Raw genomic sequence first — 115,343 nt, 5'->3', positions numbered from 1 at the left:
TACCTCTTGCCAATTATCACCACCCATTTGACGTAAAGATCCCTCTACCATAGGAGTCATTATAGCACCTGGTGCGATTGCTTTAATAGAAACTCCAAATTGACCATATTCAATTGCAGAGTTTCGTGTTAATCCGACAACACCATGCTTGGATGCTGCGTAGCCAGATTGATTTCCAACACCACGAATACCACCGACAGATGCTGTATTTACAATTGACCCTGCCCCTTGTTCTTTCATTACTTTTAATACGTATTTCATACCGTAGAATACTCCATTTAAGTTGATAGAAACAACTTTTTGGAACTCTTCAATACCAAAGTCTTCTGTTAAATTTTGTTTTCCTTCGATACCTGCATTGTTAAAGAATCCATCAATTTTTCCAAACTTTTCTACAGTTGTATCTACAAAAGCTTTTACAGCATTTTCATCTGCTACGTTTGCTTCAATTAAGAGCATTTCAGCCTGTGGTGAAATTGCCAGTACTTTTTCTTTTGTTTCAATTAACCCCGCTTCATTCAAATCTACTAATACAAGTTTGGCACCCTCTTCTGCTAATTGAAGTGTTGCTGCTTGTCCAAGTCCAGATCCTGCACCTGTTACAATTACTACTTTTTCTTCAAAACGTTTCATGTACGTTCCCTCCATTGTTAAATATTATATAATGAACCATCTACTGTGTAAGATGAAGAGCTTACATAAGAAGCTTCGTCTGATAGTAAAAATGCAATGACAGTAGCAACTTCATGTGGTTCCCCATAACGCTTCATCGGAACAGCATCTTTATATGCAGTTTGTGCAGCTTCTGCAGCACCCGGTGCAACTTTCTCCTCAATCTGGCGCATCATTTGAGTATTAATAACACCAGGATTTACTGTATTCACACGCACATTAAAAGGAGCAGCTTCTAACGCGGCTACCTTGCTTATGCCCATTAGTGCATGTTTCGACGAATTATACAGCACCATATTTGGCGAACCAATTAATCCAGCAACGGAAGCTGTATTAACAATCGAACCTGCGTTTTGCTGTTTCATTATTGGCATTACATATTTTAAACCGTAGAAAGCACCTTTTACGTTAATGTTATATACGAAATCAAAATCTTGTTCCGTAATTTCTTCTAAAATTTTTGCTGGGCCTTCAACCCCTGCATTATTTGCAAATCCGTCAATACGACCGAATTTTTTTACTGTTTGATCCACATAATTTTTAACTTCTGCTTCTTTTGAAACATCTGCCTTTAATAGTAAGACACGATCTTCATGTAAATTAAGTTCCTCTGCAACCGCTTTCACAGCAGATTCATTTAGATCCACTAGTGTTAACTTTGCTCCTTCACCTGCAAGCTTACGTGCAATCTCTTTACCGATACCTCCTGCAGCACCTGTAATAATTATTACTTTGTTTTCAAATCTCATTTTGTCTACCTCCCCTAAAGATTCTAGTTACATTTATAGCTTACTCGGTTTCACTTTCTGTAAGCCATCCTTAATATTTGCTATAATGTAGAAGAAACCAACACTTTTAATCAATCTGTCTAAAAGTAGGAGAGAATTTGATGAAATCCAATTCCAATCAAGCTTTACGTACAAAGCATTTCTTGAAAAAGGCATTTATTGAAATGGTACATAAAAAGGGATTTAGTGCTGTGACAGTGAAGGACATTGTAGATTATGCCCAATATAATCGAACAACCTTCTATGTGTACTATCAAAACATATATGATCTTGTTGAAGAGTTAATGGATGAGAAATTTGAAGCTATTCAGTATTACAGCATGTCTAAATATAAAAGTAATAGTCGAGTGAAAGTACAGGAGTTAACTACAAACTCCTTCGAATTATTGTATTACATATACGATCACCGCGATTACTTCACATTACTACTTTTAGAAGATACGTTACCTCGTATTCACCAACAATTACCTGAGGCAATTTTTAATTTACTGAAAAATAATTTCGATATTCAATACGGAGTGGCTCTTGTTGATGATTACTCCCAAAAGCGCTATATGGCCTATGGGACGGCGGGGTTGATTTTGGACTGGATTGCACAAGATTTTAATGTGACCCCTGGTGAAATGACAGAACGTCTCATACGTATTTTAAACACCTTTGCAAAAGGTTTTATAATAAAAGAAATAGATGCTTAACAAACTTTAGATAGATTTATCATCTGCCCATCACGTCATTACATATGTCTGCTTCAATTCAATCGCTAGTGGTTCTTAAACCCGGGAACATGTATTTCTGGGTTTTTTGTTTTTCTACTTTACTTATTCCACCTGCATTTTCTTTTTGAACATCGCAATTGCTATTATTGATATGATGATGCCATATCCGAGTACCCACCATAAATGAGGGAAGATGTTACCGTATTCCCCATTAAGTGCTGCTTTCCCCATATCGACCGCATGGACAAATGGTAAAATATATGCAATGTCTTTAAATAAACCTCCAATAAGATTCAAGTCAAACCATACGCCCGAAAGCCACGCAGATAAATTTGTCAAAAGTGTGCCACATAATAACCCAAGCCCAATAAAAATAAGTGAAGTCGGGATGAGTAAAACGATTGCCCATATCATAGAAATAGAGATTGATAGTCCCATAAACATCGCTACAATATAACAGACAATTCCTTGCACGATTGACATCATAAGTAAAGGTACAGAATAGCCCATAATAAAGTCTGCGGATGTCATTGGTGTTGTAAAAAGCCTTGTTAAAAATGAGCTTGCTCGATCTTTTGATAAAATTTGTGCTGTAAAAAGTGCCATAAAGGATAGGCCAAATACTGCAATACCAGGAGTTAGGGATGCGATATTAAAAAGATCGACCGGAATGCTCCGGTTTATTGCAGATAAAAGCAGTAATAATACTATTGGGAAGCCAAGTCCAAAGAACAGTGATAATGGATCCCTTACAATTTCCATTGTTGTTCTATTTGCAAAAACAAGCATTTTCATCGTGTATCACCTTCCGTTACAAAATAAACGAATGCATCCTCAAAACTCTCCGTATTAGCTTTCTCGATAAGCTCCTGAGCCGAACCAATTGCTTTAATCTGCCCGTCCTTCATTATACAAATCCGATTAGACAATGCTTCTGCTTCCTCTAAGTAATGCGTCGTTAAAATAATCGTAGTTTTTTCCTTTAGCTTTTCAATTAAAGCCCAAAGTTCACGGCGTCCTATAATATCTAACCCAAGTGTTGGTTCATCTAAAAATAAAATGCGGGGCTCACTAATTAAAGCCATCGCAATGCTCAATTTACGCTGCCAACCACCGGATAACGTTTTACTACGTTGCTTTTCATAAGGGTGTAGTGAAAACTGAGCAATCATTTCATCGGTTTTTATTTTTGTTTTCTCTTTATTAAAGCCATGCACTCCAGCCATTAGCTCTAAATTTTCACGTACCGTTAAATCAGGAGCAATCGCTGTCTCTTGCGGGGATACAGCAATCGCAGTACGCACTTGTTCAGGTTCTTTTGTGATACTTTTCCCTAACAATGTTGCATCACCACTTGTAGGCTTTGTTAAGCATGATAGCATTTTAATTAATGTCGTTTTTCCTGCTCCATTTACACCTAGCAGGCCAAATAGTTCTCTTTCTTGGATTGACAAAGAGACGTTATTGACAGCATTTTTTGTGCCATATATTTTCGTTAACGCGTTAATTGTAATGGCGTCGTTCATTTATCTTCCTCCTGCTTAAAATTTAGGTTGACCATATTAAAAAAGCTACTCATCATTTGTTCTGGTACAATGGCAATTCCGCGCTCTTCATCCCCAACGATGATGAGCCTATCACCTGATTTTAAGTGAAAAAGATCCCGTGCCTTTTTGGGAATGACAATTTGTCCCCGCTCACCTAGCGTAGCAATTCCAAAAAAATGCTTTCCTTTCGGTGGTACTCCTAAGCCATTTCCTTGCTCATTAAAATTCACAAGATTATCTAATGTAACATTGTAAAGCTTTGCGAGTTCCATACAATATTGAATATCGGGAGTAGATTCCCCTTTTTCCCATTTAACTATCACTTGCCTAGATACATTTAAACGTTCTGCTACTTGCTCCTGTGTAAGCTGATGCTGTATACGTAAATTTTTTATATTCATATTAATCATTTTTTTCATACCTCCTTATTTGATTATCGTCTAATAAAAGAGAAATCGTCTACCTACATTCATCGACTTCCATGTTACGATTCGTAGCAAATATAAGTAGTAATTAATCATTGTTCCTTTACTATTCTTACCTGTAATCCAATATAAAAAAGAACGAATTCCTAGAATAAAGAGGATTCGTTCTTGAATATTTTATTTACTAATTCCGTCCAAATCAAAAGCTTAACCATTTTTTGTTAAACGGTTTTACTCATCAAGTCCTCCTTCTATTTTAAATAGATGATACTGCTGTTATAGATTCTCTCATCCAGTTCTGTAAAGGAAATTTTTTCACTTGAAGGGCTCCATGTAATTTTTGCGAATCCGACATTTTGAGCAATTTGAATGGATTTTCCAGTTGAGACATCGTATAAGTATAGTCCTTTACTGTTTACACCATTGCTAACTGAATCTAATTGATATGCAATCATTTGCTGATTGGGAGACCAGGACGCACCTGTCACATCAGAACCTTCCGTAATTGTTCTTTGTCTAGTTCCATCGGCATCAGCAATTACTAGCCTTTTCGTAGAATCTGTTACTTGAGTAACCAGAATTTGTTTTCCATCAGGCGAAAGTGTAATTCCATCCGTATTTTCTAATTGTAGATTTCTTTTTTCTTTAGTCATCAGGTCCAGCATATATACTTGGGGGAACGGACTGTCTGTAGTTATATAATAAATTTTATCCTGTATTTTTTGAACTGCGAATAAGTGCTCATCCTGAAGCTCCGTAATTTGAGTTACAATACCTCTCGTGTCAGCCATATATGCCCCACCACTATAGGAAGCACCGATTACATTTTGTTCGTCAGTCCACTCAGCAGTATAGGCGCTACTAATATTTTCCTCCGTCACAGAAGATTGCTCTCCATTATCTAAACTGTGTAAATAATAAGCTACATCCCCAATCGAATATTCATAATACAATAGGTGTTTTTTATCTGGAGACAAAACCGCCCCACCGAGAAACATATTTTTTGCTGTCTTTATCGTTTTAAATTCTTTTGTATCCAAATTGAACAAATATATACTTCTAGGGTAAAACTCGGCATTCTCTAAAAGATTCATTTTTCCAAGTTCTTTATTTTCTTTTGCGAGGACAACAGTCTGTTCATCGAACCAGTCGGTAATTTCCATCCCTTCATATTTTTCAATTTTTTTTATGGATACAAAGTCTAGATTGGTTTCAGTGGTTTCGGTTTCACCCTCTTTAATGCCCTCAACTGGCTCTTCAATTCCATTTCCGTTTTCCTCCTTGGTCATACTGCAAGCAGAAAGAGTTAAAAAGACAATTAAAAGCATCATAATTTTTAAAAATTCCACCTTTTTCATTTGAATCATCTCCTTGTGTATTACCTTATGTAAAAAACATCTACTATCCTATACTAATAATTAATTAATTTATTTTACTTAGGTTAAAATGACTTGCTCCAAGTGGTCTAAATACATCAATTTGACGGCTGCACAATGCGAGATGGGGGAATCGAATTGAATAATCGTTTCTACACTAGACAAATGTAAGTTATTGTTATACACTATATTTAATAAGATGATTTACAAAATAACAATAAATTCACCTATTACAAAGAGTATTCGTGTTTTATTTGGTACTTTTTGTAATACGTGAATTTTTTCTTTTTGAGGAAATTTAATCTTATTAAATACAATTTAACGGAGGTCATTTAAATGACACAAGGTACAGTAAAATGGTTTAACGCAGAAAAAGGTTTTGGTTTTATCGAAGTTGAAGGTGGAAACGACGTATTCGCTCACTTCTCAGCAATCCAAGGCGACGGTTTCAAATCTTTAGACGAAGGTCAAAAGGTTGAATTCGAAGTTGAAGACGGTCAACGTGGCCCACAAGCTACAAACATCGTAAAACTTTAATTTTAATGATGTAACCATATAAGAGGCATCCTTTCATTAGGGTGCCTCTTTTTCTTATAGACTTTATCGAACTTTATAAAAAAACTTACCAAATAGTTGAAGTGAAGTTTGTTACTATTATGTATTGATCAAGAAATTTAATTCTTTTCTACCCGGTAATAACCTCTGAAAAAGAGTGAGTTCTTCGGTTTAATGAAAATTAAAAATGAATTGATAATATCAGAGGCACTAATCAATAAATTTAGCCCGCTTACAAATAGCAAAATGGATTGCAAATTTCCTGATACAAAGAAAGAAGCAATGGCAGGCATTACAGATAATACAATGAGTGGCAAGGTCATAAAAATCCAAAACCTAGCTTTAGATAAAACCGCATCTGTATGTATCCAAAAAAACATTCCGCGAAATGTTAAGCTAATGTTCCCTTCTTTCTTTACAACAACGATGTGAAGAAATTCATGGAATATGAATACTAAAATACCTATAAAAATAAGAATATATATATCAACAGAATTAAACCATGTATATAGAAAATTTGACATAAGAAGAAAAATAATAATCTGAAGTACATAAACAAACTTCATATAGTGTTGACGAAACCAATCATTTTTTATAAACGGAGTCCACTTTACCAAATCAATACTAATTTTTGGCAAATGTTGAAACCATAGTAACTTAAACATTTATTCATCCCCTCCAAATTTTCAGTTAGTAAAGTAATCCAATCAAATACCTTTATTAACACCCCTTTATAATTGTATAAATTATCCATATTAAAATAAACAGTAAAATTTATATTAACACAGTGAAAATTTTCATTAAACCCAACCAAGCAACCGCTAATCTCTTATGTACCGGATGCATAGATAATTGTAATTAAATCCAATAATAGAAACATCTTTTCTTCGTGGTTTTTAAGAAGTTGTGCTATATTCATAGTGTCAGGAGTGAGTTGATGAAAAAGTTTTTAACAATTACCGCAATAATTCTTGTTTTACTTGGAGCAGCTGGCTATGCTGTGTGGCATTTTGGGACAAATATCGCTTCCGAGAAAATAATTAAAAAAGTGGAATCTACATTAGATGATAAAAACCTAGAAGAAGTAAAATCTTATATCGAAAACGATTCGATGGTTCAAGAAATTGTGAACGAGGCAGCAACTACAAATCCGGATACGCTTCCCTTCCAAACTAAGGAAGAAGCGACACGTGTGTTAATTAAAAAAGTGGGCGTAAATCGTTTATTAGATATTCAGGAACAAGCACAAAACGGTTCAATTAGTAAGGATGAAGTATTATCTGAAATTGAAGGTAAACTGTCTGAAGATGAAATTTCTGCTTTAAAATATGTTTTATATAAGGAATTAAGTAAATAAAACTTGCCATTAGATTCAAATATATAAAGTACCTGTGGTGTTTAACTGCAGGTATTTTTTATTCCATCTACCCATATGTACAGTCCCAATGCGGATACAAGATGTTTATAAAGCAATGTTAAATCGCTCGTTCCCCTTCTTCTGATAACGTTTCTTAAGTATGCATCCTCCACTTCCAATTAATCACAAAAATCATGCTATTCCTTCATTAGCTATTAATTTTCATTTACGCTCTATTATTTATTTAGCAACTACTGGAACCCAAAGTTCGTTACGAGGTTTATGCTTTGGTGGATAATAGCATTCGATACACGGTATATTAGCAAGTTCATATCCGGAATTCGGAAGCCATTCTGTATATAGTCGATTCCAAGTTTTACTGATACTTGGAAAAACAGCCCATGTACTATGTGTAATAGTGAAAGTTTCCATATCACTTGGGATCTCGCCATTATATCGGACACCCATAAAGTAAGTAAATTCATCATCCATTATAGCTGCATCGTTTCCACAAACGCCTAGCAGACTTTCAAGTGTGCATTTTGGTTCTTCCCATGACATATCAATTAACTTTTGCATAAATCCGTCTTTTTTGGCACTACTCCAAAGCGAAGGAATTGCTTTAAAGGCTTTGCTTGTTTTGACAACTTTACCTTTTCCCATCACTTTTAAATCAAAATCTATCTTTTCAATCCGATACTCCATTTCGGGTCACCCTTTCACTCTATATATTTTTTTGAAAAGCAAATGAGTCTCAATCTTTGAATCACTTTTAATTTCTATAGTGCTTTTGAATACTCCTTCTTTTACTATCCTTCTGCATTATTCGCCGACAAACAAAAATAACTCAATACAAATTTAGACTCTAATATAATAATAAAAATAAATTAGAGGGGGTGCTTACATATGAAAAATCATAATAGATTTTTCAATACTTCTACTACTCATGCAAAGCCTTTTATTAGAGCGACGATCTTTGCATGGGGTAAAATGTAAAATTTATCGTCAACAAAGATATTCTAATATTTTGGCTTTGCACCTTATTTTTACACAATTAAATAAGGAGCGAGCAAAATTGAAATATACAAATGCCCAAAAAGTGTTACCTAAAAAATTGATTGAATAAATTCAAAAATATATTCAAGGTGAAACGATTTATATACCGAGGCAAGAAAGTGAAATTAATAAAATAAATAAAAGTACCTGTTTCCTCCTTACTCCTCCGAATATTAATGCAATATATCAGTTTATCAGTCACGTTATACAAATACGTATTTTACTCCCTCTCTATAATCTAATCAGTGTGTTGAATAATGAAAATGCCCCCAAAGCGGTGTTTAGGGACGTTATTAGGGCTTCCAAGAAATTATTTAGTTAATTTTCTCTTTTTAAATTGTTTTATGGAGTTAATACCCATTATTATTGACACTACTACTCCTATCACCCATAAACTAATATAGCCAATCCCTTTACCCTCTGAAACCCCTCGAAATATCATACTTCCCGAAGAAATTGCTAAAAAAAAGCTTATATAAATATAGATATGATAAAACTGAGCTTCGTCTTCTTTTTTAAGGTAGTTTTTCAATTGTATCCCCACTCCTAACACCATTTCTTCTTTTAAAATAAGATGCGAGACACACTCAACATGCCGTAAGGGCTAAGGGTGGACATGTCAAATAAAGAGATGTGGTAGAATCACTCAGCTTAATCGTTACAGGTTATTTTTAATCTGAATCTGATAATTTAATAATAATTTTCTGATCAATTTCACTAATAAAAGAATTTAAAACATCAATTTGCTCTTCTAATTTTTTCTTGTGCTGAATTAATATTGCTTGCGTATTAATCTCTTCTTGTTCTAATCTCAACATTGAAATATTTTCTCTTATATCCTCAATTGACATGCCTAGACTTCGAAAACATTTAATTAGTTTTAAAAGTTCAATATCTTGTTCGTCAAATATTCGATGCTCTTGTTCATTTCTTTTTATTGGTGGAATTAAATCTATCTTTTCATAGTATCGAATTGAACTTGCAGGAATTTCAATTAAGAGGCTCGCTTGTTGAATTGTATACACAATGTGTCCTCCTTGACTTAAAGTATGGTTTAACCTTTAAGCTTGATATTATCAAACAAAAAGGAGCTTGTATAATGAAAAAGATTTTATTAGTCGTAACGAATATTTCTATGTATCCTAATTTACAACGTGCAACAGGATTATGGTTAGGGGAAGCTGTTCACTTTGCAGATGAAATTGAAAAAGAAGGTTACCAAATTGATTATGTGAGCCCTAAAGGTGGTCATACGCCACTTGACCCACACAGTTTACAAGCTGATCAAATGACCGAACTAGATTGGAAATATTACGCAAATGCTGATTTCTTAAATAAACTAAGCACTACTTTATCGGCTGACTCTATTAACCCGAATGATTATGATGCTATCTATTATGCAGGTGGTCATGGAGTTATGTGGGATTTCGTAGAAGATGAAAGCCTACAAAACATTGCAAGTACTATATACGCTAACGGTGGCGTTGTTTCTGCTGTTTGTCATGGAGTTGTTGGATTGTTAAATATTAAAAATGGTGACGGGGAATATTTAATTAAAAATACTAAAGTAACTGGTTTTACTAACACAGAAGAAATTGCTGTTGGACTAGATAAAGTCGTTCCATTTTTAACTGAAGATGAACTAATCCGTAAAGGGGCTATTTATGTAAAAGGTGCAGATTGGTCAGTATTCACTGTAACTGATAATCGTATCGTCACAGGTCAAAATCCCGCATCAGGTGGTGCAGTTGCAAAAGATGTAATTAAATTATTAAAATCACTTTAATCTTCACCTATGTAAAATTACGTTTAAATAACTTCTTACAGAAATAATAGAGGATGGTAAATATGCTACAACAAAAAACAGCTTTAGAAAAATTAATGGATGAACGTAAATCAGTGCGTAAATATCAGCCTGGTGTTACAATTCCTCGTGAAACAATTCAACATATCCTAGAGCAAGCAACATCAGCTCCATCATCAAGTAACTTACAACCTTGGCGCTTTCTTGTTATCGATGATCAAGAACAAAAGAAAGAATTGCGTATTGCTGGTTTTAATCATGAACAAATTGAAACATCATCAGCGATTATTGCTGTTTTAGGCGACAATGAAATGTATAAAAACGCAAAACAAATTAATGATTTAAATGTTGAACTAGGCTATATGCCACGTGATATTGCTGATATGATGATTTCAAATTCCGAATCTGTATATAGTAGTTTTTCTGAAATTGAACGCACAAACATTGCTCATTTAGATGTCGGTTTAATTTCTATGCAAATCGTACTTTTAGCGAAAGACAAGGGCTATGAAACCGTAATAATGGGTGGCTTTGATAAAGTAGCTTTCGCCAAAAAATACGAGCTTCCTGCAAACGAATTACCGATGGTTTTAATTGCTATCGGAAAAGCTGCCGCACCTGCACGTAATTCATCTCGCTTACCATTCGAACAAATTATTCGTTTTTCTAACTAAAATTAGTTTTTTTAATAAAAAAGATACTTCAACAATTCTTAGCAACCGACAAGTCTGCGATTATGCGCTAGTTAAAATTGCTCAAAGAATAACAATATGTCGAACATAAGCGTAATGTCATACAAAATAAATCATTTAATGCATCATCATTTTAACCTCAAAAAAGCTGTGCTAAAATCTCCTACAACGTGGATTTTTGACACAGCTTTATTTATTGTACTTTCTATACTAACACCAACCAAGCGACCGCTTCACAATGTATGTATTTGAATAAATTTAGTTACATTAAATATAGAAGTAAAGGCAAGTCTCTCTTGAAACATAAATATAAAACAGGCTAGATTCTTGTAAAAGAACCTAGCCTGTTTCACTAATCCATTCACTTTCTGCTAACATTTCTCCTAAATGCTTACTCACCTACCATACCGTCATTATCATTATCACGCATATATGGGTATAACCAGTGATCTCTCGTTATTGGCATACTATAACCTGCTGCTTTTGCTTCTTTGATTGTCACTTGTCCATTCCCGTCAATATCAACACTAGTAATATCACCGTTTGTATTTGAATTAGCTGAAGCGGAAGGTTTACTACTTATTAACCCGAGTGATGCATTTACTTCATCAGGGTTCACATTGTTAAATTTATCAACAATCACGTTGCCCATTAAAGTATACGTATACTGATAACTTGAAGGAATCTGCGTTTCTGTATTGGGATATGTGATAATAGCTTCGAAATTACTAGCTCCACCTGCTTTACGGATTGCATCTTCCATATAAGCTTGATCACCATGTCGGTTGAGCGTACTCTCTTGTGGGGTAATATTATAAGCATTAGATACTCCGCCGAGAGAATCAGCGATAACATGCCCTTCATCTAAATATTTATTTTCAACACCTGGAACCTTTGCTTCATCGCGGTAGTATCTGCCAGTTGATAATACCGGTTCGGTACGGTCATCTTGTAGAATGATTTCGTTAGCAATGACACGTACTAATTGCCCGTACTCATTCGTAAACGCCCAATATTCACGGTCCCCATAACCAATATCAACAACGACTTTAGATTCACGATAACCAGATAAGTTACCACCATCAACTTCAATAAGTTTGTATCCTGAGAACAGTTCATTATTTAGTTGAATTGGTGTTTCTTCTATTACTGGTTCATCATTAACCGTAGTGATAGTTTTTTCTTTTTCACTATTTTTAATTGTATTATCTGTGGTCACTTCTTGTGAATCTGTTTCTCTATCTGTAATGGATGCATCTTCTAAGTTGGTGCAACCAACCATAAAAATGGTCGTTAGCAAGATTAAATAGTTCATTTTCTTTTTCATTTTGGGACACCTCTATAATAGTTTCATCTTGTTCATTATTAAAATCTCAGAATGTTAACATAGCTTAACATTGTAAACCTATAAAATAGTACACTTCAAGATTAATTTTATTTCGGTAGATACTTTGATTGAAATGCCAAAAAGCCCGGATTCGTATTATAACAAACCCGGGAATTATTGAATCAGCTTCGAAATTCGGAAATGTTAATCTAAATTCAGCCCTAAAATCGGAACTGTTAATTTTTGTTTCAGTAGTCTTTGTTTTGGAGTTACAAGGCTAACTCCAACCAAGCGACCGCTTCACAATGAGTCGTATGAGGGAACATATCAACTGGCTGTACTTCCTGCGTCTTATATCCACCATCTTCTAAGATGCGAAGATCGCGGGCAAGTGTAGCTGGATTACAGGATACATACACGACACGTTTAGGCTTTTGTTCGATAATTGTGTTAAGTAATGCTTCATCGCAGCCCTTTCGTGGGGGATCCACTACTAATACGTCCGCTTCTTTTCCTTCTTTGTACCAGCGGGGAATTACTTCTTCAGCTGGACCTGCTTCGAAATATGTGTTTGTAAAGCCGTTTAACTCAGCATTACGCTTTGCATCTTCAATTGCTTGAGGCACAATCTCAACACCCATCACATGGCCTGCTTTTTGTGCTAAAAATAGCGAAATCGAACCGATTCCACAGTAGGCGTCAATAACGCGTTCATTTCCTTCAAGCTGGGCATAATCTAATGCTTGTTTATACAATACTTCCGTTTGAATTGGGTTCACCTGGTAGAATGAGCGTGCTGAAATTTCAAAGCGTACGTCTCCGATTGTATCCTCAATCGTATCCTTGCCCCAAAGGGTGATCGTTTCATCACCAAAAATCACATTTGTTTTTTCGCTATTTACGTTTTGGACGATCGATGTTACGTTTGGTACAAGTTCACGAATTTTCGTAACAGCTGCTTCTTTTTGTTGGAATTTCTTCGTTTTCGTTACTAGAACGATCATTACTTCGCCTGTTGCACGGCCTTTACGCACAACTACATGACGTAGCATCCCTTGATGGGACTTTTCATCGTACGGTCGAATGCCTAGAGCAGCTAATTCTCCCTTTAATTGCGCCATCATCACATCGGCTTCCCCAGTTTGAATTAAGCAACGCTCCATATCAACAATATTGTGGGATTTTGTTTTGTAAAAACCTGCTACAGCTTGTCCCGCCTCATTTTGGGCGAATGGAATTTGTGATTTATTACGGTAATGCCATGGCTCCTTCATGCCTTTCACTGGAAGAACCGGTACATCAATTTTGCCTAAACGCTTCATGACATTTCCGACCATCTTTTGCTTCCATTTAAGCTGTCCTTCATACGAGAAATGCTGTAATTGACAGCCACCACATTGTGCGAAATAAACACAAGGTGCATCAACACGGTCAGGCGATTTTTCGATTATTTCTACCACTTTCGCAAAGCCGTAATTTTTTAATGTTTTTAATACATGCACTTCGACTGTTTCGCCTGGAAGTGCTCCTTGTATAAATAAAGGATAGCCATTTATTTTCGCTACTCCATTACCGTCATGGGTTAAATCTTCTATATAAACGTTTGTACGATCATTTTTTTTAATCGGTGCAGTCATTTCAATTTCTTCCTCTCAATTCAATCTCTATATTGTACCATGTCCTAATTAAAATGCACTCGCAAATCATTTTCGAACAGTTCTGTATATTACTATTTATATAGTTTTTTACAATTAATACCTATATAATGAACATACAACTTACAACAAAACTACCTAAATTTATTACATTATATTCTTACAAGGAGCTAAACAATAATGTCAGTACGAAAAAGACTAAATATCGGATTTATTTTATTGGAAGTTATTTTGTTATTATCTATTGGCTTTGCCACTATACAATTTTTTAGAGTAGGAACGGAAGTATCACAAGCGGTCGATGTACATATGGCACAAATCGAACGTATTAATGACATCCAACAAGATTTACTATCTCAAGGGGTTTATGCACGTGCTTATGCGTTGGATCCTTCGCAAAAGAATTTAGACTTCCTTACTACTCATTCAACAAACCTAGCTCAACTAGTTGAAGAAGTACAAGCAAACAACAAAACGAAAGCTGCTTCATCTTTAATTTTGAATTTAAAGGACCAGTCAATTATTATTCAAGACCAAATCGATGAAATGATTACTCATGTTAAAAATCGAGAAGTACCCGCTACTCTTTCTCTTATTAACGGTAATTATACTACGACAAGTTCCTTTACGAAGGACATAACGGAGAAAATCGAACAAATCGAAAACGAGCAGCTCGATCAAGTTGTTGAAAATACGCAAAGGATGATTTCTCTTTCTACTATTATTTCGATTATCTTTATTATTATTACTATTAGTGTTATCACATGGTTTTTGTTTTATATAAAGCGTGGCATTACAAAACCTCTTCAAGTTATTGCTAAAGATTTAGAGGAGATGGCAAACGGGAATCTAGCACAAAAGCACGAGCCTGTAAATTCAAAGGATGAAATCGGGCAACTTTCTCGTTCATTTATTTTACTGCAACATAATTTTGAGGAATTGTTGTTGAACATTCAGCATAATTCCAATGAATTAAATAGCTCTGCTAATCAGCTCTTGGAAAATAGCCAAGTAATCTCAAAGGAAACAGAAGAAATTAAACAATTAGTGCACAATACAGCACAAACGTCTAGGTCGATGTCTATTGGTGCCTCTGAAAGTGTTGCGGCCGTAGATGAGACATCAAGTGGAATACAACAAATTGCACAATCAACTCAGGAGCTTCATAATGGCGCTTTATTATTAACGAAATCTGCTAATACAGGCGTTGAAGTCGTTGAAGAAGCAAAAAATCAAATGGAATCCATCTATCAAGCAACAGAAACAATTGCTGTCTTAACGGATACATTAATTAAGCAATCCGAGCAAATTAGCTTCATCACGCAAGCTATTACAGATATTGCTGATCAAACAAATTTACTTGCTTTAAATGCAGCAATTGAAGCAGCACGTGCTGGAGAGCAAGGAAAAGGATTTGCTGTTGTAGCAGACGAGGTTCGAAAGCTAGCCGAACAATCGAAGCAATCTGCCAATCAAATAGTTAATTTAACAGAGACGATTCAAGCAGATTCTAAAAATGTCGGTCAGGCAGTTGTTGATAGTCTTGAATCCGCTAAGCAAGGTGTAGTAGTAATTGACCGTGCCGGTATGTCCTTCCATTCCATGTCTGAAAACGTTTATTCAATGACAGAACGTGTAGAACAAATCGCTGCAACAGCACAACAAATTGCAGCAAGCTCTGAAGAAGTGGCCGCTGTTATTACTGAAATTTCGTATGGCGCTGGAAAAACAACTGAAAATGTCAATGAAATTGCAGCTGCAACGGATCAGCAAGTAGGCGTTGTAAAGCAAATAGAAGCATTATCAAGCCGCTTAGATAAACAGGCGAAAGAGTTACAACAAAGCATGCAACGATTTTCTTTATAAATAAGAAGGACTGTATGAGCTCTTTATCTCATACAGTCCTTTTTTAATCATTCGAAAGATTTTATGCACAAACCCTTTATTGTTTCGAGCTATTTTTATCTTTTGGTGCCACATAAAAGGCAGCAAATAACGAAATCGCGACAACTAGAAACGGGGCTACAAAAATTAAAAAGTCATTCACCGATTATCCCTCCTATGCATGATCATCATGTGCTCCGCTTACATAATCTTTATTAAATAAAAACAATTTAAATAGCAAATAAAGTGACGGAATAAGTAATGCGGCACCAAACATGAACGCAATAATTAGCGAAATTGCCATTTCCTGATTTGTGAAGCTATCATGAATTGTTAAATAAGGATAGAGCAAATACGGATAATGTGAAATGCCATACGCAAAAAATGCAAACGCAAATTGTGTGAACAATAACACCACTGCAACTCCGTATTTTTGCTTCGCCCAAAGAAGCCAAGTTGTTATCAAAAATAACACAGCAGAGATGGCAAATAACCACCAAACATCGACCATTTTTTCAAAGCGTGATGGATTGTGTCCACGAAATTCTACAATGATACCTGTTGCCGCAATCGCAAGTGGAGCAGACCAAATGAGTGCATATTTGCGCATTAAGTCTGATGCTCGTCCATCCTTCGCCTTATAGGCATACCATGTTAAGAATACTGCTGAAATGTAGAGTACAGCAACAATACTTAAAACTACAATGCTCCATGTCAAAGGGCTACTAAATAGTGTTCCATAATCTAATTGAGGTGAATTGTTAACCATCTCTACAAAGCCACCTTCTGAAATCGTTAAAACAACGGAAAGAGAAGCCGGGATGAGTAGCCCCGCTAGACCATACGCTGATGCATACCCCTTATGCCCTACTGTTCCATAGGATTCAAACGCATAATATGCGCCCCGAACTGATAATAAAAAAAGTGAAATACTGACTGGCACAAGTAACGTCGTTCCATAATAGAAAGCTGTCTGTGGGAAAAAGCCTACAATACCCACAAAGAAAAATACTAAAAATACATTCGTTACTTCCCAAACGGGGGATAAATAGCGCTTTATTACATTACTTAAAATATCCGAGCGATTTGTCAATACACTGTATGCATTGTAGAAACCTGCACCAAAATCAATAGAAGCAATAATGACATAGCCAAACAAAAAAGCCCATAGCACGCAAATACCAATTAACTCGAACGTCATCCTATGCCCTCTCCCTTCCTTGCTCTTGCTGCAATTTCTTTTTCTATCGGGTTGTTTTTAAACATACGACGTAATGTAACAACACTTCCTACTGCTAAAATGAGATACAATACAGAAAATAGTACAAGCATCAAATCTACGTAGTTACTCGTTGTGGCGCCTTGTTCCGTGCGCATAATACCGCGCAATACCCATGGCTGTCTACCAACCTCCGCAAGCCACCAGCCCGCTTCAATTGCAATGATGGATAATGGACCTCCAGCTACAACAATCCATCGGAACCACTTTGTTCTTATAAACAACCAGCCTTTTCGTATTGCAAGTAAATAAATGAACGCCACTACTAACATGAACGTCCCGATCATCACCATGACAGCAAATAAATAATGAATATAGTATGGTGGGTGTTCATCTACGGGAAATTGATCAAGTCCAATAACTTCTGCCTTTGGGTTAGAAAACGCTAATATACTTAATGCATAAGGAATTTCAATTGCATACTTCACTTCACCATCATCTAATATCCCAAACAAAACGAGCGATGCACTTGGGCCAGTTTCAAAATGCCATTCTGCTGCTGCAAGCTTTTCTGGTTGATATTCGGCTAGATACTTTCCTGAAAAATCACCAACAATAACCGTCGCTACTGAAAAAATAAATCCTAGTTTCATCAATAAATAGAGCGCCTTTTTATGATAAATATGATTTGATCCACGGAGTAGTCGGAACGCTGCAATTGATGCAAGAATAAACGCACATGTCATATAGGCCGTTACTAATACATGCGCAACCTTTGTCGGCATTGCGGGATTAAACATTGCAACAAGGGGACGGATATTAATAAGCTTCCCATCGACAATATCGAATCCTTGAGGTGCGTTCATAAAGGCATTTAAAATCGTAATAAATAAGGCCGACATTGATGCGCCAATCGCTACAGGAATTAATAATAATAAATGCTTCTTTTGATTTTCAAATCGGTCCCATGTGTATAAATATATTCCTAAAAATATTGCTTCAAAGAAAAATGCAAAGGTCTCCATAAACAGAGGTAGTGCAATTAACTGTCCCGCCGTTTGCATAAAGTTTGGCCAAAGTAGAGAGAGTTGCAAACCGATTACCGTCCCCGTTACAACACCTACTGCTACTGTAATTACATAGCCTCTTGCCCAGCGTCTCGCCATTAAAATATAATGCTCATCATTATTACGTATACCAATCCACTGTGCAATCATGATAAAAATAGGGATACCGACACCAATTGTGGCATAAATGATATGGAAGGATAACGTTACCTCCGTTAAAATGCGGCTCCAATATACTGCAGACTCATTAATCACCTTCATTGCCTCCTTAACCTAGTTAGCCTGTTGCCGTTATGCCTAATATACCCATCTCAATTCGATTTGAACGCATAAAAAAGCTTGCAAAGACAAAATAAGTCCTTACAAGCTTGTTTTATTTCTTATTCTTTTTGTAAGATGATATCTCCTCAAACTACCGGTTTATGAAGTAAGGGCTCCTTTTTTAGCGGAAGGGCATCTTACTACCTGTTAAGGAGGAATCAATTTCTCGAATTTCATTAATTGGGACAAATACTTCAATATGTCGCTTTAAATTTTGGAAGATTGCTGGTGCATCGCCACCATATTCGCCATCTAAATTTAAATGCACATCCGCATCTGACGTCACAACGACACGACTCGCCTTGCGATAGATGACACGCTCATCGTTTAAATGCTCCCCACGCAATGCAAGAGATGCGATTCGAATAAAGTCTGCAATATTACATTCCTTTAAAATCATCACTGTAAATAGTCCATCATTAATCGATGCATCGGGCGCAATTTTTTCGAAGCCCCCTACTGAATTCGTGAGACCACATAAAAACATCATTGCATTGCCATCAAATTCTTCTTCATCCATTTGAATTTTCAAATGAGTTGCTTTAATTGAAGGAATCATTTCAATTGCTTTTAAATAATACGCAAGCTGACCTAGCACCGTTTTTAACTTGCTTGGCACCTCGTATGTAAGCTCAGTAATACGTCCACCTGCTGCAATATTTATGAAATAACGTTCTTCATTTAATAGCCCTACATCGACTGGAATTGTATCCCCTGCAATAATAATCTCTAGTGCTTCTTCGATTTTGCGCGGTATGCGTACTGCTCGTGCAAAGTCATTTGTCGTTCCCATTGGAATTAATCCTAACTTCGGGCGATTTTCACATTGACTTATTCCCGTAACCACTTCATTTAGTGTTCCATCTCCACCAACTGCGATTACTATATCAAATTCACGACGCACAGCCTCGATTGCTGCCTTCGTTGCATCCCCTTCACCTGTTGTTGCATGGCATGACGCCTCATAGCCTGCTATTTCAAGTTTTTCTAGTACTTCTGGAAGATGCTTTTTAAAAATTTCTCGACCCGATGTTGGATTGTATATTATTCTCGCTCTTTTCATAATTATCTCATCCTGATTTCAAATTTTTAACACTATACAAAGTATACTTTTGTTTGTTTTAGGAATGCAATAATACTTCACTCCCGATGTTCTATCATTTATTACGTACTAACATTAAAAAAGTTCCTACTATATTATATAGTAAGAACTTTTTATCTTATTCATAGATATTTGAGCGTACGTAAAATTTCTAACTTATATACTTTCTAAGAGCGCCTTTTTGAAATCCTCATACACATTTGTCCACATTTGTGGATTTTCTGTGTACTGCTGGCGCATGCGATCATACATCGCTTTTTGTGCCTCTTCAAAACTTGGATTTTCCTTTTCCGGTAAAGCCGAGCGCATTTCTGTTACAAATTGTTGAAGCTCTGGTGCACGAGGCCCCCACTTCGCAATTACTTCCCCCGCTTCATTTAACACTAGGTAAATTGGAATCGCTCGACCACCATTCGTCAAGTAGCGGTCGATTAAATCTGTATCTTCATCACGCAGTACTGCGCGTACTTCAACATTTGCAGCTTCAGCTACTTTACGAATAACCGGGTTGTTTAACATCGCATCGCCACACCAGTCTTCCGTAATCGCTAAAATATGAACATTGGCCTCCTTTAGCTGCTCAATAAATGCTCCGTCTTCTGGAAGAACAAATTGATTATAAATGGAAAAGCTTAATTCTTTTAACTGGGACATATTATCCATATATTCTTTAATTTGTTTACCTTCTTCAAAATATTGTTGCTCTGATTTCATTATTTTTCCTCCTTTTTGTATCTTCTTCTCTATTTTGCACGTTTTTAAAAATAAATGAAAGATAAATATGTCTAAAATGTTAACGTAAAAACAATTTTGAATTTTCAAAATGAAGCGTGTTATCGAGAAATAATATATGAAAAAAAAGAAAATTTTTGTATAGTTAATATTTCTTATATGTAATTTTTTCCATATCAAATATTTTAGAATTTTCATAATTATTTTATTTGTTAGGATTTAAAAATTTTTTTGTTTATAGTCTATATTTCTTAAAAATAATTTGATATATTGTAGTAACGCATCAAAATATTATCAGAAAATTTAATTTACATGATTTTCTAGGGGGTTAATTTAATGAAACGCAATAAAATCGTATTATCTGCAACAGCTCTATCTTTATCTGCATTTTTAGCAGCATGTGGCGCAGAAGAAGAAACAAAATCAACTTCATCTGGTGATGGTGAAAAGGAATTAAACTTATTAATTACTTCTGAACCACCTTCATTACACCCACAATTAGCATCAGATACAACTTCTGGCGCAATCTTAGAAAACACATTCGAAGGATTAACAACAATGGTAAATGGCGAGCCTGTATTAGCAGCAGCTGAAGACTATGTTGTTTCAGAAGATTTATTAACGTACACGTTTACAATCCGTGATGCTCAATGGTCAAATGGTGAAAAAGTAACTGCTGAAGATTTCGCTTACGCTTGGTTATGGGCATTAAATCCAGAAAATGCTTCTGAATATTCAACAATTCTTTACCCAATCAAAGGTGCTGAAGCCTACAACAATGGTACAGGTACTGCTGAAGACGTAGCAGTTAAAGCAATTGACGAAAAAACATTAGAAGTAACATTAGATGCTCCAACTCCATATTTCTTAGAGTTAACAGCATTTAAAACGTTCTTCCCAATTCACAAAGCAACTGCTGAAGCGAACCCAAAATGGTACACAGAAGCAGATTCTTATGTAGGTAACGGTGCATACACACTATCTACTTGGAACCACTCTGGTGACATCGTATTAGAAAAAAGTGAAAACTACTGGGATGCAGAAAAAGTAGAAATCGATACTGTTAACATTGCAATGGTAGAGTCTGAAACTACTCAAATGACAATGTTCGATAATAATGAAATCGATTTCTTAGGTGCTCCATATGGTACAATCGCTCTTGATTCAATTGAACGCTTAAAATCTGAAGATAAATTAAACGTATCTTCTTTATCAGGTATTTACTGGTACAAGTTCAATACAAAAGATGATGTGATGGCTAACGAAAACATCCGTAAAGCATTAGCATTATCAATCGATCGTGAAAGCTTAATCAAAAACATCGTAAAAGGTGAACAAGAGCCTGCATTAGGTATCGTTCCAAACTCAGTAGCTGGATTTGGTGATGACGAAGGCTACTTCAAAGATGCAAACCTTGAAGAAGCGAAAAAATATTTAGAAGCTGGTCTTAAAGAATTAGGTCTTGCTAGTCCTGCTGATTTAGAAGTAAAAGTTTCTTACAATACTTCAGAAGCTCACTCTGCAATTGCTCAATTCATTCAACAAGGCTGGACTTCAAACTTAGGTATTAAAGTAAAATTAGACAATGCTGAATGGCAAGTATATTTAGATAAAATTTCTAACGGTGACTTCCAAATTGGTCGTCTAGGTTGGTCTGCTGACTATAACGATGCATACTCATTCTTAGAAATGTATAACTCTGCTGAAAACGGAAACAACCAAACTGGTTGGAGCAATCAAGAGTATACAGACCTATTAAAAGCTTCTACAACTGAAACTGATCCTGCAAAACGTACAGAATTACTATTAAAAGCAGAAGCAATCTTTATGGAAGAAATGCCAGTAGCACCAATTTACTTCCAAACAAACTTAAACGTCGTATCTGACAATGTTGAAAACATGGCTCCAGACGCTTTAGGTAACATCAACTTAAAATACGTTGATGTAAAATAATTAAGTTATTTTATGTAAATTTGCTTGCTGTAAATTGACATATTATATAGGAAGGAGGTGTCCCAATGCGCATATTGAGACACCTCCTTTCATGATTATGTACAAATATTCAAAATAGTATAAAAAGGAGGTATGGACATTGCTAAAATTCATTATTAAACGATTACTATATATCGTTCTTGCAATGTACTTAATTATTACAGCGACATTCTTCTTAATGCAGCTAGCACCAGGTAGTCCGTTTACAAGTGAACGCGAATTACCTCCTGCAATTGAAGAACAATTAAACGCAAAATATGGCCTAGATAATCCTTGGTATATTCAGTACAAAGATTATTTAGTCGATACACTTACTTTTGACTTTGGTGAATCAATGAAGTATAAAGGGCGCTCGACAAATGACATTATCGCTGAGAGTTTCCCTGTTTCACTTGCGTTAGGTTTAGAGGCAATGATATTAGCCATCGGTCTTGGGGTATTACTAGGGGTTGTTTCTGCTCTATATCACAACAAATTCCCCGACTATGCAGCTACTATAATTGCCGTTTTAGGGATTTCGGTTCCTTCATTTATTTTAGCTGGTTTATTTCAGTATTATTTATCGTTCAAGGTGGGCTGGTTCCCTGTAAGTGGTTGGAAAGGCTTCAGCTACACAATTCTCCCTGCACTAGCAATCGCTGTAACACATGCTGGTTTCATTGCGAAGCTTACGCGTTCTAGTATGCTAGAGCAAAATAATAGTGAATATGTAAAGCTAGCTCGTGCAAAAGGTCTTGGTAAATGGACAATCGTGTTCAAGCACTCATTACGTAATGCATTATTACCAGTAGTTACGTATTTAGGTCCTCTTTTTGCAGGGGTTATTACAGGTAGTTTCGTAATCGAACAAATCTTTGCTGTTCCTGGACTTGGTCGTCACTTCGTAACAAGTATTACGAACCGTGACTATACAGTTATTATGGGTACAACAGTATTCTATTCATTAATTTTATTAGTAGCTGTATTAATTGTAGATATTTTATACAGCGTGATTGATCCACGTATTAAATTGAAAGGAGCGAAAAAATAATGGCTCAAAACGAACAACAAGTTCCAAAAGTATCACCGGAAATGTTTGAAGTTGTCGGTCGCTCGAACAATACAGACCAACTTTCAAAAAAACAAGTGTCTTATTGGAAAGAAGTGTTTTATCGCTTCTCTCATAATAAATTAGCTGTTATTGGCTCGATTTTATTAGTCATTATTACGTTAATGGCGATTTTCGTTCCAGTGTTTTCTTCTTATACGTATGATCAAAACGTTGGCTTATATAACTCTGCTCCATCTGGTACTTTTTGGTTTGGTACAGATGACCTTGCGCGTGACCTATTTGTACGTGCATGGGAAGGTGCTCGAATTTCATTATTCATCGGTATTACGGCTGCAGTTATCGATTTAATTATCGGTGTACTTTGGGGTAGTATCGCAGGTCTTTCAGGCGGACGTGTTGATAACATCATGATGCGTATCGCTGACGTATTAACTGCTATTCCTTACTTATTAGTAGTTATTATTTTATTAGTTATCATGGAGCCAGGTTTAGTTCCAATGATTATTGCCCTTTCGATTACAGGTTGGGTAAACATGGCACGTATCGTACGAAGTGAAGTACTAAAAATTAAAAACCAAGAGTATGTTTTAGCCGCTCGTACGCTAGGTGCCAACCAATGGCATATTATCAAGCGTCACCTTATTCCAAATGCAATGGGTGCGATTTTAGTAACGATGACAATGACAATTCCAAGTGCAATCTTCACAGAGAGTTTCTTAAGTTACTTAGGTTTAGGGGTTCAAGCTCCTATCGCCAGCTGGGGAACGATGGCCTCTGAAGGTTTCAAAGCACTTCAATCTGCTCCATGGCGACTGCTGTTCCCGGCAGCTTTAATATCGATTACGATCTTCGCCTTTAACGCAGTTGGAGACGGCTTACGTGACGCACTTGATCCGAAATTACGAAAATAAGGAGAGTGTACGCTATGAAGAAAAAAGTATTAGAAGTAAACGACTTACGTATCAATTTCAAAACGTACGCTGGTGTGGTACAAGCCGTACGAGGTGTAAGCTTTGAATTATTCGAGGGTGAAACATTAGCTATCGTTGGCGAATCTGGTTCTGGTAAATCAGTAACAAGTAATGCCCTAATGAAATTAATCCCACAGCCACCAGGTATTTATGCTGGCGGAGAAATTAATTTCAATGGACGTAACATTATTCCATTAACAGAAAAAGAAATGATGAACATCCGCGGGAATGATATTGCAATGATTTTCCAAGATCCGATGACTGCTTTAAACCCGACGATGCGTATTGGTAAGCAAATTACGGAAGTTATATTAAAGCATAAAAAAGTAACATCACGTGAAGAAGCAAAAGCTCGTGCAATAGAGCTACTGGATCAAGTAGGGATTCCCTTCCCTGAAAAACGTTACAAAGCATATCCTCATGAATTATCAGGTGGTATGCGTCAGCGTGTCGTAATCGCTATCGCCCTTGCAGCTGAACCAAAGCTGTTAATCGCAGATGAGCCAACGACTGCACTAGATGTAACGATTCAAGCACAAATTTTAGAATTAATGAAAGAAATTCAAAAGAAATCAAATACGTCTATCATTTTTATTACCCACGACTTAGGTGTCGTTGCAAACGTAGCTGACCGTGTAGCAGTAATGTATGCAGGGCAAATTGTTGAGTACGGTACAGTAGAGGATATTTTCTACAATCCAAAACACCCATACACTTGGGGCTTACTAGGTTCAATGCCGGACTTAAACAACTCTACGGATGAATTATTAATGGCAATTCCTGGTTCACCACCAAACTTAATCGACCCACCAAAGGGCGATGCGTTTGCACCACGTAATGAATTTGCGATGAAAATTGACTTTGAGATGGAACCACCAATGTTCCAAGTTTCCGAAACACATTTCGCAAAAACGTGGTTACTGCATCCTGATGCACCAAAAATGCCACTTCCTGATGCGGTAGCTCGCCGTATTGATGGCTATCAACAGGAGGGCAAATAGCATGAACATGTCTAAGAAAATTTTAGAAGTTAAAGGCTTAAAGCAACACTTCGGTTCTGCAAAACAGCCGATTAAAGCAATTGATGGTATTTCCTTCGATGTTTATGAAGGTGAAACATTAGGTTTAGTTGGAGAATCTGGTTGTGGTAAATCGACAACTGGTCGTTCAATTATCCGTCTTTACGATATTACTGAAGGACAAATTATGTTCAAAGGTAAAAACATCTCAGAAATGAAATCACGTAAAGAATTAATGCAATTCAATAAAGAAATGCAGATGATTTTCCAGGATCCATACGCATCGTTGAATCCACGTATGACAGCTGGTGAATTAATTGCAGAAGGCTTTGAAATTCATGGTCTATACAAAAATAAAAAAGAACGCCAAGCACGCGTTGGCGAATTATTAGAAGCAGTTGGTTTAACACGTGAACATGCAAATCGTTATGCCCACGAGTTTTCTGGTGGTCAACGTCAACGTATCGGTATTGCACGTGCACTTAGCTTAGATCCAAGCTTCATCATTGCCGATGAGCCGATTTCAGCTCTTGACGTATCGATACAAGCACAGGTTGTTAACTTATTAAAACAACTTCAAAAAGAACGTGGCTTAACTTATTTATTCATTGCCCATGACTTATCGATGGTAAAATACATTTCTGACCGTATCGCAGTAATGTATCGAGGTAAGATTTTAGAACTTGGTTCTGCAGATGAGATTTATAACAATCCAATCCACCCATATACGAAATCATTACTATCAGCTGTTCCTCAGCCAAACCCTGAGTATGAGAAAAGTCGTGTACGTATCCCATACAAGCACGTGGATCATGACCCAGCTGCGGAAGTAATTGAAGCTCGTCCTAACCACTTCGTCTTTGGTACAAAAGCGCAAGTAGCGGAATGGGTTAAATAAATAGCAAAATGCCCTTTGACATTTTTGTCAGAGGGCATTTTTTATACTATTAGAACGCTTCTGAAGTTGTTTTTGCTTGCATGTGTAATGTTAAATAGTCTGGACCGCCTGCTTTTGAATCTGTACCTGACATGTTGAAGCCGCCGAATGGTTGATAGCCAACAATCGCCCCTGTACAGCCTCGGTTAAAGTATAAATTCCCAACATGGAATTCTTCACGCGCATACTCTTGGTTCATACGATTTGATGTAATGACTGCACCTGTTAAACCATACTCCGTGTTATTTGCAATCGCGATTGCTTCTTCAAAATTTTCAGCCTTCGTAATACCAACTACAGGTCCGAAAATCTCTTCTTGCATAATACGAGAAGTTGGTGAAACATCAGCAAATACAGTTGGGTTTACAAAGAATCCGACTGAATCATCTGCCGTACCACCTGCTACTAGGCGACCTTCTGTTTTCCCAATTTCAATATACTCCGTAATTTTCTTAAACGCTGCTGCATCGATAACTGTTGCCATGAAGTTAGCATTATCTGACGGATCACCTATTGTTAGTGCTTTTGTTAACTCTTCCACACGGTTCACAACTTGATCATAAACGTCTTTCACAATCACTACTCGTGAACACGCTGAACATTTTTGACCCGAGAAACCGAATGCTGATTTTACAATAGATTGTGCCGCTAGTTCTAAATCTGCTTCTTTATCAACAACGATTGTATCCTTACCGCCCATTTCTGCAATGACACGTTTAATCCAAATTTGACCTTCGCTTAATTTCGCTGCACGCTCATTAATACGTAAGCCGACATCACGAGAACCTGTGAAGCTGATGAAGCGTGTTTTCGGGTGGTCTACTAAATAGTCCCCTACCTCTGCTCCACTACCAGGTACAAAGTTTACAACACCTGCTGGTAAACCAGCTTCTTCAAGTACCTCAATAAATTTATAAGCAACAACTGGTGTAGTAGATGCTGGTTTTAAAAGAACTGTGTTTCCTGTAACTACGGCTGCTACCGTAGTACCCGCCATAATAGCAAATGGGAAGTTCCATGGTGAAATTACGATACCGATACCAAGTGGAATATAATCATAACGGTTATATTCATTTGGACGGCTTTCTACTTTACGACCATTCTTCATTTCTAACATTTGACGACCATAATATTCTAAAAAGTCGATTGCTTCTGCAGTATCAGCATCTGCCTCATTCCAAGGCTTACCTGCCTCTTTCGTTAGCCAAGCTGAAAATTCATGCTTGCGTCTACGAATAATTGTAGCTGCCTTGAATAATACATCTGCGCGAACTTCAGGCTTTACCTTTTTCCATGATTGGAATGCTTTATCCGCTTCTTGCATTGCCTTTTCAGCAAGTTCCTTGGAAGCCTTTGATACAGAACCAATTACTTCTGTCTTCTTTGCTGGATTGTACGATACGATTTTATCTTCTGTTCTGATGCGCTCTCCACCAATAATTAATGGGTATTCCGCACCTAATTGTGACTCAACTTTTGCTAGTGCTTCTAAATATGCCTGTTTATTTGCTTCTACCGAAAAATCTGTAAATGGTTCATGTTTGTAGTTAATCATTTATCAATACCTCCGATAATTAGTGCAATATAATTTTGCACATAAGTGTTGTCCTTGAATCCAATTGTGCAATATTATAATGCTTAAATCAATATTTTTTTCTTAAAATTCGAAAATTATCTTTCTCACGTTATGTCCATGCTAAAATAGGTATAAGGGGGTTGCACCGTATGAAACAGCTAGATGTCTCTAGTGTTTTTGAGTTTATGATTGAACAAATAGAAACCGGGCTATGTGCCATTGATGAAAACGGACATGTTATCGTCTACAACAAAAAGATGCGTCAGCTAACAGGTGAATCACTAGAGCAAATTACTCAGCGCTTTATATCACAGTCATTAGACTTTAACTTAGAACAAAATATGCTCCAAAAAGTATTAGCTTCAGGACTAAGTTTTAAACATATTAAGCAAACTTTCTGGAATGAGAATGGTGAAGAAGTCACAATGATTAGCGACTATTACCCCTATACCCTTAATGACGGAACTAAAATCGCTATTCAGTTTTCAAGAGATGTGACTCAGCAGGAATTTTTAATGGATCGACCACTTAGTCGATATGGAGCCCCGTTAACCTTTGATATAATTACTGCTGTTTCGAAATCGATGAAGCAAGTTATTCAACAGGCAAAAATTGCTGCTCTTGGGCGTATTCCAGTCATGCTTGTTGGAGAGTCAGGTACTGGTAAAGATATGATTGCAGAAGGTATTCATCATGAATTGCTTGAAAAGAACGAGCGATTCATTACCCTCATTTGTCGCCGCAATGAAGATACTCTGCTTGCTCAAATTGAAAAATATATAGCCGAAGAAAAAAACTATACGTTTTTTGCCGAGCGAATTGAATATTTATCAAGCCCAGCACAGGAAAAAATTATCACATTGTTAGAACAGCATAATGATCGTAACCACGTATTTATCGCAAGTATTGGGGAGGATCCAATTGACTTAATACAACAAGGCCGCCTTTCCAAAAATTTATATTATTTATTTTCAAATTTGACTATCCAAGTTCCTGCCCTTCGTGATCGTCGGGAAGATATTAAGCCATTCGTTGATGATTACTTTGCTCGTCGACGAAATGACTATGGTATTTCCGTAAAAGGACTTTCACCTGACGTAGAGGAAATTTTCCTAACTTATGAATGGCCAGGAAATTTAAAGGAGCTAGAAGTATTACTCGATGATATAAGTGCCTTGCTGACGAATGAAGAATATGTGGAGCTCCCAATGATTCCTGCCTATTTCAAGTGGAAATTGAAGCAAGCCGAACCTATATCCCAAGAAGCATCGGATCTTTTTGATTTTTCACAACAGGAATTACAGCCACTTGATGAATATATGCGCAAAGTAGAAGAGCTTTATATCCAGCATGCATTACGACAAAATGGCGGAAATATTTCACAAACAGCAAAAGCGCTTGGCATACACCGCCAAGGGCTACAATACCGGTTAAAACGCAAATAACAAATATTTAATTGGAAATTACAATCATATTCCCAACACAATAAAAGTCCTTTAGAGGGCTTTTATTTTTTTATATTTTGACGCAAAAAAATATTGCACATTACAATATTCAGTACAATACTAACGGATTTTAAGTGTAATTTAGACTTATTCGCATTTTTTTTTATTGTCAAAACCGTTGATAATACTCATTTTTTAAAATTTGAAAGGTGTTTGACATTCGATTTCTATTTCCATTTTTGATTTTTTTGATTTATACTCACTTCATCGTTATCTTATTCTTTGATTTACTCAGGAGGAGACCTAAAAATGTCATTAAAAGATTTTTTTATCGCACTTTCAGAAAACCAAGCATTAAATTCTGTAGCCCAAAAATATGGTTTTAAACTAGGGGCGCAAAGTGTCGTTGCAGGTACAAATATCGATGAAGTTGTAGAAAGTATTAAGGAATTAAATCGTCAAGGCATCTCATGCACAGTTGATAATTTAGGTGAGTTTGTCTTTGAAAAATCGGCGGCACTTGATGCAAAGGAACAAATTTTAGCCGTTATTGAGCGTATCCACGGGGAAAAATTAGATGCTCATATTTCATTAAAACCATCTCAATTAGGATTAGATATTGACTATGATTTCTGTTTTGAAAACTTAAAAGAGATTGTAGCGCTTGCTCATCAATATCAAATTTTTGTTAATTTCGATATGGAAAACTATGCACGTCTTGAGCCATCCTTTGACCTTTTGGAGAGTTTACATACTGAATACGATAATGTCGGAACAGTTATTCAAGCATACTTCTTTGAATCTGATGCCAACGTTGAACGCTTTAAAGACTACCGTTTACGCTTAGTAAAAGGGGCTTATAAAGAAGCGCCAAATGTAGCATTCCAGGATAAAGAAGATATCGATCGAAAATTTATTGAGCAAATTGAATATCATTTATTACACGGTAAATTCACGTCGATAGCGACACATGATCATAATATTATTAATCATGTGAAACAGTTCGTGAAACAACATAATATTCCGAATGATAAGTTCGAGTTCCAAATGCTTTACGGTTTCCGCAAAGATATGCAACTAAGTCTAGCAAAGGAAGGATTTAACTTCTGTACTTATGTACCATTTGGTCATGATTGGTATGGCTATTTCATGCGTCGATTAGCAGAGCGCCCACAAAATATTTCCCTTGTTACAAAGCAAGTGTTTAACAAAAAAACGAACACAATTTTAGCTGTTGCAGCTGGTGCTTTTTTAATAGGCCGCGCTACTAAATCAAAAAAATAATCCGTCAGGTGCTACGAATTTTTGCGTTGACGGGGGTCTAAAGGTTCATGCTAAGCTTATCAAAAAACTATTGTTTTAGGAGTTGAGTTTATGTCGGATCACACGTATCAATTATTGGCTATTATAATCTACATGATTGCGATGCTCGGAATTGGTTGGTATGCATTTCGTAAAACAAGCAACTTAACAGATTATATGTTAGGTGGTCGTGGACTAGGTGCTGCAGTAACTGCATTAAGTGCCGGAGCAGCAGATATGTCAGGTTGGTTATTAATGGGTTTACCTGGCGCCATTTATCTATCGGGTCTAGTGGAAGCTTGGATCGCCATTGGATTAACGATTGGTGCTTACTTAAACTGGTTACTCGTAGCACCACGCTTACGTGTTTACACACAAGTAACAAAGGATTCCATTACGATTCCTAGTTATTTAGACAATCGTTTACGTGATAACACAAAATTACTTCGTATTGCATCGGGTATTATTATTTTAGTATTCTTTACGTTCTATGTGTCCTCAGGGATGGTATCAGGCGGTAAATTCTTTGAAAGCTCATTCGGTATGGATTACCATACGGGCTTGCTATTTGTTTCTGCTGTAGTAGTAGCATATACATTATTCGGTGGATTTTTAGCAGTTAGTTATACAGATGTTATTCAAGGACTTATTATGTTAATTACGTTAATTGCTGTACCTGTAGTTGGTATTTTCATAACAGGCGGTATTGGTGATACAGTGGATTCGATTAAAGCTGTTAATCCGGAAATGTTTAGTCTACTCCCTTCAACTGCAACAGCTGCCGCGATTATTTCGTCTGTTGCATGGGGCTTAGGTTATTTTGGTCAACCACATATTATCGTGCGTTTCATGGCGATCACGTCAGTAAAAGAAACAAAAAGTGCGCGTCGTATTGGTATCGGCTGGATGATCTTCAGCTTATTAGGTGCGATAGCAACAGCATTGGTTGGTGTTGCGTACTTTCAACAGCAAGGAACTGTATTAAACGATCCTGAAACGGTATTTATTGTACTTGGACAAATTTTCTTCCATCCGTTTATCGCAGGGATTGTTCTTGCTGCCATTTTAGCAGCAGTTATGAGTACAATTTCTTCACAATTAATCGTTACATCGTCTGCGCTTGTAGAAGATATTTATAAAGCATTATTCAATAAAGACGCTACAGATAAGCACTATGTGTTTTTAGGACGCTTAGCGGTATTACTTGTTTCGATCTTTGCAGCTATTGTTGCCTGGAATCCTGAAAGTACAATTTTAGGCCTAGTTGCATTTGCATGGGCAGGCTTCGGTGCTGCATTCGGACCAATTATTCTTCTTTCATTATTCTGGAAGAAGCTTACGAATTACGGCGCACTTGCAGGGATGGTAGCCGGTGCAGTTGTTGCATTTGTTTGGGGTAGAACAGAAAGCTTAACTGATATGCTTTATGAAATCGTACCTGGATTTATCGCATGTTTAGTTGTAGCAGTTATCGTGAGTATCATTACGTACAAACCAAATGCAGAAATTGAAAAAGAGTTCGAGGAAACGAAACGTATTTTAAAAGAAGAGCGTTAATAATTTCTTAATAACACACAAGTTCATTCATGTAATGAACTTGTGTTTTTATTTTATTGAAACTTATTAATTTTCGAAACGTAGTAAATAATAACAATTATGAGGAGTGATTTAAATGTTAATCGTAACGACAAATTCTCTTGAAGGTAAAACAATCGAAACATATCACGGGATCGTTTCAGGTGAGGCAATTATGGGAGCAAATATTGTACGTGATATTTTTGCATCGGTTACGGATATTGTAGGTGGCCGCAGTGGTTCTTATGAAAACAAGCTTGCAGAAGGTCGTAAAATTGCCCTTGATGAAATGGCAGAACGTGCTCGCGCAATGGGTGCGAATGCTGTGATCGGTGTTGATCTAGATTTTGAAACATTGCGTGAAGGTATGATGATGTGTGTTGCAACAGGTACTGCGGTAACAATTCGATAAAGTGCACCGAACTCCCAGCTACTTTTCAGGGAAAGCTTATAAAGAGGCTTTATGCAATGCTGCATATTGGCCTCTTTCTCCCGCCCACTGCAATAACCCTTAAGCCTCGCCACTCAACGGGAACAACACATGATTGGGATAACTCACGTTGCCTTGCTCTTTTACAAATAAAGCGCCGCTCTCTACTAACTCGTACTTCAAAATAATTGCTGAAACTTCGCTCGGGGTAAAACCTAATTCAATAATTGGGCGCTCAATCGGTAATTGCTGTAGCACTTCCATTAACTCAAAAGGATATTTTGAAATAATATCGACAATGACGACCTTTTCCTCATATTCCTTCGCAATAATAATCGCTTGTAGCTTAGGTGCATAATAAATACATTCCCGGTATGGTCCTATTGCATGAAACATAACAATGCTTTCATTTTGTAGCATTGCTATCTTTGTACTTACGGGCATCCGATGTGTTACGGATTCATAAAGGAATTTTCTCGTCTGTTCATCATTCAAATCTAGTTTTTTGATTTCAGTTGGCTGTAGTAGTAGGTCTTTCGTGTGAATTAAATATACGCTTTGCTTTCGTTTCTCAAAGCCAAACTTTGGATAGTATTTGAGTACGGACTCATTTGCCAATAAATAAACAATATCGACATGCTTTACATCTTCTAATACTTTGTCCATCAGTTGCCCGCTTAAGCCTTTTTTGCGATAGATTGGCTTTGTCATTACTGTACCAATTTGAATTGATTGAACAGCTTTTCCATCAATGACCATTGTTCCTATATTCATCGATATATTGGCAATAATTTCACCGTTTAGTTCAAAGGCATAAGGGCAGTATGTATCATTCCAATAGCCTAAAGCATCCCAGTGCTCAAAGGAAATACCGAACGTCTCCATTGCCAATTGAAAAAAACTATTTTTCAATTGTTCGTTTTCCCGAATTGCAGCCCCTTTAACAAAATTCATCAAATTCTCCCCCTTTGTCATGTACGGTCCTATTATCTTTATCGTCATCTATACTAAAAAACGACAGCCTAATAAACTAGACTGTCGTACACTATATGAAAAAATTAACGTTTATTAATTTCTTCCATTAAGATTTGATTTGTTAATTGTGGGTTGGCTTGTCCTTTAGAAGCTTTCATAATTTGACCAAGAAGTGCTTTTATCGCACGGTCTTTACCTGCTTTGAAATCTTCTACTGATTTTGCATCGTTATCAAGAACTGTTGTAACGAAACCACGAATTACTTCTGGGTCAGAAATTTGTACTAAGCCCTTTTCTTTCACAATTTTCGCCGCATCCCCACCATTAGCTACAAGCTCAGTGAATACTTTTTTCGCGATTTTAGAAGAAATTGTACCGTCAGAAATTAGCTTCACCATTCCTGCAAGGTTTTCTGGTGTAAGTGCTGTATCCTTTAGCTCTTTTTGCTCTGCATTTAAGTAAGCAGAAACGTCACCCATTAACCAGTTTGCTGCTAATTTTGCATCTGCACCAGCTGTAACTGTCTCATCAAAGAAATCAGAAATTTCTTTGTTGCTTACAAGGACATTGGCATCATATGAAGTTAAGCCTAATTCTGTTTCATAACGAGCAATACGTGCATCTGGTAATTCAGGAATAGATTGACGTACACGCTCTAACCACTCATCAGAAATAGAAAGACGTACTAAATCCGGCTCTGGGAAGTAACGGTAATCATCCGTACCTTCTTTAACACGCATTAAGATTGTTTTACCTGTTTTCTCATCAAAACGACGAGTTTCTTGCTCAATAACGCCACCTGAAAGAAGTACTTCTGCTTGGCGAATTTCTTCGTGTTCAATTCCTTTACGTACGAAGTTGAATGAGTTTAAGTTTTTAAGCTCTGTTTTTGTACCGAATTGCTCCTGACCATATGGACGGATTGAAATGTTCGCATCACAACGTAATGAACCTTCTTCCATACGTACGTCAGAAACGCCTGTATATTGAATAATTGATTTTAATTTTTCTAAGTAAGCGTACGCTTCATCTGCTGTACGGATATCTGGCTCAGAAACGATTTCAACTAATGGTGTTCCTTGACGATTTAAGTCAACTAAAGAATAGCCATCAGCGTGTGTTAATTTTCCAGCATCCTCTTCCATGTGAAGACGAGTAATACCGATTTTCTTTTTGTAACCAGGTGTATCCCCTTTTGCTGGGATTTCGATTTCGATCCAGCCGTTTTTACCGATTGGCTTATCAAATTGTGAAATTTGGTACGCTTTCGGATTGTCTGGGTAGAAGTAGTTTTTACGGTCGAACTTTGTTTCCTGTTCGATTTCCATGTTTAGCGCTAAAGATGCGCGCATTGCATAATCTACTACTTGCTTGTTAACTACTGGTAAGACACCTGGGTAACCTAAGTCGATAACCGTTGTGTTTGTGTTTGGCTCAGCACCGAAATGGTTTGGTGAGCTTGAGAAAATTTTTGAGTTTGTTTTTAACTCAACGTGTACTTCTAAACCAATGACTGTTTCAAAGTTCATCTTATTTAACCTCCCATAATGCTGGAGTTTGTGTGTTGTAGTCTGTTTGTTGCTCGTATGCATACGCTACACGATAAAGTGTTTCTTCATCGAAGTGCTTACCGATAAATTGTAAACCTAGTGGCAATCCATTTTCAAAGCCACATGGAATTGAGATCGCTGGTACACCCGCTAAGTTAATAGGAATTGTTAAAATATCGTTTGCATACATTGTTAGTGGATCATCAACGTTAGCTCCAATAGCGAATGCTGCTGTTGGCGCAGTAGGTCCTACAATGACATCATAGTTTTCAAATACTTTGTCGTAATCTTGTTTAATTAATGTACGAACTTGCTGTGCTTTTTTGTAATACGCATCATACGTACCGGCTGATAATGAATACGTACCAAGCATAATACGGCGTTTAACTTCGTCACCGAAGCCTTCTGCACGTGTGTTTTTGTAAAGCTCTAATAAGTTTTTCGCATTGTCTGTACGGTAACCATAACGAATACCATCGAAACGAGAAAGGTTAGAAGATGCTTCTGAAGATGAAAGAATGTAGTAAGCAGCTAATGCATACTTCGAGTGAGGAAGTGATACTTCTTCTACTGTAGCACCTAAGCCTTTTAATACTTCTAAAGCATCTAAAACAGATTGCTTAGCAGCTTCGCCAACACCTTCACCAAGGAATTCCTTTGGTACAGCGATACGTAATCCTTTAATATTGCCGTCAAGTGCTGCTACGTAATTTGGAACCGGAACGTCTGCAGATGTAGAATCCATTTCATCTACACCTGAGATTGCTTCTAGTAATAATGCGTTATCTGTTACATTACGTGTAATTGGTCCGATTTGATCTAACGAAGATGCGAATGCAACTAAACCAAAACGAGATACACGTCCATATGTAGGCTTCATCCCTACAACACCACAGTAAGCTGCTGGTTGACGAATAGATCCACCTGTATCAGAACCAAGTGAGAATGGTACTTCACCCGCTGCTACTGCTGCTGCAGATGCACCTGAAGAACCGCCTGGCACGTGGTTTAAGTTCCAAGGGTTTTTCGTTGTTTTAAATGCTGAGTTTTCGTTAGAAGAACCCATTGCGAATTCGTCCATGTTTAATTTTCCGATTGTAACCATACCTGCATCACGTAATTTTTTTACGATTGTTGCATCATAAATTGGCATAAAGCCTTCTAAAATTTTTGAAGCACAGGTAGTTTCTAGTCCTTCAGTTACAATGTTATCTTTTACACCAATTGGCATTCCGAAAAGTGGACCGCGCTCCTCAAACGGAACTTGATCTAGCTCTGCTGCACGGGCAGTAGCTTGTTCTTTATTTAAAGCTAAGAAAGCTTCTACATCGCCGTCTAACTTTTCAACGCGATCAAATGCTTCTTTTGTTAAATCAGCAATTGTCAGTTCGCCTGCTTTAATAGCTTCTTGTAATTGTGCTGATGTGCGCTCAAATACTGTCATGCGATAATAACCTCCTAATTATTCCATGATTGATGGTACTTTAATTTGACCAGCTTCTTGGTCCTTTACGTTAAGCATTACTTTCTCGCGAGGTAATCCTTCTTTTGCTACGTCTTCTCGTAGTACGTTTACAAGTGGTAAAACGTGAGAAGTTGGTTCAACATTTGTTGTATCTAATTCATTTAATTGCTCTGCGAAATCTGTAATTTTACCAAGCTGATTCGCAAACTTCTCTGCTTCCTCTTCTGTAATTGCAAGACGAGCTAAGTGCGCTACGTGTTTTACTTCCTCTTTTGATAATTTTGCCATTTATTACACCTCCCGATTCAAATAAACCATGCTAATAATAATACCATTTTTCCCTTTAAAAATCTTCGCTTCCCTGAAATTTTAAGGAATTGTACGCACGTTATGAAGCTTTTTTGCTAATTTAAAGCATTAAAGCACTAAAGTGTAGTATATTCCATAAATTGAAAATACCATGCTATTTTTAAGCATGGCATTTTCTTACTTTTATCATTCATAAATATGAACAAATGGTTCATCTTCATTCGGCTCTTTTATAATTAATACTTCAGGACCGTTTACTGATGTGATACTTACAGAAATACGTAAGTCAAGCGGTAAATGGTTGAGCATTAAGCCAATTAAATATTGCGTAAAGCCAGTAATTTCAGCAGTTCCATAAAACTGTATTGGAATTTCAATATCTAGCTTTTGGATTTTTTTATTTTGGTAAAAGCCTGTCGCAAAGACACTCGTAAAGTTTGCAAAATAGTTGTCGACATGTTGCTTGAAGTTCATGAATTTCGTATTCATATCACGGTAAGTATCTTCTGGTGAATTCATTGGGAATGTTATATATTTTTCATTTATTCCTTCCCAATCTCCTAAAGCTGTTTTACCTCCATCGGCAAAATTATACGCAATATATGTACCAGGTACGATTGCATTACGCTCCTCCTGCTTAAACAATGCTATAGCAATTGGAACTTCCGCTAGCTCTGAGCGAGCGCGTAAACGATTCACGACTTCTTGCGCAATTTTTTTCCCCTCTGCTACCAGCTTCTCTTCCGGGATTTTTTGCTCATAAAATTCGCCATACTGCTCTTTTTGATAATAATAAACCGAGTTTAAAGCTAAACCGATTGATACTCCGGCTAATTTCACTTTATTATCATCTGTTTTTGTTAAATAATTTTGCTCCACGATGTGCGATAAATATACAGGAGCTTCTGTTGCTTTTAAAGTAGGATCCATTTCTAGACCAGTTGCTTCATCCACACTAGATGGATTTAACCCTTGATACTCAGGGCCCTTATCTGTCGTTTGGTTTGGGCGAGCAAGCCAGTATTTTAACATTTCCTCAGATAAATATTGCCCCTCCTGGAAATAGTAATTTTCCGTGTCGAAGTAGTTCTGGGAAATACGCATTAAACCTGTTTCTGCTTCTTTCATATCGTACTTCGTATAAATATTTGAAACGACTAATCCACGACTAGCACTTTCCTTATATGGAATAAGCGTTCTATAAAAACTATCATTAATTTGCATACTCGGGATAATCGTTGTTTCTACCTCTTGCGCTGATTCAGATTCCTGGGTAAGCTCTGTTTCTGGTGTAAGACTCGGCGTACATGCAGTTAACATAGCAGCAGCAATTAGCGCTGGTATCCAGCGGTATCGTTTCATGAGAACTAGTCTCCTTTACTATAATAATTGTTCGATTAGGCGTAGTTCATCCCAAATTTCAATTCCTAAGCTTTGCGCTTTTTCAAGCTTCGATCCGGCATCCTCACCTACGATGACAAGGTCTGTCTTTTTACTTACACTACCTGCTACCGTTCCACCTAACTGTTCTATTTTCGCCTTTGCTTCATTGCGTGTCAATTGTTGTAATTTTCCTGTTAGAACAATTGTTTTTCCGGCAAACGGATTTGTACCAGCTTCAACTATTACTTTTTTGCCTTTATACGTCATATTAATTCCGAACTCTTTTAAGCGCGAGATTAATTGCTGACTTTGTTCATTGGCAAAATAGGCAACAATTGATTGGGCCATTTTATCGCCAATTTCGTGAATTTCTTTTAACTGTTCTTCTGTTGCGAGCATTATTGCATCCATCGTTTCAAAATGCTCCGCTAAAATTTTTGCAGCCTTTTCACCTACATGGCGAATTCCTAAACCAAATAATAACTTTTCTAATGAATTATCCTTTGATTTAGCAAGTGCCTCTACTAGATTTGTTGCCGATTTTTCACCCATACGCTCAAGCTTTATAAGCATTTCAACTGTTAATCCATATAGTCCCGCAACATCTTCAATATACGCCTCGCGAAGAAGCTGCTCAACAACCTTTTCGCCAAGCCCATCAATATTCATCGCATTACGAGAAACAAAGTGCTTTACTCCCTCAGCGATTTGAGCTGGGCAAAGAGGGTTTACACAGCGTAATGCAACGTCATTTTCGATACGTACAACTTCTTCATGACAAGCAGGACAATGTGTTGGCATATGATATGGAACTGCATCTTCTGGGCGTTGTTCGATTAAGACGCCAACAATTTGTGGGATGATATCCCCTGCTTTGCGTACGATTACGGTATCACCAAGTCGAATATCCTTTTCACGAATTAAATCCTCGTTATGAAGGGATGCACGGCTTACAGTTGTGCCTGCAACTAGCACTGGTGTTAAAATCGCAGTTGGTGTAATAACCCCTGTTCGTCCTACAGTTAGCTCTATATCAAGAAGCTTTGTGACAACCTCTTCTGCTGGAAATTTGTAAGCGATGGCCCAGCGCGGTGATTTCGCTGTAAAGCCTAGCTCATCTTGTTGCGCATAGCTATTTACTTTAATCACGATGCCGTCAATTTCATAAGCTAAATTTGGGCGTGCTTCTGTCCACTTTTCTATAAACGCCAAAACGTCGTCAATTGTTTCGCAATATTCACGTTCTTTATTTGAAGGGAAGCCTAACTCCTCTAAATATTTTAACATTTCCCAGTGCCCATCCACACCGTATGCTTCACCGTCACCACCAATAGAATAAATAAATGTAGATAAATTACGGCTAGCTGCAATTTTTGGATCGAGCTGACGTAGTGATCCCGCTGCAGCATTACGTGGATTGGCAAATAGCTCTTCACCATTTTCTTCACGGCGTGCATTTAATTGCTCAAAGGATTTTTTCGGCATGTACGCCTCACCACGTACTTCCATCGTAATCGGTTGCTTTAAGCGAAGCGGGATTGCACGAATCGTTTTTAAGTTCATCGTAATGTCCTCGCCAACTGTTCCATCCCCACGTGTTGCGCCTTGTACGAATACGCCGTTCTCATAGCGTAACGAAATTGCTAGCCCGTCAATTTTTAGCTCGCAAACGTACGAATAGTTGTCACCGATCGCTTGCTTAATTTTACGGTCAAAATCTCGTAAGTCATCTTCATTAAAAGCATTCGATAAGCTTAGCATCGCTGTTTGATGGGTAACCTTTTGGAACCCTTCTAATACTGCACCACCGACACGCTGCGTAGGAGAATCAGCATAAATAAATTGCGGATTCGCTTCTTCTAGCGCGATTAACTCCTGTAATAGCTGATCATAAACACTATCTTCTACTAATGGATTGTCTTGCACATAATACGCATAACCATACTCATGAAGTAGCTTATTTAACTCCGCAATTCTTTGTTCAATTTCATTCATCCTATTATTTCCTCCTAAGCTTTTGTGATCGGGGCGAACTTCGCTAATAATCGTTTAATTCCTGTTGGAGCCGGGAATGCAATATCAAGCTCCATGCTATCGCCTTCACCTTTCACACTAACGACCATACCAACACCCCATTTACCATGAGATGCTTTGTCACCAACCTTCCAATCAAACTTGTCGCCTCCTGTAGAAGCTAAACGGGATGTTTGGGAAGACGGCGCTTGTACTGTACCAAGCGAACGCTTTTGTACACGGTCATAGCGATTCGACGAAAATGGTAGTGACGAATCATTGTATGAACTTGTATTGGCCTTTGAAACTTGCTCGACAACTGTCTCATCAATCTCACGTAAAAAACGCGATGGTGCATTATAACCTGTGCGTCCAAAAATCGTACGAGAACCCGCACAAGTTAAATACAGTCGTTGCTCTGCTCGAGTCGCACCGACGTACATCAATCTGCGCTCTTCTGCCATTTCATCTTCACTTTCTAGTGAACGAGAATGTGGGAAAATATTTTCCTCAAGGCCAAGAATGAAAACAACAGGAAATTCAAGCCCTTTTGCTGCATGCATTGTCATTAAAATAATCGAGCCCTTCGCTTTTTCCTCTTCGTCTAAGGAATCAATGTCAGCAATTAACGCTAAATCTGTTAAAAATGCCACTAATGATTGATCTTCACTTCGCGCTTCAAACGCTTGTGTAACAGTTAAAAATTCCTCGATGTTTTCTAAACGACTTTCTGCTTCAATTGATTTTTCGCTTTTCAACATTTGACGGTAGCCCGATTGCTCAAGCACTTCTTCTACAAGCTCTGTCACTGACAATTCATGCTGACGCTCACTTAATGAACGAATCATTTGATAAAATTTCTCTGCTGATGCCGCAGCCTTTCCTGTTAAGCCCATGAAAACAAGCTCTCCCATCGCATCAAAAATTGAACGATCCTGCTCAATTGCATAGGCCATCATTTTATCAAACGAAGTTGCACCAATCGAACGCTTCGGCTCATTAATAATACGTGCTAACGATAAGTCATCATCATTATTTGCAATTAAACGTAGATAAGCGAGTAAATCTTTAATTTCTTTACGGTCATAGAACTTCGTACCGCCAACAATTTGGTAGTTCATATTTGACTTAACGAGTACATCCTCCATCACACGAGACTGTGCATTCGTACGGTAAAGAATAGCAAAATCATCTAGCTTAAAATGATCTTCCTTCATTAGCTTCTGAATCGTTTTTACGACATATTGCGCTTCATCCTGCTCATTGCCCGCCTTATACAGCTGGATTTTTTCCCCTTCTGCATTATCTGTGCGTAGTACCTTCTTGTAGCGATTTTTATTATTTTCGATGACACTGTTCGCCGCTTGTAAAATTCGTTTTGTTGAACGATAGTTTTGTTCAAGCATAATCACTTTGGCATCTTTATAATCCTTTTCAAAGGATAAAATATTTGTAATATCTGCGCCTCGCCAACGATAAATCGACTGGTCTGAGTCTCCTACAACACAAATATTACGGAATTTTTTTGCCAACATTTGAACTAATAAATATTGGGTTTTATTCGTATCCTGATATTCATCCACATGGATATATTGAAACTTATTTTGGTAAAATTCTAGCACGTCTGGTGCCTCTTTAAATAAATGAATTGTCATCATAATAAGGTCATCAAAATCAAGGCTTTGATTTTGCTTTAAACGCTTTTGATAACCTTTATACACCTGTGCAACAATCTTTTCAAAAGGATTATGTGGATTCATACTTGCTTCAAATTGCCCTGAAGTAATACATTCATTTTTTGCCGAACTAATCGTATTTAAAATCGCACGAGGATCATACTTTTTGGGATCAATATTGTCTTGTTTTAATATATTTTTAATCACCGTAAGCTGATCTGAGCTATCTAAAATTGAAAAGCTTTTTGAATATCCAATTCGGTCAATATTACGGCGCAAAATACGTACGCACATCGAGTGAAATGTAGAAACCCACATACTTTCTGTCGTACCATTTCCTAAAATACCGTCAATACGTTCACGCATTTCTCTTGCCGCTTTATTCGTAAACGTAATTGCTAAAATTTTCGATGGATATACCTCTCGCTCAACAACTAAATACGCGATACGGTGTGTTAAAACACGTGTCTTTCCTGACCCTGCACCTGCCATTATTAATAGCGGGCCTTCTGTAGTCTTTACAGCTTCAGCTTGCTGCGGATTCATACCCGCTAGTAAATTTTTTGCTATGTGCTCCATTTTGTATTGCACCTTCCTATCTAAAAGAACATTTGTTCTCAATTATATCTTACTTCTCTATATTTTTCACTGCTTGTACCGTTTTTAAAGCAGCTTTTAAATCCTCATAAATTATGTTTCCTACAATAATTGTATCTGCATAGGCAGCCATTTCTGAAGCCTGTTGTACTGAAGTAATACCACCACCGTAAAATAGCTTTGTTTCATTTAATACGTCTGCTGCTGCCTTGACTATTTCCACATCTCCATACATACCGCTGTATTCTAAATAAAAAATTGGAAGCTTAAAGAAGTTTTCTGACATGCGCGCATAAGCGACTACATCATCCTCTGTTAAATCTGTTTTGGCATCAGTTACTTGTGCAACTTTACAATCTGGATTTAGAATGCAATAGCCTTCTGCAACAAGTTCTTCCCAAATGAGTACATCTCCAAATTCTTTTATTGCCTCATGATGTAAGTCCTTCACCCATTTCGTATCAGTACTATTCAAAACGGAAGGAATGAAATAATAATCATAGCCTGGGGTAATACTTTCTAAATTAGAAATTTCAAGCGCAATCGGTACAGAATAACGGCGTACACGTACTAGTAAATCTAATACGCCATCTAATGTTACATCATCTGTACCGCCTACTAGAATAACATCCGTACCAGATTCGCAAATTTGCTCTAATGCCTCATCTGAAATCTCTTTTGCAGGGTCTAGCTTAAAAACATGTCGCCAGTTTAAAAAATCCATTGTTAGTTCACCTATCCATTCATTTTTCGTCTAATAATATCCATAAAACTTTCGTGTTTGATTTCCTAATGATCCAATTATAAGTATAGCGAAATTCAGATAAATATTAAAAGACTGAGCAAAGAAAATGCCCAGTCTTACATGCTTAATTATGATGTGCTCTTCATCTACAAACGGTGAGCTTTCGCTGTCTTACTTTGATGTAAATGGTTTTTCATCTGGATAAAGACGACCTAACATCTCATCATACGTATCGTTACCGTAATCGAAGCAACGGCGAACACGCGAAATTGTAGCTGTTGATGCACCAGTTTCCTTTTTAATCGATTCATACGTTTTCTTTAAACGTAATAAATGCGCCACTTCAAAACGCTGTGCTAATGATTGGATTTCACTAATTGTGCATAAATCATCAAAAAATTTATAGCATTCCTCAATATCTTTTAACTCTAGGACCGCTTTAAATAACTGTTCCGTTTGATGACCGCGAATCTTTTCAATTTGCATGTAGCCCACCATTTCCTTTCTACTCTAGATATGTAACAGATGTTGCTAATCCTGGCGCTGTTGGAACTAGATGAACCCAAGTCTTACCTGGAACTAACTTCACTTCTGACCCGTCTTCTTCAATGGCAATTAGCATCCCATCTGCATTTTCCCATTTTACTTCTCGCATCATTCCTGCTTGGAATACATAAGCATTTCCGCCGCCAACAATTGTAATATCACGTCTACCTTCATTATCAATTACACGATGAGGCATTTCAAAAAATAATACATTCGATAACTCGATTGGCTGTTTTGTTACATAATCTTCTGTTTGTACATTTGCCGAAAACCTTGTATAGCGATTTTTTTCAGCATCATACAAGTAATGACTATTAAATTTGCCACCATTACTATATTGAATTGCAACTTCATTAGCCTGTACACCTATTTTAACACTATCTTCGGCATCATAAAATGGATAAGAAACTTTTTTCTGATAAAGTAACGAAGCTCCTACTTTTTCTGCTCCTAGAGCAATGTTTTCTCCAGTCGTATAGGAATTATGTGGCGCCTTTCGTTCGGAAGAGCGCTTGAAGTAAATTCCGTCATACTGCATACCATTCATATGCTCTACAACTCGTTTATCAAGTAATGATTTAGCATCGGGGCTATAACCGTGTGCAATATAAAAGGCATCCAACCCTTTTGCAATGTCAATAAAATAGTCCCGAGCACTTCGTATCGGTCCAATTGATTCAGGTATTTCAGATTGGTACAGTGCTAAAAAACGTGTAACATCACCTTCTGCAAGCATTTCATAAACAACATCTGCTTCGGCAAGCCCAGATTGTGGGCGGGCTAATGGGTGGTTGTTAATAGTTACTAAAACGGGGCGTGCCGTAATTTCCTCTTCAACACGCTCCCCTGTAAACGGTGTGACAAATGGTAACTCTTTTTCTTCTTCTGTGTCTTCTACGACCATTGCTTCTTGCTCGTCTTGTACATCAGCCTGTACTTCATCTACTTGTTCTTTGTCTGTACAACCTGAAAGGATCGCTGCTCCCAATATAGCAGCAGTAAATATCCCCTTCTTCATCGTCATTCCCCCTACAAATTAGCGCATTACAGCAGGTAACATTACTGTATTTTTCATTACATCAAAAATACCTCTCGTCGTAATACGGATATATGGTAAATGTGTAGATTGTAAAAATAATAGTGTATAAATTGCATCTGTGTGGTGATAGCCACGTGATTTTAAATCGGCCTTTAACTTTAACTCTAGTGGAATTAATTCTTCGACTGGTCCATCATAAAGCGAACCCGCTAATGTTAATGGGATTGAAGAAACTACTTCCCCATCTTCCACTAATACAATACCGCCATGCATTTTCTTTAACTCGTTAAATGCATGCACCATATCTTTCTTTGTTTTACCAATTAAAATAATATCTCCGGTATTCGAATATGAAGAAGCAAAGCCTTTTACATGAGTCGCAAAGCCTTTAATCATTGTATTAATACGCCATGCACCGTTTCGATCGATTAATATTAAATAGCTCTCGTCATGATTTGTAGAAAGCTGATTGTTGTACCCTTGATTTTTTATGCTATATGGCTTAGTAATAACGTCATTAACCATTTCTATACCAATCGGCATAGAAAATTGGAAATCTGATTCCTTCAAGTCAAAATTAAGCTCCATAGTTTTAAATATCGATAAATCTGTTTTAGGTAATGCATGCTGGTCTTCATTATCACGTTTCAGCCAAACACCTTTTGAAAGCACAGCCTCTGGTGTTGGAGAGTTTTCATCAGTAAGAACATTTAAATTTGCATAACGTCCTGTTGCAATTAAGCCGTGTAAATTTGTCATATTGTAATAACGCGCCACATTGTATGACGCCATATTATAAGCATCAATCGGAGAAACACCGACATCGAGAGCAGCACGAATACATTTATCGATTACACCATCCTGATGGAAACCCGGTGTTGAACCATCCGTCGTCATCATTAAATGATCAAAGATTGCATGACCGCGTTCAACAACATCTTTTAATAACTGTGGTAAATCTGGTCGGATGGAAGAATGGCGTAAGGTCACTGCATAACCATGTAAAATTCGCGCTTCAATATCTTCAATCGTCATCGATTCATGATCACCATCAATACCAAATAAGCGCATCTTCGCCAATGTTTTCTCAGATGCTCCCGGTAAATGTCCTTCTATTTTCTTTCCTTTATGCTTCGCCGCTTGAATCCAATAGAGCATTTGATCATCCCCGCGCATTAAACGTGGCCAGCCCGTTAGTTCGCCACCTAAAAGGACATCATGACGATCTAACCATTCACAAACGGATGCATTTGAGTAAAGTTCACCTTCATTTTCTAGCTCTGTTTGCGAATCAAAGCGAGCCCACCAATAAAATGTGAAGGGCAATTTACTTAATTCATCTAAGAAAGAAAACGCTTTCTTATTTTCAAACATAGAAACAAACGTCATATTATCGGAAATAAACGTTGTCGTACCCGACTGTGCGCAAAAGTCCGCAAAACTATATGGATTGTATAATTGGAATGGATGTACATGTGGTTCAATGTAGCCCGGTACAATTACCTTTCCATTCATATCTATTACTTCAGTACCTTCTAGATTAATAGGCATTTCTTTTCCTACGTAAACAATACGCTCATTTAAAATCCAAATGTTTCCTGTTATCCATTGCTTCAACATGCTATGTAGATACTTTGCATTTTGTAGCACCAAATTAGGAGCTGCCTTACCATCAATTATACTTACTTGTTTACGAATATGATTTATTTTCCATTTAATTTCTGGCATTCAAAATTGCTCCTTTCAAAATTTCTGTATGACCTAACTTATTCATACAATCTTTATTAAATTTGTCGAATATCAAACATTTTCGAACATATTTTTATCGTAACATAGCACTTTCATAAAGCAAAGCATTTGCAAGGTAAATATTTACAAAATTTAGTATATACTCTTTTTAAAAAATAGTATGCTAGCATTTAACCAAAGAAAAATGGCAACAGGGAAATTCTGTTACCATTTTCATTTTTATATTTAAGAAATTGTGATACCTGCACTTGCTGCACCAGTAAGCGTTGTGATTGCAGTAATACCTGTTCCTGAAACAGAAAATACCATTACTAGACGATCGCCCGCTGATACTGGGACATTAGCAGTTGCTGTACCTTGGTATACTGTACCTACAGATACAACGCCTGTAACTGCTGGTGTTAAATTTACTGCAGCTCCTGTAGCAGTAAATGTATTACTTCCTGCAGGGGCACGGTAAACTTGTGCTCTAATAGTAGCGTTACCTACAACCGTCACCCCAAGTGTTTCTGTAAATGTTGCAGAAATCGCTGTAATATTACCTGTGCGTGGAACAGTGAAGGCTTCTGTTGTTCCATTCACTAATGGTAAGTTGAGTGTATTTCCTACTAGCGTAATACCGGGAACAGAAGTACCAAAGCCAACTGCACTTACTGTACCAACTAAACCAGTGGCAAGTGTTACTAATACAGCAGGGACAATCCCTGAAGAAAACGGGATGATGGAACCTGTATTTCTTGGAGGACATACTGTGCTAGTTGCTCTAAATGGTCCTAATGAAAAACATTGGTTCCCGCATGGAGTAACATGACCAGACCAACCACTATATCCACTATTCATACAATTACACATACTTTTCACCTCCCTTCTTCCGTATTCTATTCATGAAAAAATAGAATTGAAGGGCAAGTATCTAATATGATGTTATAGAAATTTTTTCCCTAAACATTAGTCTATATAAGAGGATAATTAATAAACCCAAATCACTTTCTTTTGGCGTAATTACTATTTATAAACTTTTTAACCATCTTTCGAAACAGGGTTTACTTACGGAAAAGATTGAAAAAAAGACTAGTCTTGTGTTTTTTATTCTCAACATCAGTAACATGCTCTTCTTCTATTGGTATTATAATTTGTGGATGTGTTTCAGGGAGTTTTTCCTCTAGGGGAATTGATTCTTGTATTACATTTTCCGCTGGAGTTTCACGCTTATTAAAAAAAGTCTGGGTTGGAATATTGCTTTCAAATATAGATGATTTCCTAGGGGAAAAAGGATTGATTGGTCCTTGTTTATTAACTTTATTGCTTTCCTCTGTTTGGTTTGATTTTTCATTCCTTATTTGCTCAAGAGGGTTTGTTTTTAGTGAATTACTTCTATTTAAATTATTTTGAGTGATATTTGAACGGGTATTTATAGACTGGAAGTAGGCTGAGTTAAAATGGCTTTTTTTATTAAGTATATAGTCATTTATTTCCGTCTCTTTATTTTCCTCTATCGGTTTAAGTTGACTTACCTGACTGGCGAGATCCTTTAACTGATAATATGACAGCTGCTTTTGCTTTGTTTCAGGCATTCTCTGCTTTACTGTTTGCTGTGAAGAATCTGTATTACTCACTAATTTATCCGCAGCATTGGTTTTTAATAATGGAATTTCCGTCATTAATTTGTTTACTACAGATAAAAATTCTTCTACATTTTGATTTAATGAAGTTAATTGGACCATAAATTGTTTAACCTGCTTGTCATTTCCGCTCGTTTCTGACAATTGTCCCTCACCTAACACATCACCTAGTGAATCTATCTCGGAAATTCTTTTTTTAAGCTCTTCAAATTCATCTTTAATTTCTAGGAAGTCTTGCATTGAAGTACCATTCTTAAATGTTGTTAACAAATTTTTATATGCCAAGATTCTCAACTTTAATTGCTCAACTTCCTCAATAGTGTAAAATTTAGAATTTTCCACCATAACCCACTCCTTTCATTCTAAATATTTTATTAAAGTAATAACCCTTCTGTTACTACACAAATAACAATCATCCATTTAATTAAGGCAATTAGTAGATTTTAATATAAAAAGTTTGCAAATAGTTTGTCTGCCTATGCACCTCTATCAACACGTCATATTATAAAGACGAACGATAGAATAGAGGGAGGTGTCAAAGAATGCAGGAAACTACGTCATCCCAAACAAGAGAGCTTATTTGTATAAATGTTGAAAAGGTATATGACTGGGTAGTAAAAGATATGTCTTTCGAATTTTCTCCTACGAGTCCCATTAGCTTCCCAGGTTTACCAGCGGATGCAAACCTAACAGGTGCGCGCGTAACATGCCATGTTACTCCTGATGAACTAAATCCAATTGTCATTATGAATCGAGAAAATCGAAATTTCACTATTGATGGATCATCAGTATGTTTACAACAATTGACAATTCAAAAGAATTTCACAGTTACAATTTGCCTAACATTAGCAAATGGTACAATGTACACTAGTACAGAATTTGATATTTCTCGCTGTGAACACGTTGTAATGTGTGCACCAAAAGGTACAAATGTTGATGTTACTTATACAGACCTTGATTGCTTCGTATGTTCAACAGGTACACTTGCCCTAACTAGTGCAGGATTAGTTTCATTTGAGAACTTATCGCTCTCCGTATCCGTTTGTCAAAGTATTCAATCTACGTACCCTGTTACTGTTGAATTTTTAGCAGATTACTGCGAGCCAAGAGCAGACTTACCATTTGCTTGTCCACCAGCTGGACGCCCAAGCAATTGTTCTGTGGTTTTCCCATAAAGTATTTGAATAAGTGCTAACTTACAACTACAAATCATAAAATAAGGAGAGGGGAACCCCCTTTCTTTATTTTATGATGTCATTATTTTAAAGGAGGCTGTTTGATGACACCTGAAAAAAAACAGCTAGAAGAGAAAATAAATGAACTTCAGCAGCAAACAAAGTATTATGTATTGGAATTTAAAGATTTATTAAGCAAATTGCATATAAACAAAGACATCCAATTAATCAGCTACTTTACCTCCTCATTAAACATTTCCCAATCATCTGAAGAAGAGAGTGTATGTTTAGGCTCTTACCATATTTGGAATATCGGTAATGTCCCAATAATCAATCCTTCTATTACAATACAGCTACCAGAAAACTCACCTTTTACATTTACCGGAAGATATGTATACAATCATTTTCATCAAGGTTTAAAACGTCCTAATGAGTGGTTGCGAATAAAAAATCCCGATAATAAAGATATTTATTCCTTTAAACCTCTTGAAAAGACAGTACTAGAACCGAATGAAAAAATAACGTTTGAAAACTTCCAAATAAAATGGCTTTCTAATACGCCCTATTCTGGGAGTATTACTGGTTTTACATATTGCGAACAACTACAAGAAGGGATTCCTGTAGTTAATCCCATTAATTTAAGTATTGTAGGAGCCGAAAAGGAGGAGTAATATGGAACATTTAGAAGATCACATTTTGCCAATAGAACATATTATTAATCAATATGTGAAGGAACACTTATCCGATTTAAAGGAAAATCAAAAAGAAAACAATAATAGTTTTATTTTTTTAGAAAAAGGCTCTTTAAATCTACTTTTAACTTCCCTTTTATCAATGGCGACGAATTCCACAGTCAATAATGAGAATGATGTGATTGTTGAATCAATATTATTAGAAAAACTAGATAAAATAATAGATGAAAGTAAAAATGATTTCGAGTCAATTTTAGATTTATTAAGGGAGAAAACTTAACTGGAGGGGTAATAGTGAATAAAGAGTGGAATTTAAATTTAGATCCTCTTCAATTACAACAAATGATTATCTTTTTAAAATCTGAAATAGCTAAATATAAAAACGAAGTAGCTCAATTAAAAAACAACGACTATTACTCACTTTCACTAACCTTTGAACAAGAAAATCTTCAATTAAAAGAACAAATACGTGAACTTTCAAAGCAGATTTTAATAATTGAAAGAACTTATCAAAAGGAAATAGCATCCTTTCAAATAGAGGCTCAAACATATGAGCATAAAAGAGCTAAGCTAAACAATTCGATACAGCGCTTAGTAGCTGAAAAGGAGCAATTAAAAACAACGAATCAACAACTACAAAACGCATTAAAAGAAACACAACATTTTAAAAAAACATCAGAATATTATTATCTAGAATCATTTGAAAAAACATTCCCTAACTTTATTCAACAAACCTATGATCAATTTCAGTCCATACAAAGCCAATTAAATAACCACCTTGAAGAAGTCCTAACTGCCAAAAAAGATATACTCGAGAATTTAAAACAAGAAGGCGAACAAATAAAACACTTGTTAAATGAACTAAATATTACGAACAAAGATGTCATTGGAATCCAAGAAAGGGATAATGAAAATCTGAGTACCTTACCCGATTTAGAAGAAAGAATGAAAATTGTCTATAGTAAAACAAAATTATTTGAACAACAATTAGAGGAAAAATTACAGATGTTACATACTTTTGAAAAGCAATTTAACGAACTAACAAATGACTCGAGTCAAAATACCGAAATAAAAACTACTCAAGATTAGGTACATGCTTGAGTAGTTTTGTTTGTTATTTAAACGTACGCCATCCGATATCTTTACGATAGAAGAAGTTGTCCCATTGTTTTTTTGCTAGCTCTTCGTATACTTTTTCCTGCGCTTCTTTTAATGTAGATGCTTCGGCTGCTACTAATAGTACGCGTCCACCATTACCTACAAACGCATCTCCAACAAGCTTTGTTCCTGCATGGAATACTGGTAGCGTTATATCAGTTAAATTAGGTAATACATTGCCCTTTTCAACATCTCCTGGGTAGCCTTCAGCTGCGACTACAACACCTAGCATCGCTTGTTCCTTCCATTGTAAATCAAACGGCTTTTCGTTCATTAATGCAAGCATGAATTCACCGAAGTCTGATGCCATACGTGGCAGGACAACTTGTGTTTCAGGGTCGCCAAAACGGGCATTAAATTCAATAACTTTTGGACCTTTCGTCGTTAATATTAAACCCGCATATAAGATTCCAGTGAACGATACGCATTCTTTTTCCATTGCCTGTACAGTGGGTACAACGATTGTATCGTAAGCTACTTTCACTACCTCTTCGGAAATTTGTGGCACTGGAGAGTAAGCACCCATTCCTCCGGTATTCGGACCTTTATCACCATCATACGCACGCTTATGATCTTGTGCGATCACCATCGGATAAATTTGCCCTTTGTGAACAAATGACATAAAGCTGAACTCCTCGCCATCAAGGAACTCTTCAACAACAACACGAGAGGAAGAGTCACCAAAGCGTTGGTTGCCGATCATATCCTCTACCGCTTCAATTGCTTCTTGTTCTGTCATTGCAACAATTACACCTTTACCAGCTGCAAGCCCATCCGCCTTAATAACGATTGGTGCACCTTGTTCTTTAATGTAAGCTACCGCTTTGTTTGCTTCTGTAAATGTTTCATGAGCAGCTGTTGGAATACCGTATTTATTCATCAGCTCTTTTGCGTACGATTTTGAGCCCTCAATTTGTGCTGCTGCTTTTGATGGTCCAAAGATTACTAAGCCTTGCTCGTTGAAATAATCGACAATTCCTTCTGCTAACGGTTGCTCAGGACCTACAAAAGTTAGTGCAACATTATTTCCCTTAGCAAAGTCCGCTAATTTTGTGAAGTCTAATGCGTCGATTTCAACGATTTCAGCATCGTTTTTCATGCCGTCATTACCTGGTGCGACGAAAACCTTTTGTACAGACGGTGCATTGTTAAATTGTTTTGCGATCGCATGCTCACGACCACCACTACCAATTACAAGAATATTCATATTGACGTCTCCTTTTAAGCATAATCATGTTACTCTACACATCTAGCAAATTATTTGATTTTAATAAAAAAACGCCCGCCAAAAATAGGCGAGCGTTTTTCATTAACGGTCGTTCACACTGCTCTACCCGACCAAAAGTAGTGCAGTGCTTCTTACAATTAATGTATCGTTATTAAGCTGCATCCCCCGGCCAAAGTTGATGCCTCTTAACAAATATTGAACGGTGAGACCCGGCCAAGGTCATCCATTCCGTCTTACTTACCGTCCTCCCGGCCAGAAAGAACAAGTAAATAAAGAGCATTTGCAAACGCTTCTGCTAACGTCCGGCCAGAACATTAGCGAAACATTATTCTATTATAACGGTTTCCTCCATAGAAAACCACTGTTTTAACTGCGAATGTAGATTTTACATACCTTTACGACAAATTAGTGCTTGAAGTGACGAACTCCTGTAAATACCATTGCGATGCCATATTTGTTTGCTGCATCAATTGATTCTTGGTCTTTAATTGATCCGCCTGGTTGGATAATTGCTTTAATACCAGCTTTTGCAGCCGCCTCAACTGTATCACCCATTGGGAAGAATGCATCAGATGCTAATGCTGCTCCACATGCTTTTTCGCCTGCTTGCTCGAATGCAATTTTCGCTGCACCAACACGGTTCATTTGACCTGCGCCAATTCCTAATGTCATTTGCTTGTCTGTTACTACAATCGCATTGGATTTAACGTGCTTCACAACTGCCCATCCAAGTTGTAATGCTTCCCACTCTTCTTTTGTTGGTTCGCGGTCCGTTACAACTTTAATTTCTGCATTACTGAAGTCATAGCGATCTGGTTCTTGTACTAACAATCCACCTTCAACAGCGACTACATTGAATTGATCTTGCTTTTCTTGGGCAAAATCAATCGTCATTAATCGAATATTTTTCTTCGCTGTTAAGATTTCCAAAGCCTCTGCTGTAAATCCTGGAGCAATGATGATTTCTAAGAAAATGCCTGATAATTTTTCAGCCGTGCCCTTATCTACTTCCATATTTAACGCAATAATCCCGCCGAAGATAGATGTTGGATCTGCTTCATAGGCTTTGTTAAACGCTTCTTCAATAGTTGCGCCTGTCCCAACTCCACAAGGGTTCATATGCTTCACTGCAACTACTGCTGGCATTTCGAACTCTTTTACAATTTGAAGTGCAGCGTTCGCATCTTGAATATTGTTGTAAGATAATTCTTTCCCATGTAGTTGGTTTGCATAAGCAATTGAGAAATCAGAGCCTAAGCGTTTTGCATAGAAAGCTGCTTTTTGGTGAGGATTTTCACCGTAACGTAATGTTTGCTTTAACTCATATGTTAGTGTTAAGTTTTCTGGGAATTCTTCGCCAATTGCATTTGATAAGTGGTTTGAAATATACGAATCATAAGCAGCTGTATGGCGGAATACTTTTGCCGCTAAGCGACGGCGAGTTTCTAACGTTGTTTTACCATCTGCTTTTAATTCCTGTAATACAACATCATAGTCAGTGGCATCTACAATCACTGTTACATAGTCATGGTTTTTCGCTGCTGAACGTAACATTGTTGGCCCACCGATATCGATGTTTTCAATTGCATCATCCCATGTTACATTTGGCTTTGAAATTGTTTCAACGAATGGGTAAAGATTTACACAGACGATTTCAATAGGTTCAATGCCATGTTCCTGCATTTGTGCTACGTGGCTCGGCTCATCGAACTTCCCTAAAAGACCACCGTGAATCATCGGGTTTAATGTTTTTACACGCCCATCTAAAATTTCAGGGAACTTTGTTACTTCGTCTACCGCTGTAACAGGTACACTGTTATCTTGTAATAATTTTTTCGTACCCCCAGTTGAAAGTACTTCATAGCCAAGTTCTACTAATTCTTTTGCAAATTCTAAAATTCCATTTTTATCTGAAACACTAATAAGTGCACGTTTCGTCACGATTAGGTCCTCCAATTTGTCTACATTTTGAGTCATTTTTTGGTGAAGAATTGCCCTCACAGAAGCTCCTCATGCAAAATTTACTGCTCAAATAACTGCTTTAATGTTGTCGTATATAGCGCATGCTCTAGTTTATGTACGCGCTGTTCTGTTGCTTCTCGGTCACCATCGACAATGTCAACCGCACCCTGTGCAATAATTTTCCCTGTGTCCATACCGGCATCAACGTAATGAACGGTAACCCCTGTAACTTTCACACCATGATCTATCGCCTGACCAATTGCATCTTTACCTGGGAAGGATGGAAGTAGGGAAGGATGAATATTGATAATGTGATTTTCATAAGCGTCTAATAATGTTGTTCCAATCAAGCGCATATAGCCAGCTAATATAATCCACTCAATATTTCTTGCTTGAAGTTCTTCAATAATTTTTGCTTCGTAATCGGCTTTATTTTCAAATGTTTTTGGTGTTATCTCTAACACTGGTATGTGAAAGTTTTTTGCACGTGTCACAACGAAGGCACCTGGCTTATCTGTAAGTACAAGCTCGATTTTCGCATTTAATTCACCGCGCTCAATGCTTTCAGCAATCGCTTGAAAATTACTTCCGCTCCCAGAAGCAAAGACGGCGATTTTTGTTGTCATTACACTAAGCTCCCATCATGTTCACCTTTGAAAACGACACCTTCACCCTTAATTACACGACCAATCGTATAGGCTTTTTCGCCATTCGCTTCAGCAGCTGCAATGACTTTATCTACTTCACTTGCTGGCACCGCCAATACAAAACCAATTCCCATATTGAATACGTTATATAAATCTTTATCTGCAAGTGCACCTTTTTCTTTTAAGAACTCAAAGATGCGCAGTACAGGCCAAGAGCCTAAATCAATTTCTGTTGCTAATCCTGCTGGCATCATACGTGGAAGGTTTTCATAAAATCCTCCACCCGTTACATGCGCACAACCATGTACGTCTGCCGCCTTTAGTGCTGCTAATACTGGTTTAGCATACAGCTTTGTAGGTACTAATAAAGCTTCACCAATCGGACCAAGATCTTCAAAACCTTCAACCACTGCATCTACCGCTAATTCATTATCCGCGAATACAATTTTACGAACTAAAGAATAACCATTTGAGTGAACACCACTTGAAGCAAGACCAACTAAAACGTCTCCTTCTACAATGTTTTCTCCTGTAATAATATCTGCCTTTTCACAAGCACCTACTGCAAATCCAGCTAAATCATATTCATCTTCCTCGTAAAGGCCAGGCATTTCAGCTGTCTCTCCGCCGATTAACGCTGCACCAGATTGCACACAGCCATCTGCTACACCTTTCACGATTTGCTCAATTTTTGCAGGCTCTGCTTTTCCAACTGCTACATAGTCTAGGAAATATAGTGGTTCTGCGCCTTGTGCAACAATATCGTTGACACACATCGCAACACAGTCCACGCCGATTGTATCGTGTTTATCTACCATGAAAGCGAGCTTTAATTTTGTCCCAACACCGTCAGTCCCTGAAATAAGAACGGGTTCCTTTAAGTTTAATGCAGATAAATCGAACATGCCGCCAAAGCCACCGAATGTACCCATCACACCTAAACGATTTGTGCGCTCAACGTGCGATTTCATACGTTTTACTGCTTCATAACCTGCTTCAATATTTACGCCTGCTTGTTCATATGCTTTTGACATAATGTACTTGCTCCTCCTTAAATTTAAAGGGGTGTACCCGTATTCCTATACGAGCACAAGCCCTTCCTTAACCACTTAACAGTCTTTTTCATGTGGTAATACTGTGTCTGGGAAAATTTCTGTTGGATATTTTCCTGTGAAGCATGCCATACAAAGTCCTGCATGTTCATCTTCGAATGGACGATTTGTAGCACGAACTAGCCCTTCTACAGATAGGAATGTTAGCGAATCCGCTTCAATCGCCTCACGTATTTCCTCTACTTTATAGCTAGATGCAATCAGTTCTTCATGCGTCGATGTATCAATTCCGTAGTAGCAAGGATCTGTCATAGGTGGAGAGGAAATAACAACGTGTACTTCTGCTGCTCCTGCTTCCTTTAACATACGGACTATACGTTTTGACGTAGTACCACGGACGATTGAGTCGTCAACCATGATAACTCGCTTTCCTTTTACGACTTGTACGACTGGTGAAAGCTTCATTTTCACACCGCGTTCACGTAATTCTTGCGTTGGCTGAATAAATGTACGACCCACATAACGATTTTTAATTAAACCTAATTCGTACGGAATGCCGCTTTCTTCTGAGAAACCAATGGCTGCAGAAATCGATGAGTCTGGTACTCCTGTCACCACGTCCGCTTCAATATGTGCACATTCTCTGGCTAGTTCTTTTCCCATACGTTTACGTGCCATATGAATATTAATGCCATCAATATTTGAATCTGGTCGAGCAAAATATACATACTCCATTGCGCACATCGTACGTTTTTCTGCTTCTACAAAGCTATCTACTTCAAGCCCATTATTGGAGATAATTAATAGCTCTCCTGGCTCTATTTCACGAATATATTCAGCCCCAATTAAATCAAAGGCACATGTTTCAGAAGCTACCACGTAAGCCTCGCCTAATTTCCCTAAAGAAAGAGGACGTAAGCCATTGCGGTCACGCGCTACAATCATGCTATCATTCGTTAATAAAAGAATCGAAAAGGCACCTTTTAATAACGATAATGCATTTTTCACCTTTGCTCGGAATGGTGAATGAGATGATTTTTTTATTAAATGCACAACAACTTCGGTATCTGACGTTGAGTTGAAAATGCTACCAGAGCGCTCTAAATATTGCTTTAAATGAGTCGCATTGACAAGGTTTCCGTTATGGGCAATCGCAAGGGACCCTGTAGATGAACGGAATAAAAGTGGCTGTACGTTTTCAAGCCCTTTACCACCCGCTGTTGCATAGCGAACGTGGGCAATGGCAGCATGCCCTGTTGCTTTTCGCAGTTTGTCTTCATTGAAAACGTCATTTACAAGACCTTCTCCACGTACTGCTTGAAGCTGCTTACCGTCAGTAGTAACGATACCAGCTCCTTCTTGTCCACGGTGCTGCAATGCATGTAAGCCGTAATAGCTCAAATGTGCCGCATCATTGTGGCCCCAAATTCCGAAAACGCCACATTCTTCATTTAAGCCTCTGATTTCAGCAAGCATGGGATTGCTCCTTTCCAAGCAGAGCGGAATTCCTCCACAGTACCTTTAACAAGCACACCTTTGTCACCGTTAATTTTAACGATTGCATCCGCTGTTACAGTACCGATGTTTTTCGCATCAGCTACGATGCTTTCGAATGCTGCCGCGTTTTCCTCTTTTACTGTTAAGACAAAACGAGATTGAGATTCTGAGAATAATGCCGTTACCGCTGACCCTGTTAGCGTTACATCCACACCTAAGCCTTTTGCAGCAAATGTTTTTTCAGCTAAAGCTACCGCTACGCCACCCTCAGAAACGTCATGTGCTGATTGCACAAGTCCCGCTTGAATGGCTTCTAAAATTGCTTTTTGACGAGCTGCTTCTACTCCTAAATCAATGGCAGGCGCTTTTCCTGAAATCGATCCATTCATTAGCTTTTGTAATTCTGATCCACCGAATTCCGTTGATGTATCACCAATTAAGTAAACGATATCTCCAGCCGCTTTTACTTCCTGTGTTGTTACATGGGCTAAATCCTTTACTAAACCAACCATACCAATTGTTGGCGTTGGGTAAACCGCTTCACCAGAACGTTCATTATACATTGATACGTTACCACCGATAACTGGCGCATCTAATGCTAAACATGCTTCTGTAATTCCGTCTGCAGACTTTTGAATTTGCCAGAAAATTTCTGGTTTTTCTGGGTTACCAAAGTTTAGGCAGTCTGTAATTGCAAGTGGTTGTCCACCAGAACATACGATGTTACGTGCTGCTTCGGCAACAGCTATTTTTCCACCTGTTGTAGGATCTAAATAGATGTAGCGAGAGTTACAATCCGTTGTCATCGCTAACCCTTTGTTTGTACCACGTACGCGTAAAACTGCTGCATCAGAGCCTGGTGCTACTACTGTATTTGTACGTACTTGATAGTCATATTGATCATAAACCCACTCTTTTGAAGCAACAGTTGGTGCTTTTAATAGAGCAGTTAATGTTTCCTTGTAGTCGTTCACAGTTGGCTCAACATTATCCATTGCTTGGAACTCAGCAAAATATGCAGGCTCTACATCAGGCATATTGTATACTGGTGCATCTTCTGCAAGTGCATCTGCAGGAACTTCTGCTACTACTTCACCATTGTGTAATAAACGAAGCATTTTATCGTCTGTTACACGACCTACTGCTACAGCGTCTAAGTCATATTTTTCAAAGATTGCTTTAATTTCTTCCTCACGACCTGCTTTTACGACGATTAACATACGCTCTTGTGACTCTGATAACATCATCTCGTAAGCTGTCATATTTGTTTCGCGTTGAGGTACTAAATCTAAATTCATTTCTACACCAGTACCAGCTTTAGAAGCCATTTCTGCTGAAGATGAAGTAAGGCCTGCCGCACCCATATCTTGAATACCAACTAATGCGTCCGATTTTACGACTTCTAAGCATGCTTCAAGAAGAAGCTTTTCCATGAATGGGTCACCAACTTGAACAGCTGAGCGCTTTTCATCCGCTTCCTCTGATAATTCTTCAGACGAGAATGTTGCACCATGAATTCCATCACGCCCTGTTTTTGCCCCAACGTACATGACAGTGTTCCCTACACCAGCAGCTATACCTTTTTGAATGTCCTTATGGTCGATTAATCCAACGCACATAGCATTTACTAATGGATTGCCTTCATAGCAAGGATCAAATTGAATTTCTCCACCTACTGTTGGAATCCCGATACAGTTTCCGTAACCTGCGATCCCAGCGACAACTTCCTCAAATAAATACTTACCGCGCGCTGATTTTAATTCTCCAAAGCGTAGAGAATTCAGCATTGCGATTGGGCGTGCACCCATTGAGAATACGTCACGGATAATCCCACCAACCCCTGTTGCTGCACCTTGGTATGGCTCGATTGCTGAAGGGTGATTGTGTGATTCCATCTTGAATACAACGGCTTGCTCATCACCGATGTCAACGATACCAGCGCCCTCACCAGGTCCTTGCAACACTTGAGGACCTTTCGTTGGGAATTTACGTAATACTGGCTTTGATTTTTTATATGAGCAGTGCTCTGACCACATAACGGAGAATAACCCGATTTCTGTCCAGTTTGGCATGCGTCCTAATTTTTCGACAGCTAAATCATATTCCGCATCTGTCATACCCATGTCCGCATAAAGACGCTTCACTTTAATTTGTTCCGCTGTTGGCTCGAATTTAGTTGTTGACATGTTGTTCCCTCCACTGCTTAACAATTGATTTGAATAATTTTAAACCATCTGCACCACCAACGATTTCGTTCGCTGCTCGCTCTGGATGAGGCATCATACCAAGAACGTTCCCTTGCTCATTCACGATTCCAGCAATATCTTCTAAAGAACCATTTGGATTATCGCCCTCGTATGTGAAAGCAATTTGATTGTTAGCTTTTAGTTTCACTAAAGTCTCTTCGTCACAGTAATAGTTACCTTCACCGTGAGCGATTGGAATATTAATCACTTCACCAACATCATATTGATTTGTGAATAACGTGTTGTTGTTTTGTACTTTTAATTGCACAGTACGGCACATGAACTTTAAGTTTTTATTGCGTAATAATGCACCTGGAAGTAAGCCTGCTTCCGTTAAAATTTGAAATCCGTTACAAACACCTAACACTGGCTTGCCTTGTGCCGCAAACTCCTTTAATGCTGTCATAATGTTTGATTGGTTCGCCATAGCACCACAGCGTAGGTAATCCCCGTAAGAGAAACCACCAGGAACTAATGCGCCATCGAATCCTTCAAGGCTGTCCTCTGTGTGCCAAACGTATTCTACTTCTTCACCTAGTTCGTCTTTGATTGCATGATACATATCGATATCACAGTTAGACCCTGGGAAAACGAGTACTGCAAATTTCATGGATTATGCCTCCTCGATTTCGTAACGATAGTTTTCGATAACCGTATTTGTTAACACTTTTTCACACATTTCTTTTACGATTGCGTCAATGTCACGGTTTGTATCGCCAATTGTTACCTCTAAATATTTACCGATACGTAAATCTGCAACTTCTTCATAGCCAATTTTCTTTAAAGAGCCCTGTACAGCCGAACCTTGTGGATCAAGAATACTTTCTTTTAACGTTACGTAAATTTTAACTTTCTTCATGACTTATTTGCCTCCAAGTTTGTTTAAAATGATTTCGTATACTTCTGTAATGTTGCCAAGATTTCGGCGGAATACGTCCTTATCAAGCTTTTGATTTGTTTCTGAGTCCCATAAACGACAAGTATCTGGTGAAATTTCATCTGCTAATAGCACATTGCCATTTGCGTCACGACCAAATTCTAATTTGAAATCGACTAATGTTACCCCAACTTCTGCAAAAATTGGTCGTAGCACTTCATTAACATGTAGCGCTTTTTCATAAAGGTCTTTTACTTCTTCTCGTGTAGCTAGTCCTATCACATCAATATGCTCTGTAGTGATGAGTGGGTCCCCTAAAGCGTCATCCTTGTAATAAAACTCAACGATTGGGCGATTTAATGGTGTGCCCTCTTCTAAACCAAGACGTTTTGCTAAGCTACCTGCTGCAATATTGCGTGTTACAACTTCGATTGGAATAATTTCTACTTTGCGAACAAGCTGTTCGTTTTCTGAAAGACGTTTTACGAAATGTGACGCAATTCCGTTAGCTTGTAATTTTTCGAAAATTAAAGTCGTGATTTGATTGTTTAAATTTCCTTTACCAGCAATTTCAGCTTTTTTTTCACCATTAAATGCTGTTGCACTATCTTTATATTCAACGAAAAGAATTTCTGGATCTTGCGTTGCATATAATCGTTTTGCTTTGCCTTCATACAAAAGTTGATCTTTATTCATGACGTATTCCTCCAAAAATAAGTTAATTGAATCAATTACTTAGGTAGTTCATGGGGGACAAAACCCCTATGAACTAGATTGATTAGTTAAGTCCTAAACGTTCAAAAATTAAATCGACGTTTTGAATGTGATAGTTGTAGTCAAAGCAATCTGCAATTTCTTCTGGTGTAAGGTAAGAAGTAATTTTTTCGTTTGCCTCTACAAGTGGACGGAACTGTGTTTGTTCATCCCATGCGCGTGCTGTTAACGGCTGAACCGTATCATACGCTTCTTCACGAACTAAACCTTTATCAATAAGTGCAAGTAGAATACGTTGAGAGTAAATTAACCCAAAAGTACGTTCCATATTGCGCTTCATATTTTCAGGGAATACTGATAAGTTTTCGATAATATTGCCAAAACGATTTAACATGTAATTTAAAGTAATTGTCGCATCAGGAATGATTACACGTTCTGCTGAAGAGTGTGAAATATCACGCTCATGCCATAATGATACATTTTCGAAAGCAGTTAACATGTATCCACGCATTAAGCGCGCCATACCAGTCATATTTTCAGATCCGATTGGGTTACGCTTATGTGGCATTGCTGAAGAACCTTTTTGTCCTTTTGCAAAGCCTTCCTCTACTTCACGCGTTTCAGACTTTTGTAAACCACGAACTTCTGTAGCAAACTTCTCAATAGATGTTGCAATCAATGCTAATGTTGAGAAATATTGTGCATGACGATCACGTTGTAATGTTTGTGTTGAAATTGGCGCTGCAGCTAAGCCTAGCTTTTCACATACATAGCTTTCTACTCGAGGATCAATATTGGCATATGTCCCAACTGCACCACTCATTTTACCTGTTTCAATTACTTTTGCTGCTGCTTCGAAACGTTCGATGTTACGCTTCATTTCTTCATACCATAATGCTAACTTTAAGCCGAAAGTAGTCGGTTCAGCGTGAACACCATGCGTACGTCCCATGCAAACGGTATTTTTATGCTCTTGCGCTTTCTTCTTAATAATTTGTAAGAAGTTGTTTAAGTCTTTTCGAAGAATGTCATTTGCTTGTTTAATTAAATACGAAAGAGCTGTATCAACTACGTCTGTTGATGTTAAGCCGTAATGTACCCATTTACGCTCGTCCCCTAGTGCAGGTGTTTCGGATACTGCACGAGTGAACGCTACGACATCGTGGCGCGTTTCCTTTTCGATTTCGTAAATGCGATCAATGTCAAAATCAGCATTCGCACGTAATTTCACAACATCTTCTTTTGGAATTTCGCCAATTTCAGCCCATGCTTCACAAGCTAAAATTTCTACTTCTAACCATGCTCGATATTTGTTTTCTTCCGTCCAAATTGCGCCCATTTCGGGACGTGTATAGCGATCAATCATTTTTTATGCTCCTTCTACTCTGACCAAATGCCAGAATCCACGATTTGATTTAGTGTTGTATTTAAATCATCTGTCATGATTGTAACATGACCCATTTTACGATTAACTTTTGCTTCTGCTTTACCATAAAGGTGAACAGACCAATCAGGATATTTTGAAATAGAGTTTGTTAATGATACGACGTGTTGTCCTAACACGTTCACCATAATTGAAGGTGCCCAAAGCTTTGGTTTGCGTAATGGCCAACCACATACAGCACGAATATGCTGTGTAAATTGTGAAATATTGCACGCCTCGATTGAGTAATGACCTGAGTTATGTGGTCTTGGTGCACATTCATTAATGACGATGCTTCCATCTTCTAGGACAAACATTTCCACTGCTAATGTACCGATAAGCTGCAAATGGTCTGCAATTTTCATTGCTGCCTCTTCAGCTAACATTGCTGTGTTACTTTCGATGCGAGCAGGCACAATGGTCTCATGTAAAATATGATTAACATGAATATTTTCGCCTACTGGTAAGCAATATGTTTCGCCATTTCCGTTTCGTTGAACAATAACGGAAATTTCTTTTGTAAATGGAACAAAGCCTTCTGCAATGCATTGTGAATGCTCAAATAAACCTTTTGCCAATGATAAATCTTCAACATTTCTTAATAGCTGTTGACCTTTACCATCATAGCCACCACGTGCCGTCTTCACGATACATGGAAACCCTACTTCTTGGATGCTCACTTCAAGCTGCTCATATGTATTTGCCACAATATAAGGCGCTACTGGGCAACCTGCTTCGACAATCATCGCTTTTTCTGTTACACGGTTTTGCGTAATACGTACAAGTTCCGCACCTTGTGGAACATAGGCAATTTGTGTAAGGCGCTTTAAGCCATCATAATCAATATTTTCAAACTCATAAGTAATAACATCACTTACTTCTGCTAATTCCTCTAATGCCGCCTCATCGTCATAAGCTGCAACAATACGAATGTCTGCAACTTGACCACAAGGTGAATCCATCGTTGGCTCTAGGACGGCAATTTTGTAGCCCGCTTCCTTTGCGGCAACCGCCATCATTCGACCGAGCTGTCCACCACCGATAATGCCAATTGTTTGCCCAGGATAGATCATCTTCATCACGTTAAATCACCTGTGCTCTCTAAAACTTGCTGCTTTGTTGCCTCACGTCGAGCGTCAAGCTTTGCTGCAAGCTCAGCATCAAATGCACCTAAAATCTGTGCCGCTAGTAATCCTGCATTTGTTGCACCAGCTTTACCGATTGCAACCGTTGCTACCGGAACACCGCCTGGCATTTGTACAATTGATAGTAAAGAATCGAGTCCGTTTAACGCGCGAGATTGAACTGGTACTCCGATTACTGGTAAAGTTGTCTTCGCAGCAACCATACCCGGTAAATGCGCAGCCCCACCTGCACCAGCAATGATTACTTGAATACCACGCCCACGTGCAGCTTGTGCATATTCAAACATTAAATCAGGTGTGCGGTGTGCTGAAACAACTTGTTTTTCGTAAGGCACTGCTAGTTCATCTAAAATGTCACAAGCATGCTTCATTGTTTCCCAATCACTTGAACTTCCCATAATTACGCCAATCTTTGGATTCATGAGTTTCGCTCCTTTTAAACATCTTCTCCACTTGCGTTAGATCTCATTAAAATAATGAAAAAAGTCCTCAAATAAACTACTCTCTATGCATAAGAAAGCAGTTTACTTGAGGACTAACCTAAAAGAATATGCAGATAAAAGCATCCGATCCCACACCCTTTACCTAGTTGTACCTAAAGTCGCTTTCCCGCATAGTCCGGAATTTACGGTACCGGGTAGAAACACTAGAGCCATATTCTCTAGCATATATGAGGGTTTAAATGTTTTTCCTTTTCACATTTTAACAAGGGTTCGATAGAAAATCAACGGTAAAATGCGAACGTTACATTTACACTTAAGTATATTGTTCGGATTTCAATCCGTTTTTTGTTATTCTTCTATTATTATACCTTTGAATTGTATTTTTTGACGGAGATAGATTGGTTCACCATTTACTTCTTCAAATACTGGTTCTTCTTTCCGTCCAAATGGCATATAACCGTCTTTCTTCATTCGATCAAGGCATTGCTCGATTGTTTCATTTTCTTGTACTTCATACCATACTTGCTTTTTTGCCAAATTGGTCATCCTTCCACTTTCTAAATATCGCTCTAACTATATCACGGAACAAAGCTATCTTCCTAATGTATAACATTGCAATTGTGAACGATTTGTCACAAATTTATGAGATAAAAAATAGGAGTACCTTTTTGGCACCCCTACACATTTATTTTACATATTTCATTTGTTCTGTAATAACTAACACTTCTTCAAATGTTAAATCTGGGTTTTCAAAGATAATGTTATAGCGTAAGTTATTTTCATCCCATTGCAATAAACGGAAATTTTGTAAATCCATTTTAGAGCCCTTCATTCCACGTATTTCAATGGCCTCCTCCTTATCACTTATAGGCTCTAAAGGTTTAAATACAGAAAGTGAAAATTGTCGCTCACCATTTTTCGTATAAGTTAACGCTATTTCATCTGTATCGGTCATGTTCATGTCTTCAATGCTATCTAAATCATAACCAGATGATCCGGGCACAATTAAAAACGTGCCGACTTTTTCAATGGCCTTTTCCATTGTTAATTGTTCAAACTGTTTCATCGTTTCCTTTTGCACAATTGCATCTTCTGGTAATTTTGCAACAAATTTCGCATCATCAATGTTGGCATTCGGATCAAATTTTGTAAACTCCGTTGTCATTTTAATGTCGCCACTTGCTGAAATGGTTTTTAATGTCATCCAAGTCTTTCTATCCACCCAAATTTCCATGTCGCCAATAAGCGTTCCAGCTTTTTTTGCTTTAGCAATTAAATGATACGTATCATGACCTGCAATTTTTTCATTTTCATCAACTGAAATATCATGAGAATCTTTAATTAGTTCTAGCATATTTAATGCTTGCTCTTTTAATGTCGGCGGGATAAAACCTTCACTATCCTTACCTAGGTCAAATATAGTTGCCGTATTCGTTGTTTTCGAATAGGAAGTTAATGTTTTTCCGTCATTAATCGTAACGGATTCCTCTCCTGTTGTATCCGTCATTTCAACACGAACTTTTCCGTTTTTCTCCCACTGCTTTGCAACAATCTCTGTTCCATCATCAAAAGTCATCTTAAATTCTCCGTAATAAGAAGATAGCTCAGACGTTTCTTGCATTGCTTGATTTAAAATTTCCTGTGGCGAATAATCTTCACTATTACTACATGCTGCTAATGATAGTGTTAAAGTTAATGCTGCTGAAAAAATAACTTTTTTCATTGTATTCACTCCTTTTTAAGGTAACCATATAACAATAGCTGTTCTATTTTGCTGTGGAACTGCCTCAATCGTTCCGTTATGCTTTTCGATAATTTGTTTGGCAATGCTTAGCCCTAACCCCGCACCCCGTTGACCAAAGTTACTACGAGATTCGTCAATTTGATAGAGAGGTTCAAACATTTTCTTACTTTGTTGGTCTGATATTGTTGCCCCACTATTTTGAACTACAATGTATACACCTTGTTTCGTGAACTTTGTTGCTAACTGCTCATTACACCAAGATGGAATGTTCGACAGTTCAAATGCTGCAATATGAATAACACCACCTGGATTGGTATACGCCCATGCATTCAAAACAATATTATCGACTACGCGCATTAACTGTTTTGGGTTTACGTGATAGCTTCTTTCTACATTGACTACTGTCGTCGCCTTAAACCCTTTTTCTATACTTATTTGTTCATAATCTCCAAGTAACATATCAAAAAATTCGTGTCCATCGACTTCCACTAATTCTAGGTCATAGGTGGAAGATTGCAATAAAGTAAACATCATTAAATCGTCTAATAATTGCTTCATATAATCTGATTTACTTTGAATGATTTGTAAATATTCCTGCTGTTCATTATCTGAAAGCTTCCCTGCAAGTAAGCTTTCTGTATATGCTTGAATAGATGTTAACGGTGTTTTTAAATCATGTGAAAGACTTGCAATCATATATTCTTTTTGACGTTGCGCTGTATCAAGCCTTTCACGTGTTGAAGTAATTTCTTCCTGCATCATTTTAAAGCTTGTAGTTAATTCACCAAGTTCATCCTTTTTAACCGGTAATGATTGAGTCAGTTCCCCTTTTGCAAAGGCACGCATTTGCTCAATCAATCGCTTTGTAGGTCGATTTAGACGCACATTTAAAAAGTAAATAACACCACCATATAACAGTAGTAATACTAGTACGAGACCGCTAACAACGAGCGCTGTTTTTGTATTCACCTGTTCTAACCATTCTGTTCGTGCAATTGTAATTTTGTAAACACCTTTAATTACACCGTTTTCATAAACTGGTTCTTTGTAAACAATTGTTCCATAATTTTGTTTGAATTCAAATAAATCTTTATACACCTTGCTCCTCGACTCAAAGTTGCTGCTTAATGGATTCGAGGAATAATAAACCTTTCCATTAGCACTATACAATGTAATCATTAGTTGATCTGAAGTCAGTGGTTTTATATTCTCGTAGTAAGCTTGCTGCTCATAAAGTGCGGGATTATTTAATACATCCTTTAAATCCGTCACTATACTCCATTTTTCAAAATATGCTTCAATATTTTTATCTTGGTAATAGGCATTAATCGATACGTATAACCCATAAAGTGCACCAAGTGGAATGAGCATCACGAGTAAGTATGTGAGTAGTAGCCATGATTTTATTTTCATAGTTGCTCCGCTATAAAACGATATCCTTTGCCCCATACCGTTTCAATAAAATACGGTGTTTTCACCGGGTCTTTCAGTTTCTCACGCAGTGCTTTAATATGAACTGTTACAGTATGTGTTTGATCAAGTTCTACTTGTTGCCAAATGTGCGTATACAATACTTCTTTTGTAAACAGTTCGAATGGATGCTGAGCAAACGCCTTTAGTAAGGCGAATTCTTTTTGTGTTAAATTGACTTTTTCATCGTACAAATACACAATTTCCTTTGCCCAGTCAATTGTCAGACCATTGGTAAACCGTACTTTCTCTTCAACTGGACTAATATTGTTGTAACGCTGCCAACGCCGGATATTAGAACGAACCCGAGCTTTTAATTCCTCTAATGAAAACGGTTTAGCTAAATAATCATCGGCATCTTGTAAACCTTCTACTTTATCAGCATCTTCGCTTTTTGCACTAATCATAATAATCGGTACGTCACTTTGTAGGCGTATATGCTCTATCATAGTCAGTCCATCCATTTCCGGCATCATCCAATCGACAAGCAGTAACGAGTAGTTGCCGGCAGAAAAATCTTCTAATCCTTCAATGCCTGTCGTTGCCCACGTTACAAAATAGCCTTCTTTTGTTAGCGTATCCTTTATAATTCGTGCAATTTCACGATCGTCTTCTACTAAGAGAATTCGCTCCATATAGTTCCCCTCCTGTTTTACTTTAACAATGTTTTCAATCGATTTTTATAACTTTATAAATTCTTTATTTTTTAGTATAGCCTTTTCTTTAAGTGGATGGTGTCTTCATTTGAAATGGTCGTTTAAAGTGGATTTTATTAATTTCATGCCTGAGTTTCACTTGAAAAGGAAGGTTTTAATAAAACACAAAAAAACCACTGAAATCTCAGTGGTTTTTACGTTGCGAAGCGACGTCCTACTCTCACAGGGGGAAGCCCCCAACTACCATCGGCGCTAAAGAGCTTAACTTCCGTGTTCGGTATGGGAACGGGTGTGACCTCTTTGCCATCATCACTTCACTATGAAAGTTTGTTCTTTCAAAACTGGATAAACGTTTCATTGAATTATGCAATAAAATGTGGTTAAGTCCTCGACCGATTAGTATTCGTCAGCTCCATACGTCACCGCACTTCCACCTCGAACCTATCTACCTGATCGTCTTTCAGGGGTCTTACTTACTTGCGTAATGGGAAATCTCATCTTGAGGGGGGCTTCATGCTTAGATGCTTTCAGCACTTATCCCGTCCACACATAGCTACCCAGCGATGCCTTTGGCAAGACAACTGGTACACCAGCGGTGTGTCCATCCCGGTCCTCTCGTACTAAGGACAGCTCCTCTCAAATTTCCTACGCCCACGACGGATAGGGACCGAACTGTCTCACGACGTTCTGAACCCAGCTCGCGTACCGCTTTAATGGGCGAACAGCCCAACCCTTGGGACCGACTACAGCCCCAGGATGCGATGAGCCGACATCGAGGTGCCAAACCTCCCCGTCGATGTGGACTCTTGGGGGAGATAAGCCTGTTATCCCCGGGGTAGCTTTTATCCGTTGAGCGATGGCCCTTCCATGCGGAACCACCGGATCACTAAGCCCGTCTTTCGACCCTGCTCGACTTGTAGGTCTCGCAGTCAAGCTCCCTTATGCCTTTACACTCTTCGAATGATTTCCAACCATTCTGAGGGAACCTTTGGGCGCCTCCGTTACCTTTTAGGAGGCGACCGCCCCAGTCAAACTGTCCGCCTGACACTGTCTCCTACCCCGCTAAGGGGCATGGGTTAGAAGTTCAATACAACCAGGGTAGTATCCCACCGACGCCTCCTTCGAAGCTGGCGCTCCGAGATCTCTGGCTCCTACCTATCCTGTACAAGTTGTACCAAAATTCAATATCAGGCTACAGTAAAGCTCCACGGGGTCTTTCCGTCCTGTCGCGGGTAACCTGCATCTTCACAGGTACTATAATTTCACCGAGTCTCTCGTTGAGACAGTGCCCAGATCGTTACGCCTTTCGTGCGGGTCGGAACTTACCCGACAAGGAATTTCGCTACCTTAGGACCGTTATAGTTACGGCCGCCGTTTACTGGGGCTTCAATTCGCAGCTTCGCTTGCGCTAACCACTCCTCTTAACCTTCCAGCACCGGGCAGGCGTCAGCCCCTATACGTCACCTTACGGTTTTGCAGAGACCTGTGTTTTTGCTAAACAGTCGCCTGGGCCTATTCACTGCGGCTCTCATGCGCTTGCACGCTCAAGAGCACCCCTTCTCCCGAAGTTACGGGGTCATTTTGCCGAGTTCCTTAACGAGAGTTCTCTCGCACACCTTAGGATTCTCTCCTCGACTACCTGTGTCGGTTTGCGGTACGGGCACCTCTCACCTCGATAGAGGCTTTTCTTGGCAGTGTGAAATCAGGAACTTCGCTCATACGAGCTCGTCATCACAGCTCAACGTTATAGTGTGCGGATTTGCCTACACACACGCCTTACTGCTTGAACAGAGACAACCAACGCTCTGCTTACCCTATCCTACTGCGTCCCCCCATTTCTCAAACGGTGAGGAGGTGGTACAGGAATATCAACCTGTTGTCCATCGCCTACGCCTATCGGCCTCGGCTTAGGTCCCGACTAACCCTGAGCGGACGAGCCTTCCTCAGGAAACCTTAGTCATACGGTGGACGGGATTCTCACCCGTCTTTCGCTACTCATACCGGCATTCTCACTTCTAAGCGCTCCACCAGTCCTTCCGGTCTGACTTCAACGCACTTAGAACGCTCTCCTACCACGCATACCAACGGTATGCATCCACAGCTTCGGTGAATCGTTTAGCCCCGATACATTTTCGGCGCAGCGTCACTCGACCAGTGAGCTATTACGCACTCTTTAAATGATGGCTGCTTCTAAGCCAACATCCTGGTTGTCTAAGCAACGCCACATCCTTTTCCACTTAACGATTACTTTGGGACCTTAGCTGGTGGTCTGGGCTGTTTCCCTTTTGACTACGGATCTTATCACTCGCAGTCTGACTCCCGTGTATAAATATCCGGCATTCGGAGTTTGTCTGAATTCGGTAAAGCGAGATGCCCCCCTAGTCCAAACAGTGCTCTACCTCCGGTATTCTCAATCACGAGGCTAGCCCTAAAGCTATTTCGGAGAGAACCAGCTATCTCCAGGTTCGATTGGAATTTCTCCGCTACCCACACCTCATCCCCGCACTTTTCAACGTGCGTGGGTTCGGGCCTCCAGTAAGTGTTACCTCACCTTCACCCTGGACATGGGTAGATCACCTGGTTTCGGGTCTACGACCACGTACTAATTCGCCCTATTCAGACTCGCTTTCGCTGCGGCTCCGTCTTCTCAACTTAACCTCGCACGTAATCGTAACTCGCCGGTTCATTCTACAAAAGGCACGCTATCACCCATTAACGGGCTCTAACTACTTGTAGGCACACGGTTTCAGGATCTATTTCACTCCCCTCCCGGGGTGCTTTTCACCTTTCCCTCACGGTACTGGTTCACTATCGGTCACTAGGTAGTATTTAGCCTTGGGAGATGGTCCTCCCGGATTCCGACGGAATTTCACGTGTTCCGCCGTACTCAGGATACACTCAAGAGGGAATGACTTTTTGACTACAGGGCTTTTACCTTGTTTCGCGGACCTTTCCAAGTCGCTTCATCTAAATCATTCTTTTGTAACTCCGTATAGAGTGTCCTACAACCCCAAAGAGCAAGCTCTTTGGTTTGGGCTCTTCCCGTTTCGCTCGCCGCTACTCAGGGAATCGAATTTTCTTTCTGTTCCTGCAGGTACTTAGATGTTTCAGTTCCCTGCGTCTGTCCTCATCACGCTATGTATTCACGTGTAGATACTATCCGATTAAAGATAGTGGGTTCCCCCATTCGGAAATCCCCGGATCAAAGCTTACTTACAGCTCCCCGAGGCATATCGGTGTTAGTGCCGTCCTTCATCGACTCCTAGTGCCAAGGCATCCACCGTGCGCCCTTATTAACTTAACCAAAAGTTAACACTTAAAGCATTCGCTTTAAGATTTGAGTTACACGTCAATGTTACTTGACTTGTTCAATATCTATAAAATAGAAATTTGATTTATTGCTTTCAATGTCGTTTTATCCAGTTTTCAAAGAACAAAGCTACTGACTTCATTCACTTCGTGAATACCTTCCCTGAATTTACTACATGCAGCTTTGCGACGAAAGCGCTAGCGACAGGAGCAAGTACAGTTTGGATTCAATTAAATAAAGCAGTAATTTGAAGTATTCCATTCATTTAAGAATGAACCTTCAAAACTGAACAGCAAACGTTAATGTTTCATTCCCCAAGGGAATGATTCCGAAAAATCCTTAGAAAGGAGGTGATCCAGCCGCACCTTCCGATACGGCTACCTTGTTACGACTTCACCCCAATCATCTATCCCACCTTCGGCGGCTGGCTCCAAAAGGTTACCTCACCGACTTCGGGTGTTACAAACTCTCGTGGTGTGACGGGCGGTGTGTACAAGGCCCGGGAACGTATTCACCGCGGCATGCTGATCCGCGATTACTAGCGATTCCGGCTTCATGTAGGCGAGTTGCAGCCTACAATCCGAACTGAGAACGGTTTTATCGGATTAGCTCCCCCTCGCGGGTTGGCAACCGTTTGTACCGTCCATTGTAGCACGTGTGTAGCCCAGGTCATAAGGGGCATGATGATTTGACGTCATCCCCACCTTCCTCCGGTTTATCACCGGCAGTCTCCTTAGAGTGCCCAACTGAATGATGGCAACTAAGAATAAGGGTTGCGCTCGTTGCGGGACTTAACCCAACATCTCACGACACGAGCTGACGACAACCATGCACCACCTGTCACCGTTGCCCCCGAAGGGGAAACTATGTCTCCATAGTGGTCACCGGGATGTCAAGACCTGGTAAGGTTCTTCGCGTTGCTTCGAATTAAACCACATGCTCCACCGCTTGTGCGGGCCCCCGTCAATTCCTTTGAGTTTCAGTCTTGCGACCGTACTCCCCAGGCGGAGTGCTTAATGCGTTAGCTGCAGCACTGAGGGGCGGAAACCCCCCAACACTTAGCACTCATCGTTTACGGCGTGGACTACCAGGGTATCTAATCCTGTTTGCTCCCCACGCTTTCGCGCCTCAGTGTCAGTTACAGACCAGAAAGTCGCCTTCGCCACTGGTGTTCCTCCAAATCTCTACGCATTTCACCGCTACACTTGGAATTCCACTTTCCTCTTCTGCACTCAAGTTCCCCAGTTTCCAATGACCCTCCACGGTTGAGCCGTGGGCTTTCACATCAGACTTAAGGAACCACCTGCGCGCGCTTTACGCCCAATAATTCCGGACAACGCTTGCCACCTACGTATTACCGCGGCTGCTGGCACGTAGTTAGCCGTGGCTTTCTAACAAGGTACCGTCAAGGTAGCGCCAGTTACTACGCTACTTGTTCTTCCCTTGCAACAGAGTTTTACGAACCGAAATCCTTCTTCACTCACGCGGCGTTGCTCCATCAGGCTTTCGCCCATTGTGGAAGATTCCCTACTGCTGCCTCCCGTAGGAGTCTGGGCCGTGTCTCAGTCCCAGTGTGGCCGATCACCCTCTCAGGTCGGCTACGCATCGTTGCCTTGGTGAGCCGTTACCTCACCAACTAGCTAATGCGCCGCGGGTCCATCTTATAGTGACAGCCGAAACCGTCTTTCAACTAACTGACATGTGTCAAAAAGTATTATTCGGTATTAGCTCCGGTTTCCCGAAGTTATCCCAATCTATAAGGCAGGTTACCCACGTGTTACTCACCCGTCCGCCGCTAACATCATTGGAGCAAGCTCCAAATCAATTCGCTCGACTTGCATGTATTAGGCACGCCGCCAGCGTTCGTCCTGAGCCAGGATCAAACTCTCCATAAAAGTAGTTTGAAAGCTCATTTGCTTTGCTAGCGATTCAACAATTAAGTTGAAATCATTTTTGCTTCATTTAAGAAGCTTGTTATCATTAACGTTGCTTGTTCAGTTTTCAAGGTTCATGTTGTTGTCGTGTTAGCGACTCTTAAAATATTAACATGTTGACTTTTTGCTGTCAACACTTTTTATAATATTTTATTTTGTTTCGTTTATGTTAAGCGTTTGTTGCGCTTCAACGTTTACTAATATACACCCATCAAGATCTATTATGCAACCTTTTATTTAAAATAAAAATTTTCTGATTTTATATACGTATAATAGATCGAGTTTCTTCCTATTATATATAAGGTAAAGTTATTTTACTTGTCACTTTAAAAATAATAAAAATACATTACTTTTATTTCACTCATTACATATCATTTGTCTAACTATCACATTCACTTTAATTACATAATTTAAATATATCTTTATATAAAACAGCCAGTACTAGCTGGGTACACAATCTAAAACGAATAATATTTGTAGGTGATGGTTTGAAAAGTAATAGAAAAATTATTAGCTTTAGCTTTATTATCGCCTTATTAAACGTCTTTGATGGCGTTGCGACGAATTACGGTCTTAAACAACGGCAAATTGAAGAACTTAATCCGGTTATGAATAGTTTATGGCATATGAGCCCTTCTCTTTTTATATTAGTTAAAATTATCCTTTCAATTTTATTAATCTGTCTTTCGGTTGCTGTTTACAATCGTAGTAATAAAAGATTCCAACAAATATTTTTTTCGATTTTAAGTGGTTTGCTGCTGCTCTATGGAGCAATCTTTTGTTTACATGTTTATTGGCTGACTATGATTTTCTAATTTAAATTCTCTATTTCAACAAATCTAGATATTTTCCCACATAAAAAAACTACTTAAGCCAAAATAAGCTTAAGTAGTTTTAATTCGTTTTTAGTGTGCTGCTGTAGCAAGGTACAGTAAGAAAATTACACCGAATACATACATAATTGGGTGAACTTCTTTACCACGTCCTTTAACGATCATAGTTAATGGATAGAATACAAAACCGATAGCAACACCTGTTGCAATTGAGAATGTTAAAGGCATCATTAACATTGTGAAGAATGCTGGAACAGCAACTTCGAATTTTTCCCATTCAATTTTACCTAATGAAGCAACCATTAATACACCTACAACGATTAATGCTGGAGCTGTTACGGCTGAAGTTACTACACTTAAAAGTGGTAAGAAGAATAAAGATAATAAGAATAATACACCCGTTACAATTGCAGCGAAACCTGAACGGGCACCTGCCGCTACACCTGATGAAGACTCAACGAATGAAGTAACAGTTGATGTACCGAAAATAGAACCTGCAATTGTTGCGATCGAGTCAGAAATTAACGCTTTACCTGCACGCGGTAATTTATTGTCTTTCACAAAACCTGCTTGGTTGGCTACTGCCATTAAAGTACCTGCGTTATCGAAAAAGTCTACGAATAAGAATGTCAAAATAACAGATAACATTGATAATGTATAGAACTCTGCATCGCCAAATGCTGAGAATAACGAACCAAATGTTGGCTCTAGTGATGGCGGCATTGCAACAACACCAGTTGGTAAATCAACTAAACTAAAAATCATACCGACTACAGCTGTAATTGCCATCCCGATGAATACACCGGCTTTCATACCACGTACAAGGAAAATAACAGTAATTACGATACCAAAGATTGCCAATAATACTTGTGGATCTGTTAAATTACCAATACCTACAAATGTTGCAGGGTTTGCAACTACAATTCCTGCATTTTTTAAACCGATAAACGCTATGAATAAACCGATACCTGCACCAACCGCTAATTTAAGCTCCATTGGAATGGCGTTAATTAGTTTTTCACGTAAACCAGTTAGCGTTAAGATTAAGAAGAAAACACCTGATACAAATACTGCCGCTAAAGCATGTTGCCATGGGCTACCATTTGTTAATACTACTGTATAAGCAAAGAATGCATTTAAACCAAGACCTGGTGCTAACGCTAGAGGATACTTGGCCAAAAAGCCCATTATAAATGATCCAACTGCTGCTGATAAGGCTGTCGCTACGAATACTGCACCATAATCCATACGAATTGCGTCTGGTAAATCTGGTATATCGGCAAGTGTTAACGTTAATGGGTTAACTACTAAGATATATGCCATTGCTAAGAATGTAGTGAATCCACCAAGAATTTCTCGGCGATAGTTTGTTCCAAGTTTATCAAACTCGAAATACTTTTTCATGTTGAAATATTCCTCCGTGTTGTCGTCTTACAACATTTGAGTGCACCTACCCTTAAAAACAAAAAGACACGCAAAGCGAAACGCTGCATGTCTACGATTTTAAGGAAAATAAGTACAATATCCCAATTACCGGTTATTGAAACCTATTTAAAAATCGTAGTCGAATCATTTACGGTGATTCGGTAGAAACTCACGGGCCTTATTCCCGACATTATACGACGACTTATTTAATTTATGTTTGTAATATATCATTTTGCCTATAAATATTCAACCCTATTTCCGAACATTTTTTTATTTTTTTATATCATAGTTCGTAAAAAGTTGGAAATTCATTCGTAAACTTAGAGGATTCACTCGTAATATAGTGTACCAAGCGGATTTTATAGAAAATGTTACAGACATAATTTTCACTCCAAAATATACTATTGATGCAACAAAAAAGCAGTCTGAACATGTCCAACTGCTTTCAAATCTATTATTCAAACGCTAAGGTGTATTTTTTTATTTTTAAGTACATCATGAAAAATACTGTTAACACTAAGCTAAACAATCCAAAAACTAAGCCTGTAATCGGCAGACCGAACCAATCTAGCAACGCTCCAGTTGACAAGAGGACAACTTGGAATAATGTTTGGTCGATCATATTTCTAAACGCAAAAAAACGTCCGTGAAATTCTGCTGGCACTTGCTTTTGGAAAATCGTCATAGTTGTCGGGAAAAAACAACCGACTGTAAAACCAAACACTGCAAATATAATAACACTCATAATTTCAATAGTTGAAAAATAAAGTAATGATTGCATTACGCCAATTGATAGCGCAATTGTAAATAACATCGTTCCTGTTTTAAAGCGAATACCTAAATATTTTACTGCGACCGCACCTAACATGAATCCGACACCTTCAACCGTATAAAGAAGCCCTGAAATACTAGTAGAATTATGCATTTGAGAAATTTTCATAATGACTAAGTTAAAGGAGGCTAAAAACAATATTGGTACAACCATTAATACTAATGTTACGAGTACAACTGGATATCTTTTTAGTACAGGCAATACTTCTTTAAAGCTTCCATTTTCCTTCTTTTCCTCATTTATAGAAGGCTCATCCTCATCAATCTTTAAGCCCATCAATATGAAAAACATCGCAATATACATTACGAAAGAAATGACATACAGCCAAATTAAGTCAACATACGCCACGAATAAACCTGCCGCAGCTGCGCCAACAATTCGCGAAAGTGTACGTGCATTCATATGCCAACCATTTAATGAAAGTAAATCCTTTTTGTCTACAATTTTAGGAATGATTGATTGTATTGCAGGCATAAAAAATGTTGCTGCAATTTGAAGTGCAATTAAAAAAATAACCATTAATAGAACTGAATCTAAAGCAATTGCCGCAAACATAATCAATACTGTAAACACTCGAACAATAGATGATGCTAGTAATACTTTCTTTTTACTATTGGCATCAATTATTTTTCCAGCTAACGGCGCTATGACAACTCCCGCTAGCATACCAATTGCTAAAATCACTGATTTATAAAAATCTGATGGTACAAATTCAGTCATAAAAGCTAAATTTCCGATAATACCTGCCCAAAGTCCAAGCCCTACAATAAACTCCCCACTGAGGACTATCCAGACATTTTGATTACGCCACACGACTTTACCCCTCTTCAATATCATTTTCTTCCATTCTATAAAACTTCGCCACTCTAAACAATATGCTGTTCAATGATTCTCTAGTTGCACATAAGACTTGCCACAAAAAAAGTAGGTAGTAAATACATTATGTATTCCCTACCTACTTATATAGAAGGAAGATTACTAATGAGATAGTAACCCTAAAGCTTCTTCTGGTGTTTTAACAAAAGTTACACGATCTAAACCTTGTATACGTCTAACTTGACTCATTGCTGTTGAAGACTGTAATTCTGTTATAAACACTTTTTTGAAGCCAGCTGATAAATAAAAGTTAACAGCCTTTTGCATGTCTTCTTCAACATTTGCCCCTACCATTTTTTGCTCACGTGCATCTACGATTAATGTATAGGTTGTTGGAGAAATAGTTTTTACTTTTTTTTGATAATCAGCAAGGTATATTGCTGCATCAGACTCTGTAAAGAATCCTTGTGCTGTTGCAATAACCACATTTTTAGATGAATCAATTTTAAAATTATACATGATAACCTCCAAATGACTTTTTTACTAATTAAGATTTAAGAATAGTACAGATACTAAATAGTATTTGCTTCTACTAAACATAAAATGGCAAACTTTCCTTCTTTCATTTATTTAGCTTCCAATACATGGTTCCTAAGTACATTCTATGTTTCTAACAAGAAGAATCCCTTATTCACAACTATTGGTATATGTAAATTCCATCCAACTCTAACTACTAAACCTTCGATTTTATCAACACAATGGTACTATATTATCGAAAAACTGTAAATCTAAATACCCTAAATTCCGTACCACAGTAGTAATTTTTCTTTATTTATTCACATTTTTTATCAATAATTTACAAATTATCTGTTTTAATACTTGGAAAAGTATCCCTTAATTATTATAAAATTTTAATTTTAGTCATTTATTTCAAAATTACTTATCATCCTTTAAATAAACGAAACACAGCAAGCGGAAAAGGAATAATGTGAGGGAAATTCCCTATCATTACTCCCTCTTTTGCATTTTTTATAGATCCAGCTTCATAAACATACTATTCGGATCAAGCTTGTAATCAGCAAAAGGATCACAATAGGTAAATCCATACTTTTCATATAGTCTTTGAGCAGCCACAAATTCTTCAGAAGTACCGGTTTCTAAACTTACGCGTGTATATCCCCGTAACCTCGCCTCTAGCAAAAGATGTTCAATTAATTTACCCGCAACCCCTTTTCGCAAATGGGCTGATGCCGTGCGCATAGACTTAATTTCACCATGGGTTGGATTTAATTCCTTTAAAGCACCACACCCCATTAAATCATCTTGGTCCCATACACTCCAAAATGTAATATCAGGTTGCTTTAATTTTTCTAATGGCAACGCATGCACACTTTCAGCTGGAGTGATATCGTGCATCCCTGAAAGGTGTTGATGAATTAATGCCGTAATTTTTTCTCCCGTTAAATCATCTACTCGAATCTCCAAAAAATTTCCCCTCACATTAATCTATTTTGTATAATAGTAAATCAGAAATTACAACTGTGGACAACACAAAACTCAGCTTTATTAAAAAAATTAAAATGAAGGTGCATGTGTTTTCCAAGCTGGTTAGAGTGCTAAAAAAGCTCGGTAGAACCCTTATAATACAAGGCTCTCCAAGCTTTTTCTAAGTTGTATATTTTTAATTCGGAAGTTATGCGGCTGGCGCTTCGCTTTCGCCGCAAACATCAACTTCGCTTTCGCGAAAAATTTCTCCGGTGCGGTAGCTCCTCGAAATTTGGTTTTTTTGTGCGGCTGGCGCTTCGCTTTCGCCGCAAACATCAACTTCGCTTTCGCGAAAAATTTCTCCGGTGCGATAGCTCCTCGAAATTTGGTTGATGTTTACTCCCACTCAATCGTTGCTGGTGGCTTCGATGTGATGTCATACAGCACGCGGTTAATGCCGTTTACTTCATTAACAATACGTACTGAGATTTTTTCTAATACGTCATAAGGAATACGTGCCCAGTCTGATGTCATGCCGTCGATTGATGTTACGCCGCGGATACCGATTGCGTAGTCGTACGTACGGCCATCGCCCATAACACCTACAGAACGGATGTCTGGAAGTACGCAGAAGTATTGCCAAATATCACGCTCAAGACCAGCATTTTTGATTTCCTCACGTAGGATGAAATCAGCTTCACGTACGATTTCTAATTTTTCTTCTGTTACTTCACCAAGCACACGAATACCTAATCCAGGACCTGGGAATGGTTGACGCCATACTACTGCTTCTGGAAGACCCAACTCTAAACCTAAAGCACGTACTTCGTCTTTAAATAATGTATTTAGTGGCTCAATAAGTTCAAATTTCATGTCTTCTGGAAGGCCACCAACGTTATGGTGAGACTTAATTGTTTGGGCAGTAGCTGTACCAGATTCAATGATGTCTGTGTAAAGCGTACCTTGTGCAAGGAAGTCCATGTTTTCTAATTTTGCTGATTCTTCATCAAATACGTAAATGAATTCGTTACCGATAATTTTACGTTTTTGTTCTGGATCAGAAACACCTTTAAGCTTGTTCATGAAACGCTCACGTGCATCGATTTTAATTAGTTTCATATCGAAGTCTTCTGTGAAAGTTTTCATTACTTGCTCTACTTCACCTTTACGGTTTAAGTTGTGGTCTACGAACATACAAGTTAATTGATCACCGATAGCTTTGTGGATTAATACTGCTACTACGGATGAATCAACACCGCCTGATAATGCACATAGAACTTGCTTGTCCCCAACTTGCTCTCGGATTTTAGCAATTTCTAATTCGATGAAGTTAGCCATTGACCAGTCGCCTTTAGCACCACATACGTCGAATACGAAGTTTTTCAGTAAGTCATTTCCGTAAATAGAATGACGTACTTCTGGGTGGAATTGAACTGCATATAATTTCTTTTCAGCGTTTGCCATAGCTGCGATTGGGCATGCTGGGCTCGTTGCAATTACTTCAAAGCCTGCTGGTACTTCTGTTACGTGGTCACCATGGCTCATCCATACAATTTGCTCTTTTGGTAAATCACCGAATAATTTGTTGTCTTTTGTAATGTTGATATCAGCTTTACCGTATTCACGTGTTTCAGCACCCTCAACTTTACCACCTTGTGTAAATGCCATTAATTGCATACCATAGCAAATACCTAAGATCGGTAAACCTAATTCAAAAATTGCTGGGTCTACTTTGAATGCAGATTCATCGTATACAGAGTTTGGCCCGCCTGAGAAGACGATACCTACTGCGTTCATCTCTTTCACTTCTTCTGCAGTAATTGTATGTGGGTGTAATTCAGAGAACACACCAAATTCACGAATACGACGCGTAATTAATTGGTTGAACTGACTTCCGAAGTCAAGAACGACGATCTTTTCTTGCTCTTTTAATAAAGGAGTTGACACAATTTCCACCTCTTCTAGTTATTTCATGCGGCCTATATTTAAGAAAAAACGCGTAAGAAAAAAAGCTTTCTACGCGTTCATATGACATCTTCTATAAGTGGATACACGTATCCCATTAAGAGAATACGAAACCCACCATCATAGATAAGTTATTTAAGGTAACTTAGTAGAAACATCTGGACCATATTACCAGACTTATATGAAGGCACATTACTATTTATTTTTCTAAATTTTACTCTTTACTATGCTTAAAATCAACTGCTAGTGCGATTGATTAAATATTCCCAAATTTCTTTCACTTCATTCGTGTTAAAATTATTGGAAACGCCAGCATAAATCACTTCTTCATAAACAGCTGTCAACTCACTCATTTTTGTCGTTTCAAGTCGGTCATCAACTCGTTTGGCATATTGCTTCAGCGTTTCATCCTGCCTACGTTTTAAATCAATTCGTTCTAATTGCTTTAATAACACAAAATAGCTGTCTTCGAATGTTGACGCATCCTTTAATTTTGAACGATTCCTTTGAATCGCTAACTTCGGTTGCCATTTGCCGCGTAACTTCCATAGAGCAAAAATAGCGATTAAAAGAACGATTGCTATAGCATATAAAACCCATTTATATTGTGAAAAATTGAAGGCTACACCCGAACCAGTCGCTGTATTCTTTTGTACTTCTGGCTTCTCTACTTCTGGTGTTTCCGCATCCTCAGCGTTAGGTATTACCTCTTCTTCATCATTTTGAAGATCCATATCGTAATCAATATTCACTGGATTACTAAAGCCAATTGTCGGCTCAAATGGGACCCAGCCAATACCATCAATATACGCTTCTACCCAAGAATGGGCATCATTATTTTTCACCTCATACGTATGAATCCCATTAGAGCTTGTAATACGCTCTCCACTTGCAAAACCCTTTACCCATCGCGCTTGAATGCCGACTGCCCTTAACAGTACAGCCATCGATGTAGAGAAGTTATCACAATATCCTAATTTCGTTTCAAATAAAAACTGATCGACGTAATCCTCATCTGCATCCGGTTTAGCTACATTTTGCGTCTCGTATGCAAAACCACTTCGCTTAAAATAGTCCTCAATTGCTCTCGCTTTATCATAGACACTATCATGCGATTCGGTAATCTCATGTGCTAAATCAATTACACGCTGTGGTAATTTATCTGGTAATTGCAAATAACGTGGATCATTTTGATAGGAAGTCGTCATTGTTTTTAACGTAGTAAAACTATGCTTAGGCTCTTTAAATGTAAGCGCATAGGCTTCTTGCATTACATCCTCACCATTAATGAACACACTCATTTTTTCACTACTTTTATTAAACTTGATTTCGCTTTCTGGACTATTTAGTTGATAGTTCGTCGTTCCATAAGCTTGCAATAAAAACGGGTGGTTCTCTAATGAACGAACTTCAACGGTTTGCTCTTCTCCCGACCCCGGTGCAATTGAAAGGGGGACATCATTGTAAACAGGCAAAATTTCTGTTGCATTTGTGTTTTCTGACTGAATCCATCCTTTTGATGTGTAATAATCCTTCGTTTCGACACGCCAATATTGACGAATTGGCGTTTTAACTTCAAACACCACTGTATTGTCGCCAGCAAAAGGGCCTCCTAGATTTTCATCATTATTCCCATAGCCAACTGTAGCGACCGATGAATTAGAATCACCAACACCAGCGACCCCCTTTAAATAAGGGACTGGGTCCGGCCATTGTGGTTCAGCCTTTGGTAATAGGACCGCAACAATACCGACTACCATTACTAGAACAACTATTGGCATGGCATACGTAAAATAGCTCCGCCAATCTTTTTGCATATTCGTTGCCTGCATTAAACGTTTAATAAAGAGGACCGACGTCATAACAAGGCCCAAAATCATAACTTTAATAATCGCCATCGTGCCGTCATACCCCGTAAATGTATCAAGTGTTGCAATAAAAAATACTGTTAGTACTAAAAAATAGTAAATTGTTAGACGAACTGTTACCCAGTGCTGAATTAAATAGATTAGCATCCAAATTAATAAAAAGAATAGGCTTGTCCTAAATGGATCGCTTACTAAAATCCAATCCCCCGCAAGCAACACGTTTAGATTGTAGTTCAGTTCATTAGATAAAAACTGCATTGTAGTTAAGGTTCCGTCATTGTATACAAACATAGTAAACCATGTTATATACACAATTTTAATTGGCCAAGAAAAATAAACTCGCAATTTAAATACACCTAGCAATAGACAAAGCGCAATAAACATTAAAAATAGCGACAAATAGCCAGTATCCGTCAGCATCATTATCGGGATGAGCCACTCACGTAAGATCAAAAAAATAACTGCATAAAAAATTAACTGTTCAATAATTTCGGAAGTACTTTTTTTCATTAATACTTCACCTCCGAATAGTTCGTTTTCAACCAATCATTGGTCACATAATGCACTTGATTTTTCCCCATAAGCTTAACTTGCTCCACGTTTTCATTGACTACAAAGCATTGCACCTTATTTGCAAATCTTCCATCAGAATTGAGTACTTCAATTAAATCTGGCATTAGCTCACCTGTTATAATCACAATGACTGAGCGGTTCATTGTTTTTTGTTCTTGATAAAGTAAACGGTCTACAGCAAATTGTGCATCTGGCTGCATCAGCACTAAATGTTGCATTACCTTCTCAAATTGACTATCCGTTTTAATAACTGGTGCAAAATAGCGATCTATCCCAACACTTAAAAAGGACACTTCTCCACGTTCCTTAATCATTTTTTGAATATAGGAAGCTGCAAAATCGACTACCTGTTCAAAATTTTTCTGAATGGATCGATCGATTAATATAAATGTATTTTGCGACTGCTTATCTTCAAACTCTTTTGTACGAAGCTCCCCATTTTTTGCAAAGGACTTCCAATGCACCCAAGAAAATCGATCTCCAGGCACATATTCTCTTACTCCTGTTGCCATCGTTGTATCTTTAATTAAAGAATACTGCAACATTGCCGCCCCTTGGTCATATTGCATACGCATTGGAATCGTTTTTACATCAAATACTTTTGGATAAACTAAAAACATTTGCGGACTTTCCAGCTCGATATGACGAATCGTCCAACCCAAAAAATCTGCACATGTAAACTGCAATCCTTTAAAATGGTGCTCTCCGCGCTTTAGTTCCTTTAATTCATAAGACCATTCGAATTCACGCTTCCAGCCAACTAAAAATAATTTATTCGCATTGCCATTTAACGCTTCGTAAAAACCATCCTTCATCGGCATTTCATTAACCGTCATAAAAATAATTGGAAACCAGCTTTTATTGCGAAATTTAACGGTAACGAGAACATCATCTCCACGTTCTAATCGTCCCTTTGAGAATGTCCTCGAAATTTCTGCCATCCGGATCGGTACGAGCGCTAGTAAAATCGAATAAATTGAAAATGGTAAAATCGTAAAAAATACAAACCAGCTAACAAAGCCCCCCTGGAACATCGCATAGCAATACGTAACGAGGAGTAGCAAGATGACTATTACAAGTCGTCCTCCATGGTGAAAAAATTGCTTTAAACGTTTCATTCCGCAACATACCTTTTCACAGGAACGTGTACGTAACGCAATACACTTTCGATTACTTGTTCTTCTTTCACATTTTCATAGCGTGCTTCAGGCTTCAAAATGATCCGGTGACCAAAAACGAATTTCGCTAAATATTGGACATCATCTGGCAATACATAGCTTCTTCCTTTCATGAAGGCATAGGCTTGGGAAGCACGCATTAAGGCGATGGAAGCACGTGGACTTACACCTAAATAGATTTTCGGATGAAAACGTGTATTTTGGGCTAATGATACGATGTATTCTTTAATATTATCCTCTACATGAATTTCTTTTACTTGTTGCTGTAATTCTATTAAGTCCTCAATTGTTAATACAGCTTCAATTTGTTCAATTGGTGTCGTCTTTTCTGCACGACGTAACACTTCAATTTCCTCTTCCTTTGTTGGATAACCCATTTTTATTTTCAATAAGAAGCGGTCCAATTGCGCTTCTGGTAATGGATACGTTCCTTCATATTCGATTGGGTTTTGTGTTGCCATAACGAGGAATGGCTTTGGTAGCTTAATCGTTTCCCCGTCTACAGTAATCGAACCTTCCTCCATACTTTCAAGCAGTGCTGCTTGTGTTTTAGGAGATGTACGGTTAATCTCATCAGCAAGCACGATATTTCCAACAATCGGTCCTGGACGGAACTCAAATTGTAACGTTTTAGGATTATATACAGATACACCAATTACATCTGAAGGAAGTAAGTCTGGTGTAAATTGAATTCGTTTAAAGGATGCACCTAAAGATTTGGATAATGCGCGTACCATCATTGTTTTACCTACTCCTGGGACATCTTCTAACAAAACATGTCCACCTGCAAGTAACGACACTATGCTCAACTCAGCAATTTCTCTTTTCCCGATCATTACTTTTTCGATATTTCTGATAACTTTTTCGATTTGTTCATTCATATTATGTCCCCCTGTGATATATCTACTGATACTTTAATATTTTTATAGGTCACAAAAACTTCATAATCAAAGCATAACGAAAAGAATTTTTTAGTACAACTGTTTACATTCCAAAATTTTGAAAAATATACAGGGCGCTACTCTAAAAAAATAAAATCACCCGACTAATACTTATAGTCAGGTGTTTTTAAATGGATGTACGATAGGTAGTAATACGTCGTTGTAATTTATTCATTGCATTGGCACGTGTGGAGCAATGTATTAATTGATTTAGTGTCTTAACCGAGTTTGAGTTAAACTGCATTCCCTTCACTATAAGCCTTGCTTTATTTTGGACTAACTTTTTTGGTTTCGGGATGTGGCTATTCTTTTTTGTATGTCGCTTGTTTTGCTGCTCTCGTGATTGTCTAAAATGATCATGCATCCCACTATTGATTGCATCAGCAAAGTGGGTATCTGATAGAACTTTACGTGTCGCATTTCGGTAAACACTGCTATGGGTGCCTGTAACTCTAGATGTTCTCATCGCGCCCCCTCCTTTAAGTGTTCTTAGGTATATATATCGACGATTTCACAATATATTTAATCTCACTTTAAGACATGTGTAACTGTTCATTCAATTTTCATATATCGCCAAACCTATGTATAGGTATATTTTCCCGAAAAACAAAAAATCACGCTACCTTTACAGGTAACGTGATCTCACCATTATTTCCAAAACGTATCAAAAATTGTTATCGGTAAATTACGCTTATGCATCGAACGAATATAATGACCTTCAAGCGTTGTCCGCGCATCTCCAGGAATTGATTTTCCTTCTAAATAATCATCAATTTGCTCATAAGTTAAACCAAGTGCCACTTCATCTGGTAGCGACGGTCGATTCTCTTCTAAATCTGCAGTTGGAGTTTTTTGATATAAATGCGGTGGACAATTTAAATGCTTTAGTATTTGACGCCCTTGACGCTTATTTAAGCGGAATATCGGCATTAAATCCGCTCCGCCATCACCAAATTTCGTGAAAAACCCTGTAACTGCTTCAGCTGCATGGTCTGTTCCTAGTACAACACCACTATTCATTGCGGCAATGGAAAATTGTACCTTCATACGTTCACGTGCCTTTTCATTGCCTTTTGCAAAGTCACTTAGCTCAATGCCTGCAGCTGATAATGCTGATACACTTGCATCTACCGCTTCTTTAATATTCACTGTATAAATTTTTGTTGGACCTATATAATCTAGCGCATCTTGACAATCTTTTTCATCGGCTTGTACACCATATGGCAAACGTACAGCCCAAAACGAATAATTAGCTTCATCCGATTCTTTATTTAATTCGTCAATTGCCATTTGCGCTAATTTACCTGTTAGTGTGGAATCTTGCCCCCCACTTATTCCTAATACAAAGCCTTTTACAAATGGATGTTTCTTGGCATATGCCTTTAAAAAGTCTACCGATTTTCGAATTTCTTGCTCTACATCAATTGTAGGTAATACTTTTAATTCATCAATAATTGCTTGTTGCAATGTATCCACTGTCAACACTCCTTATTATTGTTCAAGTTCCGATACCATATTGCGGACTTCTTGAATATTACGCATTTTGTTGTCCCAGCATTTTTGACTTAAGTCTACTGGGTATTCTTCAGGATTTAGTGAACGTTTATATTCATCCCAAAGTAAATCTAAATTTCCCTTTGCATATTGACGGATTTCCATTAATGACGGACTTTCATAAACAACCTTACCTTGGTCAATTACTTTTTTGTGTAACTCCTTCGCCTCGAAATTCGTTACAAATTTCGAAACGAACGTATGCACAGGATGGAACATTTTAATGCGATCCTCAGTAGCTGGATTTTCATCCACCATCGTAATATAGTCTCCTTCAGATTTACCGTTTTTCTTATTAATAATACGGTACACCTTTTTAAGACCAGGTGTTGTTACTTTTTCTGCGTTGGCAGAAATTTTAATCGTGTCTTCCATTTCACCGTGTTCATTTTCAATCGAAACCATTTTATAAACGGCACCTAATGCAGGCTGATCATACGCTGTAATTAACTTCGTGCCGATTCCCCACATATCGACACGAGCTCCTTGTGCTTTTAAATTTAAAATGGTGTATTCATCTAAGTCATTTGATACGATAACTTTTGCATTCGGAAAACCAGCTTCATCTAACATACGACGAGCTTCCTTTGAAAGAAAGGCAATATCACCACTATCCAAGCGAATGCCGATGAAATTAATTTTATCTCCAAGCTCCTTCGCCACTCTTATTGCTGTAGGCACGCCAGATTTCAAAGTATTATACGTATCGACTAAAAATACACAGTTTTTGTGTCGCTTTGCATAGGAACGAAAAGCATCATAGTCATTTTTATAAGCTTGCACTAATGCATGGGCATGTGTTCCCGATACTGGAATATCAAACATTTTTCCAGCTCGTACGTTAGACGTGGATTCGAAACCACCTATAATGGCTGCACGCGCTCCCCAAATAGCAGCATCCATCTCTTGTGCACGACGAGTACCAAACTCCATACCAACTTCATTTTGAATAACTTGCTTAATACGACTCGCCTTAGTTGCAATTAATGTTTGATAGTTCACGATATTCAGTAATGCAGTCTCAATTAGCTGTGCTTCTACTAAAGGTGCCTCAATTCGAACGATTGGCTCATTTGCAAAAACAAGTTCCCCCTCAATCATCGAATACATTGTTCCAGTAAAACGAATCCCTTTTAAATACTCAATAAAGTCTTCCTGATAATGAAGCTCTTCACTTAAATAGGCGATATCTGTTTCACTAAACTTGAAGTTTTTTAAATAATCTAGCATGCGTTGTAAACCGGCAAAAACTGCATAGCCGTTGCCGAATGGTAACTTTCTAAAGTACAGCTCAAAGACCGCTTTACGGTTGTGAATCCCGTCAGCCCAATAACTTTCCGCCATATTAATTTGATATAAATCTGTATGCAAAGCCAAACTATCGTCTACATACTTTTCCTTCATACTAGTTCCCTTCTTCCAAAACATAATTAGTCATAGTATACACTATCTCGAAATAATTCGAAGTACGTAGCACCTTTTTCTTTGGATGTAATATTTCTTTACATAATTTTCGCAATTCACAAGTCACTATTCCCTTCCTTTTATTTTCCCTAAAGTCCGTTTTTAAAAACGTCTGCTTCCAATTAAACTACTTCTATACACCTACTTTTTTAAATTCTTTTTCTCCAAAACAGTCTCCAAAAGAACGAATCCCTCCTTAAAACGCCCGTTATTTCTCGTTATCTCACAATTCGATAAATTTCATCGAAAATACATGTTAGTTTTTCTTACATAAAGGGATTGATTTCTATGAAATAGAGTATTATCATGTTAGATAACATAACACAAGGAGTTGTTGAACATGAAAAAAATCGAAGCAATTATTCGCCCGGAAGTGTTCGCAAAAGTTCGTGAAGGATTAGCTCTTGAAGGTATTGATGGTTTAAGCATTTCAGAAATTGCTGGTGCAGGTCGTCAAGAGGGGCGTATCGGTTTATTCCGAGGTAATTCCTACTCAATGGAATTTTCTCAAAAATTAAAGTTAGAGATGGTTGTAGACAACGCCAAGGTTCAAGCAATTATAGATGTTTTATTACGTGACGCCTCAACTGGAGAAGTAGGAGACGGAAAAATCTTCATCTATCCAGTTGAGCAAGCAATTCGCATTCGTACAAAAGAACTTGGCTCGATCGCCATTGATTAATTAACGCTCGATACAAAAGGAGGAAGCTTTTATGACAAATGAAGCATTGGAACTTTCAATAAATTTAGTTTGGGTGATGCTCGGTGCATTTTTCGTATTCTTCATGCACGCAGGATTCGCAATGGTAGAGGCCGGGTTTACTCGCTCTAAAAACGCTGTAAATATTTTAATGAAAAATATTTTAACGATTTCAATCGGAGGTATCGTTTACTTTGCAGTTGGTTATGCCATCATGTTTGGCGATAGCGCTGGTGGCTTTATCGGAAGCTCAGGATTTTTCTTACAAGGTGTAGACGATATCGCCTTCTTCGTTTTCCAAGCAATGTTTGCCGCAACATGTGCAACAATTATTTCAGGTGCTGTCGCTGAACGTACAAATATCATGGCCTACATGGCTTTAGTTGTAGTGATGACAGCTATTATTTATCCAGTAGTAGGTCACTGGATTTGGCAGGGAGATGGCTGGTTAACAGCTTTAGGCTTTACTGATTTCGCCGGTTCTACTGTAGTACATTTAACTGGTGCTGTTGGTGCATTAGTTGTAGCGGCTATGGTTGGTCCTCGTGTCGGTAAATATGCAAAAGGTGTCGTGAACGTTATTCCTGGTCATTCTATTCCACTTGGTGCATTAGGTGTATTCATTCTTTGGTTAGGTTGGTACGGATTTAATGGTGCATCTACATTAGCTGCTGATCCTTCTTCTGTACCTGGCGTTATTGCTAATACATTTTTAGCTGCATCTGCTGGTGTTATTTCAACAGCTTTCTATACACGTTTCCGCTTTGGATATATTGATGGCTCTTTAACATTGAACGGTGCTTTAGCTGGCTTAGTAAGTATTACTGCCGGCGCAGCAAATTTAAGCATTGTTGGTGCCATCATCGCTGGTTTTATCGGTGGTATCATTTTAGTCGAAGCTGTTCGCTTCATTGAACATAAATTAAAAGTTGATGATCCAGTAGGTGCAATTGCTGTACACGGTGTAGCAGGTATCTGGGGTACATTAGCGGTTGGTTTATTCGACATTACTGGTGGCGGATTATTTTACGGTGGTGGCGCTACATTATTAGGAGTACAAGCACTTGGTGTAGCAGCAATTATCGTATGGACTGCTGGAACAGTCGCGATTTCAACATATGTGATTAAAGCATTCGTTCCATTACGAGTATCTCAAGAGGATGAAGTAGAAGGTTTAGATATGGCAGAGCATGGTGCTTCCGCTTACGAATTCCAAGATGTATTTAAAGGTGTTACAAAATCATCTGATAGCTTTGCACAACGCTTAACGAATCTAGGTAAACCAACCGGATCTGGTAATGTGCAAGAAAAACGTATTTAACTATTGGGTTCCCGAATTCCTTTAGCCTTCCCCTAAAGCTAAAGGCAGAGCATGCCCCCTAACATGCTCTCGAATCATTCTTTCAAAATATAATAAATGAAAAAGACTAGTTCACACCCCCAATTTGAACTAGTCTTTTTTCTGTCTTTGCATTCCTCTATTTTTCAGATTATGCTTATTATAGAACTTTTGTTTTAAAGGGGTGCAAGATGGCAAACAAAGCAATCCACTTCGAAAATGTATCGTTCGAAGTAAATAACAAAAAAATTATTCACCACGTAACCGGCACTATACATAAAGGAAAAATTACGACACTAATCGGTCCTTCTGGTGCGGGGAAAACTACGTTATTAAAAATGTGTAACGGTCTCATTTCAACAACATCTGGCACAATTACTGTAAATGGCGAGGCAATCGAAGCAATAGAACCAACTAAATTGCGGCGCCATGTTGGCATTGCATTACAAGCAGCCCCTATATTAAAAACTTCGGTTTATGAAAATTTAGCATTACCACGTAAGCTCCAACAGCAATCACTTTCGAAAGAAGAGGCCCTGCACTTTTTAAAAAATGTAGGACTAGAAGAGGAGTTTTTAATGCGCGAGGCATCTGATTTATCTGGTGGTCAAAAGCAAAAGCTATCAATCGCAAGGACATTAGTCAATCAATCCGAAATATTACTATTAGATGAAATCACCTCCGCGCTAGATCCTAAATCCGTCCGTGAAATCGAAGAATTAATTGTACAATTAAATAAACAATTTCGGGTAACAATCATATGGATTACACATAATATTGAGCAAGCAAAAAGGCTTGGTCATTTTACATGGCTTTTAAAAGATGGCGAACTTATCGAAGCTGCTGAAACAAACAATTTATTCAAATCATCTAATGAAGTTGTACAGCAATTTTTAAAACGAGGTGACGATTTATGACGTATACTTCGTTGTCATTAACATTATTATTCGTCTTTATCCCACTTATTTTATCGAAAACATTAAAACTTGGATTAGAGCGTGACACCATTATCGCTACAGTACGCTCGGTAATCCAGCTTCTCGCAGTCGGATATTTACTGAACTTCATTTTTGAATCAGAAAGTATTTTGTATATCATACTAATGATTTCATTAATGATTGTTGCAGCTACATTAAATGCGCGCAAAAAGGGAAAAGATATACCAGGTATTACGTGGAAGCTAATCGTCACATTATTATCAGTAGAAACGGTCATTATGGGTGTGCTTCTCGGATTACAAATCATCCCTGCAACAGCAAATTTCATTATTCCAATTAGTGGGATGATGATTGGCAACTCAATGGTCCTGTCTATCCTATTTTTGAATCGATTTAAAGCTGAAATTGATGCGAATGAAGATGCCATCGAGCTTATCTTATCCCTTGGTGGCACACCGAAACAGGCCATCCATCAGCAGTTAATAAATGCGATCAAAGCAAGTATGATTCCAACAGTTGAAGCGCAAAAAACGATTGGACTTGTCCAATTACCAGGTATTATGAGCGGGCAAATTATTGGTGGGGCGAATCCTATTCAAGCTGTACAGTTTCAAATCTTAATTATTTTCGCTTTGCTAACCTGCGCAACACTTTCATCCATCATATTGGGCTTTTTAGTATATCCAACTTTATTTAATGAACGTATGCAAAAGTTAAAAGTAATTGAAAAATGAACAACGTCCCACGCAGTATTCCCGAATTACTATATGGTATAATTTTTGTAGCACTTTACCGTAAGTAACGGTGATTAGAATTGAAACACTTGAACAACAAGGAGATGTTTTTATGGCACTACGCGATTTTTTCATTGCATTATCTGAAAACCAAACTCTTAGTAACACTGCACAAAAATACGGGCTTAAGCTTGGTGCACAAAGTGTTGTCGCAGGTACAACAATTCCTGAAGTAATGGAAAGCATTAAACAATTAAACGCTCAAGGAATCTCTTGTACAGTCGACAATTTAGGTGAATTCGTGTTTGAAGAAGCCGAGGCAACGAAAGCTAAAGAAGAAATTTTAACAATAATTGAAGCAATTCATGCAGAAGGCGTTGATGCACATATTTCATTAAAACCATCTCAGCTTGGCTTAGATATTGATATCGATTTTTGCTATGACAACTTACGTGAAATCGTTGAGCGCGCCTATGAATACGGCATCTTCGTCAACTTTGATATGGAGGATCATAAGCGTCTCCAACCATCATTTGATATGTTAGAAGAATTAGCAAAATCATTCGATAACGTCGGTACAGTCATCCAAGCGTATTTCCATCGAGCAAAGGATGACATCGAGCAATTTAAAGAGTATCGTCTACGTATCGTAAAAGGTGCATATAAAGAGACTGCTGACATTGCATATCAAGACAAACTAGATATTGATATTAACTTTATCGAGCTCATTGAATACCATTTAGCGCATGGTGGCTTCACATCGATCGCAACCCATGATCATAACATCATTAAACACGTGAAATATTTTGTTGAGGAATATGATATTCCAAAGGATAAATTTGAATTCCAAATGCTTTACGGCTTCCGTAAAGACTTGCAGCTGGAATTAGCTCGTGAAGGTTATCAAGTTTGTGTGTATGTTCCTTACGGTAAGGATTGGTATGGCTACTTCATGCGTCGTTTAGCCGAACGTCCACAAAACTTAAACCTCGTAACAAAGCAAGTGTTCAACAATAAAACGAACACACTTCTTGCCGTTGCAGCAGGTGCCTTCGTTTTAGGTAGATTAACAAAGAAAAAATAACTACACAAAAATCCCTCACCCATTTGAATCTCAAATAGATGAGGGATTTATTTATTTATTCCAGCCCTTTTCTTTAAAGCGAGCAATCGCTTCAATACGGTTACCGACCCCAAGCTTATCTAATATTGTAGAAATATAGTTCCGCACAGTGCCGGCTGATAAAAATAACTCTGCCGCAATTTCTTTTGTCGTTTTTCCTTCTGCGACAAGCTCTAGCACTTGGCTTTCTCGATCTGTTAGTGGGTTTTCGCTATCATCTTCATAGACGAAATCTACAAGCTCCGGCGCATAAATTCTACGCCCGTCCATTATTACTCGTATTGAATTTACAAGCTCCTCAATTGGACTATCTTTTAATAAGTAACCTCTAACACCAGCCTTTCGGGCACGTTCAAAATAGCCCGGTCGAGCAAAAGTTGTTAAAATGATAATTTTACAGTTACTTCCTCTTAACGCTTCTGCTGCATCTAATCCTGTTTTAATAGGCATTTCGATATCCATAATACAAATATCTGGTTGCAAGTCATTGACCATTTTGACCGCTTCTTCTCCGTTTTTAGCAAGGCCCACTACCTCTATATCATCTTCCATACTTAATAAAGATTTCATCGCACCAAGTAGCATTCCCTGGTCCTCTGCTATGACTATTCGAATCATGTCATTTCTCTCCTTTTTGATGCGTAATCGCCAATGGAATTTGCATCGTCACTGTTGTTCCTTCATCATTTTCAATTTCAATCGTTCCATTTAAAAATTCAATACGTTCCTGCATACCTTTTAAGCCATTACCACCATCTAAACGGTTTGTCCGTTCAAATCCTGTTCCATTATCTTGAATGGTTATTTTAAATTCATCATCACTTTGATAAAAATGAATTCGACAAATCGTTGCTTTACTGTGCTTTACGATATTCGTAACTGCTTCCTTTAAACACATGCTAATGACGTTTTCTGTTAAAGTGGGCATTTTAATTTCTGTCACATCACCATGTAGGCGAAGCTTTATTTGTGCTGCCTTTAAAATTTGCTCCACTCTGTAAAGCTCTTCTTCAATGCGTACCGTACGCATATCCGCTACAAGCTCCCGTACTTCTTTTAAGGCCACACTTGCAGTTTGGCGAATATCTTTAATTTCTAATATGGCCTGCTGTGGATTTTTCTCTACTAATCGCGCAGCCAAATCACTTTTCAAGCCAATCATTGATAACTTTTGACCAAGTGTATCGTGTAAATCACGGGCAATACGCTGGCGCTCCTCATGTATCGTCAATTCTGAAATTCGTTCGCGGGCAGTTTCTAGCTCGCCTTCTAAGTTTTCTCGTCTTGTTCTTGAATAGAGCGTAAACGGTAGTAATACAACACCTAGAACATTAATGATGATGAAAGGTGTTTGCATTAAAAATAAATCAAGAAAAATGAAGTATCCACCTACAATTGAAAGTACAGTAAAACCAATATGTAACCCATACATAATATAAAATCCAACCGATTGCCTAATATTACCAATAAAAAACGCCGTAAACAACGATAAATACACGTATCCAAACATTAATGTCATGATGATATTAAGAATCATTTGGAAGCTAATCCACATATACTTCACACCGTTTTTAGCACGGAATGAAAAATAATGACATAAAAAATAAAATAATATTAACACTATTCCCAAAATGATTTGCCACAGTGAAAAAGACTGTATGATGAAGAAAAATGGCATTACACAAAAAATAATCCATATATATATACTTAACATCGGGCTTTTTGGGATGATACTATACCAAGTTTGCATAATAGCCTCAATTCTTTTTTGTTTTCATTATAACAAAACAGGTACCTCCAAATGAATGATGAGGTACCTAAGATTTTTGTTTATTTATTTTACAATAGATGTTTTACGACCTATGCGTGAAAGTTCTGATTTTGTCGCTTCCTTAAATGTGACAAAACGATAGTTTTCTGGATCATATAATTTATAACGAATTGATTCTAAGCTTGTCTTTAATGTAATCGTTGTCGCCTTTTGTAGTGGTTTAATCGATTCATGTGCATCTTCTAATTTATAGTTCGGTACACGAGGCGATAAATGGTGAACATGGTGGAAGCCAATATTCCCTGTGATCCATTGGAGCAATTTTGGTAGTTTATAATAAGAACTTCCTTCAACTGCTGCCTTCACATAATCCCATTCTGTGTCCACTTCAAAATATGAATCCTCATACGTATGCTGAATGTAGAACAACCAAATTCCCATTGAGCCCGCGATAAATAATGTAAGCCCGTGTACTAATAAGAAAGTTGTCCAACCAAAAATTAAGATTAAAGTCGTACAAACTACAAGAAGTACGATATTCGTAAAGTACGTATTTAATCGTTCTTTACGCTTCGCATCCTTGCGATTAAAACGGTTTAACACTAATACCATAAATAACGGTCCTAAGCCGAACATTACAAGTGGATTGCGATAAAGTCGATAACCTAAGCGACCAAGCTTAGATTTTTCAAGATACTCATCAACTGTTAACATATCGATATCGCCAATTCCACGCTTATCCAAGTTCGAACTTGTTGCATGGTGAATCGTATGCTCACGCTTCCATTTTTCATAAGGGAATGACGTTAAAATTCCTGAAATATTCCCGATAATATCATTTGCTTTTTTACTTTTGAAAAATGAGCCATGTGTACAGTCATGGAAAATAATAAATGTACGAACAACAAAGCCTGAAGCAATTACACTACATAAAGCTGTATACCATGGAGAATAAGGTAGTAGCACATAGCCCGCTCCCCAGATTAATAATAAAGGTAATAGTGTATTTATTAGCTGTTGAATACTTAAACGCGTTTCAGATTTTGCAAAAGGAGCAACTTCTTTACGCAATTGTTTTGTTTTTTCTACATCTTTACTAGCCATTTTGTATCCCTCTTTCCTCCAAATCATTACACTTATCTTAATTAAATCGAGGAAATTCAAAAACGCTCAAACATCACATTTTTTTTATGACAGATGTCATATGACTAGGTCCTAATTCTCTTTTGGTTCCGTTGGTCCTTGTAAATCAAGCTGATAAAAGACAAGGTCCAGCCAACGATTAAATTTGTAACCCGCATTTCGAATTGTTCCACTATATGTAAAACCTAGCTTTTCATGAATACGTATACTCGGCTCATTGTCTTTATCGATACATCCAACCATCGTTTTTACTTCCTGCTTCGTTGCATATTCGATTAGCCCAGACATTAATTTACTCGCTATGCCTTTTTTGTAATGGTTTTTATGCACATAAACCGAGTGCTCTACTGTATATTGATAGGCTGGATATGCACGGAACGGACCATATGTCGCATATCCCGCAACTTCTCCATTATCTTCATACACAAAGAGAGGTTCTCCTGCCTGTTGCTTCTTTTCAAACCACTCCATACGCTGTTTTATTGTTTGTTCTTTATACATATAAATTGCCGTTGAATTTACAATATTATCATTAAAAATTTCTAAAATTGTCGGGATATCCGCAGCAGTGGCTTGTCGAATCATGATTAATTCCTCCTAGACTTTTAAGCCGCCCTACCAATGGTGGACGGCTTTTACATTTTACTTATACATTAAAATAGCGGGCATTTGGATGCGCAAACACAATGGCAGAAACACTGGCCTCTGGTTCCATCATAAAGCCTTCTGTTAATTGTATGCCAATATCTTCTGGCTTCAATAGGTCAAACAGCTTTTCTTGATCCTCTAAATTTGGACATGCTGGGTAGCCGAAGCTAAAACGCTGCCCTTGATATTTTGCTGCGAATCGATCACGCATCGTAAAGTCGGTCGCATCTGGGAAGCCCCATTGATCACGAATCTCCTGGTGAATACGCTCTGCAAATCCTTCCGCTAATTCTAACGCTGTAGCTTGTAGTGCATGGCTTTCTAAAAACTTCCCTGCTTCTTTTAATTCTCGCGCCTTCTCACTTACACCATACCCAGCAGTCACAACCATTAATGCGATATAATCCATTTCACCACTTTCAACAGGTTTTAAAAAGTCTGCCAAGCATAAAAACGGCTCAACCTGCTGGCGTGGGAAAGTAAAACGTTTAATTTCTATTGTTTGATCCTCTGGACTATATACGACTACATCATCCCCATCTGAATGGGCAGGGAAAAATTGATACATGCCGGATGCGGATAATAGATCGCTATTTAAATAATTATTTACTAGTGTAGTTAATTGAATGGCACGCTCATCTTGATTCGCTAACAGCTGTTCCAGATTGCCCTTGAGTCCTAAGTGATGTCCAATTAATGTACGCATATTAACATAAGGCTGTAAGTGTGATACCGCATAATTACGCTTCACATGACGAAGCAAATCCTTTGGTTTAAATACATTTGCATCCTCGACTGTTCGTACTGGCTTTTCGGCAACCGCAACGGCCGGCCGAGCTGCACGCTTCGCATCTGCCTCAATGCGCTTTTCACGGGATTCACGTAGTTCAGCTAATAGCGTCTCACGTGTTCCTTCATTCATTAAACGATTTGCCTGTTCGAGACCTTGCATTGCATCCTTTGAATAAATTACAGGTCCATCATATTGATCAGCAATTTTTGTTTCAGTAAAACGACGAGATAATGCCGCGCCCCCAACTAAAATTGGCACATCAATTCCTGCCTCTTTAAAGTCTTGGGCAGTCGTCACCATTTGCTGAGCAGATTTTACGAGCAATCCTGAAAGTCCAATAAAATCAGGCTTTTCTTTACGAACTGCATCAATTAGTTGGGCTGGCGTTACTTTAATACCTAAATCGACAACCCGGTAACCGTTATTACTTAAAATAATATCGACGAGGTTTTTGCCAATGTCATGTACATCTCCTTTAACCGTTGCAAGTACCATCGTCCCTTTACTTGCACTAGAATCGCCCTTTTCCATAAACTGTTCTAAATGAGCAACGGCAGCTTTCATCACACCAGCACTTTGTAGTACTTCTGCTACGATTAATTGGTTGTCATTAAATAAGCGCCCAACTTCCGCCATTCCAGCCATTAGCGGGCCGTTAATAACCTCCAACGGCGTTTCAAAAATTTCTAGTGCTGCATTTAAGTCCTCAATGAGCCCTTCCTTTGTTCCTTCTAATATGTAGTACGCAAGACGCTCCTCAACGGTAGCCGGAAGTTCCTTTGTAGCTGCTTCTTTTTTCTTATCTCGGTAAAAGTCCGTAAATACAGCCAATGTGTCATCATTTGTATTAAAAATTAAATCATTCGCCAATTTAATTTCTGCTTCAGGAATCGAAGCATAGCGCTCTAATTTTTCCGTATTTACAATGGCATAATCAAGCCCTGCCTGTGTACAGTGATATAAATATACCGCATTAAGTACTTCACGACCTACTGGCGGTAAACCAAATGAAACATTACTAACGCCTAACACAGTTAAACAGTTCGGTAACTTTTCTTTAATAAGGCGAATCCCTTCAATCGTCTCTTCAGCCGCGCCAAGATATTGTTCATCTCCTGTACCAACAGGGAACATCAGTGGGTCAAAAATAATATCCTCAGGTGACATACCCCATTTTTCTGTTAACAACTTATAAGAACGCATTGCCACTTCAAGCTTTTTCTCACGGGTAACCGCCATTCCTATTTCATCGATCGTCCCGACAACAAGGGCAGCACCGTATTTTTTTACGAGAGGCATGACCGCATCAAAGCGTTCCTCACCATCCTCTAGATTAATGGAGTTAATAATCGCTTTCCCTTGTGAAAACTTTAGAGCCTCCTCCATAACTCGCTCATCAGTAGAGTCAATTACTAGAGGCACCTTTACCTTTTTTACCACTTCCTGCATGAAGTTTTTCATATCCTCTACTTCATCCCGGTCTGGGTTTGCCAAGCAAATATCAATGACATGGGCACCATTTTTTACTTGTGCACGGGCAATTTCCGCTGCCTCCTCAAACTTTCCTTCAATAATTAAGTTTTTAAATTTACGTGAGCCAATTACATTTGTGCGTTCACCAATAAAAAGCGGGCGCATCGACTCATCATATTGTAGCGGCTCAATCCCCGATACGACATGGCCATGCGTTTTTCTCTTTGGTTCACGCGGCGCTAAATCCTTTACAGCTTCACGGATTGCTGCGATATGTGCAGGTGTCGTCCCACAGCAGCCACCGACTATATTTAGCCAGCCCTTTTCAGCAAAGCCTTGCAGTTTTTTCGATAAGGATTCTGGTGTTTCGTGGTAACAACCTTCTTCATCCGGAAGACCTGCATTCGGATAACAGCTAATATAGCCATTGGAAAGCTCTGCTAATGACCGAATATGATCTGTCATAAATTCTGGACCAGTTGCACAGTTTAGACCAACTGATAATGGATTAATATGCTCGATTGAAATATAAAAAGCTTCAATTGATTGTCCAGCAAGTGTCGTTCCCATCGGCTCAATCGTTCCTGAAATCATAACTGGAAGCTCTTTTCCTACTTCATCAAATACTCGACGAATTGCAATGGTTCCAGCTTTTACATTGAGCATATCTTGCGAGGTTTCTAAAAGGAGTAAATCAGCACCTGCTTCAACTAGTGCCTTAGCTTGTATATAAAAGTTTTCCTCTAGCTCTTCAAACGTAATGCCACCTGTAACAGATAATGTTTTCGTTGTGGGTCCTATCGCTCCCGCAACAAAGCGTGGCCATTCAGGTGTCGAATATTCACGAGCCGCTTCTAATGCAATTTCTACAGCTTTTGTATTAATTTCAACAGCCTTGTTTCCAAGATTGTACTCATTTAATACGAGGGGGGTACCGCCAAATGTGTTCGTACATAAAATATCCGTGCCCGCATCTAAATAAGCCCGATGAATTTCCCCTAAAACGTCTGGTCGTGTAAGAACAAGGTTTTCATTACAGCCATCTAATTCTTCTCCACCAAAATCCTCATAGGTTAAATTTTCATTTTGAAGCATCGTCCCCATAGCACCATCGATGATTAATATTCTTTTTTGTAATTGCTCATGTATTGGGTGATTAAACATTTATGTGTACTCCTTTTTTGTTGGCATCCAATTGTTTTACGTAATCCATTAATTCGAGTGTCATATCGTAACGTAAAAACGGTGTAATTAAATAAATTCCATTGAAATATTGGCATGCTGTGTCTAGTAATTCTTTTGCAATCGCGATTCCTTCTGCAGTCGCGGCTTCCTTATCCTCACCGCACGCGGCCATCCTTGCTAGTACTTCATCAGACAATTTAATACCTGGCACCTCGTGATGGAGAAATTCTGCGCTTCTTGATGAAGTAAGCGGCATAATTCCAATATAAATTGGCGTTTCTAAATGCTTTGTCTCCTCATAAATTTCTACAATTTTTTCCTTTGAATAGACTGGCTGTGAAATGAAGTAATCCGCACCGTGCTCAATTTTTTTCTCTAAGCGCGCTACTGCACGGGCAAGTACTCGTACATTAGGATTGAACGCAGCAGCAACTGAGAAATTCGCCTGCTTCCGTAATGATTTACCTGTAAACGAACCACCTTTATTTAATTGCTTAATTAATGAAATGAGCTCCATGGATGACACATCATATACACTCGTCGCTCCAGGGAAGTCCCCAACCTTTGTTGGGTCACCTGTCACAACTAAAATATCATGTAATTCAAGTGCATCAAGTCCCATTAAATGCGATTGTAAGCCGATCAAATTCCGATCACGACATGTTAAATGTGGGAGGGACCGGATTCCATGCTCTTTTAAAATCGCGGCCATTGCAATATTACTAATGCGCGGCGATGCGAGGGAATTATCCGCCATCATCACAACATCTGCTCCTGCTCTCGCTAGCTGCTTTGCCCCTTCCACAAAGCCATCAATTTCTAAATGACGTGGGGTATCTAATTCTACAATAACAGAACGCTCACGCTTCGCTTTTTCATGGAGCGGCTCTTGCTTTCGCGGCTCTGCTTGACGAACGAATTCTGTGCGTCCTAGTAATTTTTCTTTTGTCGTAATTGGCTCTACATTTGCTAAGCGTGCCTTTAACGCTGCGATATGCTTTGGCGTTGTACCACAGCAGCCACCAATTAAACGAACACCTTGCTCTACTAGTTCAACTGCTGCACGGGCAAAGTAATCTGCTTCGGATTCATACACAACACGGCCATCTTCTACGTCCAATAACGAGGCATTTGGATAGGCAGATAAATACGCATTTTGCGGTAAATTTACTCCTTCAAAGGCTTGAATTGTATGAAATGGGCCGAGTCTACAGTTGCTACCCACAATATCTGCACCTAGGCGCTCTAAGTCATGTAGTGCCTCATTCAGCGATTGACCATTTAACAAAACGCCAGGTTCCTGCATTGTTACTTGTGCAATAATTGGTAAGTCTGTTAATGAACGCAATAAATGCACACTGTGTGATAATTCTTCAAAGTCATAATACGTTTCTAATAAAAATCCATCTGGTTCACCAACAAGTAACACATCCACCTGCTCTTTGAAAGCCCTTAAAATCTCCTCCAATGTTGCATCACTTTTTCGGATACCTCGAATTCCACCAATTGTCGCTAATACATACTGTCCTCCTGGAGCTGCCGCAGCTTTGGCAATTTCAATAGCCGCTTTATTAAACTCCTGCACACGTCCCTCAAAACCATAGCGCGCTAATTTGATTGCGTTAGCACCATATGTATTCGTCTGAATAATATCTGCACCTGCTGCAATGTAATCACTATGGATTTTTTCAATAATTTCTGGACGTGCAATGTTCATTTCTTCATGACAATAATCCAGTCCGTAAGAATATAATAATGTTCCGATTGCACCGTCCGCTGTTAACACTTTTGTCTTTAAATCTTCCAGTAATCCCATTACATCCACTCCATCGTTCACAGTATTTTCAGATATATTTGAATATAAAAAAACCTTCTTTAAAAATAAAAGAAGGTTACACAATGTCTGCTGTCATTCCTTCTCATCTTTTGGCAAAAGCCATCTGGATTTAGCACCTGACATAAGTTGGTTGCTGAAGTTTCTTAGGGCCAGTCCCTCGACTTCTCTTGATAAGAATTTTTATGAATTTTTTAAATAATTAAAAGAATCATACCGTTATAAACGAAAAACGTCAATACCCTTTAGCGGGGTAAAGTGAATCTTCTAGTCGTGGACGACCTTTCCCACGACTAGTTAGCTTCACCAATCGGGCTTTTACGGGCAGTTCTTAATTTTACTGCCCGTTTACGCGGGGTAAAGTGAATCTTCTAGTCAATCCTATAGAAGCGTAGCAATTTCCTGTCCTGTCTTTTTACCGTTTTGAATACATGCCCCAATTCCTACTCCGAAATATGAGCAGCCTGCTAACAATAAATTAGGATAACGTACTTCTAAATCTTTTACTACTACGTTTAATGCTTCATTATGAGCTAAATCATAACGCGGCATTTGATCGATCCACTTCGTTATGTTGACGATTGTTGGCTCTTCTTCAATTCCCAAGCTTAAACGAATGTCCTCAAGCGCGACCTTCGTTAGCTCTTCATCTGACATCGCCGCTAACTCCTCATAACGCACATTATTATTTTTATAAAATAATCGAACAAGTAAATTGCCTTGTGCGGACGTATGCTTCCATTTACGGCTTGTCCATGTTGATGCATTACATACTAATTCACTATTGTGTGAAACAATAAAACCCGTCCCATCTGCTGGTAAAACAGAATCCGGTACATCAAAGCCTACATACATAGTCAAAGCAGAAGCAGTTGTAAATTTTTGTAGCTGTACATCAAGCTGTTCATCCTTTAACACATGACGCACCGTTTCATTTGGCACTGCTAATACAACAACATCTGCCACGATTGTTTCATCTTGAAGTATGACTTCATAGCCTACGTCTAACTTGCGAATCTGTTTTGTTGCCGTATTTTTTTTGAATTCAACTTCTGGTAATAGTTCCTCTAATCGATCAATAATAGCTGACAAGCCTTTTTGGAAGGAGATAAACTTTTTATTGGCTGCCTTATCGAATTGTGCACGATTCGCTTCAAAGCCTTTAATGATTGAGCCATATTCATTTTTATAATCAACTAAATAAGGCAACGTAGAGGCTAAGCTCAGCTGATATAAATCCCCGGAGTAAACACCCGCAAGCACAGGTGCAATTTGATTATGAACTAGCTCTTCTCCTAAGAAATGCGCCAAAAAAGAACCAATCGAGCTTTCTTTCGTGAAGCTAGTGTTAGGTAACATTAAATCTTGCAGTGCTCGTTGCTTCCCTTCTTCAGAAACGAGCGTACTAGACATGAGGGAATCCACGCTCATTGGTATCCCAAATGTCGAACCCTCCGGAATAGCATGTAGCTCATTATTAGTATGAATATAAGAGATGCCTGTTTCGTTATAAACAAGCTGCGATTCGAAATCGAGCTCCTTTACTAGCTCTATTACACCTGGGTGCCTTGCAACTATCGAGTCTGCACCCGTTTCCATAATAAAGCCACTTGCCTGTTGGGAGTGAATTTTCCCTCCTAAGTACTCATTTTTTTCAATTAATATTAACCGTGCTTTATTATTTGTTTCCTCTAATTGCTTTTTTAAATAATGCATTGTACAAAGACCTGTAATCCCTCCACCAACTACGACCACTGTTTTCATATATACCTTCTCCAATCCGTTCATGTTTCTTTCTCCAGTATAATCTTTTTTGAATTCATTTTGGACTGATGGATATTACAAATTTTAAACGAAAAAAAGATTAGGGGAAAACTCACCCTAATCCATTAAACTTCTCATTATCTTGTAAGTCTTGCGAAATTGTTGCTAAATTATCCGCTGCAATTGTTACTTCATCAAAGGCAGCTCCTAGTTCAGTAATAACTGAGCCAATTAACCCCACTTCTTGCTCTACAAGATTGCTTTGAATTTTTGTTTCCTTCAATGATTCCACGATTGCAGAAAACTGCGCTTCTGTGCCTTTCATACTTTCTTCACCAGCTTGAACCGCAACTTTAATTTCTTTTAAGGACTCTAATAATCTTGTTGTACGAATATTTGTATTTTGTAATAGTTCTTCCACATTTATCGTAGAATCTTTTGTTTGCTCCGAAAGCTTTCGAACTTCACCCGCTACAACACCAAAACCTTTACCCGCTTCGCCTGCACGTGCCGCTTCAATCGCTGCATTTAATGCTAAAAGGTTCGTTTGGTTGGCAATATTCGTAACAATACCCATCGTTTGCTCCATCTCTTTTGAAATTTCCGCTAACTTTTCAATTTCCAAAGAAATCGAGCCAACCGCATCATGTATAGCATCCATACTCATCGATTGATGTTGAATTTGAACTTTACCATGATGAGCTTGATCTGTAGCAATTGTTGAAAGGTCAATAGCTCTTTTAGTATAGGAAACCATAACATCTGCTTGCGTCGATAGTTGGTGAAACGAAGCATTTGTTTGCTCAGATATTGCCGCTAAATTTGAGGATGATTCAATAATAGAATTACCTACATTGCGTCGTTCTTCCTCTAAACGTTGTTGCATTCTCTCTACGACAGCTTCATATTCCTCTAACACGACTTGCTGTTCGAAATTCAATATTTTTGAAATGGCTTCTAATGTCCGAAAACGTTGTTCATCATTATCAATGTTTATTTTCACTAAACGGATAAATTCGACTAACAAACTTTGGAATGCACCAATATACCATTTGGTTTTCAACCCTATTCGTACATGTACTTGTGCAATTTTTTTACGTTTCAAAAAATATTCGTCATTGATAGTACCACTGAACATTTCACAAATATGCCTATTTAACGTAACTTTCAAGCGATCAATAGAGCTATTATCATTAATAATTTGAACTAAGCTAGATTCCATCCCTAAATTGCGATAAAAGGTATCTACAATATGTTCAATATTTTCATCAATATAGGGCTTAAATATTTTTAAATATTTTAAATCTCCTTCTGTTAAGTCCAACATTTCAAGTTGTTTAGCTATGGGAGAATTTTCGGTATACTCTAACTTCACATTTACTTGTTGGATAGATGTCGCATGGGAATTCTCATCTTTCTTCTTAAAAAACATCTTCTACCTCGCCTTATTAAAATTGCTCTTCTTTCTTTTTTACATTTGAAGATTGTTTAAAAGAAACATTACCGAGCTCGTTGTTTAGACACTTTACCGTGATACATACTATTCATCTAGCAAAAAATTACCCTTTAAAATGCCATTACACCATTTTATCGGATATAACTTTTCTATTGTAATTGTTAAATATGTCATTTAATTAACATTCCTATTATAAATAAGGTTCTTATGAAATGAAACAAAATAGTAATAAAAATGGAAATATTTTATTCTTTTGCCCTATTTCACCTCACGATGTATTAGTTATTTATTAATATTATAATGCTATTTATAAAACGGACTTCTAGTATAATTGAAGATATCACGTGCTTAAAATTGGAAAATTATACTATTAAATTTCTTGAAACAATTATAGTTAAAATTACAAAATAAGTAAATTAAAAAGTAATTTTTCAGTTTGAGTTAGAAAAATTACTTAAATCGTCCTCATAATAATGAAAGCTGTTTATTCAATGTAATCATTTCTACTTGCAATGATACAGAACGCTTTTCAAAATATCGAATACGCTCTTCACTACGATTTTCCGTGAGATGATTTTTATCTAACATTGTAATGGCATCACTTACAAATAGTCTTAATGTACGCAACCCTGACTCCAACTTCCTGACTTCTCTTCCGTATATCAGTATTTTATCGTCCGTTGCTCGTCCTTTTTTATTAAGAATTATTGTTGTATTAATCCGGTTATCAATTTCCTCATAGCGTTTTGTTTGTCGTGTACAAACTGTAGTCACTTTTTCATTGTATTTACGAACTTCTTGGTTATCGATACCCGTTTGTAACTCCCCTTTTAAATACTCAACAATTGTACAAAGCATTGTTAAATCTTCTTGTTGCTCAAGTAATATTTGATGAAGCATCCCCAAATTGCCTTCTTTTAAATTTGAAGATACATGCGGTACTGCTAGCATAAACATAGAATCTCCCCTTACATTCGATTTACGAATATCATTCCTGCAATCCATACATTTAAAACTTGCTCACGCATTACATTATTCCTGTTTCAATTGCTCAGACGCCTTCTTACGCCACTTTGTTGCTTCGTTTGCATCAATCATTTCATATAATTCTACTAGCTTTTCAGTTGATTGCACATCACCCAATAAACTAGCCTGTTTATAATAGCGAATTGCTTGTTCCAAACTTTGCTTTACCCCATAACCATTTTCATAACAGTATGCCATATTATAAATTGCATCCACGTGAAATCCTTCCGCTCCCTTTAAAAACCATTTCACAGCTTCCTTCTCATTTTGTGGCTGATCGAGCTCTCCTGAAAAATGAATCATACCTATTCGGTAAACTGCATCAAGATATCCCCCCGCTGCGGCTTTGCAATAATATTGGAGCGCCTGTTTCGGATTTTCTTCTGTTCCTAATCCTTGCTCATACATAATACCGAGTGTATACATTGCTTCTACTACGCCTATTTCGGCAGCTTTTGTAAACCACATAAGCGCTACCTCTTCATTAACCACTGTCCCTTCGCCATTCAAATACATATCCGCTAAATTATTGATAGCATCTGGATGTTTTTTCAGGGCTGCACGCTCATAAAAATGGAAGGCTAGCTCGACACTCCCTCTATTATCAAGCTCTTCAAAATAGCAATTCGCTAATTCGTATAGTGCATCTGCATCATCGTGGATTTCTATAGCTCGTATAAGCAAATGATACATTTCTTTATAATAGGATTGTTCCTTATACAATAAAGCAATTTTTATCATTGCTTCTACTTCATTATTATTGGCCTGTGTATATTGCTGTTTCCAATACGAAGCATTCTCCGGTGATCTATTATCAATGAACTTTTCAAATTGTTGTTTATCCAATTCATCACCTTCTTTTAAACTCTTCAATTTTTTTTTGAAAATAATCAAGTAAATATTGCTTAAACTCTGTTGCTGCTGGAGGCAAATATCGATTTTTCGCCCAGGATACACCTACAGAGCGATAGCAAGGTGGATCTACCTTTAAGCGCTTTACATTATAATGATCTAGTCCTTTAATATTTGGAATCAATGATATCCCCATACCTGCGCCAACAAATCCAGCCACAGTATGCATTTCTTCGGCCGCAAATGTCGTATTTAATTTTATCCCTTCACTTAAGAAAAATTCATCAACTAATTGACGTAATGAGTTCCCCTTTTTTATGGCAATAAACGGCTCGTCCTTTACATCCTCTAACTTGATTGTTTCTCGATGAGCAAGTGGATGTGTTGTCGGAACAATTAAAAAAAGCTCTTCAACAAAAAGCTCTTCTGTTTCAATTTCAATGACTTTTGATTCGATTTTTTGCGATAAACATAAATCGATTGCCCCTTCTTCTAAACGTTTCAATAAATTTAATGATGTAGCTTGCGTTAATGAAAATTGCATATTTGGAAAGCGCTCTGTCGTTGCGGCAATTAATTCCGGTACAATCTCCATCCCAAGTGTATGAATAAAGCCAAAGGATACTTCTCCAGATCCGGGTTTAATAATATCTTCAAACTCTTCCTTTATCCGCTCATACTCATCTAAAATAATATTCACACTTTGTAAAAAAAGTTGTCCAAAGCGGTTTAAATAAATCGAACGTCCTTCTCGGTCAAATAAGGGCACACCTAATTCTTGCTCAATGTTTGAAATGGACTTACTTAACGCAGGTTGGGAAATCGATAAAATTTCCGCGGCTCGTGTCATATGTTGCATTGTAGCAACGGTTTTGAAATATTGAAGCTGTTCAATCTCCATTTTGCATACCTCACATCATTAATAACTTTTTGGAATCAAAACAATAGAAATAATAAATTGTACTTATATATTTATACCTTTTATAATAGTCGGTAGCAACTAGAATTCATATCAAAATCCATTTTAAATTTCAAGAGTTTTTCATAAAAATTTATAAAATTGACATAATTAACTTCACAAAGGGGTCTAAAAGACAATGAAACTCATCGCGCCGAAACCTTTTACAATTGAAGCTGAAGCTCGTAAACGTGCTGTATTATTACTTCACGGATTTACCGGTAACACAAATGATGTAAAACGTTTAGGAAAATATTTATCTGATCGCAACTATACTGTTCATGCACCTTTATATAAAGGCCATGGCGGTGGTCCTGATTTATTAATTCAATCTAATCCGACTGAATGGTGGGATAGTGTTATTGAAGGCTATGATGTATTGAAAAGCCGTGGTTATGAAGAAATTGCGGTAGCTGGTGTATCGCTTGGCGGTATCTTCTCTTTAAAGCTTGGCGAAGAACGTCCAACAAAAGCGATTGTTACAATGTCTGCTCCTGCCATGTCAAAATCAACTGCTAGCTTGCAAAATCGTATTGTGGATTATGCTATTAATTATAAAAAATTAGCTGGCACTTATGATGAAACGACAGATACTCGAGATAAAATTGCTGAGCTAGTAAAAATGCCTTCGTTAAATTATTTGCAAAATATGATTAACGAAACAAGTGAAAAATTAAATGTTATTCAAACTCCAGTCCATATTTTACGCGGATTAGAAGATGATGAATATTACTGTGAAAGTGCTGACTTAATTTATAGTTCCGTAAACTCTCGTATCAAATCCGTAAAAACATTTATTAATTCTGGTCATATATTAACATTAGGTAAAGAGCGTGAATTAGTATTTGAAGAAATTTATCGTTTCTTTGAAGGCCTAAAGTGGAAAGAATAATCTTGTGTCCCCTTGCAAAAATCCCCGTTTTTGCAATGATATATTTGAAAGACGCATCTTGTGCAGTGCTAGCGTAAGATGCTGTTCTTTCTTACATCGACTTGAAAAAATAATTTATTCTCGTCGACAAAAATGAGCGATAGCATGGATCCCCGTCCATCTATCGCTCATTTTAATTACTCTTCAGAAAGTGCGGTTACGATAATTTTCGCTAATTGTGCGCGCGTTACTTTATTAAATGGTGAGAAAGTTGTAGCACTTGTTCCCTCTGCAATTCCATAGTCGTATAAGTACGTAATGGCAACTTGAGTTTCCTTATTAAGTTTTACAATATCTTTAAATGGAGCGATAGCAGTTGGCACATATTCCTCTCCGACTAAATGATTGGAAAGACGCATTAACATTAATGCTAGCTGTGCTCGTGTAATTTCTTCTTTTGGATTAAAGTAACCACCATTCTCGTTCACAAGTCCTGCCTCAAAAGCTGCTGCTATTTCAGTTTGCGTTTGTGAGTCGTAATTACTAATGTCTTTAAATGGTGCTTGCTTTGTCGCTGTTAATTCGAAAGCGCGAGAAATAACTGATAACACTTGCACTCTTGTCATATTGACATTCGGCTTAAAAGTACCATCTTCATAACCTTTTACAATGCCGCTTTCATAGGCAATATGAATATAATTTTTACCCCAGTGATCTGAAAGATCCGTGAAGTAGTCCTCTTGTTCTGTTAATATATCCTCTAAAATATCTTCAATGTCCTCAAAATATGTTAGAAAATAATCTGCCATCATATTATTTGCAACTTCTTCATACCCAGCTGCACTTAAATGAATATTTTGTGGATTTGGCAAATACGCTGCCGTATCACTTGCAACGACCTCGGCAACATCTGAGAAGATACCTTCATGCCCTTCAACTACATTTTTTATTGCATTATTAATTGTTGTCACTAATGTGTTGAGCTGAGCTTGAACTGCTAAATCTTTTATATGTGGGAATGGATTATATAGCCCCATCACAAGAATATCTACTTCTGGATTTATCGTATAAATCTCAGTGAAGATTTTATCATAGTTCGTTGTGATCTCCTGAACGCTCTTTAATACATTCGCTGTATCAAATGTAAGTTCACCTGATTCACTACGTTTTACATTTTTCAATATATCATTTGCGCCAATACTTAATGTAATAAGGTCTGCTTGTTGAATTGCCTCACGAATTGTAGCTGTTGATTGCGATAAACCATTTAAATCATAAACTGGCTTTGTCACATTGGTTTGAATATCCTTTAAGACATCAACTGTTGTATAACCTGGATATGCGAATCCCTTATTAAAATGAATTAGATCACTTTCTTCAAGGAAGGCTTTTGTTATATAGTCTGCATAGCCAAGGCCTACCTCACTGTTTTCATTTACCCCAGCTGCAAGAGAATCACCTAATGCTAAATAATAAAATGTCTCCTCAACTTCTTCGGCTTGAACAATTGTTGAAAATGGGATTACTAATTGTAAAACTAGTAATAATGCCACAAAAATGCTTAACTTTTTCATCCAAATCCCCCTTAATTATGAAACTAGTTCATATTATAAGTTATTCATAAGTAAAAAACAAAATAATCTCAAAAATGGAAAGTATATAAAATTTCATCGTAGGTAATAAATTATTTAAAAATAACATTCCACGTGAAACAATAAGTATTAATTGAATAATTCAGTATATTAAAATTGTATTATATTGGCCTTTAAATTATTTTTACAAAGGCATTTATTTTAGTAATCTTTAGAAAATGATTATGTGCCATGGATATTTATAAAATAATTTAAATTTTCTATTAATTTTATTTGAAATTATTGAACACATATTCTACAATAAAACCAAGTAAACAAATACACTTTAAAAGAAATGGAGGGTTTTAAATTGAGTAATGTTCCGTTAATAGTCGATAGTGCTTGGCTTGCTGAAAGGTTAGGTGATCCTAAGCTACGCCTTTTAGACGCAACTACATTTTTAAGTATTCCTGACGGGGACGATCGACCAGGTATATGGTCTGGGGAAAAGGCCTATTTAGAGGAACATATCCCTGGTGCTGTGTTTGCCAATATTTTAGGCTCTTTCTCGGACCAAAATGCAGCGCTTCCTTTTACACTTCCAAGCCGAGAGCAATTTGTAGAGGAAAGTGAAAAACTTGGTCTTTCAGAAGATACGTATGTTGTCATCTATGACCGTGGCGCGTTAGCCAACGCTGATGTAATTGCTTCTTATTGGGCGTCTCGCCTTCGTTGGCAATTAAAATATGAAGGCTTTGACAACGTCGCTGTACTAGATGGCGGGTTAGTAAAATGGAAGCAAGAAGGTCGTCCAACAACTTCCGAAGTAACGACATATCCGCGTGGAAAGTTTACAGGTATTCGTCGCACGGAATTAATCGTCACAAAAGAGCAAGTTCGTGTTGCCATCAATCGAGATGAAGTTGTCTTAATAAATAGTCTTTCCCCTGCTGATTTTAAGGGAGAAACAAATACGTACCCTCGAAAAGGACATATTCCATCAAGTAAAAATGTATTTTTCGGCAGTCACTCCGATAATTCAACGCGTCTTTTATTTGACGATGAGACTTTATATAAAACGTTCGATGCAATCGGCGCTCTTGAACCTGATAAAACCGTCATTACCTATTGCGGTGGCGGTATCGCAGCAACATGGAATGCCTTATTATTAAATAAGCTTGGTCAAGAAAAGGTTGCCGTTTATGACGGCTCAATGAATGAGTGGGCAAGTGATGAAAGCTGCCCTTTAGTTGTGTAACATAATATAAACATAGCTGTTCGCTCAAATCTTCCAATTTTTATTCAACAACAATAAAACCGTTATCCTCAGGATTCGCTCCCTGAATGGATAACGGTTTTGTTTTGATAGCGAAAATTTAATGCAAACAAAATTTACAAACATCGAGGTCGTATAATTCATCATTTCATCCGGAAATGCAACTACTTGTCTTTTAGTTTTCCGGAATAATTGTAATAGCGATAGTTCTAACTGGAGCATCTTTTTCATTGCTCTTGGTATGATAATATTTAATCATTAATTCATTTAATTCATTTTGAAATTGCCTGAACTGTTCCTCATCTATTTTTAAATCCACTACAGAAAAAGTTGAACGATCCTCTTTTCCGTTTTGTTGTTCTAAGTTTTCAAGATAACTTTGATATTGCGTCATTAGTAATAATTGATAATAAGAAATATAATCTAGCTTTTCCTCAATAGAAACTCTCCCCCATTCTTCTCCGTCTATTCTTATCTCATCTTCATTTAGTGCGTAATATTTTTCAGAAACTGATTTCACCTTTTTTTCACTTACTACGCTTACAATCCCAGAATCAACCATAACTTGTATGTGTCTATACAAAGTCGCTTGGGGCACATCTTTAAGAATTTTTACCATCTCTAGTGGTGTAAGTCCCTCTTCTTTATTTCTTAGTAATGCTTGGCAAATTTTTATTCTTACTGGATGCATTAAAATTTCAACTTTATTACTCACAATATCACCTTATTTTTGATTTAATTTAATTCTCATTATAGATAATAAGAATAATGATTGCAATTTCCTCCCGTTTTCATTATCATTATCAATAACGATAATGAAAACGGAGGTAACGAAAGTGCAATTACATTATGGGATAAATGATATTTTAAATATTGATATAATGGCGATTCTGCCTATTATTTTGCCAATTATTGTTTTAGGTGCGCTTTTAGTTCTAATTGCATTAATCGATTTATACAGACATAGAAAAACGAGAAAAAATGTCGTTGTCTGGACGCTAATTGTTCTATTTGTTAATACATTTGGACCGATTTTATACTTTATTTTGGGTCGAAAGGATAGTGAAAAATCTTGAAATTAGAAATTAAAAATGTATCAAAAACATTTAAAGAAAAGACTGCCGTTAATAACTTTTCGATGGAACTTCAAATGGGAGAATGTGTTGGTTTAATTGGACCAAACGGAGCTGGTAAATCTACTTTAATAAAAATGATTTCAGATATTATTAATCCAAATACAGGTGAAATTTTGCTGAATGGGAAGAAAATATCAAAAATGAAAGGTGAAATTGGTTACTTACCACAGTACCCCAACTTTTTCCATTGGATGACTGCGAAAGAAACTCTTATGTTTATGGGAAAGCTTTCAGGATTAAAAAAAGATCTATTAGTAAACTTAATACCAGAAATTTTGGATAAGGTAGGAATAAAAAACGAGGGGAATTCTAAAGTTGGGACATTTTCTGGTGGAATGAAACAACGACTCGGCATTGCACAGGCATTATTACATAAACCTTCACTTATTATCATGGATGAACCGGTATCCGCATTAGATCCAGTTGGTCGAAGAGAAGTACTGAACCTAATTAAAGAAATAAAAAATGATACAACCATCTTATTATCCACCCATATATTAAGCGATGCAGAGGAAATCTGTAAAAGATTTGTCATCATAAAAGATGGTACAAAAATTGAAGATACTACGATTACCAATTTTCTAAATCATAATAGTGAAAATAAGTTAATTGTTGAAATTACTGCGAAGGATGAAGGCTGGATCGACCTTGTAAAAAAGTTGCCATATGTGAAAGAAGTAGAAGTTGTTGGATTTAAAATCAAGCTAAAAGTTGAAAACATTGAAACAAATAAAAGTAAGTTGCTTAAAAATGCACTCGAACATAATGTGGATATTATTAAATTTGAAATGAATAACGATACGTTGGAAGACATCTTTTTAAAATTGGTGGTGCAGAAATGAAAAAGTTAACGGTTTTGATTATGAAGGAATTTGTTCAAATGACCCGGGATTTTAGAATGATTTGGTTACCTATTGCTTTTATGTTTCTTGGGGCTACTCAGCCAGTAGTGAATTATTATTTACCCTCTATTCTAGAAGCATTGGGTGGTGGTCAAGGAATTACCATTGATCCGAGTCTGACAGCACCTGAAGGAGGTGTAGTTTTAGCAAGTACGTTAGCATCACAATTTGATCAGCTTGGAATTATGATTGTTGTCATTTCTATGATGGGGATTATTCAAACAGATAAAGCGAACGGTATGCTAGCCTTTATTTTAACTAGACCCGTTGGCATTACTTCTTATATAGTTGGAAAAATAATTTCACATTTTTTACTAGCTGTTTTTAGTGTAACTATTGGCTATTTTACTTCTTACTTATACGTAAATTTTCTTTTTTCTAAAGTTCCTTTTTCACATATGATTATTGGATTCGTATTTTATCTTATGTGGGTTCTTTTTATCGTTTCCTTTACAACAATGATTAGTGCTATTTTCAAAAGTCAGGGCGTAATTGCATTAATTTCAATTGTTTTTCTAATAAGTTGCAGATTAGTCGTTGGTTTGAATCCCCTAATTGATCTAATAAATCCAGCTAGTATGAGTCAACATGCAATGGAAACTCTCACTGTAGGATTAATAAGCACAAACGTAATAAGCAATGGATTAATCACGCTTGTTTGGATTATGGTAACTCTCTTTACTACCCATTATTGGATTGCTAATAAAAAGTTTAATAATGAATAGAAATTTCTAAAATCTATAATGATAATGAACCGTTTTTCATATGATTACGTAAGCAAAATGTTAGCATATGTTCCAACCTCTAAATGCCGTGAGTGTTGAACGTGATGCAATGTCTATATAAAACTAGTCGAATCTAACCGAGTTATTTCATCCTCTTTTAAAATGTTGTTTATAAACTAACGATAATTATTAAAATATCTTTTTTAAAACTAACATTTATTAAAATAGTAATATTTGACATAAAAATAATACTATGGAATAATAATGCCAGAATAATCATTGGCCAATTTATTCTAAAAACAGCTTGTTACTATGCTATAAAATAGGAGGAATAACGATGAATAAGTTTAAAGTATTAATTTTAAGTTTAGTAGCCGCCCTCTCTCTTGGTGTAACATCAACTTTTCCAACTGTTCAAGCCACTGAAAGTTTAACACCGAACATTTCTGTAGCATCAGATACAATTTGGTACTCTAAAGAAGTTCCATATACAACTACTCAGTCTATGTGGGTAACTGTAAATCGAAATGGTAAAACATACTCAGGGTATATTTAC

At 37.7% G+C, this 115,343-nt stretch carries 101 protein-coding genes, 3 rRNA genes, 1 pseudogene and 4 riboswitches (2 of these 109 running past the window's edge); of the genes and pseudogenes, 31 read left to right on the top strand and 74 right to left on the bottom strand.

The window, feature by feature from the left end; genetic code table 11:
• Positions 1–633, bottom strand: the 5' portion of a protein-coding gene (locus MKZ17_RS02280; RefSeq protein WP_340722194.1) for an SDR family oxidoreductase. The gene continues 150 nt to the left of window position 1, outside the view; only the first 633 of its 783 coding nucleotides appear in the window; its start codon is at positions 631–633; its stop codon lies beyond the left edge, outside the window.
• A gap of 17 nt (positions 634–650) precedes the next feature.
• Entirely contained in the window at positions 651–1,421 is a 771-nt protein-coding gene (locus MKZ17_RS02275) for an SDR family NAD(P)-dependent oxidoreductase (protein ID WP_340722193.1), read from the bottom strand.
• Positions 1,422–1,561: 140 nt separating this feature from the next.
• On the opposite strand from MKZ17_RS02275, the gene MKZ17_RS02270 reads away from it, so the two are divergent.
• The gene (locus MKZ17_RS02270; protein ID WP_340722192.1) at positions 1,562–2,155 is read left to right on the top strand and encodes a TetR/AcrR family transcriptional regulator; all 594 of its coding nucleotides are present in this window, start codon (positions 1,562–1,564) and stop codon (positions 2,153–2,155) included.
• A 123-nt stretch (positions 2,156–2,278) separates the two neighbouring features.
• Here MKZ17_RS02270 and MKZ17_RS02265 read toward each other — a convergent pair whose 3' ends face one another.
• The 4 genes from MKZ17_RS02265 to MKZ17_RS02250 all read right to left on the bottom strand — a co-directional run bounded on the left by MKZ17_RS02265 (position 2,279) and on the right by MKZ17_RS02250 (position 5,506).
• The gene (locus tag MKZ17_RS02265) at positions 2,279–2,971 is read right to left on the bottom strand and encodes an ABC transporter permease (protein WP_340722191.1); all 693 of its coding nucleotides are present in this window, start codon (positions 2,969–2,971) and stop codon (positions 2,279–2,281) included.
• Entirely contained in the window at positions 2,968–3,702 is a 735-nt protein-coding gene (locus tag MKZ17_RS02260) for an ABC transporter ATP-binding protein (protein WP_340722190.1), read from the bottom strand. Before MKZ17_RS02260 ends, MKZ17_RS02265 begins: the two co-directional genes overlap by 4 nt.
• Positions 3,699–4,142, bottom strand: coding sequence for a helix-turn-helix domain-containing protein (locus MKZ17_RS02255; RefSeq protein ID WP_340722189.1), 444 nt, complete (start codon positions 4,140–4,142; stop codon positions 3,699–3,701). Before MKZ17_RS02255 ends, MKZ17_RS02260 begins: the two co-directional genes overlap by 4 nt.
• Positions 4,143–4,399: 257 nt before the next feature.
• Positions 4,400–5,506, bottom strand: coding sequence for a TolB family protein (locus MKZ17_RS02250; RefSeq protein WP_340722188.1), 1,107 nt, complete (start codon positions 5,504–5,506; stop codon positions 4,400–4,402).
• A 354-nt stretch (positions 5,507–5,860) separates the two neighbouring features.
• On the opposite strand from MKZ17_RS02250, the gene MKZ17_RS02245 reads away from it, so the two are divergent.
• Positions 5,861–6,061 (top strand): cold-shock protein, encoded by a 201-nt coding sequence (locus MKZ17_RS02245; protein ID WP_108712406.1) that lies wholly within the window; start codon positions 5,861–5,863, stop codon positions 6,059–6,061.
• 137 nt (positions 6,062–6,198) lie between these two features.
• Here MKZ17_RS02245 and MKZ17_RS02240 read toward each other — a convergent pair whose 3' ends face one another.
• Positions 6,199–6,744, bottom strand: a complete 546-nt coding sequence (locus MKZ17_RS02240) for a DUF3267 domain-containing protein (RefSeq protein WP_340722187.1) — start codon at positions 6,742–6,744, stop codon at positions 6,199–6,201.
• Between the two features lie 272 nt (positions 6,745–7,016).
• Between MKZ17_RS02240 and MKZ17_RS02235 the strand changes: the two genes are divergently transcribed.
• Positions 7,017–7,436 (top strand): hypothetical protein, encoded by a 420-nt coding sequence (locus MKZ17_RS02235; protein WP_340722186.1) that lies wholly within the window; start codon positions 7,017–7,019, stop codon positions 7,434–7,436.
• A gap of 240 nt (positions 7,437–7,676) precedes the next feature.
• Here the strand turns inward: MKZ17_RS02235 and MKZ17_RS02230 are convergent.
• From MKZ17_RS02230 to MKZ17_RS02220, 3 genes and pseudogenes are all read right to left on the bottom strand, one after another.
• A pseudogene (locus MKZ17_RS02230) lies at positions 7,677–8,144 on the bottom strand (GyrI-like domain-containing protein); the annotation flags it as partial.
• Positions 8,145–8,802: 658 nt separating this feature from the next.
• A complete protein-coding gene (locus MKZ17_RS02225; protein WP_340722185.1) occupies positions 8,803–9,024 on the bottom strand; it encodes a hypothetical protein in 222 nt (73 codons plus the stop codon).
• 139 nt (positions 9,025–9,163) lie between these two features.
• Entirely contained in the window at positions 9,164–9,517 is a 354-nt protein-coding gene (locus MKZ17_RS02220) for a MerR family transcriptional regulator (protein ID WP_340722184.1), read from the bottom strand.
• A gap of 74 nt (positions 9,518–9,591) precedes the next feature.
• Here MKZ17_RS02220 and MKZ17_RS02215 point away from each other — a divergent pair, with 74 nt between their 5' ends.
• Together MKZ17_RS02215 and MKZ17_RS02210 are read left to right on the top strand one after the other, a co-directional pair.
• Positions 9,592–10,278: a type 1 glutamine amidotransferase domain-containing protein gene (locus tag MKZ17_RS02215; protein ID WP_340722183.1), complete on the top strand. Its 687-nt coding sequence runs from the start codon at positions 9,592–9,594 to the stop codon at positions 10,276–10,278.
• Between the two features lie 62 nt (positions 10,279–10,340).
• Positions 10,341–10,970 carry a nitroreductase family protein gene (locus MKZ17_RS02210; protein ID WP_340722182.1) on the top strand — a complete coding sequence of 210 codons (630 nt, stop codon included), beginning with the start codon at positions 10,341–10,343 and terminating at the stop codon, positions 10,968–10,970.
• Between the two features lie 409 nt (positions 10,971–11,379).
• Here the strand turns inward: MKZ17_RS02210 and MKZ17_RS02205 are convergent, their stop codons facing one another.
• The gene (locus tag MKZ17_RS02205; protein WP_340722181.1) at positions 11,380–12,315 is read right to left on the bottom strand and encodes a DNA/RNA non-specific endonuclease; all 936 of its coding nucleotides are present in this window, start codon (positions 12,313–12,315) and stop codon (positions 11,380–11,382) included.
• 269 nt (positions 12,316–12,584) lie between these two features.
• The gene (gene rlmD / locus MKZ17_RS02200) at positions 12,585–13,952 is read right to left on the bottom strand and encodes a 23S rRNA (uracil(1939)-C(5))-methyltransferase RlmD (protein ID WP_340722180.1); all 1,368 of its coding nucleotides are present in this window, start codon (positions 13,950–13,952) and stop codon (positions 12,585–12,587) included.
• A gap of 198 nt (positions 13,953–14,150) precedes the next feature.
• Here rlmD and MKZ17_RS02195 point away from each other — a divergent pair, with 198 nt between their 5' ends.
• Complete coding sequence (locus MKZ17_RS02195; RefSeq protein WP_340722179.1) at positions 14,151–15,836, top strand: methyl-accepting chemotaxis protein; 1,686 nt, start codon at positions 14,151–14,153, stop codon at positions 15,834–15,836.
• Positions 15,837–15,912: 76 nt separating this feature from the next.
• Here MKZ17_RS02195 and cydS read toward each other — a convergent pair whose 3' ends face one another.
• The 5 genes from cydS to MKZ17_RS02175 all read right to left on the bottom strand — a co-directional run bounded on the left by cydS (position 15,913) and on the right by MKZ17_RS02175 (position 20,277).
• Positions 15,913–16,017: a cytochrome bd oxidase small subunit CydS gene (gene cydS / locus MKZ17_RS20545; protein ID WP_445326892.1), complete on the bottom strand. Its 105-nt coding sequence runs from the start codon at positions 16,015–16,017 to the stop codon at positions 15,913–15,915.
• A gap of 12 nt (positions 16,018–16,029) precedes the next feature.
• Entirely contained in the window at positions 16,030–17,055 is a 1,026-nt protein-coding gene (locus MKZ17_RS02190) for a cytochrome d ubiquinol oxidase subunit II (RefSeq protein WP_340722178.1), read from the bottom strand.
• Positions 17,052–18,395: a cytochrome ubiquinol oxidase subunit I gene (locus tag MKZ17_RS02185; protein ID WP_340722177.1), complete on the bottom strand. Its 1,344-nt coding sequence runs from the start codon at positions 18,393–18,395 to the stop codon at positions 17,052–17,054. The genes MKZ17_RS02190 and MKZ17_RS02185 overlap by 4 nt, the downstream gene beginning before the upstream one ends.
• 187 nt (positions 18,396–18,582) lie before the next feature.
• A complete protein-coding gene (locus tag MKZ17_RS02180) occupies positions 18,583–19,524 on the bottom strand; it encodes a diacylglycerol kinase (RefSeq protein ID WP_340722176.1) in 942 nt (313 codons plus the stop codon).
• Between the two features lie 195 nt (positions 19,525–19,719).
• Positions 19,720–20,277: a thioredoxin family protein gene (locus MKZ17_RS02175; protein WP_340722175.1), complete on the bottom strand. Its 558-nt coding sequence runs from the start codon at positions 20,275–20,277 to the stop codon at positions 19,720–19,722.
• A 354-nt stretch (positions 20,278–20,631) separates the two neighbouring features.
• Between MKZ17_RS02175 and MKZ17_RS02170 the strand changes: the two genes are divergently transcribed.
• The 5 genes from MKZ17_RS02170 (at position 20,632) to MKZ17_RS02150 (ending at position 26,226) form a co-directional block, all read left to right on the top strand.
• Entirely contained in the window at positions 20,632–22,248 is a 1,617-nt protein-coding gene (locus MKZ17_RS02170) for a peptide ABC transporter substrate-binding protein (protein ID WP_340722174.1), read from the top strand.
• Between the two features lie 139 nt (positions 22,249–22,387).
• Positions 22,388–23,317: an ABC transporter permease gene (locus tag MKZ17_RS02165; RefSeq protein WP_340722173.1), complete on the top strand. Its 930-nt coding sequence runs from the start codon at positions 22,388–22,390 to the stop codon at positions 23,315–23,317.
• Positions 23,317–24,249: an ABC transporter permease gene (locus MKZ17_RS02160; RefSeq protein WP_340722172.1), complete on the top strand. Its 933-nt coding sequence runs from the start codon at positions 23,317–23,319 to the stop codon at positions 24,247–24,249. Before MKZ17_RS02165 ends, MKZ17_RS02160 begins: the two co-directional genes overlap by 1 nt.
• Positions 24,250–24,263: 14 nt before the next feature.
• Entirely contained in the window at positions 24,264–25,310 is a 1,047-nt protein-coding gene (locus MKZ17_RS02155; RefSeq protein ID WP_340722171.1) for an ABC transporter ATP-binding protein, read from the top strand.
• Positions 25,311–25,317: 7 nt separating this feature from the next.
• Complete coding sequence (locus MKZ17_RS02150) at positions 25,318–26,226, top strand: ABC transporter ATP-binding protein (RefSeq protein ID WP_340725486.1); 909 nt, start codon at positions 25,318–25,320, stop codon at positions 26,224–26,226.
• Positions 26,227–26,275: 49 nt separating this feature from the next.
• On the opposite strand, the gene pruA is transcribed toward MKZ17_RS02150, so the two are convergent.
• Positions 26,276–27,820: an L-glutamate gamma-semialdehyde dehydrogenase gene (gene pruA, locus MKZ17_RS02145; protein ID WP_340722170.1), complete on the bottom strand. Its 1,545-nt coding sequence runs from the start codon at positions 27,818–27,820 to the stop codon at positions 26,276–26,278.
• A gap of 170 nt (positions 27,821–27,990) precedes the next feature.
• On the opposite strand from pruA, the gene MKZ17_RS02140 reads away from it, so the two are divergent.
• The 4 genes from MKZ17_RS02140 (at position 27,991) to MKZ17_RS02125 (ending at position 32,575) form a co-directional block, all read left to right on the top strand.
• Positions 27,991–29,286: a sigma 54-interacting transcriptional regulator gene (locus MKZ17_RS02140; RefSeq protein ID WP_340722169.1), complete on the top strand. Its 1,296-nt coding sequence runs from the start codon at positions 27,991–27,993 to the stop codon at positions 29,284–29,286.
• Between the two features lie 309 nt (positions 29,287–29,595).
• Positions 29,596–30,570 (top strand): proline dehydrogenase family protein, encoded by a 975-nt coding sequence (locus tag MKZ17_RS02135; RefSeq protein WP_340722168.1) that lies wholly within the window; start codon positions 29,596–29,598, stop codon positions 30,568–30,570.
• A gap of 90 nt (positions 30,571–30,660) precedes the next feature.
• Entirely contained in the window at positions 30,661–32,145 is a 1,485-nt protein-coding gene (gene putP, locus MKZ17_RS02130; RefSeq protein ID WP_340722167.1) for a sodium/proline symporter PutP, read from the top strand.
• 115 nt (positions 32,146–32,260) lie between these two features.
• Positions 32,261–32,575 carry a YbjQ family protein gene (locus tag MKZ17_RS02125; RefSeq protein WP_340722166.1) on the top strand — a complete coding sequence of 105 codons (315 nt, stop codon included), beginning with the start codon at positions 32,261–32,263 and terminating at the stop codon, positions 32,573–32,575.
• Positions 32,576–32,674: 99 nt separating this feature from the next.
• On the opposite strand, the gene MKZ17_RS02120 is transcribed toward MKZ17_RS02125, so the two are convergent.
• The 13 genes from MKZ17_RS02120 to MKZ17_RS02060 form a co-directional block, all read right to left on the bottom strand.
• Positions 32,675–33,547 (bottom strand): GNAT family N-acetyltransferase, encoded by an 873-nt coding sequence (locus MKZ17_RS02120; protein WP_340722165.1) that lies wholly within the window; start codon positions 33,545–33,547, stop codon positions 32,675–32,677.
• 104 nt (positions 33,548–33,651) lie between these two features.
• The gene (gene gatB, locus MKZ17_RS02115; RefSeq protein ID WP_340722164.1) at positions 33,652–35,097 is read right to left on the bottom strand and encodes an Asp-tRNA(Asn)/Glu-tRNA(Gln) amidotransferase subunit GatB; all 1,446 of its coding nucleotides are present in this window, start codon (positions 35,095–35,097) and stop codon (positions 33,652–33,654) included.
• A gap of 1 nt (position 35,098) precedes the next feature.
• A complete protein-coding gene (gene gatA, locus MKZ17_RS02110; protein WP_340722163.1) occupies positions 35,099–36,562 on the bottom strand; it encodes an Asp-tRNA(Asn)/Glu-tRNA(Gln) amidotransferase subunit GatA in 1,464 nt (487 codons plus the stop codon).
• Between the two features lie 18 nt (positions 36,563–36,580).
• Positions 36,581–36,871, bottom strand: a complete 291-nt coding sequence (gene gatC, locus MKZ17_RS02105; RefSeq protein WP_340722162.1) for an Asp-tRNA(Asn)/Glu-tRNA(Gln) amidotransferase subunit GatC — start codon at positions 36,869–36,871, stop codon at positions 36,581–36,583.
• Positions 36,872–37,078: 207 nt separating this feature from the next.
• A complete protein-coding gene (locus MKZ17_RS02100; protein WP_340722161.1) occupies positions 37,079–38,254 on the bottom strand; it encodes a CamS family sex pheromone protein in 1,176 nt (391 codons plus the stop codon).
• An 18-nt stretch (positions 38,255–38,272) separates the two neighbouring features.
• Positions 38,273–40,270, bottom strand: a complete 1,998-nt coding sequence (gene ligA / locus MKZ17_RS02095) for an NAD-dependent DNA ligase LigA (RefSeq protein WP_340722160.1) — start codon at positions 40,268–40,270, stop codon at positions 38,273–38,275.
• A gap of 14 nt (positions 40,271–40,284) precedes the next feature.
• Complete coding sequence (gene pcrA / locus MKZ17_RS02090; RefSeq protein ID WP_340722159.1) at positions 40,285–42,543, bottom strand: DNA helicase PcrA; 2,259 nt, start codon at positions 42,541–42,543, stop codon at positions 40,285–40,287.
• 49 nt (positions 42,544–42,592) lie between these two features.
• Complete coding sequence (locus tag MKZ17_RS02085; RefSeq protein WP_340722158.1) at positions 42,593–43,285, bottom strand: heptaprenylglyceryl phosphate synthase; 693 nt, start codon at positions 43,283–43,285, stop codon at positions 42,593–42,595.
• 192 nt (positions 43,286–43,477) lie between these two features.
• Complete coding sequence (locus MKZ17_RS02080; RefSeq protein WP_340722157.1) at positions 43,478–43,792, bottom strand: YerC/YecD family TrpR-related protein; 315 nt, start codon at positions 43,790–43,792, stop codon at positions 43,478–43,480.
• Between the two features lie 19 nt (positions 43,793–43,811).
• The gene (locus MKZ17_RS02075) at positions 43,812–44,870 is read right to left on the bottom strand and encodes a DUF3048 domain-containing protein (RefSeq protein ID WP_340722156.1); all 1,059 of its coding nucleotides are present in this window, start codon (positions 44,868–44,870) and stop codon (positions 43,812–43,814) included.
• An 18-nt stretch (positions 44,871–44,888) separates the two neighbouring features.
• Entirely contained in the window at positions 44,889–46,619 is a 1,731-nt protein-coding gene (locus tag MKZ17_RS02070) for an adenine deaminase C-terminal domain-containing protein (RefSeq protein ID WP_340722155.1), read from the bottom strand.
• Between the two features lie 246 nt (positions 46,620–46,865).
• A complete protein-coding gene (locus MKZ17_RS02065) occupies positions 46,866–47,492 on the bottom strand; it encodes an exosporium glycoprotein BclB-related protein (protein WP_340722154.1) in 627 nt (208 codons plus the stop codon).
• A gap of 191 nt (positions 47,493–47,683) precedes the next feature.
• Positions 47,684–48,604, bottom strand: a complete 921-nt coding sequence (locus tag MKZ17_RS02060; protein WP_340722153.1) for a hypothetical protein — start codon at positions 48,602–48,604, stop codon at positions 47,684–47,686.
• A gap of 200 nt (positions 48,605–48,804) precedes the next feature.
• Here MKZ17_RS02060 and MKZ17_RS02055 point away from each other — a divergent pair, with 200 nt between their 5' ends.
• From MKZ17_RS02055 to MKZ17_RS02040, 4 genes are all read left to right on the top strand, one after another.
• Positions 48,805–49,437, top strand: a complete 633-nt coding sequence (locus MKZ17_RS02055; RefSeq protein ID WP_340722152.1) for a hypothetical protein — start codon at positions 48,805–48,807, stop codon at positions 49,435–49,437.
• Between the two features lie 104 nt (positions 49,438–49,541).
• A complete protein-coding gene (locus MKZ17_RS02050; protein WP_340722151.1) occupies positions 49,542–50,108 on the top strand; it encodes a hypothetical protein in 567 nt (188 codons plus the stop codon).
• A gap of 1 nt (position 50,109) precedes the next feature.
• On the top strand, positions 50,110–50,409 hold the full coding sequence (locus MKZ17_RS02045) for a hypothetical protein (RefSeq protein ID WP_340722150.1): 300 nt from the start codon (positions 50,110–50,112) through the stop codon (positions 50,407–50,409).
• 14 nt (positions 50,410–50,423) lie between these two features.
• The gene (locus tag MKZ17_RS02040; RefSeq protein ID WP_340722149.1) at positions 50,424–51,218 is read left to right on the top strand and encodes a hypothetical protein; all 795 of its coding nucleotides are present in this window, start codon (positions 50,424–50,426) and stop codon (positions 51,216–51,218) included.
• Positions 51,219–51,243: 25 nt separating this feature from the next.
• On the opposite strand, the gene purD is transcribed toward MKZ17_RS02040, so the two are convergent.
• From purD to MKZ17_RS01945, 19 genes are all read right to left on the bottom strand, one after another.
• Entirely contained in the window at positions 51,244–52,494 is a 1,251-nt protein-coding gene (gene purD / locus MKZ17_RS02035; RefSeq protein ID WP_340722148.1) for a phosphoribosylamine--glycine ligase, read from the bottom strand.
• Positions 52,495–52,920: 426 nt separating this feature from the next.
• A complete protein-coding gene (gene purH, locus MKZ17_RS02030; protein WP_340722147.1) occupies positions 52,921–54,456 on the bottom strand; it encodes a bifunctional phosphoribosylaminoimidazolecarboxamide formyltransferase/IMP cyclohydrolase in 1,536 nt (511 codons plus the stop codon).
• 80 nt (positions 54,457–54,536) lie between these two features.
• A complete protein-coding gene (gene purN, locus MKZ17_RS02025; protein ID WP_340722146.1) occupies positions 54,537–55,103 on the bottom strand; it encodes a phosphoribosylglycinamide formyltransferase in 567 nt (188 codons plus the stop codon).
• Positions 55,103–56,158: a phosphoribosylformylglycinamidine cyclo-ligase gene (gene purM, locus MKZ17_RS02020; protein WP_340722145.1), complete on the bottom strand. Its 1,056-nt coding sequence runs from the start codon at positions 56,156–56,158 to the stop codon at positions 55,103–55,105. Before purM ends, purN begins: the two co-directional genes overlap by 1 nt.
• Before the next feature lie 75 nt (positions 56,159–56,233).
• Positions 56,234–57,652: an amidophosphoribosyltransferase gene (gene purF, locus MKZ17_RS02015; RefSeq protein WP_340722144.1), complete on the bottom strand. Its 1,419-nt coding sequence runs from the start codon at positions 57,650–57,652 to the stop codon at positions 56,234–56,236.
• Entirely contained in the window at positions 57,628–59,859 is a 2,232-nt protein-coding gene (gene purL, locus MKZ17_RS02010) for a phosphoribosylformylglycinamidine synthase subunit PurL (RefSeq protein WP_340722143.1), read from the bottom strand. Before purL ends, purF begins: the two co-directional genes overlap by 25 nt.
• Positions 59,846–60,529, bottom strand: coding sequence for a phosphoribosylformylglycinamidine synthase subunit PurQ (purQ, locus tag MKZ17_RS02005; protein ID WP_340722142.1), 684 nt, complete (start codon positions 60,527–60,529; stop codon positions 59,846–59,848). Before purQ ends, purL begins: the two co-directional genes overlap by 14 nt.
• Before the next feature lie 3 nt (positions 60,530–60,532).
• Positions 60,533–60,778, bottom strand: a complete 246-nt coding sequence (gene purS, locus MKZ17_RS02000) for a phosphoribosylformylglycinamidine synthase subunit PurS (protein WP_340722141.1) — start codon at positions 60,776–60,778, stop codon at positions 60,533–60,535.
• 3 nt (positions 60,779–60,781) lie between these two features.
• Positions 60,782–61,492 (bottom strand): phosphoribosylaminoimidazolesuccinocarboxamide synthase, encoded by a 711-nt coding sequence (gene purC, locus MKZ17_RS01995; protein ID WP_340722140.1) that lies wholly within the window; start codon positions 61,490–61,492, stop codon positions 60,782–60,784.
• Between the two features lie 82 nt (positions 61,493–61,574).
• The gene (gene purB / locus MKZ17_RS01990; RefSeq protein WP_340722139.1) at positions 61,575–62,876 is read right to left on the bottom strand and encodes an adenylosuccinate lyase; all 1,302 of its coding nucleotides are present in this window, start codon (positions 62,874–62,876) and stop codon (positions 61,575–61,577) included.
• Between the two features lie 14 nt (positions 62,877–62,890).
• Positions 62,891–64,015: a 5-(carboxyamino)imidazole ribonucleotide synthase gene (gene purK / locus MKZ17_RS01985; RefSeq protein ID WP_340722138.1), complete on the bottom strand. Its 1,125-nt coding sequence runs from the start codon at positions 64,013–64,015 to the stop codon at positions 62,891–62,893.
• Positions 64,012–64,500 (bottom strand): 5-(carboxyamino)imidazole ribonucleotide mutase, encoded by a 489-nt coding sequence (gene purE, locus MKZ17_RS01980; RefSeq protein WP_340722137.1) that lies wholly within the window; start codon positions 64,498–64,500, stop codon positions 64,012–64,014. The genes purK and purE overlap by 4 nt, the downstream gene beginning before the upstream one ends.
• 172 nt (positions 64,501–64,672) lie before the next feature.
• A riboswitch (purine riboswitch) is annotated at positions 64,673–64,772 on the bottom strand.
• 97 nt (positions 64,773–64,869) lie between these two features.
• Complete coding sequence (locus MKZ17_RS01975; protein ID WP_340722136.1) at positions 64,870–65,058, bottom strand: NETI motif-containing protein; 189 nt, start codon at positions 65,056–65,058, stop codon at positions 64,870–64,872.
• 148 nt (positions 65,059–65,206) lie between these two features.
• Positions 65,207–66,244 carry a LolA family protein gene (locus MKZ17_RS01970; protein ID WP_340722135.1) on the bottom strand — a complete coding sequence of 346 codons (1,038 nt, stop codon included), beginning with the start codon at positions 66,242–66,244 and terminating at the stop codon, positions 65,207–65,209.
• Positions 66,245–66,259: 15 nt separating this feature from the next.
• Complete coding sequence (locus MKZ17_RS01965) at positions 66,260–67,678, bottom strand: HAMP domain-containing sensor histidine kinase (RefSeq protein WP_340722134.1); 1,419 nt, start codon at positions 67,676–67,678, stop codon at positions 66,260–66,262.
• A complete protein-coding gene (locus MKZ17_RS01960) occupies positions 67,675–68,370 on the bottom strand; it encodes a response regulator transcription factor (RefSeq protein ID WP_340722133.1) in 696 nt (231 codons plus the stop codon). The genes MKZ17_RS01965 and MKZ17_RS01960 overlap by 4 nt, the downstream gene beginning before the upstream one ends.
• Positions 68,371–68,592: 222 nt before the next feature.
• Positions 68,593–68,708, bottom strand: a 5S ribosomal RNA gene (gene rrf / locus MKZ17_RS01955).
• Positions 68,709–68,767: 59 nt separating this feature from the next.
• A 23S ribosomal RNA gene (locus tag MKZ17_RS01950) occupies positions 68,768–71,695 on the bottom strand.
• Positions 71,696–72,044: 349 nt separating this feature from the next.
• Positions 72,045–73,596 (bottom strand): 16S ribosomal RNA (locus tag MKZ17_RS01945).
• The 16S, 23S and 5S rRNA genes sit together here, the layout of an rRNA operon.
• A gap of 527 nt (positions 73,597–74,123) precedes the next feature.
• Between MKZ17_RS01945 and MKZ17_RS01940 the strand changes: the two genes are divergently transcribed.
• Positions 74,124–74,450 (top strand): DUF5658 family protein, encoded by a 327-nt coding sequence (locus MKZ17_RS01940; protein WP_340722132.1) that lies wholly within the window; start codon positions 74,124–74,126, stop codon positions 74,448–74,450.
• A gap of 90 nt (positions 74,451–74,540) precedes the next feature.
• Here MKZ17_RS01940 and MKZ17_RS01935 read toward each other — a convergent pair whose 3' ends face one another.
• From MKZ17_RS01935 to MKZ17_RS01885, 11 genes are all read right to left on the bottom strand, one after another.
• Complete coding sequence (locus tag MKZ17_RS01935; RefSeq protein WP_340722131.1) at positions 74,541–75,872, bottom strand: NCS2 family permease; 1,332 nt, start codon at positions 75,870–75,872, stop codon at positions 74,541–74,543.
• A gap of 137 nt (positions 75,873–76,009) precedes the next feature.
• Positions 76,010–76,111: riboswitch (purine riboswitch) on the bottom strand.
• Between the two features lie 236 nt (positions 76,112–76,347).
• Positions 76,348–77,538, bottom strand: a complete 1,191-nt coding sequence (locus MKZ17_RS01930; protein ID WP_340722130.1) for an MFS transporter — start codon at positions 77,536–77,538, stop codon at positions 76,348–76,350.
• Positions 77,539–77,703: 165 nt separating this feature from the next.
• On the bottom strand, positions 77,704–78,060 hold the full coding sequence (locus MKZ17_RS01925; RefSeq protein ID WP_340722129.1) for a hypothetical protein: 357 nt from the start codon (positions 78,058–78,060) through the stop codon (positions 77,704–77,706).
• A gap of 510 nt (positions 78,061–78,570) precedes the next feature.
• Positions 78,571–79,026 (bottom strand): GNAT family N-acetyltransferase, encoded by a 456-nt coding sequence (locus MKZ17_RS01920; protein ID WP_340722128.1) that lies wholly within the window; start codon positions 79,024–79,026, stop codon positions 78,571–78,573.
• A 396-nt stretch (positions 79,027–79,422) separates the two neighbouring features.
• Complete coding sequence (gene guaA / locus MKZ17_RS01915) at positions 79,423–80,976, bottom strand: glutamine-hydrolyzing GMP synthase (protein WP_340725485.1); 1,554 nt, start codon at positions 80,974–80,976, stop codon at positions 79,423–79,425.
• Between the two features lie 118 nt (positions 80,977–81,094).
• Positions 81,095–81,196, bottom strand: a riboswitch (purine riboswitch).
• A gap of 31 nt (positions 81,197–81,227) precedes the next feature.
• Positions 81,228–83,369, bottom strand: a complete 2,142-nt coding sequence (locus MKZ17_RS01910; RefSeq protein ID WP_340722127.1) for a DUF4129 domain-containing transglutaminase family protein — start codon at positions 83,367–83,369, stop codon at positions 81,228–81,230.
• Positions 83,369–84,550, bottom strand: a complete 1,182-nt coding sequence (locus tag MKZ17_RS01905; protein ID WP_340722126.1) for a DUF58 domain-containing protein — start codon at positions 84,548–84,550, stop codon at positions 83,369–83,371. Before MKZ17_RS01905 ends, MKZ17_RS01910 begins: the two co-directional genes overlap by 1 nt.
• A complete protein-coding gene (locus tag MKZ17_RS01900) occupies positions 84,547–85,491 on the bottom strand; it encodes an AAA family ATPase (protein ID WP_340722125.1) in 945 nt (314 codons plus the stop codon). The genes MKZ17_RS01905 and MKZ17_RS01900 overlap by 4 nt, the downstream gene beginning before the upstream one ends.
• Positions 85,492–85,678: 187 nt before the next feature.
• Positions 85,679–86,017 (bottom strand): hypothetical protein, encoded by a 339-nt coding sequence (locus tag MKZ17_RS01895; protein ID WP_340722124.1) that lies wholly within the window; start codon positions 86,015–86,017, stop codon positions 85,679–85,681.
• Between the two features lie 182 nt (positions 86,018–86,199).
• The gene (gene nadE, locus MKZ17_RS01890; protein WP_340722123.1) at positions 86,200–87,027 is read right to left on the bottom strand and encodes an ammonia-dependent NAD(+) synthetase; all 828 of its coding nucleotides are present in this window, start codon (positions 87,025–87,027) and stop codon (positions 86,200–86,202) included.
• Positions 87,028–87,042: 15 nt separating this feature from the next.
• Positions 87,043–88,509 (bottom strand): nicotinate phosphoribosyltransferase, encoded by a 1,467-nt coding sequence (locus MKZ17_RS01885; protein WP_340722122.1) that lies wholly within the window; start codon positions 88,507–88,509, stop codon positions 87,043–87,045.
• 400 nt (positions 88,510–88,909) lie between these two features.
• On the opposite strand from MKZ17_RS01885, the gene MKZ17_RS01880 reads away from it, so the two are divergent.
• From MKZ17_RS01880 to MKZ17_RS01860, 5 genes are all read left to right on the top strand, one after another.
• Positions 88,910–89,251 carry a P-II family nitrogen regulator gene (locus tag MKZ17_RS01880; protein ID WP_340722121.1) on the top strand — a complete coding sequence of 114 codons (342 nt, stop codon included), beginning with the start codon at positions 88,910–88,912 and terminating at the stop codon, positions 89,249–89,251.
• Positions 89,252–89,282: 31 nt separating this feature from the next.
• Positions 89,283–90,590 carry an ammonium transporter gene (locus MKZ17_RS01875; protein ID WP_340722120.1) on the top strand — a complete coding sequence of 436 codons (1,308 nt, stop codon included), beginning with the start codon at positions 89,283–89,285 and terminating at the stop codon, positions 90,588–90,590.
• 209 nt (positions 90,591–90,799) lie between these two features.
• Positions 90,800–91,525: an ABC transporter ATP-binding protein gene (locus MKZ17_RS01870; RefSeq protein WP_340722119.1), complete on the top strand. Its 726-nt coding sequence runs from the start codon at positions 90,800–90,802 to the stop codon at positions 91,523–91,525.
• Entirely contained in the window at positions 91,522–92,280 is a 759-nt protein-coding gene (locus tag MKZ17_RS01865) for an ABC transporter permease (RefSeq protein WP_340722118.1), read from the top strand. Before MKZ17_RS01870 ends, MKZ17_RS01865 begins: the two co-directional genes overlap by 4 nt.
• Positions 92,281–92,392: 112 nt before the next feature.
• Positions 92,393–93,364 carry a proline dehydrogenase family protein gene (locus MKZ17_RS01860; RefSeq protein WP_340722117.1) on the top strand — a complete coding sequence of 324 codons (972 nt, stop codon included), beginning with the start codon at positions 92,393–92,395 and terminating at the stop codon, positions 93,362–93,364.
• Positions 93,365–93,415: 51 nt separating this feature from the next.
• Here MKZ17_RS01860 and MKZ17_RS01855 read toward each other — a convergent pair whose 3' ends face one another.
• The 11 genes from MKZ17_RS01855 to MKZ17_RS01805 form a co-directional block, all read right to left on the bottom strand.
• Positions 93,416–94,021 (bottom strand): response regulator transcription factor, encoded by a 606-nt coding sequence (locus tag MKZ17_RS01855; protein ID WP_340722116.1) that lies wholly within the window; start codon positions 94,019–94,021, stop codon positions 93,416–93,418.
• Between the two features lies 1 nt (position 94,022).
• A complete protein-coding gene (locus MKZ17_RS01850) occupies positions 94,023–95,153 on the bottom strand; it encodes an ATP-binding protein (RefSeq protein ID WP_340722115.1) in 1,131 nt (376 codons plus the stop codon).
• Positions 95,154–95,237: 84 nt separating this feature from the next.
• Positions 95,238–96,278: a fatty acid desaturase family protein gene (locus MKZ17_RS01845; RefSeq protein ID WP_340722114.1), complete on the bottom strand. Its 1,041-nt coding sequence runs from the start codon at positions 96,276–96,278 to the stop codon at positions 95,238–95,240.
• Positions 96,279–96,389: 111 nt separating this feature from the next.
• Positions 96,390–96,902 (bottom strand): GNAT family N-acetyltransferase, encoded by a 513-nt coding sequence (locus MKZ17_RS01840; protein ID WP_340722113.1) that lies wholly within the window; start codon positions 96,900–96,902, stop codon positions 96,390–96,392.
• 61 nt (positions 96,903–96,963) lie between these two features.
• On the bottom strand, positions 96,964–100,395 hold the full coding sequence (gene metH / locus MKZ17_RS01835) for a methionine synthase (RefSeq protein ID WP_340722112.1): 3,432 nt from the start codon (positions 100,393–100,395) through the stop codon (positions 96,964–96,966).
• Positions 100,388–102,232: a bifunctional homocysteine S-methyltransferase/methylenetetrahydrofolate reductase gene (locus tag MKZ17_RS01830; protein ID WP_340722111.1), complete on the bottom strand. Its 1,845-nt coding sequence runs from the start codon at positions 102,230–102,232 to the stop codon at positions 100,388–100,390. Before MKZ17_RS01830 ends, metH begins: the two co-directional genes overlap by 8 nt.
• Before the next feature lie 100 nt (positions 102,233–102,332).
• Positions 102,333–102,430: riboswitch (SAM riboswitch) on the bottom strand.
• 201 nt (positions 102,431–102,631) lie between these two features.
• Positions 102,632–104,014: a protoporphyrinogen oxidase gene (gene hemG / locus MKZ17_RS01825; protein ID WP_340725484.1), complete on the bottom strand. Its 1,383-nt coding sequence runs from the start codon at positions 104,012–104,014 to the stop codon at positions 102,632–102,634.
• 112 nt (positions 104,015–104,126) lie between these two features.
• Positions 104,127–105,446, bottom strand: coding sequence for a globin-coupled sensor protein (locus tag MKZ17_RS01820; RefSeq protein ID WP_340722110.1), 1,320 nt, complete (start codon positions 105,444–105,446; stop codon positions 104,127–104,129).
• Between the two features lie 489 nt (positions 105,447–105,935).
• Positions 105,936–106,427: a chemotaxis protein gene (locus tag MKZ17_RS01815; RefSeq protein WP_340722109.1), complete on the bottom strand. Its 492-nt coding sequence runs from the start codon at positions 106,425–106,427 to the stop codon at positions 105,936–105,938.
• Positions 106,428–106,502: 75 nt separating this feature from the next.
• Positions 106,503–107,342: a tetratricopeptide repeat protein gene (locus MKZ17_RS01810; protein WP_340722108.1), complete on the bottom strand. Its 840-nt coding sequence runs from the start codon at positions 107,340–107,342 to the stop codon at positions 106,503–106,505.
• A 4-nt stretch (positions 107,343–107,346) separates the two neighbouring features.
• Positions 107,347–108,249 carry a LysR family transcriptional regulator gene (locus MKZ17_RS01805; protein ID WP_340722107.1) on the bottom strand — a complete coding sequence of 301 codons (903 nt, stop codon included), beginning with the start codon at positions 108,247–108,249 and terminating at the stop codon, positions 107,347–107,349.
• A 196-nt stretch (positions 108,250–108,445) separates the two neighbouring features.
• On the opposite strand from MKZ17_RS01805, the gene MKZ17_RS01800 reads away from it, so the two are divergent.
• Positions 108,446–109,198, top strand: a complete 753-nt coding sequence (locus MKZ17_RS01800; RefSeq protein ID WP_340722106.1) for an alpha/beta hydrolase — start codon at positions 108,446–108,448, stop codon at positions 109,196–109,198.
• A 176-nt stretch (positions 109,199–109,374) separates the two neighbouring features.
• Here the strand turns inward: MKZ17_RS01800 and MKZ17_RS01795 are convergent, their stop codons facing one another.
• Positions 109,375–110,751 (bottom strand): S-layer homology domain-containing protein, encoded by a 1,377-nt coding sequence (locus MKZ17_RS01795; RefSeq protein ID WP_340722105.1) that lies wholly within the window; start codon positions 110,749–110,751, stop codon positions 109,375–109,377.
• Positions 110,752–111,118: 367 nt separating this feature from the next.
• Here MKZ17_RS01795 and MKZ17_RS01790 point away from each other — a divergent pair, with 367 nt between their 5' ends.
• A complete protein-coding gene (locus tag MKZ17_RS01790; protein WP_340722104.1) occupies positions 111,119–112,006 on the top strand; it encodes a sulfurtransferase in 888 nt (295 codons plus the stop codon).
• 193 nt (positions 112,007–112,199) lie between these two features.
• On the opposite strand, the gene MKZ17_RS01785 is transcribed toward MKZ17_RS01790, so the two are convergent.
• Positions 112,200–112,739 (bottom strand): transcriptional regulator, encoded by a 540-nt coding sequence (locus MKZ17_RS01785; RefSeq protein WP_340722103.1) that lies wholly within the window; start codon positions 112,737–112,739, stop codon positions 112,200–112,202.
• Between the two features lie 121 nt (positions 112,740–112,860).
• Here MKZ17_RS01785 and MKZ17_RS01780 point away from each other — a divergent pair, with 121 nt between their 5' ends.
• The 4 genes from MKZ17_RS01780 to MKZ17_RS01765 form a co-directional block, all read left to right on the top strand.
• Complete coding sequence (locus tag MKZ17_RS01780) at positions 112,861–113,100, top strand: PLD nuclease N-terminal domain-containing protein (RefSeq protein ID WP_340722102.1); 240 nt, start codon at positions 112,861–112,863, stop codon at positions 113,098–113,100.
• Positions 113,097–114,002, top strand: coding sequence for an ABC transporter ATP-binding protein (locus MKZ17_RS01775; protein ID WP_340722101.1), 906 nt, complete (start codon positions 113,097–113,099; stop codon positions 114,000–114,002). Before MKZ17_RS01780 ends, MKZ17_RS01775 begins: the two co-directional genes overlap by 4 nt.
• Positions 113,999–114,787 carry an ABC transporter permease gene (locus tag MKZ17_RS01770; RefSeq protein ID WP_340722100.1) on the top strand — a complete coding sequence of 263 codons (789 nt, stop codon included), beginning with the start codon at positions 113,999–114,001 and terminating at the stop codon, positions 114,785–114,787. The genes MKZ17_RS01775 and MKZ17_RS01770 overlap by 4 nt, the downstream gene beginning before the upstream one ends.
• Positions 114,788–115,124: 337 nt before the next feature.
• Positions 115,125–115,343: the 5' portion of a hypothetical protein gene (locus tag MKZ17_RS01765; RefSeq protein ID WP_340722099.1), read on the top strand. Its footprint extends 96 nt past the window's final position; the window shows 219 of its 315 coding nt (coding positions 1–219); the start codon lies at positions 115,125–115,127; its stop codon lies off the right edge, out of view.

The sequence above is a fragment of the Solibacillus sp. FSL R7-0682 genome, from assembly GCF_038005985.1.
Taxonomy (GTDB): Bacteria; Bacillota; Bacilli; order Bacillales_A; family Planococcaceae; genus Solibacillus.
This window is presented reverse-complemented; position numbering and strand designations above follow the sequence as displayed.

Bases quoted from the DNA above. Each gene is read 5' to 3' on its own strand.
- purC (WP_340722140.1), bottom strand. From the start codon at position 61,492: ATGAATAAAGATCAACTTTTGTATGAAGGCAAAGCAAAACGATTATAT.
- purL (WP_340722143.1), bottom strand. From the start codon at position 59,859: ATGTCAACAACTAAATTCGAGCCAACAGCGGAACAAATTAAAGTGAAG.
- gatA (WP_340722163.1), bottom strand. From the start codon at position 36,562: ATGACAGTATTTGAGCGCACATCAGCACAATTACAAGAAGCTATTAAA.
- MKZ17_RS02190 (WP_340722178.1), bottom strand. From the start codon at position 17,055: ATGACGTTCGAGTTAATTGGTATTTGCGTGCTATGGGCTTTTTTGTTT.
- purD (WP_340722148.1), bottom strand. From the start codon at position 52,494: ATGAATATTCTTGTAATTGGTAGTGGTGGTCGTGAGCATGCGATCGCA.
- MKZ17_RS01960 (WP_340722133.1), bottom strand. From the start codon at position 68,370: ATGGAGCGAATTCTCTTAGTAGAAGACGATCGTGAAATTGCACGAATT.
- MKZ17_RS01865 (WP_340722118.1), top strand. From the start codon at position 91,522: ATGACGTATACTTCGTTGTCATTAACATTATTATTCGTCTTTATCCCA.
- metH (WP_340722112.1), bottom strand. From the start codon at position 100,395: ATGTTTAATCACCCAATACATGAGCAATTACAAAAAAGAATATTAATC.
- MKZ17_RS02215 (WP_340722183.1), top strand. From the start codon at position 9,592: ATGAAAAAGATTTTATTAGTCGTAACGAATATTTCTATGTATCCTAAT.
- MKZ17_RS02155 (WP_340722171.1), top strand. From the start codon at position 24,264: ATGAAGAAAAAAGTATTAGAAGTAAACGACTTACGTATCAATTTCAAA.
- MKZ17_RS01840 (WP_340722113.1), bottom strand. From the start codon at position 96,902: ATGATTCGACAAGCCACTGCTGCGGATATCCCGACAATTTTAGAAATT.
- MKZ17_RS02150 (WP_340725486.1), top strand. From the start codon at position 25,318: ATGTCTAAGAAAATTTTAGAAGTTAAAGGCTTAAAGCAACACTTCGGT.
- MKZ17_RS02075 (WP_340722156.1), bottom strand. From the start codon at position 44,870: ATGAAGAAGGGGATATTTACTGCTGCTATATTGGGAGCAGCGATCCTT.
- MKZ17_RS01845 (WP_340722114.1), bottom strand. From the start codon at position 96,278: ATGGCTAGTAAAGATGTAGAAAAAACAAAACAATTGCGTAAAGAAGTT.
- MKZ17_RS01905 (WP_340722126.1), bottom strand. From the start codon at position 84,550: ATGAAACGTTTAAAGCAATTTTTTCACCATGGAGGACGACTTGTAATA.
- MKZ17_RS02180 (WP_340722176.1), bottom strand. From the start codon at position 19,524: ATGAAAAGAGCGAGAATAATATACAATCCAACATCGGGTCGAGAAATT.
- MKZ17_RS01970 (WP_340722135.1), bottom strand. From the start codon at position 66,244: ATGAAAAAAGTTATTTTTTCAGCAGCATTAACTTTAACACTATCATTA.
- MKZ17_RS02245 (WP_108712406.1), top strand. From the start codon at position 5,861: ATGACACAAGGTACAGTAAAATGGTTTAACGCAGAAAAAGGTTTTGGT.
- MKZ17_RS02205 (WP_340722181.1), bottom strand. From the start codon at position 12,315: ATGAAAAAGAAAATGAACTATTTAATCTTGCTAACGACCATTTTTATG.
- MKZ17_RS01910 (WP_340722127.1), bottom strand. From the start codon at position 83,369: ATGAAAAAAAGTACTTCCGAAATTATTGAACAGTTAATTTTTTATGCA.
- MKZ17_RS01770 (WP_340722100.1), top strand. From the start codon at position 113,999: ATGAAAAAGTTAACGGTTTTGATTATGAAGGAATTTGTTCAAATGACC.
- purE (WP_340722137.1), bottom strand. From the start codon at position 64,500: ATGAATCCAAAGATTGGCGTAATTATGGGAAGTTCAAGTGATTGGGAA.
- hemG (WP_340725484.1), bottom strand. From the start codon at position 104,014: ATGAAAACAGTGGTCGTAGTTGGTGGAGGGATTACAGGTCTTTGTACA.
- MKZ17_RS02270 (WP_340722192.1), top strand. From the start codon at position 1,562: ATGAAATCCAATTCCAATCAAGCTTTACGTACAAAGCATTTCTTGAAA.
- purN (WP_340722146.1), bottom strand. From the start codon at position 55,103: ATGACAACAAAAATCGCCGTCTTTGCTTCTGGGAGCGGAAGTAATTTT.
- MKZ17_RS01875 (WP_340722120.1), top strand. From the start codon at position 89,283: ATGACAAATGAAGCATTGGAACTTTCAATAAATTTAGTTTGGGTGATG.
- putP (WP_340722167.1), top strand. From the start codon at position 30,661: ATGTCGGATCACACGTATCAATTATTGGCTATTATAATCTACATGATT.
- MKZ17_RS02120 (WP_340722165.1), bottom strand. From the start codon at position 33,547: ATGAATTTTGTTAAAGGGGCTGCAATTCGGGAAAACGAACAATTGAAA.
- ligA (WP_340722160.1), bottom strand. From the start codon at position 40,270: ATGAATGAAATTGAACAAAGAATTGCGGAGTTAAATAAGCTACTTCAT.
- MKZ17_RS02125 (WP_340722166.1), top strand. From the start codon at position 32,261: ATGTTAATCGTAACGACAAATTCTCTTGAAGGTAAAACAATCGAAACA.
- MKZ17_RS02070 (WP_340722155.1), bottom strand. From the start codon at position 46,619: ATGCCAGAAATTAAATGGAAAATAAATCATATTCGTAAACAAGTAAGT.
- MKZ17_RS01850 (WP_340722115.1), bottom strand. From the start codon at position 95,153: ATGCAAACTTGGTATAGTATCATCCCAAAAAGCCCGATGTTAAGTATA.
- MKZ17_RS01935 (WP_340722131.1), bottom strand. From the start codon at position 75,872: ATGAAAAAGTATTTCGAGTTTGATAAACTTGGAACAAACTATCGCCGA.
- MKZ17_RS01795 (WP_340722105.1), bottom strand. From the start codon at position 110,751: ATGAAAAAGTTAAGCATTTTTGTGGCATTATTACTAGTTTTACAATTA.
- purS (WP_340722141.1), bottom strand. From the start codon at position 60,778: ATGAAGAAAGTTAAAATTTACGTAACGTTAAAAGAAAGTATTCTTGAT.
- MKZ17_RS02080 (WP_340722157.1), bottom strand. From the start codon at position 43,792: ATGCAAATTGAAAAGATTCGCGGTCATCAAACGGAACAGTTATTTAAA.
- MKZ17_RS02085 (WP_340722158.1), bottom strand. From the start codon at position 43,285: ATGGATTTTTTAAACTGGCGACATGTTTTTAAGCTAGACCCTGCAAAA.
- MKZ17_RS01880 (WP_340722121.1), top strand. From the start codon at position 88,910: ATGAAAAAAATCGAAGCAATTATTCGCCCGGAAGTGTTCGCAAAAGTT.
- MKZ17_RS01900 (WP_340722125.1), bottom strand. From the start codon at position 85,491: ATGAATGAACAAATCGAAAAAGTTATCAGAAATATCGAAAAAGTAATG.
- MKZ17_RS02065 (WP_340722154.1), bottom strand. From the start codon at position 47,492: ATGTGTAATTGTATGAATAGTGGATATAGTGGTTGGTCTGGTCATGTT.
- pcrA (WP_340722159.1), bottom strand. From the start codon at position 42,543: ATGGAGCACATAGCAAAAAATTTACTAGCGGGTATGAATCCGCAGCAA.
- purF (WP_340722144.1), bottom strand. From the start codon at position 57,652: ATGCTTGCTGAAATCAGAGGCTTAAATGAAGAATGTGGCGTTTTCGGA.
- MKZ17_RS01895 (WP_340722124.1), bottom strand. From the start codon at position 86,017: ATGAGAACATCTAGAGTTACAGGCACCCATAGCAGTGTTTACCGAAAT.
- MKZ17_RS02160 (WP_340722172.1), top strand. From the start codon at position 23,317: ATGGCTCAAAACGAACAACAAGTTCCAAAAGTATCACCGGAAATGTTT.
- MKZ17_RS02235 (WP_340722186.1), top strand. From the start codon at position 7,017: ATGAAAAAGTTTTTAACAATTACCGCAATAATTCTTGTTTTACTTGGA.
- MKZ17_RS02100 (WP_340722161.1), bottom strand. From the start codon at position 38,254: ATGAAACGATACCGCTGGATACCAGCGCTAATTGCTGCTGCTATGTTA.
- gatB (WP_340722164.1), bottom strand. From the start codon at position 35,097: ATGAACTTTGAAACAGTCATTGGTTTAGAAGTACACGTTGAGTTAAAA.
- MKZ17_RS01815 (WP_340722109.1), bottom strand. From the start codon at position 106,427: ATGTTTATGCTAGCAGTACCGCATGTATCTTCAAATTTAAAAGAAGGC.
- MKZ17_RS01860 (WP_340722117.1), top strand. From the start codon at position 92,393: ATGGCACTACGCGATTTTTTCATTGCATTATCTGAAAACCAAACTCTT.
- MKZ17_RS02265 (WP_340722191.1), bottom strand. From the start codon at position 2,971: ATGAAAATGCTTGTTTTTGCAAATAGAACAACAATGGAAATTGTAAGG.
- MKZ17_RS01870 (WP_340722119.1), top strand. From the start codon at position 90,800: ATGGCAAACAAAGCAATCCACTTCGAAAATGTATCGTTCGAAGTAAAT.
- gatC (WP_340722162.1), bottom strand. From the start codon at position 36,871: ATGGCAAAATTATCAAAAGAGGAAGTAAAACACGTAGCGCACTTAGCT.
- pruA (WP_340722170.1), bottom strand. From the start codon at position 27,820: ATGATTAACTACAAACATGAACCATTTACAGATTTTTCGGTAGAAGCA.
- MKZ17_RS01820 (WP_340722110.1), bottom strand. From the start codon at position 105,446: ATGTTTTTTAAGAAGAAAGATGAGAATTCCCATGCGACATCTATCCAA.
- rlmD (WP_340722180.1), bottom strand. From the start codon at position 13,952: ATGACTGCACCGATTAAAAAAAATGATCGTACAAACGTTTATATAGAA.
- MKZ17_RS02240 (WP_340722187.1), bottom strand. From the start codon at position 6,744: ATGTTTAAGTTACTATGGTTTCAACATTTGCCAAAAATTAGTATTGAT.
- MKZ17_RS01965 (WP_340722134.1), bottom strand. From the start codon at position 67,678: ATGAAAATAAAATCATGGCTACTACTCACATACTTACTCGTGATGCTC.
- MKZ17_RS01855 (WP_340722116.1), bottom strand. From the start codon at position 94,021: ATGATTCGAATAGTCATAGCAGAGGACCAGGGAATGCTACTTGGTGCG.
- MKZ17_RS02045 (WP_340722150.1), top strand. From the start codon at position 50,110: ATGGAACATTTAGAAGATCACATTTTGCCAATAGAACATATTATTAAT.
- MKZ17_RS01885 (WP_340722122.1), bottom strand. From the start codon at position 88,509: ATGAAGGAAAAGTATGTAGACGATAGTTTGGCTTTGCATACAGATTTA.
- MKZ17_RS01830 (WP_340722111.1), bottom strand. From the start codon at position 102,232: ATGGGATTACTGGAAGATTTAAAGACAAAAGTGTTAACAGCGGACGGT.
- MKZ17_RS02175 (WP_340722175.1), bottom strand. From the start codon at position 20,277: ATGAAATCAGAGCAACAATATTTTGAAGAAGGTAAACAAATTAAAGAA.
- MKZ17_RS02250 (WP_340722188.1), bottom strand. From the start codon at position 5,506: ATGAAAAAGGTGGAATTTTTAAAAATTATGATGCTTTTAATTGTCTTT.
- purQ (WP_340722142.1), bottom strand. From the start codon at position 60,529: ATGAAATTTGCAGTACTCGTTTTCCCAGGGTCTAACTGTGATATCGAT.
- MKZ17_RS01800 (WP_340722106.1), top strand. From the start codon at position 108,446: ATGAAACTCATCGCGCCGAAACCTTTTACAATTGAAGCTGAAGCTCGT.
- MKZ17_RS02255 (WP_340722189.1), bottom strand. From the start codon at position 4,142: ATGAAAAAAATGATTAATATGAATATAAAAAATTTACGTATACAGCAT.
- MKZ17_RS02135 (WP_340722168.1), top strand. From the start codon at position 29,596: ATGTCATTAAAAGATTTTTTTATCGCACTTTCAGAAAACCAAGCATTA.
- MKZ17_RS01925 (WP_340722129.1), bottom strand. From the start codon at position 78,060: ATGTATAATTTTAAAATTGATTCATCTAAAAATGTGGTTATTGCAACA.
- MKZ17_RS02260 (WP_340722190.1), bottom strand. From the start codon at position 3,702: ATGAACGACGCCATTACAATTAACGCGTTAACGAAAATATATGGCACA.
- MKZ17_RS02170 (WP_340722174.1), top strand. From the start codon at position 20,632: ATGAAACGCAATAAAATCGTATTATCTGCAACAGCTCTATCTTTATCT.
- MKZ17_RS02210 (WP_340722182.1), top strand. From the start codon at position 10,341: ATGCTACAACAAAAAACAGCTTTAGAAAAATTAATGGATGAACGTAAA.
- MKZ17_RS02275 (WP_340722193.1), bottom strand. From the start codon at position 1,421: ATGAGATTTGAAAACAAAGTAATAATTATTACAGGTGCTGCAGGAGGT.
- MKZ17_RS02050 (WP_340722151.1), top strand. From the start codon at position 49,542: ATGACACCTGAAAAAAAACAGCTAGAAGAGAAAATAAATGAACTTCAG.
- MKZ17_RS02140 (WP_340722169.1), top strand. From the start codon at position 27,991: ATGAAACAGCTAGATGTCTCTAGTGTTTTTGAGTTTATGATTGAACAA.
- MKZ17_RS02195 (WP_340722179.1), top strand. From the start codon at position 14,151: ATGTCAGTACGAAAAAGACTAAATATCGGATTTATTTTATTGGAAGTT.
- purM (WP_340722145.1), bottom strand. From the start codon at position 56,158: ATGTCAAAAGCATATGAACAAGCAGGCGTAAATATTGAAGCAGGTTAT.
- MKZ17_RS02055 (WP_340722152.1), top strand. From the start codon at position 48,805: ATGCAGGAAACTACGTCATCCCAAACAAGAGAGCTTATTTGTATAAAT.
- MKZ17_RS01805 (WP_340722107.1), bottom strand. From the start codon at position 108,249: ATGGAGATTGAACAGCTTCAATATTTCAAAACCGTTGCTACAATGCAA.
- purB (WP_340722139.1), bottom strand. From the start codon at position 62,876: ATGATTGATCGCTATACACGTCCCGAAATGGGCGCAATTTGGACGGAA.